This window comes from Streptococcus gallinaceus, from assembly GCF_040545695.1.
GTDB lineage: Bacteria > Bacillota > Bacilli > Lactobacillales > Streptococcaceae > Streptococcus > Streptococcus gallinaceus.
On the sequence record NZ_JBEPMK010000004.1, the window covers coordinates 1 to 115,343 of the forward strand.

General features: G+C 43.2%; 122 protein-coding genes and 1 pseudogene (1 of these 123 running past the window's edge). 20 read left to right on the forward strand and 103 right to left on the reverse strand.

Translation table 11 applies throughout. The features are described from left to right. Positions 1-121: 121 nt before the first annotated feature. The 4 genes from ABID27_RS05870 to ABID27_RS05885 form a co-directional block, all read right to left on the reverse strand. Entirely contained in the window at positions 122-1,726 is a 1,605-nt protein-coding gene (locus tag ABID27_RS05870) for a potassium/proton antiporter (protein ID WP_253365342.1), read from the reverse strand. A gap of 138 nt (positions 1,727-1,864) precedes the next feature. Further along, positions 1,865-2,563 carry a Bax inhibitor-1/YccA family protein gene (locus ABID27_RS05875; protein WP_354280928.1) on the reverse strand — a complete coding sequence of 233 codons (699 nt, stop codon included), beginning with the start codon at positions 2,561-2,563 and terminating at the stop codon, positions 1,865-1,867. Between the two features lie 19 nt (positions 2,564-2,582). After that, positions 2,583-3,071, reverse strand: coding sequence for an HD domain-containing protein (locus ABID27_RS05880; protein WP_354280930.1), 489 nt, complete (start codon positions 3,069-3,071; stop codon positions 2,583-2,585). A gap of 48 nt (positions 3,072-3,119) precedes the next feature. Then, on the reverse strand, positions 3,120-3,860 hold the full coding sequence (locus ABID27_RS05885) for a TrmH family RNA methyltransferase (protein ID WP_354280932.1): 741 nt from the start codon (positions 3,858-3,860) through the stop codon (positions 3,120-3,122). Positions 3,861-3,938: 78 nt separating this feature from the next. Between ABID27_RS05885 and ABID27_RS05890 the strand changes: the two genes are divergently transcribed. Together ABID27_RS05890 and yidC are read left to right on the forward strand one after the other, a co-directional pair. After that, positions 3,939-4,214 carry an acylphosphatase gene (locus ABID27_RS05890; protein ID WP_354280934.1) on the forward strand — a complete coding sequence of 92 codons (276 nt, stop codon included), beginning with the start codon at positions 3,939-3,941 and terminating at the stop codon, positions 4,212-4,214. A gap of 72 nt (positions 4,215-4,286) precedes the next feature. Then, entirely contained in the window at positions 4,287-5,198 is a 912-nt protein-coding gene (gene yidC, locus ABID27_RS05895; protein WP_354280936.1) for a membrane protein insertase YidC, read from the forward strand. A gap of 99 nt (positions 5,199-5,297) precedes the next feature. Here yidC and greA read toward each other — a convergent pair whose 3' ends face one another. The 25 genes from greA to rsmH form a co-directional block, all read right to left on the reverse strand. Beyond that, entirely contained in the window at positions 5,298-5,780 is a 483-nt protein-coding gene (greA, locus tag ABID27_RS05900) for a transcription elongation factor GreA (RefSeq protein WP_253365331.1), read from the reverse strand. 72 nt (positions 5,781-5,852) lie between these two features. Next, positions 5,853-7,532, reverse strand: a complete 1,680-nt coding sequence (mltG, locus tag ABID27_RS05905) for an endolytic transglycosylase MltG (protein ID WP_354280938.1) — start codon at positions 7,530-7,532, stop codon at positions 5,853-5,855. Positions 7,533-7,599: 67 nt separating this feature from the next. Continuing rightward, positions 7,600-8,091 carry a GNAT family N-acetyltransferase gene (locus ABID27_RS05910; protein WP_354280940.1) on the reverse strand — a complete coding sequence of 164 codons (492 nt, stop codon included), beginning with the start codon at positions 8,089-8,091 and terminating at the stop codon, positions 7,600-7,602. A gap of 50 nt (positions 8,092-8,141) precedes the next feature. Further along, the gene (murC, locus tag ABID27_RS05915; RefSeq protein WP_253365328.1) at positions 8,142-9,473 is read right to left on the reverse strand and encodes a UDP-N-acetylmuramate--L-alanine ligase; all 1,332 of its coding nucleotides are present in this window, start codon (positions 9,471-9,473) and stop codon (positions 8,142-8,144) included. Continuing rightward, positions 9,470-10,126 carry a divisome accessory protein ZapJ gene (gene zapJ / locus ABID27_RS05920; protein ID WP_354280942.1) on the reverse strand — a complete coding sequence of 219 codons (657 nt, stop codon included), beginning with the start codon at positions 10,124-10,126 and terminating at the stop codon, positions 9,470-9,472. The genes murC and zapJ overlap by 4 nt, the downstream gene beginning before the upstream one ends. A 60-nt stretch (positions 10,127-10,186) precedes the next feature. Then, a complete protein-coding gene (locus ABID27_RS05925; RefSeq protein ID WP_354280944.1) occupies positions 10,187-13,282 on the reverse strand; it encodes a pilus expression-regulating Snf2 family helicase in 3,096 nt (1,031 codons plus the stop codon). A 129-nt stretch (positions 13,283-13,411) separates the two neighbouring features. Continuing rightward, positions 13,412-13,630 (reverse strand): hypothetical protein, encoded by a 219-nt coding sequence (locus ABID27_RS05930; RefSeq protein ID WP_354280946.1) that lies wholly within the window; start codon positions 13,628-13,630, stop codon positions 13,412-13,414. A 262-nt stretch (positions 13,631-13,892) separates the two neighbouring features. Continuing rightward, positions 13,893-15,203, reverse strand: a complete 1,311-nt coding sequence (der, locus tag ABID27_RS05935; protein ID WP_354280948.1) for a ribosome biogenesis GTPase Der — start codon at positions 15,201-15,203, stop codon at positions 13,893-13,895. A 10-nt stretch (positions 15,204-15,213) separates the two neighbouring features. After that, positions 15,214-15,930, reverse strand: a complete 717-nt coding sequence (locus ABID27_RS05940) for an NADPH-dependent oxidoreductase (protein WP_354280949.1) — start codon at positions 15,928-15,930, stop codon at positions 15,214-15,216. Then, complete coding sequence (dnaI, locus tag ABID27_RS05945; protein WP_354280951.1) at positions 15,923-16,825, reverse strand: primosomal protein DnaI; 903 nt, start codon at positions 16,823-16,825, stop codon at positions 15,923-15,925. Before dnaI ends, ABID27_RS05940 begins: the two co-directional genes overlap by 8 nt. Next, positions 16,822-17,976, reverse strand: a complete 1,155-nt coding sequence (locus ABID27_RS05950) for a replication initiation and membrane attachment family protein (RefSeq protein ID WP_253365303.1) — start codon at positions 17,974-17,976, stop codon at positions 16,822-16,824. Before ABID27_RS05950 ends, dnaI begins: the two co-directional genes overlap by 4 nt. A 3-nt stretch (positions 17,977-17,979) precedes the next feature. Continuing rightward, positions 17,980-18,453 (reverse strand): transcriptional regulator NrdR, encoded by a 474-nt coding sequence (nrdR, locus tag ABID27_RS05955; protein WP_253365301.1) that lies wholly within the window; start codon positions 18,451-18,453, stop codon positions 17,980-17,982. Between the two features lie 117 nt (positions 18,454-18,570). Continuing rightward, positions 18,571-19,680 carry an AI-2E family transporter gene (locus ABID27_RS05960; protein ID WP_253365299.1) on the reverse strand — a complete coding sequence of 370 codons (1,110 nt, stop codon included), beginning with the start codon at positions 19,678-19,680 and terminating at the stop codon, positions 18,571-18,573. 193 nt (positions 19,681-19,873) lie between these two features. Then, positions 19,874-20,563, reverse strand: coding sequence for a response regulator transcription factor (locus ABID27_RS05965; protein WP_253365297.1), 690 nt, complete (start codon positions 20,561-20,563; stop codon positions 19,874-19,876). A gap of 3 nt (positions 20,564-20,566) precedes the next feature. Beyond that, complete coding sequence (gnd, locus tag ABID27_RS05970) at positions 20,567-21,991, reverse strand: NADP-dependent phosphogluconate dehydrogenase (protein WP_354280954.1); 1,425 nt, start codon at positions 21,989-21,991, stop codon at positions 20,567-20,569. A 76-nt stretch (positions 21,992-22,067) separates the two neighbouring features. Further along, complete coding sequence (locus ABID27_RS05975; protein ID WP_253365293.1) at positions 22,068-22,604, reverse strand: DUF177 domain-containing protein; 537 nt, start codon at positions 22,602-22,604, stop codon at positions 22,068-22,070. Between the two features lie 65 nt (positions 22,605-22,669). Then, on the reverse strand, positions 22,670-23,560 hold the full coding sequence (locus tag ABID27_RS05980) for a cation diffusion facilitator family transporter (protein WP_354280957.1): 891 nt from the start codon (positions 23,558-23,560) through the stop codon (positions 22,670-22,672). A gap of 76 nt (positions 23,561-23,636) precedes the next feature. Beyond that, the gene (locus tag ABID27_RS05985) at positions 23,637-23,939 is read right to left on the reverse strand and encodes an ArsR/SmtB family transcription factor (protein WP_253365291.1); all 303 of its coding nucleotides are present in this window, start codon (positions 23,937-23,939) and stop codon (positions 23,637-23,639) included. Positions 23,940-23,949: 10 nt separating this feature from the next. Next, positions 23,950-24,867 carry a thioredoxin-disulfide reductase gene (gene trxB / locus ABID27_RS05990; protein WP_354280959.1) on the reverse strand — a complete coding sequence of 306 codons (918 nt, stop codon included), beginning with the start codon at positions 24,865-24,867 and terminating at the stop codon, positions 23,950-23,952. A gap of 11 nt (positions 24,868-24,878) precedes the next feature. Then, on the reverse strand, positions 24,879-25,103 hold the full coding sequence (locus ABID27_RS05995) for a DUF4059 family protein (protein ID WP_253365289.1): 225 nt from the start codon (positions 25,101-25,103) through the stop codon (positions 24,879-24,881). 12 nt (positions 25,104-25,115) lie between these two features. Continuing rightward, positions 25,116-26,459, reverse strand: coding sequence for a DEAD/DEAH box helicase (locus ABID27_RS06000; protein WP_253365288.1), 1,344 nt, complete (start codon positions 26,457-26,459; stop codon positions 25,116-25,118). A gap of 118 nt (positions 26,460-26,577) precedes the next feature. Continuing rightward, positions 26,578-27,576 carry a phospho-N-acetylmuramoyl-pentapeptide-transferase gene (mraY, locus tag ABID27_RS06005; protein ID WP_253365287.1) on the reverse strand — a complete coding sequence of 333 codons (999 nt, stop codon included), beginning with the start codon at positions 27,574-27,576 and terminating at the stop codon, positions 26,578-26,580. A 1-nt stretch (position 27,577) separates the two neighbouring features. Further along, positions 27,578-29,833, reverse strand: coding sequence for a penicillin-binding protein PBP2X (gene pbp2x, locus ABID27_RS06010; protein ID WP_354280962.1), 2,256 nt, complete (start codon positions 29,831-29,833; stop codon positions 27,578-27,580). A gap of 1 nt (position 29,834) precedes the next feature. Next, the gene (gene ftsL, locus ABID27_RS06015; RefSeq protein ID WP_253365285.1) at positions 29,835-30,158 is read right to left on the reverse strand and encodes a cell division protein FtsL; all 324 of its coding nucleotides are present in this window, start codon (positions 30,156-30,158) and stop codon (positions 29,835-29,837) included. Positions 30,159-30,167: 9 nt separating this feature from the next. Beyond that, positions 30,168-31,121 carry a 16S rRNA (cytosine(1402)-N(4))-methyltransferase RsmH gene (gene rsmH, locus ABID27_RS06020; protein WP_354280964.1) on the reverse strand — a complete coding sequence of 318 codons (954 nt, stop codon included), beginning with the start codon at positions 31,119-31,121 and terminating at the stop codon, positions 30,168-30,170. A gap of 206 nt (positions 31,122-31,327) precedes the next feature. Here rsmH and ABID27_RS06025 point away from each other — a divergent pair, with 206 nt between their 5' ends. The 4 genes from ABID27_RS06025 to ABID27_RS06040 all read left to right on the forward strand — a co-directional run bounded on the left by ABID27_RS06025 (position 31,328) and on the right by ABID27_RS06040 (position 34,183). Then, positions 31,328-31,528: a helix-turn-helix transcriptional regulator gene (locus ABID27_RS06025; RefSeq protein ID WP_253365281.1), complete on the forward strand. Its 201-nt coding sequence runs from the start codon at positions 31,328-31,330 to the stop codon at positions 31,526-31,528. Continuing rightward, complete coding sequence (locus tag ABID27_RS06030) at positions 31,525-32,040, forward strand: DUF3278 domain-containing protein (protein ID WP_253365279.1); 516 nt, start codon at positions 31,525-31,527, stop codon at positions 32,038-32,040. The genes ABID27_RS06025 and ABID27_RS06030 overlap by 4 nt, the downstream gene beginning before the upstream one ends. A gap of 102 nt (positions 32,041-32,142) precedes the next feature. Beyond that, positions 32,143-33,492: a TrkH family potassium uptake protein gene (locus ABID27_RS06035; protein ID WP_354280967.1), complete on the forward strand. Its 1,350-nt coding sequence runs from the start codon at positions 32,143-32,145 to the stop codon at positions 33,490-33,492. Positions 33,493-33,502: 10 nt separating this feature from the next. After that, positions 33,503-34,183, forward strand: a complete 681-nt coding sequence (locus ABID27_RS06040) for a potassium channel family protein (RefSeq protein ID WP_253365277.1) — start codon at positions 33,503-33,505, stop codon at positions 34,181-34,183. 47 nt (positions 34,184-34,230) lie between these two features. Here ABID27_RS06040 and ABID27_RS06045 read toward each other — a convergent pair whose 3' ends face one another. The 17 genes from ABID27_RS06045 to ABID27_RS06125 all read right to left on the reverse strand — a co-directional run bounded on the left by ABID27_RS06045 (position 34,231) and on the right by ABID27_RS06125 (position 51,570). Next, the gene (locus ABID27_RS06045) at positions 34,231-34,488 is read right to left on the reverse strand and encodes a DUF896 family protein (RefSeq protein ID WP_354280969.1); all 258 of its coding nucleotides are present in this window, start codon (positions 34,486-34,488) and stop codon (positions 34,231-34,233) included. A 103-nt stretch (positions 34,489-34,591) separates the two neighbouring features. After that, positions 34,592-36,631: a glycine--tRNA ligase subunit beta gene (gene glyS / locus ABID27_RS06050; RefSeq protein ID WP_354280971.1), complete on the reverse strand. Its 2,040-nt coding sequence runs from the start codon at positions 36,629-36,631 to the stop codon at positions 34,592-34,594. A 10-nt stretch (positions 36,632-36,641) separates the two neighbouring features. Next, positions 36,642-37,280: an FMN-dependent NADH-azoreductase gene (locus tag ABID27_RS06055; protein ID WP_354280974.1), complete on the reverse strand. Its 639-nt coding sequence runs from the start codon at positions 37,278-37,280 to the stop codon at positions 36,642-36,644. Then, complete coding sequence (gene glyQ / locus ABID27_RS06060) at positions 37,280-38,194, reverse strand: glycine--tRNA ligase subunit alpha (RefSeq protein WP_354280976.1); 915 nt, start codon at positions 38,192-38,194, stop codon at positions 37,280-37,282. The genes ABID27_RS06055 and glyQ overlap by 1 nt, the downstream gene beginning before the upstream one ends. Positions 38,195-38,460: 266 nt before the next feature. Beyond that, a complete protein-coding gene (locus tag ABID27_RS06065) occupies positions 38,461-39,297 on the reverse strand; it encodes an aldo/keto reductase (protein WP_354280978.1) in 837 nt (278 codons plus the stop codon). Between the two features lie 9 nt (positions 39,298-39,306). Beyond that, a complete protein-coding gene (locus ABID27_RS06070) occupies positions 39,307-39,999 on the reverse strand; it encodes a methionine ABC transporter permease (protein WP_253365350.1) in 693 nt (230 codons plus the stop codon). A gap of 12 nt (positions 40,000-40,011) precedes the next feature. Continuing rightward, positions 40,012-41,076, reverse strand: a complete 1,065-nt coding sequence (locus ABID27_RS06075) for a methionine ABC transporter ATP-binding protein (RefSeq protein ID WP_354280980.1) — start codon at positions 41,074-41,076, stop codon at positions 40,012-40,014. Continuing rightward, on the reverse strand, positions 41,069-42,436 hold the full coding sequence (locus tag ABID27_RS06080; protein WP_354280982.1) for a M20/M25/M40 family metallo-hydrolase: 1,368 nt from the start codon (positions 42,434-42,436) through the stop codon (positions 41,069-41,071). The genes ABID27_RS06075 and ABID27_RS06080 overlap by 8 nt, the downstream gene beginning before the upstream one ends. Positions 42,437-42,516: 80 nt before the next feature. Further along, positions 42,517-43,368, reverse strand: a complete 852-nt coding sequence (locus tag ABID27_RS06085; protein ID WP_253365261.1) for a MetQ/NlpA family ABC transporter substrate-binding protein — start codon at positions 43,366-43,368, stop codon at positions 42,517-42,519. Positions 43,369-43,597: 229 nt separating this feature from the next. After that, on the reverse strand, positions 43,598-44,278 hold the full coding sequence (locus ABID27_RS06090) for a gamma-glutamyl-gamma-aminobutyrate hydrolase family protein (protein ID WP_354280984.1): 681 nt from the start codon (positions 44,276-44,278) through the stop codon (positions 43,598-43,600). A gap of 99 nt (positions 44,279-44,377) precedes the next feature. Next, the gene (gene add / locus ABID27_RS06095; RefSeq protein ID WP_354280986.1) at positions 44,378-45,397 is read right to left on the reverse strand and encodes an adenosine deaminase; all 1,020 of its coding nucleotides are present in this window, start codon (positions 45,395-45,397) and stop codon (positions 44,378-44,380) included. A gap of 142 nt (positions 45,398-45,539) precedes the next feature. Continuing rightward, entirely contained in the window at positions 45,540-46,418 is an 879-nt protein-coding gene (locus ABID27_RS06100; protein ID WP_354280988.1) for an ATP-binding cassette domain-containing protein, read from the reverse strand. Next, positions 46,411-47,274, reverse strand: a complete 864-nt coding sequence (locus ABID27_RS06105; protein ID WP_435533069.1) for an ABC transporter ATP-binding protein — start codon at positions 47,272-47,274, stop codon at positions 46,411-46,413. The genes ABID27_RS06100 and ABID27_RS06105 overlap by 8 nt, the downstream gene beginning before the upstream one ends. Beyond that, positions 47,261-48,106 (reverse strand): ABC transporter permease, encoded by an 846-nt coding sequence (locus ABID27_RS06110; protein ID WP_253636121.1) that lies wholly within the window; start codon positions 48,104-48,106, stop codon positions 47,261-47,263. Before ABID27_RS06110 ends, ABID27_RS06105 begins: the two co-directional genes overlap by 14 nt. Further along, positions 48,103-49,062, reverse strand: coding sequence for an ABC transporter permease (locus tag ABID27_RS06115; protein ID WP_253636120.1), 960 nt, complete (start codon positions 49,060-49,062; stop codon positions 48,103-48,105). The genes ABID27_RS06110 and ABID27_RS06115 overlap by 4 nt, the downstream gene beginning before the upstream one ends. A gap of 64 nt (positions 49,063-49,126) precedes the next feature. Beyond that, entirely contained in the window at positions 49,127-50,698 is a 1,572-nt protein-coding gene (locus tag ABID27_RS06120; RefSeq protein ID WP_354280993.1) for an ABC transporter substrate-binding protein, read from the reverse strand. A 155-nt stretch (positions 50,699-50,853) separates the two neighbouring features. Beyond that, a complete protein-coding gene (locus ABID27_RS06125) occupies positions 50,854-51,570 on the reverse strand; it encodes a YebC/PmpR family DNA-binding transcriptional regulator (RefSeq protein WP_253365245.1) in 717 nt (238 codons plus the stop codon). 191 nt (positions 51,571-51,761) lie between these two features. Here ABID27_RS06125 and ABID27_RS06130 point away from each other — a divergent pair, with 191 nt between their 5' ends. Beyond that, positions 51,762-52,073 (forward strand): PadR family transcriptional regulator, encoded by a 312-nt coding sequence (locus ABID27_RS06130; protein WP_253365243.1) that lies wholly within the window; start codon positions 51,762-51,764, stop codon positions 52,071-52,073. 9 nt (positions 52,074-52,082) lie between these two features. Continuing rightward, the gene (locus ABID27_RS06135) at positions 52,083-52,688 is read left to right on the forward strand and encodes a DUF2812 domain-containing protein (protein WP_354280995.1); all 606 of its coding nucleotides are present in this window, start codon (positions 52,083-52,085) and stop codon (positions 52,686-52,688) included. 75 nt (positions 52,689-52,763) lie between these two features. Here ABID27_RS06135 and ABID27_RS06140 read toward each other — a convergent pair. From ABID27_RS06140 to dhaS, 7 genes and pseudogenes are all read right to left on the reverse strand, one after another. Continuing rightward, positions 52,764-52,892, reverse strand: a pseudogene (locus ABID27_RS06140) (transposase); the annotation flags it as partial. Between the two features lie 208 nt (positions 52,893-53,100). Beyond that, positions 53,101-54,528 (reverse strand): glycoside hydrolase family 1 protein, encoded by a 1,428-nt coding sequence (locus ABID27_RS06145; RefSeq protein ID WP_354280997.1) that lies wholly within the window; start codon positions 54,526-54,528, stop codon positions 53,101-53,103. A gap of 17 nt (positions 54,529-54,545) precedes the next feature. Then, a complete protein-coding gene (locus ABID27_RS06150; RefSeq protein WP_354280999.1) occupies positions 54,546-56,408 on the reverse strand; it encodes a PTS beta-glucoside transporter subunit IIBCA in 1,863 nt (620 codons plus the stop codon). 1 nt (position 56,409) lies between these two features. Then, on the reverse strand, positions 56,410-57,252 hold the full coding sequence (gene licT, locus ABID27_RS06155) for a BglG family transcription antiterminator LicT (protein WP_354281001.1): 843 nt from the start codon (positions 57,250-57,252) through the stop codon (positions 56,410-56,412). Between the two features lie 485 nt (positions 57,253-57,737). Then, positions 57,738-59,831, reverse strand: coding sequence for an AAA family ATPase (locus ABID27_RS06160; RefSeq protein ID WP_354281003.1), 2,094 nt, complete (start codon positions 59,829-59,831; stop codon positions 57,738-57,740). Positions 59,832-60,127: 296 nt separating this feature from the next. Then, positions 60,128-61,114: a DhaKLM operon coactivator DhaQ gene (gene dhaQ, locus ABID27_RS06165; protein WP_253365231.1), complete on the reverse strand. Its 987-nt coding sequence runs from the start codon at positions 61,112-61,114 to the stop codon at positions 60,128-60,130. Between the two features lie 10 nt (positions 61,115-61,124). Then, positions 61,125-61,664, reverse strand: coding sequence for a dihydroxyacetone kinase transcriptional activator DhaS (gene dhaS / locus ABID27_RS06170; RefSeq protein ID WP_354281005.1), 540 nt, complete (start codon positions 61,662-61,664; stop codon positions 61,125-61,127). A gap of 159 nt (positions 61,665-61,823) precedes the next feature. Between dhaS and dhaK the strand changes: the two genes are divergently transcribed. The 4 genes from dhaK to ABID27_RS06190 are packed head-to-tail and all read left to right on the forward strand — an operon-like array spanning position 61,824 to position 64,502. Continuing rightward, positions 61,824-62,816, forward strand: coding sequence for a dihydroxyacetone kinase subunit DhaK (gene dhaK / locus ABID27_RS06175; RefSeq protein WP_354281007.1), 993 nt, complete (start codon positions 61,824-61,826; stop codon positions 62,814-62,816). 10 nt (positions 62,817-62,826) lie between these two features. After that, positions 62,827-63,402 (forward strand): dihydroxyacetone kinase subunit DhaL, encoded by a 576-nt coding sequence (gene dhaL / locus ABID27_RS06180; RefSeq protein WP_354281009.1) that lies wholly within the window; start codon positions 62,827-62,829, stop codon positions 63,400-63,402. Next, positions 63,403-63,777 carry a dihydroxyacetone kinase phosphoryl donor subunit DhaM gene (gene dhaM / locus ABID27_RS06185; protein WP_253365224.1) on the forward strand — a complete coding sequence of 125 codons (375 nt, stop codon included), beginning with the start codon at positions 63,403-63,405 and terminating at the stop codon, positions 63,775-63,777. Between the two features lie 11 nt (positions 63,778-63,788). Beyond that, positions 63,789-64,502 carry an MIP/aquaporin family protein gene (locus ABID27_RS06190; RefSeq protein ID WP_354281011.1) on the forward strand — a complete coding sequence of 238 codons (714 nt, stop codon included), beginning with the start codon at positions 63,789-63,791 and terminating at the stop codon, positions 64,500-64,502. Between the two features lie 45 nt (positions 64,503-64,547). Here ABID27_RS06190 and ABID27_RS06195 read toward each other — a convergent pair whose 3' ends face one another. From ABID27_RS06195 to ABID27_RS06335, 29 genes are all read right to left on the reverse strand, one after another. Then, complete coding sequence (locus ABID27_RS06195; protein WP_354281013.1) at positions 64,548-65,267, reverse strand: MerR family transcriptional regulator; 720 nt, start codon at positions 65,265-65,267, stop codon at positions 64,548-64,550. Between the two features lie 65 nt (positions 65,268-65,332). Further along, positions 65,333-65,695 carry a PH domain-containing protein gene (locus tag ABID27_RS06200; protein ID WP_253365220.1) on the reverse strand — a complete coding sequence of 121 codons (363 nt, stop codon included), beginning with the start codon at positions 65,693-65,695 and terminating at the stop codon, positions 65,333-65,335. Positions 65,696-65,742: 47 nt separating this feature from the next. Then, on the reverse strand, positions 65,743-66,855 hold the full coding sequence (locus ABID27_RS06205) for a nucleotidyltransferase (protein WP_354281015.1): 1,113 nt from the start codon (positions 66,853-66,855) through the stop codon (positions 65,743-65,745). A 92-nt stretch (positions 66,856-66,947) separates the two neighbouring features. Then, entirely contained in the window at positions 66,948-67,613 is a 666-nt protein-coding gene (locus ABID27_RS06210; RefSeq protein ID WP_354281017.1) for a phosphatidylglycerol lysyltransferase domain-containing protein, read from the reverse strand. A gap of 330 nt (positions 67,614-67,943) precedes the next feature. Further along, on the reverse strand, positions 67,944-68,237 hold the full coding sequence (locus tag ABID27_RS06215) for a hypothetical protein (protein WP_354281019.1): 294 nt from the start codon (positions 68,235-68,237) through the stop codon (positions 67,944-67,946). A 47-nt stretch (positions 68,238-68,284) separates the two neighbouring features. Next, entirely contained in the window at positions 68,285-69,310 is a 1,026-nt protein-coding gene (locus ABID27_RS06220; RefSeq protein WP_354281021.1) for a lysylphosphatidylglycerol synthase domain-containing protein, read from the reverse strand. Then, positions 69,307-70,035 carry an alpha/beta fold hydrolase gene (locus tag ABID27_RS06225; RefSeq protein WP_354281023.1) on the reverse strand — a complete coding sequence of 243 codons (729 nt, stop codon included), beginning with the start codon at positions 70,033-70,035 and terminating at the stop codon, positions 69,307-69,309. The genes ABID27_RS06220 and ABID27_RS06225 overlap by 4 nt, the downstream gene beginning before the upstream one ends. A gap of 154 nt (positions 70,036-70,189) precedes the next feature. After that, positions 70,190-70,930: a class I SAM-dependent DNA methyltransferase gene (locus ABID27_RS06230; protein ID WP_253365210.1), complete on the reverse strand. Its 741-nt coding sequence runs from the start codon at positions 70,928-70,930 to the stop codon at positions 70,190-70,192. Then, positions 70,917-71,393 (reverse strand): HIT family protein, encoded by a 477-nt coding sequence (locus ABID27_RS06235; protein WP_354281025.1) that lies wholly within the window; start codon positions 71,391-71,393, stop codon positions 70,917-70,919. Before ABID27_RS06235 ends, ABID27_RS06230 begins: the two co-directional genes overlap by 14 nt. A 51-nt stretch (positions 71,394-71,444) precedes the next feature. Further along, positions 71,445-71,798, reverse strand: coding sequence for a ribosome silencing factor (gene rsfS / locus ABID27_RS06240; RefSeq protein WP_253365206.1), 354 nt, complete (start codon positions 71,796-71,798; stop codon positions 71,445-71,447). Continuing rightward, on the reverse strand, positions 71,795-72,310 hold the full coding sequence (locus tag ABID27_RS06245) for a cysteine hydrolase family protein (RefSeq protein ID WP_354281028.1): 516 nt from the start codon (positions 72,308-72,310) through the stop codon (positions 71,795-71,797). Before ABID27_RS06245 ends, rsfS begins: the two co-directional genes overlap by 4 nt. A 3-nt stretch (positions 72,311-72,313) precedes the next feature. Beyond that, a complete protein-coding gene (gene yqeK / locus ABID27_RS06250) occupies positions 72,314-72,904 on the reverse strand; it encodes a bis(5'-nucleosyl)-tetraphosphatase (symmetrical) YqeK (protein WP_354281030.1) in 591 nt (196 codons plus the stop codon). Next, positions 72,901-73,533 carry a nicotinate-nucleotide adenylyltransferase gene (locus ABID27_RS06255; protein WP_253365200.1) on the reverse strand — a complete coding sequence of 211 codons (633 nt, stop codon included), beginning with the start codon at positions 73,531-73,533 and terminating at the stop codon, positions 72,901-72,903. The genes yqeK and ABID27_RS06255 overlap by 4 nt, the downstream gene beginning before the upstream one ends. A gap of 9 nt (positions 73,534-73,542) precedes the next feature. Beyond that, the gene (gene yhbY / locus ABID27_RS06260) at positions 73,543-73,854 is read right to left on the reverse strand and encodes a ribosome assembly RNA-binding protein YhbY (protein ID WP_253365198.1); all 312 of its coding nucleotides are present in this window, start codon (positions 73,852-73,854) and stop codon (positions 73,543-73,545) included. Positions 73,855-73,871: 17 nt separating this feature from the next. Continuing rightward, the gene (locus tag ABID27_RS06265) at positions 73,872-74,207 is read right to left on the reverse strand and encodes a DUF6054 family protein (RefSeq protein WP_253365196.1); all 336 of its coding nucleotides are present in this window, start codon (positions 74,205-74,207) and stop codon (positions 73,872-73,874) included. Between the two features lie 16 nt (positions 74,208-74,223). After that, complete coding sequence (yqeH, locus tag ABID27_RS06270) at positions 74,224-75,330, reverse strand: ribosome biogenesis GTPase YqeH (protein ID WP_354281033.1); 1,107 nt, start codon at positions 75,328-75,330, stop codon at positions 74,224-74,226. Beyond that, entirely contained in the window at positions 75,331-75,858 is a 528-nt protein-coding gene (locus ABID27_RS06275) for a YqeG family HAD IIIA-type phosphatase (RefSeq protein WP_354281035.1), read from the reverse strand. A 99-nt stretch (positions 75,859-75,957) separates the two neighbouring features. Next, positions 75,958-76,194: a GlsB/YeaQ/YmgE family stress response membrane protein gene (locus ABID27_RS06280; protein ID WP_253365190.1), complete on the reverse strand. Its 237-nt coding sequence runs from the start codon at positions 76,192-76,194 to the stop codon at positions 75,958-75,960. Between the two features lie 161 nt (positions 76,195-76,355). Beyond that, positions 76,356-76,709 (reverse strand): hypothetical protein, encoded by a 354-nt coding sequence (locus tag ABID27_RS06285; RefSeq protein ID WP_354281037.1) that lies wholly within the window; start codon positions 76,707-76,709, stop codon positions 76,356-76,358. Positions 76,710-76,829: 120 nt separating this feature from the next. Beyond that, positions 76,830-77,180 carry a 30S ribosome-binding factor RbfA gene (rbfA, locus tag ABID27_RS06290; RefSeq protein WP_253365186.1) on the reverse strand — a complete coding sequence of 117 codons (351 nt, stop codon included), beginning with the start codon at positions 77,178-77,180 and terminating at the stop codon, positions 76,830-76,832. 85 nt (positions 77,181-77,265) lie between these two features. Continuing rightward, positions 77,266-80,055: a translation initiation factor IF-2 gene (gene infB / locus ABID27_RS06295; protein ID WP_253365184.1), complete on the reverse strand. Its 2,790-nt coding sequence runs from the start codon at positions 80,053-80,055 to the stop codon at positions 77,266-77,268. A gap of 17 nt (positions 80,056-80,072) precedes the next feature. Next, complete coding sequence (locus ABID27_RS06300; RefSeq protein WP_354281040.1) at positions 80,073-80,381, reverse strand: YlxQ-related RNA-binding protein; 309 nt, start codon at positions 80,379-80,381, stop codon at positions 80,073-80,075. Next, a complete protein-coding gene (rnpM, locus tag ABID27_RS06305; RefSeq protein WP_253365179.1) occupies positions 80,368-80,664 on the reverse strand; it encodes an RNase P modulator RnpM in 297 nt (98 codons plus the stop codon). The genes ABID27_RS06300 and rnpM overlap by 14 nt, the downstream gene beginning before the upstream one ends. Before the next feature lie 13 nt (positions 80,665-80,677). Continuing rightward, complete coding sequence (nusA, locus tag ABID27_RS06310; RefSeq protein WP_354281042.1) at positions 80,678-81,823, reverse strand: transcription termination factor NusA; 1,146 nt, start codon at positions 81,821-81,823, stop codon at positions 80,678-80,680. Positions 81,824-81,861: 38 nt separating this feature from the next. Beyond that, entirely contained in the window at positions 81,862-82,332 is a 471-nt protein-coding gene (gene rimP / locus ABID27_RS06315) for a ribosome maturation factor RimP (protein WP_253365175.1), read from the reverse strand. A gap of 165 nt (positions 82,333-82,497) precedes the next feature. Beyond that, positions 82,498-83,136, reverse strand: a complete 639-nt coding sequence (gene trmB, locus ABID27_RS06320) for a tRNA (guanosine(46)-N7)-methyltransferase TrmB (protein WP_253365173.1) — start codon at positions 83,134-83,136, stop codon at positions 82,498-82,500. Beyond that, positions 83,133-83,927, reverse strand: coding sequence for a cell cycle regulator CcrZ (ccrZ, locus tag ABID27_RS06325; protein ID WP_253365171.1), 795 nt, complete (start codon positions 83,925-83,927; stop codon positions 83,133-83,135). The genes trmB and ccrZ overlap by 4 nt, the downstream gene beginning before the upstream one ends. A 49-nt stretch (positions 83,928-83,976) precedes the next feature. After that, complete coding sequence (locus tag ABID27_RS06330; protein WP_354281045.1) at positions 83,977-85,023, reverse strand: ABC transporter permease; 1,047 nt, start codon at positions 85,021-85,023, stop codon at positions 83,977-83,979. Continuing rightward, entirely contained in the window at positions 85,020-85,754 is a 735-nt protein-coding gene (locus ABID27_RS06335) for an ABC transporter ATP-binding protein (protein ID WP_354281047.1), read from the reverse strand. Before ABID27_RS06335 ends, ABID27_RS06330 begins: the two co-directional genes overlap by 4 nt. A gap of 61 nt (positions 85,755-85,815) precedes the next feature. Here ABID27_RS06335 and ABID27_RS06340 point away from each other — a divergent pair, with 61 nt between their 5' ends. Together ABID27_RS06340 and ABID27_RS06345 are read left to right on the forward strand one after the other, a co-directional pair. Beyond that, positions 85,816-86,229, forward strand: a complete 414-nt coding sequence (locus ABID27_RS06340; protein WP_354281049.1) for an HIT family protein — start codon at positions 85,816-85,818, stop codon at positions 86,227-86,229. Between the two features lies 1 nt (position 86,230). Further along, the gene (locus ABID27_RS06345) at positions 86,231-86,521 is read left to right on the forward strand and encodes a chemotaxis protein (protein ID WP_354281051.1); all 291 of its coding nucleotides are present in this window, start codon (positions 86,231-86,233) and stop codon (positions 86,519-86,521) included. Positions 86,522-86,559: 38 nt separating this feature from the next. Here the strand turns inward: ABID27_RS06345 and lytR are convergent, their stop codons facing one another. The 4 genes from lytR to ABID27_RS06365 form a co-directional block, all read right to left on the reverse strand. After that, positions 86,560-87,708 carry a glycopolymer--peptidoglycan transferase LytR gene (lytR, locus tag ABID27_RS06350; RefSeq protein ID WP_354281053.1) on the reverse strand — a complete coding sequence of 383 codons (1,149 nt, stop codon included), beginning with the start codon at positions 87,706-87,708 and terminating at the stop codon, positions 86,560-86,562. Between the two features lie 2 nt (positions 87,709-87,710). Beyond that, positions 87,711-88,232 (reverse strand): GNAT family N-acetyltransferase, encoded by a 522-nt coding sequence (locus ABID27_RS06355; RefSeq protein WP_354281055.1) that lies wholly within the window; start codon positions 88,230-88,232, stop codon positions 87,711-87,713. Further along, positions 88,225-88,665 carry a tRNA (adenosine(37)-N6)-threonylcarbamoyltransferase complex ATPase subunit type 1 TsaE gene (gene tsaE, locus ABID27_RS06360; RefSeq protein ID WP_301282827.1) on the reverse strand — a complete coding sequence of 147 codons (441 nt, stop codon included), beginning with the start codon at positions 88,663-88,665 and terminating at the stop codon, positions 88,225-88,227. Before tsaE ends, ABID27_RS06355 begins: the two co-directional genes overlap by 8 nt. Before the next feature lie 85 nt (positions 88,666-88,750). Then, entirely contained in the window at positions 88,751-90,199 is a 1,449-nt protein-coding gene (locus ABID27_RS06365; RefSeq protein WP_354281058.1) for an NCS2 family permease, read from the reverse strand. A gap of 149 nt (positions 90,200-90,348) precedes the next feature. Here ABID27_RS06365 and ABID27_RS06370 point away from each other — a divergent pair, with 149 nt between their 5' ends. Beyond that, the gene (locus tag ABID27_RS06370; RefSeq protein WP_354281060.1) at positions 90,349-91,161 is read left to right on the forward strand and encodes a Cof-type HAD-IIB family hydrolase; all 813 of its coding nucleotides are present in this window, start codon (positions 90,349-90,351) and stop codon (positions 91,159-91,161) included. Between the two features lie 38 nt (positions 91,162-91,199). Here the strand turns inward: ABID27_RS06370 and ABID27_RS06375 are convergent, their stop codons facing one another. Continuing rightward, positions 91,200-92,660, reverse strand: a complete 1,461-nt coding sequence (locus ABID27_RS06375) for a carbohydrate-binding domain-containing protein (protein ID WP_354281062.1) — start codon at positions 92,658-92,660, stop codon at positions 91,200-91,202. A 247-nt stretch (positions 92,661-92,907) separates the two neighbouring features. Between ABID27_RS06375 and ABID27_RS06380 the strand changes: the two genes are divergently transcribed. From ABID27_RS06380 to serS, 5 genes are all read left to right on the forward strand, one after another. Then, positions 92,908-93,897 carry a PTS sugar transporter subunit IIB gene (locus ABID27_RS06380; protein WP_253365150.1) on the forward strand — a complete coding sequence of 330 codons (990 nt, stop codon included), beginning with the start codon at positions 92,908-92,910 and terminating at the stop codon, positions 93,895-93,897. A gap of 74 nt (positions 93,898-93,971) precedes the next feature. Then, entirely contained in the window at positions 93,972-94,781 is an 810-nt protein-coding gene (locus tag ABID27_RS06385; protein ID WP_354281199.1) for a PTS mannose/fructose/sorbose transporter subunit IIC, read from the forward strand. A 15-nt stretch (positions 94,782-94,796) separates the two neighbouring features. Next, complete coding sequence (locus tag ABID27_RS06390) at positions 94,797-95,708, forward strand: PTS system mannose/fructose/sorbose family transporter subunit IID (RefSeq protein WP_253365148.1); 912 nt, start codon at positions 94,797-94,799, stop codon at positions 95,706-95,708. Positions 95,709-95,767: 59 nt separating this feature from the next. Continuing rightward, a complete protein-coding gene (locus tag ABID27_RS06395) occupies positions 95,768-96,142 on the forward strand; it encodes a DUF956 family protein (protein WP_253365146.1) in 375 nt (124 codons plus the stop codon). Positions 96,143-96,351: 209 nt separating this feature from the next. Then, positions 96,352-97,635 (forward strand): serine--tRNA ligase, encoded by a 1,284-nt coding sequence (gene serS, locus ABID27_RS06400; protein ID WP_354281064.1) that lies wholly within the window; start codon positions 96,352-96,354, stop codon positions 97,633-97,635. A 59-nt stretch (positions 97,636-97,694) separates the two neighbouring features. On the opposite strand, the gene ABID27_RS06405 is transcribed toward serS, so the two are convergent. The 16 genes from ABID27_RS06405 to fabT all read right to left on the reverse strand — a co-directional run. Continuing rightward, on the reverse strand, positions 97,695-98,513 hold the full coding sequence (locus tag ABID27_RS06405) for an endonuclease/exonuclease/phosphatase family protein (protein ID WP_354281066.1): 819 nt from the start codon (positions 98,511-98,513) through the stop codon (positions 97,695-97,697). 12 nt (positions 98,514-98,525) lie between these two features. Further along, the gene (locus ABID27_RS06410) at positions 98,526-99,341 is read right to left on the reverse strand and encodes an endonuclease/exonuclease/phosphatase family protein (protein WP_253365143.1); all 816 of its coding nucleotides are present in this window, start codon (positions 99,339-99,341) and stop codon (positions 98,526-98,528) included. Between the two features lie 66 nt (positions 99,342-99,407). Continuing rightward, positions 99,408-101,594: a PTS transporter subunit IIBC gene (locus tag ABID27_RS06415; protein WP_354281069.1), complete on the reverse strand. Its 2,187-nt coding sequence runs from the start codon at positions 101,592-101,594 to the stop codon at positions 99,408-99,410. A 217-nt stretch (positions 101,595-101,811) separates the two neighbouring features. Next, positions 101,812-105,684 carry a pullulanase gene (locus ABID27_RS06420; protein ID WP_354281071.1) on the reverse strand — a complete coding sequence of 1,291 codons (3,873 nt, stop codon included), beginning with the start codon at positions 105,682-105,684 and terminating at the stop codon, positions 101,812-101,814. 316 nt (positions 105,685-106,000) lie between these two features. Then, positions 106,001-106,771: an acetyl-CoA carboxylase carboxyl transferase subunit alpha gene (locus ABID27_RS06425; RefSeq protein ID WP_354281073.1), complete on the reverse strand. Its 771-nt coding sequence runs from the start codon at positions 106,769-106,771 to the stop codon at positions 106,001-106,003. After that, entirely contained in the window at positions 106,764-107,633 is an 870-nt protein-coding gene (accD, locus tag ABID27_RS06430; RefSeq protein WP_354281074.1) for an acetyl-CoA carboxylase, carboxyltransferase subunit beta, read from the reverse strand. Before accD ends, ABID27_RS06425 begins: the two co-directional genes overlap by 8 nt. Positions 107,634-107,643: 10 nt before the next feature. Continuing rightward, positions 107,644-109,017 (reverse strand): acetyl-CoA carboxylase biotin carboxylase subunit, encoded by a 1,374-nt coding sequence (locus ABID27_RS06435; protein WP_354281075.1) that lies wholly within the window; start codon positions 109,015-109,017, stop codon positions 107,644-107,646. A gap of 18 nt (positions 109,018-109,035) precedes the next feature. Continuing rightward, the gene (fabZ, locus tag ABID27_RS06440) at positions 109,036-109,458 is read right to left on the reverse strand and encodes a 3-hydroxyacyl-ACP dehydratase FabZ (RefSeq protein WP_354281077.1); all 423 of its coding nucleotides are present in this window, start codon (positions 109,456-109,458) and stop codon (positions 109,036-109,038) included. Next, positions 109,455-109,919 carry an acetyl-CoA carboxylase biotin carboxyl carrier protein gene (gene accB, locus ABID27_RS06445; protein WP_253365132.1) on the reverse strand — a complete coding sequence of 155 codons (465 nt, stop codon included), beginning with the start codon at positions 109,917-109,919 and terminating at the stop codon, positions 109,455-109,457. The genes fabZ and accB overlap by 4 nt, the downstream gene beginning before the upstream one ends. Further along, on the reverse strand, positions 109,920-111,155 hold the full coding sequence (gene fabF / locus ABID27_RS06450; protein ID WP_253365130.1) for a beta-ketoacyl-ACP synthase II: 1,236 nt from the start codon (positions 111,153-111,155) through the stop codon (positions 109,920-109,922). Between the two features lie 27 nt (positions 111,156-111,182). Beyond that, the gene (gene fabG / locus ABID27_RS06455) at positions 111,183-111,914 is read right to left on the reverse strand and encodes a 3-oxoacyl-[acyl-carrier-protein] reductase (protein ID WP_253365128.1); all 732 of its coding nucleotides are present in this window, start codon (positions 111,912-111,914) and stop codon (positions 111,183-111,185) included. After that, positions 111,904-112,836 carry an ACP S-malonyltransferase gene (gene fabD, locus ABID27_RS06460; protein ID WP_253365126.1) on the reverse strand — a complete coding sequence of 311 codons (933 nt, stop codon included), beginning with the start codon at positions 112,834-112,836 and terminating at the stop codon, positions 111,904-111,906. The genes fabG and fabD overlap by 11 nt, the downstream gene beginning before the upstream one ends. Position 112,837: 1 nt before the next feature. Further along, positions 112,838-113,803, reverse strand: a complete 966-nt coding sequence (gene fabK, locus ABID27_RS06465; protein WP_253365124.1) for an enoyl-[acyl-carrier-protein] reductase FabK — start codon at positions 113,801-113,803, stop codon at positions 112,838-112,840. Positions 113,804-113,967: 164 nt separating this feature from the next. Then, on the reverse strand, positions 113,968-114,192 hold the full coding sequence (locus ABID27_RS06470; protein ID WP_253365122.1) for an acyl carrier protein: 225 nt from the start codon (positions 114,190-114,192) through the stop codon (positions 113,968-113,970). A 57-nt stretch (positions 114,193-114,249) separates the two neighbouring features. Then, complete coding sequence (locus ABID27_RS06475; RefSeq protein WP_354281081.1) at positions 114,250-115,224, reverse strand: beta-ketoacyl-ACP synthase III; 975 nt, start codon at positions 115,222-115,224, stop codon at positions 114,250-114,252. After that, a protein-coding gene (fabT, locus tag ABID27_RS06480) for a fatty acid biosynthesis transcriptional regulator FabT (RefSeq protein ID WP_354281083.1) crosses the window boundary here: on the reverse strand, positions 115,224-115,343 show its 3' portion. The gene runs 315 nt beyond the window's last position; only the last 120 of its 435 coding nucleotides appear in the window; the start codon falls outside the window, past its right edge; it ends in the stop codon at positions 115,224-115,226. Before fabT ends, ABID27_RS06475 begins: the two co-directional genes overlap by 1 nt.

The following is a 115,343-nucleotide window of genomic DNA, read 5'->3' on the forward strand; positions in this document are numbered from 1 at the left end:
AATTGATAGAGTTGAATCTTATCTTCATAACTTAATTTCATAGAAAAAGCCCCCCATTCGTTAGATTTCTTGTCTAACGAATGGGGGGCAGTTCAATCCCGCCAGAGGGTTCTTTTTCTTTTTATAAATTAGCACTTTCTAAATACAGGACCTTATCCCCGGCTAACAATTTGTTATCTCCTCGGGGGATAATGTACTTGCCACCACGATTGATGAGAATAACCAACATTTCTTTTTCAAAATCCTTCAGTTTTGTACCAATATGTGCATTGTCTTCTTCAATTTTCACTTCATTGATATGGATGTCACTCCCTTGAGTAAAGGATTTGGCAATACAAACAATCTTATCTCCTTCTCGGATAACGGTTTTCCCATTTGGTAATATGCGCTCTCCGTTACGATTGATGAAAACGACTAACAGGGCACGACTAATATCCATTTCCTCTAATTTCTTGTCTTTCCAAAAATGATCCCCATCCACAACAAAAGTTATAAATTCAATAGGAGTTTCATTAGAATAGTCCGTAAACGATTTGAGGGGATCTTGAAGAAGGTCAATCATATCCAATTTGGTTGATACAAATGGAAGCAAACTCCCTTGAATCAAAATAGACAGAAGAACAATACCAAAAGTAACATGGAAAATATCCAATTGAGTAGTTCCAACAATCTGATTACGTGCCATAATCGCAAAAACAATCGAAGCTGCTCCCCTTAGACCAGCTACAGATATGACCGCCTTTTGCGCCATTTTGGGTTTGAAAAAAGCCATTGCTCCTTCGACCACCAGAGGGCGAGCAATAAATGTTAAAAAGAGAAAAATCAGAAAAGCAATCGGCATATTTTTCACAATCAAGTGAAAATCGGATAAAAATCCTAATGTAAAAAAGAGAGCAATCTGCATGAGATTCGTAAAGGCATCGTAAAAATAGACAAGAGCAACTTTATTCTTCATCTTACTATTTCCAAGAAGGATGCCATACAGATAAACTGCAAGATAGCCGTTCCCATTGATATAGGATGTCGCACTGAAGGTCAAAATACTAATCGCAAAAATCAAAATAATATCAAAGCCCTCAGCTATCTTAATTTTTGTCAAAAACAACTTACAGATTTTAAACGCTAAAAAACCAAACAACAGACCAAAAATAATTTGACTAAAAACACTCACAATCACTTGACTCTGAGACATGTCCTTGTTCAAGAGACCGATCGCTATAATCGTCAAAAGATAGGACGCGGGATCGTTGGATCCGCTTTCTATTTCCAGAAGAGATGATGTTCGATATTTCAGACTTAATCGTCGCGAACGAATAATAGAGAAAACCGACGCCGCATCCGTAGACGATATCACACTTCCCATGAGAAAACTCTCTAGTAACCCAAAATGCAAGATAAAATGACAAAACAAAGTCACACTAGCAGCTGTCAAAACAGCTCCAAAAGTTGATAATACGATGGCTGGCTGAACAACTTTTTTTGCCTCTTCCCAACGCGTTCCAAATCCACCATAAAAAATAATAAAAATCAAACAAATCGAAGCTATCTTCTCCGTCAGCAAATAATTCGCAAAATGGATATTCAAACCACTCGGGTGAGTAAAGAAAATTCCCACTCCTAAGAAAAAAATCAACGTGGGAATCCCCACCTTATTTGAAAACTTATTTAAAAAAATAGACGATAATACAACAAAACTACTCAAGATTAAGACAATATTTAAATCCATACTTCCCCCTTTATTTCTATTTTTATTTCTATTTCTTACTTTTAGTATATAGTAAAATGACTCAAGATGAAAGTTACGGGCTTGGTAAGAAAATGAAACAAGCTCCCCTGGTATCCAAGGAAGCTTTTTAGATTGTATTTAGTCTCTTGAACCAAAGATACGGAGGAGGTTCAAGAACAAGTTAATAAAGTCCAGATAGAGCTGCAAGGCCATTGATACGACCCAACCTTGCCCAACTTGACCGTTTGTTTCTTCAAAAACATAGCGAATACGCTGATTGTCATAAGCAATCAATCCTGCAAAAATCAAGACAGAAACGATTGAAATCATGAAGCTCATGCCTGAACTTCCAAGGAAGATATTGACCAGACTAGCAATAATCACTCCCCACAAAGCTGCGCGTAAGGCTTGCCCCATGGCTGATAAATCTTTTTTGGTCGTTGCCCCAATCACGGCCATAACCACAAACATAAGCGCTGAGGATAAAAAGGCATTAAATACCGCAGTCTGAGTATAAAGCATGAGCACAAAGCTAATGGTTACCCCATTGAGCACCGAATAGCCTAAAAACATAGGTAGTGCTGCTGGACTATTTTTAGCAGCCATAGCTGACGCTGTAAATACAAGACCAATCTCAGCTAGCATCAAAATCATGATGAAGCCTGACCCACCACCAACCAAGAGGTTGATGGTCGCTTGTCTAAAAACGGTCAGGGCCAAAAACGATGTCACAGCTGACAACCCGATACCGGCTGCTACAAAGCCATAAATTTTGGCAAAAAAGCGATTGAGACCGACTGTGTCGACCTGATTAATAACAAATGGATTATCGTTCATTTCTATCTCCCTATTCTTCTTATGGTAATGTCAAATGTCTTGGTTTTCTTCGCTTAAACCGATGCTGCAAGGGCAAGGTCGCTTCACGAACTGCCCAATACTTGTCCACACAGGTCACAATCCAAGACTCTTTGTAACGCGGTGGCGCAATGGTTGCTCCAAACATGTGTTTGACAATAATATCCTCTTCAACTGGATTGATATTCGTCAGCTTCTTTGCATTTCGCAGGGCAATACGCGGATGAACCCAAGCATGACTCTTGGCAAACTTTTGGTCGCGCCAGTCATAGTAAAATAAATCATGGAGGAGACCTCCACGTGCGGCCGACCGAGCATCCCAACCGAATTTTTTAGCTAATCGATAACTGGTATAGGATACATTGATGGAGTGCTCCAATCGATTGGAATAATAGTGATGGGTAATGTCTACTAGCTTCTGCACCTTTGGTGAAGCCAGCAACTGCCCCACATGCTCCATATATTCTGGATCTTTCTTATAAGAAGTCATATGCTGCCTCCTTTGACTCCTATTATACCACAGTTTAACATCATCACCTTAAATAAAGCTAAACAGTAAGATTCCGGCTGCTACAGCAACGTTTAAACTTTCTGCCTGACCAGGCATGGTGATATGAACCAATTGGTCTGCTTTCTGAGTCATTTCATGAGAAATCCCTTGCCCTTCATTTCCCATGACCAAGAGAAATTCATTGGGTACAGTCACCTGTTTGTAGTCTACTGAATCTTTTGAAAGGGTCGTCGCCAAAACAGGTACTTGATTTTCCTTACATAAATCAAGGAGCTGACCTCTTGCTACCCGGTAAATCGGCAAGTGAAAATGACTTCCTTGCATGGAGCGTAGCACTTTTAAGTTATAAATATCAGCAGATTTGTCTGAGATAAAAACCGCATCTAGCCCTGCAGCATCCGCTGTGCGAATCATAGTTCCCACATTTCCTGGGTCTTGCACATCTTCTAAAAAGAGGTACTTCCCAGATAAATTTGCCGGTAAATCCTGCTTAGGAAGTGCAATCTGTGCAACGACTCCTTGAGGAGTCTGACTATCTGCCAATTCGATCAAAATCTCACGAGTGACAAAAACGACCGATCCTAGCCCTGCTACCTTTTCCGCAAATTCTTCTAGTACAAAAATTCGCTCAATGATGGCACCACTTGCAAGGGCCTCATCCAACAAATGCCACCCCTCTATCAAATACGATTCCTTGCGGTATTTTTTTTGATGTAATTTCTTGGTTTGTTTGACCAACTGATTGGCCTTTGACCGTATAACTTCCATAGTTTCCTCTTTTTCTTTGACTATTTCCCATGATATAATAAAGTGAAATACTTGTCAAAAAGAAAGAAGGTCTGGACCATGCACAAGATAAAAATGGTTGCCTCAGGGCGGGTACAAGGCGTGGGTTTTCGTTGGTCTGTCCAATTTTTAGCCTCCGAATTAGGGGACATCTACGGGCGAGTCTGGAACAACGAGGACGGAACTGTCACTATCCTTGCCCAGTCTGAACAATCGGAAAAGCTCAGCCAGTTCATCCAAGAAATCCGCAAAGGACCCTCTCGCATGTCCAAAGTCACCTACCTAGACGTTCAATTGTCTAACTTTCCTGATTACTCTGATTTTAAGGTACAATAATCATCTTTAACTTGTATATTTTTCTCAAAAACAGTAAAATAGAAAGTATCTTGACAAAAAAGGAAAAGAAAAGTGAAACAATCTAAACGTTTATTCTTATCGGGCTTAGCCCTATCCATGTTACTATTTCTATCTGGCTGTGTGCAGCAGAAAAATGGCGTTCCAACTGGTGAAGGTTGGGTCTACAAGTTTTTAGTTGAGCCAATGGGCCACTTAATCAAGTTCTTCGCGGTTAACCAAGGACTTGGTTTTGGACTAGCTATCATTATCGTAACTCTCCTCGTGCGTACCTTGATTTTACCATTAGGAATTTACCAATCTTATAAAGCCAGCTACCAATCTGAAAAAATGCGCTATTTGAAGCCAATTTTGGATCCTATCCAAGAACGCATGCGTAATGCCGCTACTCAGGAAGAACAACTGGCTGCTCAACAAGAATACATGGCCGCTCATAAAGAGCTCGGTGTCAGCATGTTGGGTGGTATGGGATGCTTGCCTATACTCATTCAGATGCCATTCTTTACAGCACTTTTTTACGCAGCGAAATTTACAGATGGTATCGCAGAAGCAAGTTTCTTTGGTATCAACCTTGGAAAATCTAGTCTGATTCTCGTAGCAATTGCCGGTGTCCTCTACCTTTTCCAATCTCTTCTAATGACCGTTGGACTTGATGCGGAGCAAAAGAAGCAAATGCGTTCCATGCTCTTTATTAATCCAATCATGATTGTTATGTTCTCCATCAGCGCTCCTGCAGGCGTAACTCTTTACTGGGTTGTGGGTGGTCTCTTCGGTATCATCCAACAAGTCTTGACAACTTTCATTATCAAACCAAAAATCCGTGCTCAGATTGAGGAAGAATTTGCTCAAAATCCTCCAAAAACTCTAACACCATCAAAAGCAAAAGACGTGACACCAACCGCAAGCTCTGCCATTATCACATCAAAAAAAGACAGACGTAACGCTGGAAAACAACGTTCAAAATAAAGGGAAATGGACTAAGATAGCTTCCTAGTCTCTTTTCAAACCAAAAAGAATCCAGGACGAACACTCCTGGATTCTTTTTTATTGTCATAAAACGAGCTATTACTTCGTTTTTTCAACTTTCAAGATTTTGATATCATAGCTGCCAGCAGGTGTCTGAACAGTTGCCACTTCACCTGTTTTCTTACCAATCAAGGCATGACCAATTGGGCTTTCGTTTGATACTTTATTGGCAAAAGCATCCGCTCCAGCTGCACCGACGATGTGGTAGACTTCTTCATCCGTTTCGCCAACTTCTTGAACCGTTACTGTTTTACCAATCGCCACTTCGTCTTTTGCAACAGCATCGCTATCAACGATTTCTGCGTAGCGGATTTTTGTTTCCAAAGTTGAAATTTGACCTTCTACAAAGGCTTGTTCATCTTTTGCTGCTTCGTACTCACTGTTTTCTGACAAGTCTCCGTATGAACGTGCAATTTTGATGCGTTCTACGATTTCTGGACGACGAACTAATTTTAAGTCTTCCAATTCTTGTTCTAATTTCAATTTTTCTTCCAACGTCATTGGATATGTTTTTTCTGCCATGTTATTTCCTTCTCTCTATTTTGTGAAAACAAAATTATGCGGGAATCCCACATAACCTTGTTCTAATCAATTTTAGTTCCCAATCTGACTGTTCACGTATGTTGCAACATTTTGTTCGTGTTGCTCTAAGGTTTCAGAATAGTAAACTGTACCAGTTTTGACATCCGCTACAAAGTAATAGTTATTTGTTTTGTTTGGATTGAAGGTCGCTTCAATTGCCGCTTGGCTAGGGCTGTCTACTGGACCAGGCATCAAGCCTGTATTTGCATAAATATTATAAGGTGAATCAATACTTGTGTCAACAGCTGCATCTTCTGCTAGGGTTGTCTTTTCACCCAATTTGCCCATCGCATAAAGGATAGCAATGTTAGACTGAAGTGGCATGCCTGCATTGATACGATTATAGAAAACACCTGCAATGGTACGGCGGTCTTCATCTGTCGAACCTTCCTTCTCAACCAATGAAGCCATTGTAAGGAGTGAATTCACATCCAGACCTTTTGCTGTCAATTGGTCATAATAAGGTTGCAAACGCTCGTCCATAGCTACAATCATTTTTTCAACTAATTGCTCCATGGTTGTCGAGTCTGAGTACTCATAGGTTGCTGGGAAGAGGTAGCCTTCTAAGCGATAGATGACTCCGCTATCTGCAGCTGGAAGATTAGCAAATAGTTTTGGATAAGCAGCGACCATTTTATTGATGAAAGCCTCGTCAGCTACTAGTTTCAAGAACTCATCTGAAGAGAATTTAGTCTTGTCGTCTTTTTGTTTTGTGTTGACATTGTCAGTGATTGCTTGTGCAATTTGCTTAATCGTCGAACCTTCTACAATCAAGATTTTACCTGCAATCGGCTCTTGTGGAGCTGCAGTACCGCTTTCTTGTAGAGCTTTTGACAATTCATCAACAGACATAGACTGAGACAAATTATAGTAGCCACTTTGGAAATTATTGTAGCTCTTCAACTTCGCATAGTAATTAAAGATAGTAGCATTCTTGATCAGGTGTTTCTTTTCAAGAATCTTACCGATTTCAAGTGTTGTCGATCCTTCTGGAATCTCTACCTGAAGTGTTTTTGTCGCTTTTGTGTTGATTGGCTCAAGGCTAGATTTTACATAAGTATAGCCTGTTACGCCTGTCACTGCAACTGCAAGTAATACAACCGCGATAACGGTCATAACGATACGAGTTGCTGTTTTTTCTCGTTTTTTCCGGTGATGATTCACTGATGCTCGGCTCCGCGTATGTTTACGAGTGGATTTGTTTTCCTCTTCGGTAACGGTAGGAACGATGGTTTCTTCCAAGGTATTGGTATGTTCTGCTAGAAGCTCCTTGTGCTCTTCCATCGAAAAATGATGAACAACTGTCGCATCTAGGTCTTCTACAGGTGCCAAAGGTGTCTCCTCTGGTTGAGGAACTTCATTCAAGGGTTGCGTCTCCACAAATACCCCATCAAGCATCTGAGTTTCCTTAGCAGGCGCATCTTCGACGACTTCCTCTGTCGAAATCGTTTCGGTAACTTGATCTACTAGTGGAATTTCTTGTGTTACTTCTATTGACGAATCCGCTTCCTCAACAGGTGTAACTTCTACTTGATTGACATCAAAGCGTCGTCTCAAATCATCTACTGAGACACTCGTTTCTTCTGCCGGTTGTTGTGCTAGACGTTCCTGTTTCAATTGTTCCAAATCTCTTAAAATCTGGTCTCGAAACGAGGATTCTTGTGTGTCTTTATTTTCTACATTATCTGCCACACGTATTCTCCTTTCACACAATTACATGATATTATATCTTAATTAAGCCATAAAAGCAAGAAGAACCTTACTCTGATGGGCTTTCCCAGTACATTTCCACCCACTCTTCTCCACCTAATTGCGACGGAGAAAGACCAATTTCAGCAAATCCATTCATTTGGTAGTAGCCAACCAATTCTTCCTTACATGTTAGGCAAATTCCTTTGAAATCAGAAGCCACAGCTACTTCCTTTAAACCAGCTAGGAGCAAAGTTCCCAGCCCCTGTTTTTGATGAGTTGAAGCAATAGAGAGACTCGATATCCCTAGATAGGATAAATCTCCCGCTGGAAGGCTCGTTTGCTCAAAGACAGCATCCGTTAAACTAGCTGTTGCCATCGGTGTTGCTAATAAATGTCCAACCAGACTTCCATCATCTTCGATGACCAGACAGGTCTTGCCTAATTTTTCTGCATAAAATGCGAGAACAGGAGAGGGTATTTGTTCCGTCAGAGGAAAATTCCCTTCCTCTAAGGCTCTGATACCTCCCAAGTCTCCTTCCTGTACAAACCGTATTTCCATTTTTATTCTCCATAGAAAGAACAGACAGCATATCTGCCGCCTGTCGTCTCTCATTGTACGTTATTTGAAAGATTTGATAAAAGTTGTTCAAATGAATACTCATAGGATTGGATATCGCCAGCTCCCATGAACACATAAACTGCATTGTCATGGTTCAAGAGTGGTGATGTATTCTCAACTGTAATCACCGCACCTTTTTTCTTGATTTTAGCTGCCAAATCTTCAACCTTGACTTGCCCCTTATCTGTTTCACGTGCTGATCCATAAATTTGTGCCAAATAGACAGCGTCCGCATCGTTCAAGGCTGCAGCAAACTCGTCCAAGAGGGCAATTGTCCGCGTAAATGTATGCGGTTGGAATACCGCAACAATTTCTTTACTTGGGTATTTTTGACGTGCAGCATCAATCGTTGCCACAATTTCTGTCGGATGGTGAGCAAAGTCATCAATGATGACTGTTCCGTTCACAACTTTTTCAGTGAAACGGCGTTTTACCCCACCAAATGTCTTCATATGCTCTGCAACCAAGTCCAAATCAAAACCTGCTACATAGAGGTTGGCAATCACAGCCGTTGCATTTAAAATATTATGACGACCAAAAGTTGGAATTTGGAAGCTGCCTAATTCTTCTTGACCATGGCGAACTTTGAAAGTTGAACCAGTTGTAGAGGGCTGCAAATCATAGGCTACAAAGTCGTTATCGTCTCCAAAACCATAGTAGTAAATTGGCGCTGGAGCCGTAATCTTACGCAATTCAGCATCTTCTCCGTAAACAAAGAGACCTTTTGTAACTTGCTTAGCATAATCATTAAAGGCGTTGAAGACGTCTTCCAAGCTAGTGAAGTAGTCTGGATGGTCAAAGTCAACGTTTGTAATGATGCTGTATTCTGGGTGATAAGGCATGAAATGGCGTTCGTACTCGTCTGATTCGAAGACAAAATACTTGGCATTGGCTGAACCGCGACCAGTACCGTCACCAATCAAGTAACTTGTATCTGTGATGTTGCGCATAACATGAGCCAACAAGCCAGTCGTTGACGTCTTCCCGTGGGCCCCTGCTACACCAAAACTTGTAAACTGGCGCATGAATTCACCCAAGAACTCATGGTAACGTTTATAAGACAAGCCTTGTGCATCTGCATAAGCAATCTCAACGTTATTATCTGGACGAAAGGCATTTCCGGCAATCAATTCAACATCGGCAGAAATATTGTTTTCATCAAAGGGAAGAATGGCAATCCCTGCCTGCTCCAAACCACGTTGCGTGAAATAATATTTTTCAACATCACTACCTTGAACCTTGTGGCCCATTTGATGTAACATTAGCGCTAAAGCGCTCATTCCAGAGCCCTTGATTCCAATAAAATGATAGGTTTTGGTCATGATTCCATATCCTCTTCCATGTGTGTTAAATTTAATTCCTGAGCTACACGGCGTTCATGTCTCACTTGTCGTTCAGGGTAATCATATACTTGGCTCCGCTTCAAGAAATCATAGGAATTTCGCTGAAGAGGGGATTCTTCTTTTGCACGGTCCTTTTTTTCCAAAGAATAAACCGCTGGCATATCGGCCAAAATGTAAGTGTCTTGACGCAGTTTATCTGCAAGGTGGCTCAAGTGTGTCAACTTGTGTTCTGGCACCAATGGTGCTGTAACTGGTTGACGCAAAGGCTTGTGCAAACTTGCTTTCTCATCCTGCAAATAAGCCGCAGATTTTTTCCGTTTCAAGTCTTCGCGAGCCTGCTCACGGGCCAACTGCCCCTGTGTTTTTTCAGAATAAACAGCTCGAGGAGGTGTCGGTCTTTGCAGACGTTCTCGTCTAGAGTAACCACTCGGCTGACTAGAAAAGAGCGGCGGCAATAAATCTTCCTGCACCACTTCCGTAGCGGCAACTGGATGGCTAAAATCCTTGTCTTGATAAGGCCCCTTGATATTGCTGATAAGATCGGACTCATCGTATAAAGTCATTTGTGGAGCTGGCTCCACCAAAACTTCATCATCTGCAATCAATGGAAACAGTGTCTGTCGTCTCGTCATACATTTTTTCCTTTCAAACTGGTATTATAGCATATTTCCTGCTTTTTCGGGAGTTTCAGCTCAGGAAAGCCCCAAAATCTCACGAATATCATCCACCGTCAAGCTAGCACGGCTTTCATTTCCATCAAGAACCGTCGTCACAAGATTTTTCTTATTTTCTTGCAATTCTTGAATTTTTTCTTCGATGGTGCCACGGGTAATCATACGGTAGAATTCCACCGTTTCTGTTTGCCCCATGCGGTGGGCACGACTAATGGCTTGCTGCTCGGCTGCAGGATTCCACCACAAGTCAATCAAAATAACTGTGTCCGCTCCTGTTAGATTCAGCCCAACACCGCCCGCTTTCAGGGAAATCAAGAATGCATCTCGACTGCCCGTGTTAAAAGCAGTGGTCATTTCTTGGCGAAGATGGGTCGGAGTTGAACCAGTCAATTTATAACTGCTCAAACCTAAATGGTCCAACTCTTTCTCAATGATGTCCAGCATCTGTTTAAATTGAGAAAAAATTAAGACACGGTGATTGCCTTCCTTGAGTTGGATGAGAAGCTCTTTGAGATTTTCCAATTTGCCACTTTCCCCATCAAAATCATCCATAAATAATTTTGGTGTGTCACAAATCTGGCGCAAACGTGTAATGCCAGACAAAATCTCAATTTTCTGGCGATTGATTTCAGCCTCGCTAGCCGAAGCCACACGCGCCTGAATTTGACGCAACTGGGCCAGATAAATGACCTTTTGGTCGTCTGACAGTTCATTGAGAACATTGACCTCTATCAAGTCAGGCAATTCTTCAAGCACATCCTCTTTCTTGCGACGCAGAATAAATGGTCGAATAATCCGAGCCACATCCTCTGCAGCCAACTTACCAAAAGCGAGCTTGGCCGGCAATAGACCTGGCAAGACAATTTGGAAGATGGACCAGATTTCATTGAGATTATTTTCAATTGGAGTCCCAGATAAGGCAAAACAATTGCCCACTTCAAACTCGCGTAATTGCTGAGCTATTTTTGTCTGAGAATTCTTCATCACTTGCGCTTCGTCCAAGAAAAGGTAATCGTAAGACTGGGCTTTGTAAAGGGCGACATCTTGTCGGAAAGAAGCATAGCTGGTCACGACCACTTGGTGGTCTTCCTCAAGCAATCGCTCGCGCTCAGCCTTGTTGCCGTAAATAACAGCCACATCTAGCTGCGGGGCAAACTTATGGCATTCTTCCTGCCAGTTATAGATCAGGCTCGATGGTGCCAAAATCAAAACTCGGGAATCCTTTGTCGTATGGCTCGCGATAAATGCGATAGATTGCAAGGTTTTTCCTAAACCCATATCATCTGCCAATATCCCACCAAATCCGTACTTATCCAAAGTCGACAACCAATGAACACCCAGTTGTTGGTAATCTCGAAGATTGGCTTGAATTGGTAGGGCGGGCAATTCTACTGCTTCTGGATGCGCTAATTCATAAGCCATGGTTCGGAAACTCTCCGTAAAGGAAATATGGTCCTGACCAGAAAAGGCATCCGCTAGCTGATAAGATGCCAGACTAGACAGGGTCATCGATCCTTGTCCACTTGACGTGGCCCGTAAAAAGGTCAAGGTTTGACTGACTCTTTTTAATTCATCATCAAAGACCAACAACCGACCTGTCCGGCTAGTGAAGTAGGCTTGCGCTGACATCAAGGCTTCTAAGGCATCCTCTACCTCATCAGCTTCAATCCCTGCAAAATCAAAGGAAACATCTAAAAGTGAGCCGCTACGGTCCACTTGGATGCTGGTCGCCTCCTCCACCAAGATATCACGCAAGTCATCAGACAAGTCCACCTGACCGAACCGCTTCATAGCTGGCAAGGTTTGTACAAAAAATTGGTACCAATCTTGGCTTGATAAACCTGTTCGTTGCCGTTTAAACTGACCACGAAAGCCTGCATGATCTAAAAAGCGATAAACCCCTTGTAAATGCTGGTAATGATAAGCAAAGGCCAATTCTTGCAATTCCTCTTGACTGCTTACCTGGCAATTGGGAAAGGCGAGAGAAAGTTGCAAGAGAAGCTGATTGTCCTCTCCCTTATCTAAGCGAAATTGCGGTTGAAAATCCTGAATTTCAAATCGTTTGGGTGCAGACACAGTCCCTATTTTTTTGAATTCCAAGAGGCTGAGCGCCAACTTATCTCGGTCTTGAAAATCAACTTGAACCGTCTTATGCCCCTGCTCATCCTTGGACAAGATATCCTTTACCGTTTTCAACAAGGTATCTTGCTGGGCATCCACTTGATAAAGGCAATTCCCAACCAAAAAGTAGCGCCCCGATAAGAGCTCACGTTTGGGCTTCTCTTCAATCTTCAGCTCGATTACCTGCGTGTCCACCTCGACCGAGAAGCGATACAAATTCGCCCTTGCATCAAAATCCACCAACCTCAAGGTGTCATATTTTTCATCATCACAATGAAATTCAAAGCTAGCTAATTGCTGAAGCAAGTCCAAGCCGTCTTCAAAAAAGGCCAGTGGCAAACGAAGATGACGTCCAAAATGCGCGAATACTTCACTTTCAAAAACTGATTTTTCAGGAATGATTCGCCACAAAAAATCCAGTAAGCCTTGACTAGCATCGTCAAAAACAGCATAGGACAACTTTTCGTAATAATTTTTTCCTATCTGGTAGAGGCTTCCTTTTTTGACAATTTTCAAAAAGGCGCCAATATCTCGAATGATATAGGAACGGCTATCCGTCAGGCGGCTGATTTTCAAGGTCCAATCAATATTTTGGTCATACAGCAAGAGCTGTCCCTCTACCGAGAGTTGGTAGCGAACTTCCAGCGTCTCATCTCCAGGCAAGACCTTATCCAGAAAAAGCCCTCCAAAATAGGTCCGTCGCTCGCGCTCTTCTTCCTTGGCTTCATCGCGGGACAGAGTTTCAATTGTTTCTTTGCCGTCCGCATCATTTTTCAAGTAGTATTCTACAGCTGCAAGATGGGGACAGTAGGCACGCTGCGCAAACAAGTCACAGGAACAACTTATTTTTTCCTCATCGAGCGCATAGCAAAAATCCTCTGCATCTACCTTGAAAAAAAGACAAGAGTCGGCACTTTTTTCTACACTCAACTTACCGGCCTCGTACAATTCAATTCCCTCTTGACGGACCCGTCCCGGCATCATTCTAGCCATAGATTCTCCTTTTCTTTATCCCTCTATTATAGCATACTTAAGCCCTTTATTGGTGTTTTTTCATGATAAAAAGAAGGCTTTCACCTTTTTCTCTTTCTATCCAAAACCATCAAAATTGCCAGCAGCTACCTACTGAGGAAATTGAAACAGATTCTTTTCGAGGACAAAATCAAGGGCAAATACCTTGGTATGCTCTCCATGAAAAGTCACAACCAACTGGTCTGTTGTTAATTCCTTAATCTGCCCCGCTCCAAAACGAGGATGTGCCACCATACGTCCTCTGTAAAATTGCTTCTCCAAGACCTGTCGAAAACTCGGCAAGGGCTGGTCATAGTCTTGACTGCGCACCTGATAAATATCACACCTTGCTGAGACATAGCAACGATTTTTCAGTTTTAAACACAAGCCATTTTCAAAAAATTGGTAGCGAGCTCTGTGGCGCTTTTCATCTCCTTGACTACGAGTGAATTTTCCTACATGCCACGAGGTTCCCGCCAGCTATCCCAAACCCATAGATTCTCCTCCTTTACACAATATAACATTCTATTTTATCAATAAATAGGGGAAAATGCTCAGTTTCAATAGAAAAACCTCCAAAAGGAGGTTCTGATTATTTACGTTTCCGAGCAATCAAATGAATCGGAGTGCCTTCAAATACAAAGGCTTTGCGGATTTGATTTTCCAAAAAGCGCATGTAAGAGAAGTGCATGAGCTCTTCTTCGTTGACAAAGACGACAAATGTCGGTGGTTTGGTAGCCACTTGTGTCGCGTAGAAAATTTTCAGGCGTTTGCCCTTGTCAGTCGGTGTAGGATTGATGGCAATGGCATCCATGATGACATCATTAAGAACCGCTGATGGAATTCGAGTATTTTGACTTTCACTAATCTGCTTAATGAGGTCTGGCAACTTATGCAACCGTTGCTTGGTCAGGGCAGATACGAAGATAATTGGAGCATAAGACAAGTATTGGAACTGGTCACGGATATCGTCTTCCCAGTTCTTCATGGTGTGATTATCCTTTTCAACCGTATCCCACTTGTTGACCACGATAATCATCCCTTTACCCGCTTCATGGGCAAAGCCGGCAATCCGCTTGTCGTACTCACGAATGCCTTCTTCTGCGTTGATGACCATCAAAACCACATCTGAGCGGTCAATGGCACGCATGGCACGCATGACAGAGTATTTCTCTGTATTCTCGTAGACCTTACCAGATTTGCGCATACCAGCGGTATCAATCATGGTAAACTCTTGTCCTTCGCTATCCGTAAAATGCGTATCAATGGCATCACGAGTCGTTCCAGCCACTGGACTAGCAATCACACGGTCTTCTCCCAAGATGGCGTTAATCAAACTAGATTTTCCGACATTGGGACGACCAATCAGGCTGAATTTGATGATGTCTGGATTTTCTTCCTCAATTTCATGCGGTAGATTTTCCACAATGGCATCCAAAACATCCCCGGTACCGATCCCGTGTACGGATGAAACGGGGTAAGGATCGCCAAGACCCAAGGCATAAAAATCGTAGATATCACTACGCATCTCAGGATTATCAACCTTATTTACCGCTAAAATAACGGGCTTATTAGTCTTGTAAAGGATACGAGCAACATACTCATCAGCATCCGTAATTCCTTCCTTACCAGACACGACAAAAACGATGACATCTGCTTCATCCATGGCAATCTCCGCTTGGTGCTTGATTTGGTCCATGAATGGCGCATCAACGTCGTCGATCCCACCTGTATCGATAATAGAAAACTTACGATTGAGCCAATCAGCTGTTGCATAAATACGGTCGCGTGTCACACCTTCCACATCTTCTACGATGGAAATGCGTTCTCCAGCAATCCGGTTAAAGAGAGTTGATTTGCCGACGTTTGGACGTCCGACAATCGCAATAGTTGGTAAAGCCATGTGGCCTCCTTTATTTCAATAATTTCTGTTCTTTTAAAAATGCTGCCGTCATCGGATGTTCTGGCTGACCAAACTGCATGGCTACACGTTCAGACCATAATTCAGTCTGGCGAGCACCTGCATAATCCGTCATGACCTGGTCAAAGTCCTTGATGACTTGGGCGTCCTGCTCCTGATAAAACTCTTCAAACACCAGTACTTCCTGCGGTAAGCGAGGCTTCACTTCGTTTAATTTTTTAGGAACACCCAAGGCAATTCCAAAGACAGGATAGGTATAATCTGGCAACTGCAAAATCTTGGCAATTTCATCCGCATTTTGACGAATCATGCCAATAAAAACTCCCCCATAGCCCATACTTTCAGCAGCCAGTAAGACATTTTGCCCTGCCAAGGCTGCATCTACTGAGGTCACCAAAAGATTGTCCGCACCATCCGCATGAAAATTTTCTGCATGAAGTCGCGTCGCTTTTTCAGCCCGATTGAGGTCTCCGATAAAAATCAAAAACGTGTCACATTTCAGAATCCAAGGTTGTGGTTGTGCGGCATAGATGGCCTGCTTTTGCGTGTCAGACTGCACTTTTACAATGGAGTAGGACTGAAAATTTTTCCAGCTAGACGCTGCTTGTCCTGCTTCAAGGATAGCTTTCAAGTCTTGGTCGGGGATTTTTTGATCCGTGAAGGAACGAACCGAGACATGTTTTTTCATTAGGTCAATGGTTTCAGTCATGGCGTCGATTGCTCCCTTCCAAATGAATTTCTCTAGCAAGATAACGAATGCGCTCCATCACCCGGCGGGCCTGCCAAGTCTCATCTCCTGTTTTCCCAGAAGAAAAATGGCGTTCCAAATCTGCAAATGAAAAATTTGAGGTAAAGAAAGTCGGAAGATTTTCCTGCATGCGGTACTGCAAGATGACCTGCAAGACATCATCTCGCACCCAAGACGAATGCTGCTCCGCACCGATATCATCTAAAATCAAGACTTGAGCTGCTTTGATGTCGTCAATCCGTTCTTTAACCGAACCAGAGCTAATCGCATTTTTGATATCCACGACAAAAGTCGGATAATGAAGCATGGTCGTTGCCAACTCATGACGGACCGATAGCTGATGAGCTAAATAAGCCATCAGATAGCTTTTGCCGATACCAAAATTCCCAAAAACATAGAGGCCTTTATTGTCACGACCGACCCGCTCTAAAAACTCACTAATGGCTTCATAAATCGGCATCCGATTGACATCTTTGAAGTCCAAATCTGCTGCCGTAACGGACTTGAGACTCGCTGGCAAAGAAATCAATTGAATGCGATTTTTGATGGCTTCCGCCTTGCGGTAATCCAGCAATGCTTGCGTCTCTTGGTAGGAAACATCGGCATAGCCTTCATTCATGACCAAGACAGGCTTGTAGCCCACCGCAATATAGGCAGAGTCTTTGGCCAAATATTTTTTTCGTTCATTGAGATACTCAAAGAACTTGGACAAGGAGCGACTGACCTGGTCTTCTGTCAGCTGATGCTGGGCAATAAATTCTGCAACCTCTGCATCGCTAACAATCTCAGCATAAAGCTCTTGAAAGGACTTACGTCCACCATTTTCTCGCTTCATATTTTCTTGAACTGGATTCATAGGTCACCTCCTTTTCCTTCCTCCCCCATCATCCGACGACGGAGTTCTTCAAGTCTTTTCTGATCTTGAACTGTTTTTTCTTGCTTCACTTCTTTTTTGCTCCACTCGGGTACATTGCTAGTTTCTACCGGTGTTTTCTGGCTAGGCTTGCTCATTTTTACACCCTCACGCAAGGCCAAAACTGCAGCTTCTGCCGTATCAACCCCACGATAAGAAAAGTCATTAGCCACCTTTAAGGCATACTTTTCATTCAAGTTGGCCGAATCCACACGATTATAGGTATAAAGCACAATGGCGTTGATGACCTCATCGAGTAAACCCAGTTGCGCCATGTTTTTAAGACAAGTACGTTCTGTAGTTGTCAAGGCTGCTTTCCGGCTGTTTTTTAAGAGTTGTAAAAATTCTAGCGGCTTGTGTTTTTTACTTTCTTGAATGAAGGATACTTCTTGGGGTGAAAACTGCCCCTGGCTGACTGGCTTAGATTGCCATTTTTTAGCCATTCGTTTGGTAGAAATGACAAAATCCACAGCCGTTTCTTTGGCCACTTGATAAGATTCAAACCAAGTCCATCCAGCTTGCTCCGCCAAATGATGTAAGGCAACTGTATCTGTTTTCTCATCTTCAAAACGCAGATTGTCCCGTCCCATCAATTGCTTAAAGGACTGCATGTCAAATTCCTTGGACTGGCTCAAGTTTGACACCACTTGTCCCTCAACTGAAAAAACTTCTGAAAATTGCTTGCTGATTTTTTTATCTACAGATGGCAAATCTTGTTCTAGCAATTGAACGGCAGGCTCACCAATTTTTTTGACTAACAGCGAATGGTAAAGGGGGTGCTTGAGAAATTCCTGCTGCGATAAAGGACGAAGCAACTGCAAACTCACTCCATCCTCCAACTGATAGATGTCCAACAGCTTCATGGCAGATAAGACATTGAGAGCCGCTTCCACCGCCTGCGTCCCCAAACCTAGATGATTGAGCACACGACTAAATTTATACCGCCCACGACCATTGTCATAAAAAGACCAGAGATAGTGGTAGAGTGCCGTTGCCTCCAGCCCCAAAATCGGCTGGTAGCAAGCGGCCAAACTAGCAAAATCCGGCGTAAATTGTTGCCCTGCTAGGTAAGCATAGGTATCGTTTGGTTTCATAACTTAGTCCTGCTTTTTATGCTTGGCACTTTTTGTAATCTGCTTGAGCAAAATTTCCAACTCGCTCACATCCTTGAAGGAACGATAGACTGAAGCAAAACGAACATAGGTAATCTCATCCAAATCAACCAACTCTTCCATGACCAGATTCCCAATGACATCACTTTCTACCTCGTTATCACTCTGAGCACGAACCTTTTGTTCAATCCGATTGACAACTTCATCGATTTCAGCGCTAGAAACTGGACGTTTTTGGGCGGAACGAATAATCCCATTGAAGATTTTTTCACGAGAAAATTGCTCGCGCGTCCCATCTTTTTTTACGACAACTAGCGTCTTTTCTTCTACACGTTCATAAGTTGTAAAACGATAGTCACATTTTTCACATTCACGACGGCGGCGGATGGTATTGCCATCTTCCGCTTGTCGACTATCCACTACACTTGACTTCAAACTATTACATTTGGGACAACGCATCTTCTTTCCCCCATTTTATCATTATCATCTCATTGTACCACATTTCTAAGGAGAATAAAAGGGAGTGAGCTAGGCTCACCCCCTGACAAGATACAAGGTAACCAATACCAATTACAATCAGGCTTCGTCTGCGCTTTTTTCAGCCAATCGTTCATAGGTCCATTCCCGAACCAGACGATAAATAACTGCAAAAATCGGTGTAAAGAAGACCATCCCTATCAAACCAAATAAATTCCCACCAATCAAGGCAGCAGCCAAGGTAAACAAGGTTGGCAAGCCAACGGATTGACCGACAACACGTGGGTAAATGACATTTCCCTCAATCAACTGAATAATCTGGAAAAGCACAATCGACCACAGAGCCAGCAGCGGATTTTGGACAGAGACAAAGAGCGCACTGATCAAGCAAGCAGAAAGCGGACCGATGTAAGGCACGAAGGACAAAACGCCAGCTAAGATACCAGCCATGGCCGCATAAGGAATCCCAGATAAAGAATAACCCGCAAATACCAAGACCCCGATAATACAAGCCTCTACAATCTGACTCATCAGAAAACGGTCGTAGGTATCAATAATGACTTCACCCACATAAGTTAGGTTATGCACCACTTTTTCTGGGAAAATAGCCACCAACAACTTAGATGACATGGCTTGCAAATGCTCCTTGCTAGCCAAGATGCTCAAGGTGAAAAAGAAAGCCATAATCAAGGTTAGAACATTTGAGAAAATACCTGTAACATTTGTCGCCAATCCTGCTAAAAAGGACGTCACATAAGAAGAGACATTGTCCCAACCTGTAAATTTGCTAACATAGCTGTTCACTTCCTGTCCTACCTTACTGGACAGGACACCATTTTCTTGCAAGGCAGAAACCAACTTTGGAATAGCTTCATTGGTCACACTAACCAATTGTGAAATCGTAGTTGTCAGCGTTGGTAGGATAATCATGACCAAACCTGTCACAATCAAGGCAAACGCTACCAAAACTCCCGCAATCGCTAGGGGACGACTAGATTTTTTCAAAAAAGGAACTTTTTCAATCAAATTCTCTAATTTTTTCATCGGTACATTGAGCACAAATGCAAAAATCGCACCAATCAAAAGAGAGTTGACGCTCCCGAGCAAGAGCGAAATCAGTTTCAAGATTGCTTCATACTGCAAAACAGCTAATAAAACTAGGGACGCAAAGGTAATCAGCAAGATTTTTTCCTTAAATGTGGTCTTCATATTACTTCCTTTTTACACAAATTTTAAACTATAGTCATTTCGTTTTATTTGATTGCTTCGCTAACTCGGTTTGCCGTACTTCAGTACAGCCCACACCTCTTTGCCTCGCACTAAAATAAAACAACTATATTAGAATCTAATCTAGATAAAAATCAGATGAGAGAACCCTCACCTGATCTTCGCTATAGGGATATTAGTCACGCATGGCATAACCAACTCCACGGATGGTTTTGATGTAGGATAACTGCCCTGGAATATCTAATTTTCCACGAAGGTAGCGGATATAGACATCCACTACATTGGTCTCCGTTCCGGATTCGTACTGCCAAACCTTTTCCAGCAACTGCTCACGCGTCATGGTTTCTTGGCTGTTCATCAAGGTTGCCAAGAGGTCATATTCGCGGCGGGTCAAAGCAATGAGTTCGGAACCGCGCGTCACCGTTCGATTTTGAAAATCAATTTTTAGGTCACGGTAAGCTGCATGCAATTTTACTTGCTTGCAATGCTCGTCGATAAAATCTCGACCACGAAAAATCATATCCACCTGACTCACCAATTCCTGGATGACAAAAGGCTTGATAATATAAGAAACAGCATAGGCTCGGATATCTTCACCGAACTGCTCCGCTTCCTCAGGTTCTGCTACGACAATCATCACTGTCGCAGGCTTAGTCTTGAGGATGTTTCCAGCCAATTCTTTACTGGTCATATCTGACAGTTGGAAACTCATAATGATAAAATCAAAATCTGTTTCATTTGCAAGCTGGAGCGCTTCTTCTCCTGTCGCAGCATAATCCACAATGTATTCTTTCTTCTGTAATTCCATTGATACAAAATGCGATAGATTTCGCTCTTTACCTGCAATTAAAATCTTTTTGGTCATATCTTATTTTTCATCATACCATGAATAATGGAAGACGCCTTCTTTGTCTTTACGTTGGTAAGTGTGAGCACCAAAGTAGTCACGTTGAGCCTGAATCAAGTTGGCTGGTAAGTTTTCAGCGCGGTAGCTATCAAAATAAGTGATGGCTGCTGAGAATGTTGGTACTGGTACACCTGCCTGCACAGCCAAACTCACCACATCACGAACGGATTGTTGGTATTTAGCTGTTACATCAAGGAAGTATTCATCCAAGAGAAGGTTGGCCAAGTCTGCTTCACGGTTGTAAGCGTCTGTAATCTTTTGCAAGAAACGTGAACGGATGATACAACCTGCACGCCAGATTGACGCAATGTCTGCAAATGGCAAGTTCCAGTTGTTTTCTTTAGAAGCTACACGAAGTTGTGCAAAACCTTGTGCGTATGAAATAATTTTTGAGAAGTAAAGCGCTTGACGAATCTTTTCAATCAATTCAGCTTTATCACCGTCGTAGCTCACTGCAGCAGGTTTTGGAAGAACCTTGCTAGCATGCACGCGCTCTTCTTTATAAGTAGAGATGTAGCGAGCAAACACAGACTCTGTAATCAATGACAATGGTACACCCAAATCAAGTGATTGTTGGCTTGTCCATTTACCAGTTCCTTTGTTACCGGCAGCATCCAAAATGTAGTCTACAACTGGTCCATCTTGGCCTTCATCATCTTTACGTTTCAAGATATCAGCTGTAATCTCAATCAAGTAGCTATCCAATTCACCTTGGTTCCACTCAGTGAAGATGTCTGCCATTTCATCAACAGATAGACCAAGCAAGTGTTGCATCAAGTCATAGCTTTCGGCGATAAGTTGCATATCTCCGTACTCAATCCCGTTGTGAACCATTTTCACATAGTGACCTGCGCCATCAGGACCGATGTAGGTCACACATGGAGCACCATCTTCTGGAGCTTTAGCTGAGATTTCTTCAAGGACATCTGCTACCAATTCGTAAGCTTCTTTTTGACCACCAGGCATGATAGATGGGCCTTCGAGGGCACCTTTTTCACCACCAGAAACACCTGTACCGATGAAGTTGATACCAGAGTCAGCCAATTCATTTGAACGACGGATGGTATCTTCAAAGTAAGTATTCCCACCGTCAATCAAGATATCGCCCTTGTCCAAGTATGGAAGAAGCGCTTGAATTGTCGCATCTGTACCTTTACCAGCTTGCACCATGAGCATGATACGGCGAGGTTTTTCAATCGAATTTACGAAAGACTCCACATCATAACTTGGTACTAATTTTTTACCTGGGTTGCTCGCAACCACATCTTCTGTTTTGTTTGCTGAACGGTTATAGATGGCAACTGTATAGCCACGTGATTCAACGTTGAGGGCGAGGTTACGACCCATTACGGCCATCCCTACTACACCAAAGTTTGCTTTTGTCATGAGTTTACTCCTCTGTAATAGTTTATCTTTTTCATTGTACAACAAAAAGGAAGATTTTGCAAATATTCTGTCAATTTCATTCTTGGTCGAAAAGCCCTTGTAACTGGGCAAATGGACTGCTTGCTTCTTTTTTCTCTTGCTGACTTTCTTGGAAATCATCTTCTGTCAAGACAGCCCAATCATTTCCAGATGGCATAGCAAAACCAGCTTCCTCTTCTGGTGTCAAAATTTTCAAGGGAACTGCCAGCAAAATATTGTCTGCAACACTTTCATCAAGGCGGATTTGTTCATCCTCTACTACCAATACCATATCTGCGTCCACCAAGTCTTTTTCCTTTAGGACGGATTCATCTGCCACAAAGATTTCATTGACTGCAATCGTCTCTACTCTCTCCACCGGCGCTAATGAACGGCTAGAGGCCAAGGTAATGGTGTAAGACATGCTGTAATCTAAAAAGTAAAATCCAGCTTCAAATCGAACACTTCCTTGAGCCAAAACTGGCGTCAAATCCAGAATCTCAGCATTACGACCCTTGAGTTCCTCGGTCACATCCAGGCTCTTTTCAAACTGAATACCCTCTGGATTTTTTTGAATATCATAAATATGAAACATCTATATCAACTTCCTATCACTATTTAGAGTTTTCATTTATTATACCACACTCAGCCATAAAGCTGTCAGTGTTGATGCCTGTGTTCAGATAAAATTACTTTGCGACAATGTTCTTGGTGTTCTTCCATATTTTGATCAAATTGAACTGTTGCTTCGACAATATTGTGACAATGAAGGAGTTCGACCACTTCTTGACGGACCGATTTTTCATCTGCGGCATCATCAATCCACAGATGAAGCGTTGCCACATGTTGCCGTCCATCTAAAGACCAAACGCTCAAATCTACTACTTTTTTCACATGTTCAACTGTTTCAACTTCATTTTCTATCTGCTGTAAATCAATGTCTGCTGGAACAGCTTCCATAAAAACTAAGAAATTTTTCCAAAAACGAGGAAGCGCCTTACTCAATATAAAAATAGAAATTGCAACAGAAAGTAATGGATCCAAAAAATACCAGTCTGTCACTTGGAGAACCAGAGCTACGATAATAACTGCTATCCATCCTAAGATATCTTCCAGAAAGTGTAGACTGAGAACTTCTTCGTTTTCTGATGACTTCTCAGAAAGGACAAAACTCCCCACAGCATTGATGACAATGGCAATCACACCAAGCAATAGCATGCCAATTTTATCTACAACAGGTGGATTAAACAAGCGTGGTACAGTTTCAACCAATACAAAAATTGAACCTACTATTAAAATCACCGATGTGACCATTGCTCCTAGGAGGGCAAAGCGGTCATATCCCAAGCTAAAGCGATCATTGCCTTTCTTCTTTGAAATTTTTTCTAAGAAATAGGATAAACCGATTGCAAGGGCATCTCCCATATCATGAACAGCATCCGCTAATATAGCCGCCGATTGAAACAAGGTCCCAAATATAAATTCAACAATTGAAAAAGAGAAATTAAGCCAAAAAGCTATCAAGGTACTAGATACAAATTTATTTTTCATGATTTACCTCGCATGAATATACTTTCATATATTATATATGATTAGACGTTCATTTGTCAAACAAAAAAGAAGGATTTTATTCCTCCTCTTGGCTATGAGCTAGAGCCAGCTCAAACATATGACGAACATGCTCATCTACCATTTGGTAGACAACGTACTTGCCCATTTTTTGCCCCTTAACAATATGATTTTTTCGTAATTTACTTAGTTGATGAGAGACAGCTGACTGTTCCATACCTAATTCGTAGATAATATCTTCAACTTTTAACGAACCTCGTTTAGAGAGTAAGTAAAGAATTTTCAGACGTGTCTGATCACCTAAAACTTTAAAAAGCTGGGCTGTTCTTTCTAATGACTGCATATCATCTTGGTAAGACATATAAGCAACCTTATCCTTCCAAAGCTGTCAAATAGTTGTAGACCTGCTGACCAGCCATGGCACCATCCCCTACAGCCGTTGTAACTTGGCGAAGGTATTTTTGGCGAATATCACCAGCCGCAAACACACCTGCTTGACTGGTTTCCATGAGGTCGTTGGTCACAATCCAACCCGCTTCATCAGTGATACCCAAGTCCGCAACAGAGTCCGTCATCGGATCCAATCCAACATAGATAAAGACACCACCAAAAGCATGCTCTGACACTTCACCTGTCTGAACATTTTTAAGGACAACAGATTGGACCTTGCGGTCATCGCCTTTGATCTCTTCGACAACACTATCCCAGATGAAATTGATTTTTTCATTGGCAAAAGCACGGTCTTGCAGCACTTGCTGGGCACGCAATTTATCACGACGATGCACGATTGTCACTGACTTAGCAAATTGTGTCAAGAAAGCTGCTTCTTCCACCGCAGAGTCTCCTCCACCTACGACCAATAAATCTTGGTCACGGAAGAAAGCCCCGTCACAAACTGCACAGTAGGATACACCACGGCTATTGTATTCTGCTTCACCCGGTATGCCCAACAAACGGTGTTTGGCCCCCATTGCAAGGACAATTGACTTGGTTTCCAGGGTCTCGTCTTCTGTAATCACTTTTTTGACAGGACCGTCAGTTTCCACACGAAGGACTTGTCCAAAAAGATGGTCCACACCGAATTTTTCAAGCGGTTCAAACATTTTCTCAGATAATTCTGGTCCGGAAATATTGGCATAACCTGGGTAATTTTCAATATCAGCCGTATTTTGCATTTGGCCGCCGTAAATCCCACGTTCCAAAAGAGCAACCTTGAGATTGCTACGACCTGCATAGAGCGCTGCGGTCATCCCTGCAGGCCCTGCTCCAATAATAATTGTATCGTACATATTTCTACTTTCTAAACCCTAAACATGATAAGAATTCCAACGATTCCAAAAGCAAGAATCGGAATTGTCATGATATTGATCATCAACAAATCAATCAAAAACTGACGACGGTCATTCACTGTCTGATCCAGTCCTTTTCCAGCCCGTCTCGCAAACCAAATCAGACTCATCACGACAACAATAATCGCTGAAAAGAGGAGACTTTGAAGATAAAAACCTAAAATCGTTTGCAGCATGATTCACCTCAATTAAAAACTTTGGCGTTTGGCTTTGCGCTCCGCACGACCTTTAGCACGCGCTTCCACACGCTTGGTCTTACGGCGTTTTTCGTCAACTGCCCACTTGATTTTTTTCTTGTAGCCCGGTTTGATTTTTTTCTTTTTCTTCTTGACCAAGCCAATCATTTCTAAATCTAGTTTTTCATTTGATTTTTCACGATTGACACGACGGTCACGGTCATAAGTATCTTGAAATTCGCCATCTTTGATTTCTTTTGGTTGGAACTTGATATTCATCTTTTCCAACTCACGGATATCTGCATCATCACTTGGTTGATAGAGGGTGATGGCAATCCCCGACAAGCCATTTCGTCCTGTCCGTCCTACACGGTGGACAAAGAAGGATAAATCTTGCGGAATCGCGTCATTGATAACATGACTAACTCCTTCAATATCAATCCCACGCGCCGCCAAATCTGTGGCTACGATATACTCATAATCCAAGTTTTTCACTTGATTCATGATGCGTTTACGCTCACGCGGTGGCACATCTCCGTGAATCTTAGCAACCTTGAGACCATTTGACAAAAGATAGTGGTGCAAATCATCCGCACGTTCTTTTGTGTTAACAAAAATCATGGCCAAATAAGGTTGCATTGTCTTGGTCATTTGCAAGATTTGTGCATTTTTATCACGACCTTTTGTCGATACCAACCAATTCTCGATTGTATCCGCAATAACCGTCTGCGTCTTGATTTTTTCCATGACAGGATTAGACAAGTATTTCTTCAAAAACGGTTGTAATTTCTGCGGAATCGTCGCTGAAAAGACCATGAATTGCAACTGTTTTGGCAAACTCGAAGCAATCTTATCAACTGTTTCCAAAAAGCCCATGTCCAAGGTCATATCAGCCTCGTCCACGACAAATGTGCTTGCTTTATGGATTGCTAGGTCACCTGATTTGACCAAGTCGTAAATCCGTCCAGGAGTTCCAATCACGATATGGGGTTGACTTGTTTGCAGCTTGTCAATTTGGCGATTTTTATCTGTTCCGCCGACATAATTAACCACACGAATTTCTGTCTCTGAATGCTCAGCAATCTGCTTAGCCGCTTGGTAAATCTGCGTTGCCAACTCGCGCGACGGCGCTGTGATAACTGCCTGCACGTAGTCTTGTTCCTCATCCAATTTTTGGAAAATTGGAATCAAAAAGGTGTGCGTCTTTCCTGAACCAGTCTTAGACTCCCCGACCAAGTCACGCCCAGACAAGACAACTGGAATCAACTTTTCTTGTACTTCAGTTGCTGTGACAAAATGGATATCCGTCAAAGCATCTTGAATATAATTTTTTAATTTAAATTCTGTAAATTTCATAGTTTCCTCATTTTTCTTACTTGTTTCTATTATACCAAATTTTTCCCTATACTGACATAATCTGAACTGACCTTCTCTGACAAAATAAAAAGAAACCTAGGACTGAGTCCTGGGTCCTTTATAAATACAAACAAGCAAGTGTCACGAGACTCATGACAAGACCCACCCCCCAAAGGAAAAAGTCCACTTGCCATTCAGACCACTTTTCAGCCTTACCTGACAAACCACCCAATTCCAAGTGATGATGGAAAGGAGTCATACGGAAGATACGGCGACCTTCCCCATATTTTTTCTTGGTGTACTTGAAGTAGCTGACTTGCAACATAACCGATGACGTTTCAAGGACATAGACCAAACCGATAAGGAGCAAGGTCCATTCCTGATGAAGAGCGATAGAGATGGTTGCGAGCATTCCCCCAAGAGCCAAACTTCCCACGTCTCCCATAAATACCTTGGCAGGTTTATGATTATAGACGAAGAAACCAAGAAGGGCTCCAATCATGGTGACACAGACAAGAAGGATGTCAAACCGCCCTTGATGGAAAGCAATAACTGAATAAGCCGCCAAACTAATTACCACTGAGATGGAAGCTAAACCGTCAATCCCATCTGTCAAGTTGACCGCATTTGAAAAACCAACTAACCAAAAAAGGACAAAGGCAATGTACAGAATTCCCAAATGGAGATGATAACCAAAAATATTGAGTTCCCCTCCGCCAAAACCTGCTACGTGAACACCATAGAAAACCAATCCTCCAATGATTTGCAGAATCAATTTTTGTTTTGGATTGAGGCCCTCGTTAATCTTACGAAAGATTTTTAAGAAATCATCCAAAAATCCAACTGTTCCGTATAAAACAAGGATGAACAGAATGCCAAAAACCGCTCCTGTCATCATGTGGAATACAAGAGCAAACAGAAAGCTAACAAGGATAGCTACTACCAAGAAGACCGTTCCACCCATAGTTGGTGTTCCCGCCTTAAATTGGTGCTGTTTTACATCTTCGTGCATTTGTTGACCTTCTATTCGCTTTTGCTGATAAAAGGTAATAAATTGTGGCATGAGGAGGACTGTCGCTACAAAGGCGAGAATCCCTGCTGAAATAGCCAAAAACATATTATTCTCCTAGTGTAATGGTTAATTTTTTTAATTTCTTCAATGCTGTTCCGGTGTCGCTACTTTGTGCGGTGACATGACTACCATTGCCTTGATAGGTCACTTCTATCCCCATCCATTTTCCAAACACCTGAACATTTTCCTTGGTCCAACCGTACATATCTGGCAACTCTGTGAAATCTGATGTCAACAGCAAGATTTGCTGATTAGCAGCTAGATTACTACCTTTCTTGACAGATACTTTCTTGATTTTTGAACCATTTCCCAAGATAATGGGTTGTACCAAATGGCGACGCAACTCATCTGCAGTGATACCTGGGCTATGGTCCGTCAAATCCTCCAACTTATACTCTGTTTCACCCGTAACCGTTGACAGACCTTGAGCTGGACCATCTAAGTTTAAACTATCTTTGAGCAACATGGCTTCTTTCAAAACTGGATTGACAATGGATTGCCATGAAAGAAGATTAAAGTTCTGTGGTTGTTGAAGAGTCACATACATGATAAATTGCGGATCTTCCGCAGGAACCATTGCAACAACGGAGTTGACATAATCATTGGCACCTTCCATATAACCTGTACCGTCTGACTTGGCAATTTGGGCCGTACCAGATTTGACTGCTATATTGTAGCCGTCAACTGAGATCACTGCTCCTCCTGCCGCGTGGGAATACAGAGTTCCATAGTAGGGGTCCGTACCGACAGAAATCATATAATTCCTAGTCTGTCTAGCAGCGTCCGCTGAGACTGGATTTCCAACGACTTCTTTTTGAGAAATCCGAGAAGTATTGGTATTGGGGTCATAGGTTCCAGTGATGAATTTTGGCTCTAACATTACACCATCATTGGCGACAGCATTAAAGGCACGAAGCATTTGTAAATGAGTGACGTTGATGGCCTGTCCAAAGGATGTCATGGCATAGGAAACGATATTGGCCTCTGGCAACATCCCTCCTGATTCGTCTGACATTCCAAAACGTGTCGGATAGCCATATCGGAATTTCGACAAATAATGGAGCCACAAGTCGTCTCCCATGGCCTGCTCCAGTCGTGTCATACCGACGTTACTTGACAGGGCAAAACCTTGAGCGAAGTTGAGATATTGAGCATCGCGACCAGTATTGACCGTCCAGTCCTTGATGGTCGCATCGGCAATATCATATTTGTCATTGTAGTAAATTTCATTGGGATTGAATTTTCCGCTATCAATGGCAGATGCCAAGGTCATAACTTTCATGGTTGACCCCGGCTCATATTGAGATTGATAAAGGAGAGATAGCCAAGAAAAATCTTTGGCATTCAGACCTTCCTTGGTATCAGCGTCAAAACTTGGACGCTGAGTGGTGGCTAGAATTTCACCCGTCTTGGCTGAAACCAAGGTGGCACTAGCATTGACCGCTTTTGTATCGGTAAAGAACACATCCATATTGGTTTCCATGGACCGTTGCAAATCCGCAGACAGGGTCGTATAGACATCTTGACCGTTAATCGTCTCTTTTTTCACATCGGCAGTGTCCGGTAAAATCCGTCCCTTGCTGTCTTTTTCATAGACGATTTTTCCATCTTGCCCAGACAAAATCGCATTTAAGGCTGACTCCATACCCGTCTGGCCTAGTAAGCTTTGCGAACCATCTTTATTATCCACCAATTGGGCCAATCCTACAAAAATACTGGCAAAATTCCCGTTTGGATACATCCGACCTGGGCTGGTATCAAAGTTTATCCCTTTAATGCCAGCCTTTTTCATCAAATCTTGGATTTCAGTCATCGTTGAGTAGGAAATATTTTTACCAGCTGTACCGAAGTAAACCTGACTCAGATTGGGCAATTTTAACTGCTGGATGACAAAGTCTTTTTTCATCCCCAATTTTTTATCGAGAATCTCCGCCACCTTATCAAACTGACTATCTTGTACATAGAGCGGTTCTTTCAAGGCTGAGACATATTCTTTGTCAATGATGGCATAAATGGTGTAGGTCGTCGAATCTTGAGCAATTGCCATTCCTGTTCGGTCATAAATCGTCCCACGTTTGGCCTGCTTTGTAACCGTCATCTGGTGAACACTAGCTGCCCCCGCAGACAAATCTTGCCCAAACTTCGAGTCCGTCCCGATAATAATTGCAAAGTTAATCAAAAAAATAAAAAAGATAAAAACAGTCAAAAGAATGAGGCTTTGCCCCACTCTTCTACGATTTCTAGAGGGATAGGAACGATGTTTTAGCACGTACCGTAAAAATTTATTTTTCCTATTTGCCATATTACTCCGTCACTCCAATATTATTGTTGTTGAAGGTCAAGCCTTCCTTCTTCGCAATTTCCGTCAAATGTTCCTTACGCGACAATTCGTTGACAGCCTGCTGGGCATCATTCAACTCTGCTTGTTTGGAACTAATATTTTGATTGACAGTTGCCATGTCAGATTGGAGCTGCAACAACCGAGTTTGGAGGAAAATAATCCCAATGGCTAGTACAATCCCTGAAAAAACGATACTACCATAAAAAGCCTTTTCCACTCTTGAAAAAGTTCTGATTTTTTCTTCAATAACTCGTCTTGCGACATCTCTACGTTTGTCTTGTAACATGGATTTCTCCTAGTTTTTATGTACTTTCTTCGCAACGCGCAACTTAGCAGAATGAGAGCGGTTATTGGCTTCTAACTCTTCTTCGATTGGCAAAATTGGTTTGCGATTAACCAATTCCAATGGTGCCTTCAAGTCGTCTGGGATGAAAGGCAAGCCTTTTGGTACATCCACCGTACTGTATTCCTTGAAAAGCTGCTTGGTCAGGCGATCTTCCAATGAATGGAAGGTGATAACCGATATCCGACCATCCAGTGCCAACAAATCAATAGCTTGTTGAATGGACTCATCCGCCGCACCTAGCTCATCATTGACCTCAATCCGTATGGCCTGAAAAATCTGTTTAGCAGGGTGTCCCTTTTTCTTGAGCTCTTTAGCTGGTTTGGCTGACTTGATAAACTCAGCCAACTCCGTCGTTGTCTCGATGGGTTTGACTTGACGTGCTTGCTCAATCTTACGCGCAATCTGCTTGGAAAATTTATCCTCTCCATATTTGAAGAAAATCCGTACCAAGTCATGGTAATCGTACTGATTGACAACTTGAAAGGCCGACAAGCTCTGCTCACGATTCATTCGCATATCTAGCGGCGCATCTTTTTTATAAGAAAAACCACGCTCACGCTCATCTAATTGTGGACTGGACACACCCAAATCGTAACAAATCCCATCAATCTCTGTCACACCTAACTCTGCTAAACGCGTTTTGAGATTACGAAAATTATCCTTGATAAAGGTCACCATGCCTTTTTCAATAAACGAAGCTAGGCGGATGTGGGCATTATCAATGGCCGTCTGATCTTGGTCAAACGCATACAGATGCCCCTCTTGGCTCAACTGACTAAGCAGGTACTCGCTGTGTCCAGCTCCCCCCAAGGTCGCATCTACGTATACACCATCCGGCTTAATATCTAATAAATCAACCGTCTCATGCAATAGAACAGTTGTGTGATTAAATTCCTTTGTCATATCTGTTTATTATACCATACTTCCAAAAAAAGCTCCTTAAATTCCTATTTTGAAAACTTTTTCACAAAACATGTCATATATAGTTGACATGTCGTCTCATTCTTTTTATAATAACAGTATCAACTATATTTAACTTTTGGTGACGGTAACACCAAAAAATTTTAGGCAAATGTGTCGCATATATCCGACACAATCTAGGAGGTCCTATGAATCGCGTCAAAGAATTTCGAACCGAGGCTGGCTTATCTCAATTGGCTTTAGCCCAAGCTATCGGAGTTTCCAGGCAGACCATCAACATGATTGAAAATGATAAATACAATCCCTCGCTCGACTTGTGTATCAACCTAGCACGAGCCCTCAAAACAGACTTAAACAGCCTCTTTTGGCTAGAAGGAGAAAAACGATGAAAAAAGAAACAGTTACTGAAAAAATGATTAAACACTTTTACGGCATCACAGGTCCGATGGATGAGTACAAACGCCGCGAGGCAGATCGCATTGGAAATATCTGCTTTATCTATCTGACTTGGCTGATTCTGATCGGCAATGTCATTGCTCTTTTTCTCAGCATAAAATTTCCTAAATTCACCGCCATCGCCTACCCTATCTTTTTGATGTTTGGACTATTTATTATCTTTTTCTACGTCATGCTCAAGGTCGACGCTTCCAACCTTACCACTATCGACGAGGAGGAGTTGACTCCTAGCGAACAGAAAAAAATGAAAAACGGTGGCTTAAAAGCTGGTCTATTTTTTGGTTTCTTCATGTATCTCTTTAGCGCTTTTCAGGTATCTTGGTCTGAAAATAAAGATTTTCTCTCACTTCTCTTAAGACCGCTGAATATCATTATCGGCATTATCATGGGGATTCTATTTGGACTAATCATGTCACTAATTGTGCAGGCGCGTAAATTTAAATAACCTAAAAAGTTGCCTAATCTGGTAACTTTTTCTTTCTTTTTTAGAAGAATGTGGTAGAATATCTTCATATTTTAATTTTAGAAGAAACATTTCGAGGAAATCATGCCTATTTTTAGGATTAAACTAACGCCTACTCAACGCATTATTATGAGTTTTTTAGGGGTTATTCTGACAGGGTCACTTTTGTTGACTCTTCCCATCTCCCAACAAGCGACCTCACAGGCTCATTACTGGGATAATCTCTTTACAACTGTATCAATGGTCTGTGTAACAGGACTCTTTACCGTTCCTGTCGCAGCCACCTATACAACTTTCGGTCAGATTATCTGTATGATGCTCATGCAGATTGGAGGGCTAAGCCTAATCAGTTTTATCGGACTGTTCTCCTTGCAAGCACGCCGGAAGCTCAGCTTTATCAATATTGCAACCCTGCAAGAAAGTCTCAGCCGAGACGATACTCGTAACTTCAAGCAGTTTATCTTTTCTGTCTTTCAGTTTACTTTTGCGGTCGAATTACTTGGTGCCTTGCTACTATCTCTGCATTTCGTACCGAAATTTGGTCTAGCTAAGGGGCTCTTTACATCGCTCTTTCTTGCCATTTCTGCTTTTTGTAATGCAGGATTTGACAATATGGGAGCTAACAGCTTGATTGATTACGCTACTGTACCAATCGTCAACTTGGTCATCGCAGCACTCATCATCATGGGGGGCTTGGGTTTCTCCGTCTGGTTTGACTTACAAACCCACTTGACCAAGCAAGGACACTGCCGAAAATTAGCCTTTCATACCAAAGTTGTTGTGATGCTGACTGCATTTATCTTATTCGTCGGGACCACACTGTCTCTTCTTATCGAGTACAACAATCCATCTACAATCGGAAATCTTTCTTTCGGACACAAGGTGATTACTAGCTTCTTCCAAACTGTTACCATGCGGACTGCTGGCTTTGCAACAATTGATTACACCAAGGCACATCCTGTTACCTTATTACTCTACATCTTCCAGATGTTCTTGGGTGGGGCACCAGGTGGTACAGCAGGTGGTTTGAAAATTACAACCTTCCTGGCCTTAGTTCTATTTGCCCGCAGCGAGATTCTCGGTTTGACCCATACCAATTTTATGGGACGAACAATTGATACCGTTACAATTCGTAAGACAGTCGCTCTTTTCAGCGTCTTTCTCATGACTTTTATCCTTGGCCTCTTCGCCATCAGCGTAACAGATCCACAGAAACCTCTGCTCTTTCTAATGTTTGAGGTCATGTCTGCACTTGCGACCGTTGGAGTTACGGCAAACTTGACGCCGACCCTGACACATGCCAGTCAGTTTATCATCATGGCACTCATGTTCTTTGGCCGCATTGGTCCAATGTCCATCCTCATGAGTATCTCAAATCGTAAATCTTCTCGAGAAGATAACATTCAATATGCAAAATCAACAATGATCGTCTAAAGGAGACAACATGCCAGTACAAACTATCGGAATTCTTGGTCTGGGAGTTTTTGGAACCAACATTGCTAAAACATTAGCCAAATACAACAGCCATATCATCGCTGTCGATAACCATGAAAGTCAAATCAATCAAATGGAAGCCATTCTCGCTCGTGGAGTTGTGGGAGACATCACCGACAAAGACTTACTACGCGCAGCTGGCATCGGCTCTTGTGATACCGTTGTGGTCGCAACAGGAAATAACTTAGAATCTAGCGTCCTTGCTGTCCTTCATTGTAAAGCGCTGGGCGTTCCAAAAGTGATTGCAAAAGCTAAAAGTAAAACAACTCGCGAGGTACTTCTCAAAATCGGTGCCGACCGCGTCATCTCACCTGAGCGCGAAACGGGGATTTCCCTTGCAAAACACCTCCTTCACCATGACACAACTGAGTTAATCGAACTAGACGGCAATATCAGTATCGTTGAATTTCAACCACCTGCAAAATGGATTGGCAAAACACTTGCCCAGCTGAATCCGCGTCAAAAATACATGATGAACATCATCGGATACCGCAGCAAATACGGAAGCGACCGCCAACTGCATATCCAACTCTCGCCTGATTACACCTTTAACGAAGACGAGTTGATTATGGCTGTCATGGACAATAACACGGTTGACCATTTTGAAGAGTACACCAACAAAATCTTATAATCATAATCATAAAAAAGAGTGGAATTTTCTCCACTCTCTTTTTGTTTCTATGAATTTGGATCGTCCAAACTACGGCCGTGCAGACCTTTTTCACGTTGGACTTGGCGCAATTTCTCAGGTGTCACATCATTTCCTTCTTCATCAACCAGCTTGATTCCTTCAACATGGTGACGCACAGAACGGCGGAAACCTTCAATGTATTCCTCACGCAACCGCGCTTGCTCAACTTTTTCCTCACCAGTCAGTCCGACTGATTTTTTCTTTTTCGCAAGCTCATTGATACGAGCGATTTTTTCAGGTGTCATGATTCCTCCTTTTTCAACTATTTCTTACGAGTCGTAGACGTGCTTCTATTGCTACAAATCTCTCCACGGTGAATAGTTTGGCTTGGCTTACTTGGTTCGCTCTTTATTTCGTGTTCAACAAATTGAAGACTGCGACCTTCTTAGCTTTGGCAACGAGGCTTGCAAGAAGAGCCAAGCGATTGTTCTTGATTTTCTCGTCTTCTGCCATGACCATGGTATTGTCGAAGAAGTCGTTGATGACTGGACTAAGTGCGAATAGTTTGTCTAAGTTTGCTACCATATCGTCTGTCAATTCAAGCGAAGCGACTGCTTGGCTGAGAGCTGTTTCTTGAGCATTTTCAAAGAGAGAGCTGTCCACCGCCACAGAAGCGTCAGCTTTTTCAGCTAAGTTAAAGGCACGTGACAAGCTTTCAACCGCTTCCTTGTAGCCGTCTGTTTTGCTCTTTTGGGCAATGGCTGCGCTAGCTTCAAGAACAAGACGAACTACGAAAGTATCCGATGCCAATACAGCTTCACGGATATCCTTAGCAATCGCTGCATCCATCATCTTCTCAATACGAGCAGAGATGAAGGTCATAACCTCGTCTTGATGTGCATAGGTCAAGCTGTCAAATGACAAACCGTACAGGCTAGCAATCAACTCATCAAGCGGAATTTCCCAGCCAAAGGCATCCAAGATACGAACGATACCTTGAGTCGCACGACGAAGCGCGTAAGGGTCATTCGAACCACTCGGAATCAAGCTCACTGAGAAGAAGGACAAGAGCGTATCCAACTTATCTGCAAGAGCCAATACAGCCCCTACTTTTGTCTCAGGAAGTGCTCCATCAGCGGATGTTGGCATATAGTGTTCACGGATAGCTGTCGCAACAGCTGCATCTTCACCGGCAAGGAGAGCGTATTTTTCCCCCATCAAACCTTGAAGCTCATCGAACTCTCCGACCATACCAGTCAAGAGGTCAAATTTGTAGATAGCTGCAGCACGAAGCACAGCTGCCTTTTCATCTGCTGAGAGCTCAGCTTGGTCAGCAAGATAATCTGCGATGACTTTTGTGCGATCCATGTGTTCATGAAGAGAACCGATTTTTTCATGGAAGGTAACGTGTTTGAGTTTTTCAACCAAGTCTGCAATGACTAATTTTTGGTCTTCATTCCAGAAGAATTCCCCATCTTCTAGACGGGCAACCAATACTTTCTCATTTCCTTTGATGACATTCTCGATGTGCTCAGCATTCCCGTTACGGACAGAGATGAAGTTTGGCAAGAGCTTGCCATTTAGGTCACGAACAACAAAATAACGTTGGTGGTTCTTCATTGAGGTAACCAACACTTCTTCAGGTACATCCAGATACTTGGTGTCAAATGAACCAACAAAGGCAGTTGGGTATTCGACCAAGTTGAGGACTTCGTTGAGAAGATCGGCATCAATTTCTACCTGAACATTGCGTTCTGCTTCGATAGCTTTGATTTGGTCTACAATCATAGCTTCACGTTCAGCTGCATCTGCGATGACAAATTGCTGACGCAAATCATCTTCATAAGAATTAGCTGAAGCAATTTCAGTTTCTTGCCCCAAGAAACGGTGACCACGACTCACACAACCTGAGTGGATATCGAGGAAATCCATATCCAATGCTTGGTCGTCAAGAAGAACTGTCAAAGTATGTACAGGACGGATGTATTCAAAAGTATTTCCAGCCCAGTGCATGTTAACTGGGAAAGTCAAGCTTGCAAGAACTTCTGGCACGCCAGCAAGCACTTCAACTGCATCTTTTCCAGTTTCATGTTTTGTGACATAAACATATTCTTCGCCCTTGATTTCACGGAATTCGATATCATCAACGGTCAAGCCTTTTCCACGAACAAATCCTTGTGCCGCTTTTGAGAAATTTCCTTCAGCATCCAAGGCAATTTTCTTAGATGGCCCTTTGAAGTCTTCTGTCAAATCTGTTTGTTTGTCTGCCAAGCCCTTAACACGAACTGCCAAGCGACGAGGTGTTGAAAATGTCTGAATGGACTCGAAAGACAGGCGATTGTCCGTCAAAAATGTCGCCATTTTTTGGCCCAATTGTTTCTCACTTGGGGTCACGACATAGGCTGGCAATTCTTCCAAACCGAGTTCTACTAATAAATCTTTTGTCATGTGTTACTCCTTACTGGTAAAATGTTGCAAAAACAGCATCCAAATCTTTAGCGGCCTTTTCCAAAACCTTGTCGGCGCCCAAGACACTTGTGCCTTCGGCACGGATAATATGAAAATCAGAAAATCCCATAAATTCCTCGTAAATGGCTCTCAGATACAGGGCTGGAAACTCATAGGGAGTGTAGCGACCATTGTCCGAATAAACGGAACCTGATGCCTCTAAGAGAATCACCCGATAATCATCGGTCATCAGACCAACTGATCCATCTTTGGTGTATTTGAAGGTCTCGCCTGCCACCAAAATATTATCAATGTAAGATTTAGCACGCGCTGTGACATTAAAATTGTGCATAGGCGATACAAATGCTTGCCGTTTGTGGGCCTTAAATTGGGCTAAAAGTGACTGAGACTGGGTGGCCAATTTCGCTTCTTGCGCCGTCAGTTCTTGGCCTGTTCCCAACTTTTTCCACACCGCCAACAAGCCTTCCTTACTGATTTCTGGAATTTCTGTATCGTAGAGATTTAAAATTGTCAGCTTACTTTGTGGAAAAGCCTGTGTGAATTTCTGGCAAAACAACTCTTGTAAACGATGAGAAAAGGATTGTGGATTTCCAAAATCTGGATGGCTGTTAATAATCAGTGTATCCATTATTCTTCCTCAGCCAACAATTGCTCACGTGTTGCTTCATCCAAAAGTGGGAAACCAAGTTTTTTACGCTCTGCGACGAATGTTTTGGCAACCACACGCGCCAAGTTACGAATACGAGCGATGTAGCCTGCACGTTCCGTTACAGAAACCGCACCGCGCGCATCAAGCAAGTTGAAGGTATGTGAACATTTGAGAACGTAGTCATAAGCTGGGTGAACAAGACCTTCTTCCAAAGCACGTGCTGCTTCTTTTTCAAATTTTTCAAAATTTTCAAGCAGCATGTCTTGGTCTGAAATTTCAAATGAATATTTTGAATGCTCATACTCAGGCTGGGTAAAGATTTCCCCATATTTAACACCTGGCGCCCATTCGATATCATAAACCGAATCCACTTCTTGGATGTAAGAAGCCAAACGTTCAAGACCATAAGTAACCTCAGACGTTACAGGACCAGTTTGCAAGCCACCAACTTGTTGGAAGTAAGTGAACTGTGTGATTTCCATTCCGTCAAGCCATACTTCCCAACCAAGCCCCGCAGAACCTGTTGATGGATTTTCCCAGTTGTCTTCAACGAAACGAATATCGTGTTCCAGTGGGTTAATTCCCAGCAATTCCAATGATTTCAAATACAATTCTTGGATATTGGATGGCGATGGTTTCATGACCACTTGGAATTGGTGATGTTGGTAAAGACGGTTAGGATTTTCCCCATAACGACCATCGGCAGGACGACGTGAAGGCTCTACGTAAGCCGCATTCCATGGCTCAGGACCGATGGCGCGCAGGAAAGTGTAGGGTGACATGGTACCCGCACCTTTTTCATTGTCGTAAGCCTGCATCAACATACAGCCTTGGTCGTTCCAGTATTGTTGCAAGGTCAAGATAATTTCTTGAAAAGTAAGTTTTTTACTCAATGTAGTATCTCCTTTTTAAAATAGATTGGCACAAGCAAAAAGAACCATTTTCTCCCCTCCTATGCCGAATGACATAGGGGCGTCGAAACGCGGTTCCACCCTAATTTATAACTTCATTTCTAACTATTAAATATCCGAAAGCGCCAGTTCTTTAGTAAACAGGACCCGTCTTCCACTACCACGGGCTCGCTAAACAAGTATTCTAAGACTTTCTTTCTTAGCGACTATTATAGCAAAAAAGTGGGAATTTGTCTAATGATTATACATTAGAAATTCGTTTCATCAGGATTATAGGCTCCTGTCACACCTTGGATAGCTGTAATAGATTCAATATCTTCATCCGATAAAACAAGGTCTTGGAAGTCGAGATTAACAATGATGCGACTATCTGTTACCGACTTAGGCAGGGGTAAAAAGCCATGTGCCCATGACCAGGCAAGGGCAATTTGTGCGACCGACTTATCGTATTTTTCAGCAATAGCCAGCATGGTTGGGTGACTAAAGAGTTCGCCACGTCCCAAGGGGCTCCATGCCTCAATCACGATATTTTTCCCTCTACAATACTGAACAATCTCTTCCTGGTAAACGCCAGGCGCGAGACGGATTTGATTGACCGCAGGGACGATGGCAGCTGTTTTTAAGAGCTCATCTAAGTGGTGAACCATAAAGTTACTCACACCAATTGTACGAATCAGACCCGCTTCAACCATTTCTTCCATGGCACGCCAAGTTTCCGCATTTGCAGATTGCCAGCTGTCACGAAGGTTAACAGGATTTGGCCAATGAATCAAATAAAGGTCCACATAATCCAACTGTAATTTTTGAAGAGATGTTGCTAAAGCTGCTTTTGCTTCGTCATAACCATGGGCATCATTCCACAATTTTGTCGTGATAAAGAGCTCCTCGCGCGGAATCCCTGAATCCTTCAGGGCACGACCAATGCTTTCTTCATTTCCATAATAAGCAGCGGTATCGATATGACGATAACCTGCGTCCAGAGCTGTCAAAACAGCGCGGTAAACCTCATCACCATCTTTTGATAAGTAGGTTCCAAACCCAACTGCAGGTATGGTTAAGCCATTGTTCATTGTGTAGTTTTTCATTGTCAACTCCTATTTGTGACTGAGCTTACGTGAAAGGAAGTCCCCGATAAACTGAATGATAAAGATAATCAGCAAAATCAAAATCGTTGCCAAGAAGGTAACATCATAGTTAAACCGTTGTTGACCATAGACCAAGGCAACCATTCCCAATCCACCTGAGCCAATAGCTCCAGCCATAGCTGTGTATCCAACCAAGGAAACCAGTGAGAAGGTTGTTACACGGATAATTTCTGGCAATCCCTCTCCCAAGTAAACCAGAACAATATCCCAGAAAGTTGCGCCAGATGCTTCTGCTGCTTCAATCACTCCACGGTCCAATTCAGCCAAGACCACCTGCACTTGGCGCGCATAGAATGGAAAGACGGAAAGCGCCAACGGTACCAAGGCCGCATCTGTACCAATGGTTGTCCCGACAATTAACTTGGTCAATGGGAAAATCAAGGCCAAGAGAACAATAAATGGAACCGCACGTAGGATAGAAGAAACCGTATCTAAAATCCAAAAGACGACTTTATTTTCCCGGATACCACTAGGACCTGTGATAACCAAGGCCAGACCTGTCACCAAGCCCATGACACCACCAACTGCAAACGATGCAAAAGTCATGTACAGTGTCAAATACGTTGCTGTCCACCAGCCTGTTTGACCATCCCAGCCAATCTTATACACATCTGGGAAATTGGTCTGAATGTATTGTAAAATCGAATCCAACATTTAATTTCCCTCCTTCAAAATCGTTACTTCAACTTGCGCAGTCTTGATTTCAGCAAGTGCCGCTGTCACATTTTCAGGCTGACCTGATAAGATAACAACCATTTCACCAACTGGCGTATCGTCCAGAATTTCAATATTGGCATACAGAATATTAGCCGTTACTTGATGGTTCTTATAGACTTGATTGAGCAAAGGCTCGTCTGTCGCATGTCCTGCATACTTGAGCTGAACCAACTTTTCGCCTGCTTGTAACTGACGAACGACTTCTTGCTTGTTGATTTTCACCATGGCTTCGTCGATTCCTGTTGCTGTTGTGATGAAGTCTTGGGTCAAGGCTTCTTTCGGATGAGAGAAGATTTCGAGCACAGAGCCTTCTTCAATCAATTGACCATTTTGCATGACAGCCACACGGTTTGCAATGTCCTTGACAATCTGCATTTCGTGGGTAATCAAGACAATGGTCAATCCCAATTTTTGGTTGAGTTCTTGTAAGAGAGCCAAGATTTGCTTGGTTGTTTTTGGGTCCAAGGCTGATGTCGCTTCATCTGAAATCAAAATCTTTGGATCATTTGCCAAGGCACGTGCAATGGCAACCCGTTGCTTTTGACCACCTGACAACTGAGAAGGATAGTTTTCAGCACGATCTGCCAAACCGACCAATTCCAATAATTTTGCAACTTTTTCTGCCTTCTCAGCTTTTGAAAGTCCTGAGTGCTTGAGGGCAAAGGCTACATTTTCTGCTGCAGTCATCTGAGCCATCAGGTTGAAATGCTGGAAAATCATTCCGATTTCGCGGCGCTTCTGACGCAATTGACTAGATTTCAGGGTCACCTTGTCCCCTTCAAAGATGACATCCTCATCAATGGCAATTTTTCCCTTGCTTGGAACCTGCAAGAGGTTGACAACGCGGACCAAAGTTGATTTCCCTGCACCAGAATAACCAACTATCCCATAAATATCGCCTTGATTGATATGGATAGTGACATCTTTAACGGCTTCAATGGTCCGTTTTTTCTGATGAAAAGTCACATCAATATGATCCAACTGAATCATTTTTTTACTCATAACTTGTAATTAACTCCTCGATTAGTTCAATGTGGCTGACATAGTCTGCAATGCGGACATTTTCGTCGCCAGCGTGGTCACGACTATTGGCATTTCCCATCCCAAATCCAGCTTGCGGCACACCCAAAGCATAGAAAACAGTATGCATTGGTCCTGTTCCAGGTGAGGTTGGCAAGACTGCAACCCCTTCTGGTGTTAATTTTTTAGCCAGCTCGATGACATTTAGGATAGACGGAGCAGACATATCACTACGGTAACTCATTTCGCCCAAGGTAAAGTCTACTTGCACCTTTTCAAAGTTATATTTTATCAGATGTTGGCGAATTTTGTCTAGTACATCATGAGGCTCTAAGGCTGGCACCAAGCGGACTTCCATCTTTGCAGATGCTTGCGCTGGGATGATGGTCTTAACACCTTGTCCAAGATAGCCAGTGGATAACCCTTCGATGGTCATAGAAGGCTCAAAATACAAACGTTTCAAAAATTCTTTGCGTTCTTCAACCAAGGTTGGGAGCGTCAAACCGTAAACCTCTGTCACTATTTGGCTAGTTGCTAGGGCAAATTCCTCCACCAAGGCCAACTCGCGTTCATTTGGTTCTTGAACCTTGTCGTAAATACCGTCTACCAAGATACGACCGTCAGCTGCACGCATGGATTGGAGTGCGTTAAGCAGGTACCAAGCTGCAGAATCCACTACACCACCATAAGATGAATGAATATCCAAGTTCGCACTCTTAACAGACACATCAAAGGTTACAATTCCTTTATTGCCACCAGAAATTTCCAATTGGTCCAGCACATTGCGTGAACCTTGCTCCCAGACGAGCAAATCTGCACCGACTAGATGAGATTTGTATTTTTCCAAATACTTATCCAAGTCAACAGAAGCTGACTCTTCTGCCCCTTCCATGATAAAGGTAATATTGACAGGAAGAACTTCATGCTGCGTCAAATACTGTTTAACAGCTGTCAGACGAGCAATAATATGCCCCTTGTCGTCATCTACACCACGGCCGTAAATATGTCCATCACGCACATCCACTTCAAATGGCTGTCCTGTCCAAATTTGGTCACCATCAGCAGGTACTGTATCGTAGTGATTATAAAAAATAATGGTCTTGGCATCGGGAAGTGGACTCTTAAACTTGGCCATCACAAAGGGTGCCGCATAGGAATCATCGAGAAGAACTTCAGCCCCTTCCGCCTCAAATAGCTCTTTCAAAAAAGTCGCAACTTCTAACAATCCAATCTGTTGGGCAAAGATAGATTTTTTTGAAATCAACACTTTCAACACTTCAAAATAGTGCTGAATCACTGCATCGGACTCAAATTCTTGAATTTTATCTAATTTTTCTGCCATGACTTACTCCTTTATAATAAGGCAAATGAGGCGTATGTGTTCACACGCCTCTTGCTATACGATCGTTTTCCCGTTGTTTTTTACCAAACTGGTTCGTCCAAACCGTCTGAAGATTTTTCAATGACTTTTTTCACGTCATCAGTGTGGTAAGCTTTGATGATTTTCTTGATGGCATCAGCCTTGTTTGATTTTTCCCAGTCTTTTTTCGCTGCAATGATGTTGTACCATTGCTCAGAATTTTCGTCTTTCACTTCTTTGTAAAGCGCACTCTTATAGTCCAAACCTGCTTCTTGAACGAAGGTATTGTTCACAACTGCTGCTGCAACTGATTGAAGTGAAGAAGCTGTTTGGCTAGCATCCAATTCGGTTACTTTCAAGTTTTTAGGATTTTCTTTGATGTTGACAACAGTAGCCAATTCAGTTCCTGATACATCCAATTTAATCAAACCAGCTGATTGGAGGAGGTAAAGAGCACGGCTTTCATTTGTTGCATCATTTGGTACTGCAATCTCTGCTCCGTTCGGAATCTCTTCTACTGATTTGTATTTGTTTTTTCCATTTTCGGTACCTGAGTAGAGACGGATTGGTGAGATAATAGTATCCGCAATCGCTACCAAGTCACCTTTATTTTCTTTGTTCCAGTTGTTGAGGAAGTTGTGGTGTTGGAAAGCATTGATATCTACTTCTCCTTCAGCAACTGCGCGGTTTGGTTGAGAATAATCTGTGAACTCAGTGAATTCCAACTTCACATCGTCGCCCAAGAGTTCTTTAATCTTGTCCCATCGCGCTTCTTCTGTTGCGCTCAAGCCCATCACACCGATTTTTACAGTGTTGCTATCAGACTTGCTTGCCTTCTTTGAACCACATGCTGCAAGAGCACCAATTGACAAAACAGCCACAGCTGCTAATCCAAATACTTTTTTAAAATTCATACTTTTTCTCCTTTTTGAATGTGAAGGATTTACTTTCACATCCCTAAGTTTTTTAACTGTCATTATCTTATCACAAAGACAGGCGACTGCCCAATATAGAATTTTTAACTGCCACTTAAAATTCTTTTATCTCCTTTTTGTAAAGTATATAGCCGTAGACTATACCCTATATAAAAAAGAAGCTGAGACACAAGTTCTCAGCCTTTCCTGTTTACAAAGATTCAATCATTTAAAATTCTTTTACTAGATACTCAAAGAGGCGTCTGTTGGCTTCGCTATTTTCTATCAGAAATTCGGGATGCCACTGGAGGCCCAAGAGCGCCTCGCCTTCGTAGGCTTCAATCGTTCCATCGCGCGGATCCTTAGCAGTGACGACCAAACCTTCTCCTAATTCTTTGATACTCTGTCGATGGAGCGAGTTAACCTGACGACTTTGTTGAAAAAGGTGGCTGACTCGACTATTGGGTAGCAACTGAACATCATGGCAAGTTCCTGACAAATCTTCCTGCCAGTGATTAACGATTTCTTGATGAAGACTGCCGCCCAAAGCTACATTCAGCAATTGCATTCCACGGCAAACAGCAAAGATTGGCTTACCTTGCTTCAAAGCCTCTCGAATCAAAGCCAATTCAAATTCATCTCGTTCCAGTGAATAATCATCGCTATCAATGACTTTTTTCTCGCCATAAAATTTGGGATGAACATGCTGACCACCTGATAAAATCAATTTATCAATCATAGACACATAGTCCTTAGCAAGGCTCGGAGCTCCAACGGGAATCACAATCGGAAGCCCTCCCGCCTCTGTTACGCCCTGAGACAAATCACGTCCTACCGCATCATAGACCATGCCTGACATGGCTGGTAACTCCTTGATATTTCCTGAAATTCCAACAATTACCTTAACCATATCTCGTCCTCCTTATTGATGTTTTTATCTTAACACGGAACCTCCACCCCGTCTAATATATAAAATTTAAGGGCGAATAAAGAATTTTAATCTCCTCCTTTAAAGAAAGGGAGCATAGAACTCCTGGAGTTTGGTGAGCAGTTCCTCTTTCTGAGACTGGCTGGTAAAGGATGCGCGGATGGCTGTTTCATTATGCTGCAAAAACTCTTCTATGGTCGTTCCAAAATATTCCACAAAATGGCTGTATTCCTTTGTAAGATTGGTAGCGGACACCGTGCGATTGTCTGTATTGATGGTGATATTAGCGCCCGCCGCTTTTAACTCAAGGTAAGGAAAATCCGCTAGACTGGGTGCTGCTTTGGTTTGAAGATTACTCGTCAGACAGAGCTCCGCAGTTGCACCTTGACGGACAAACTCCTCGATAATCTCCGGTTGATGATGAATGGCTGTCACATGCCCCATCCGCTTGATTCCCATGGCTAAGCTCGTTGAAATATGACTCGGACAACCACACTCACCCGCATGAAGCGTCATGGGAAAACCAGATTCTTGCACTTGATCAATCAGATCTCTGATCGTTTCCGGTGGAAATCCATGCTCATCTCCCGCAAAGTCAAATCCAACCAAGCCTTGTGGTGCTAACTCTGCTAGGTGAAACAAAATATCTCGTGTCGTAGCTGGATTGGATTGGCGCATACCGCATACCAGCAATTTGGCTACAATTCCAAACTCTTTTTCTGCGCGTTGGAGTCCTGTCAAGACAGCCTCTACCGTCTCAATAGCTGTCAATCCTGCATCCATAGACAGTTCCGGTGCAAATCGAATCTCTATATAAAGAACATTTTCTTTCGCTGCTTGCTTAGCTACATCATAAGCTGCCACAGCCAAGGCTTCCTTAGTCTGCAAAAGCGGACGTACAAAATCAAAGGTCTTCAAATAATCCATCAGATTTTCCACATGATCCGGTGCAGTAATACAGGCTTTCAACTCTTCGTCCGACGCAGGAATGCTGATGGTTGCCATTTCTGCCAATTGACGAATAGCTGCTATTGAAAGAGAACCATCTAAGTGACAATGCAATTCTGTTTTGGCTAATTTTTCAAGGATTTTCTTATTCATTTCCGTACTCCCAAAAGGTATTTCTACCATTTTAGCAGAATAAGACGAAAATTCAAGAGATATTTTTGTTTTTATATGTATTTTTCGAATAAAAACCGAACATAAAACACGATAGCCATTTCTAGATATCGTGTTCTTGTATTTATAGATGATTTTTTCTGAAAAAGTGACCGTCTTCCACTTCTACCCAGTCAAATTGATCCGTCAAGGTGAAATCTGAAACTTGGCTCGATAATTTACTCAACTGTTCTTTAGCCCGACTTGGATCAAGCGGCAAATTCGCAGTCAAGAGATACTGAGTATAGGGATGTTGCGGATTTGCAAATAACTTGTCCGCCGGTGCTAACTCTACCAATGCTCCCTTGTAGAGCACTGCAATCCGATCTGAAAAATGCTCAACAACCGTTAAATCATGGGAGATAAAGAGATAGGACAGCTGAAATTCCTCTTGTAGCTCTGCTAACAACTCTAAAATCTGTGATTGGATAGACACATCCAAGGCTGAAGTAGGCTCATCACAGACAATGAACTGAGGACGACTGACTACCGCACGAGCAATTCCAATCCGCTGACGCTGACCGCCACTAAAGGATTTTGGTCGTTTATAGACATCATTTCCGCTGATGCCAACCCGCTCTAATATCGCCAAAGCCTGCTCTTCAGTTTCTTTTTTAGGCAATTTAAAAAGTGGTTCTTTGACAATTTCCAGGGCGGATAAGTGCGGATTTAAGGCTGAAAATGGATCTTGGTAAATAATCTGCAAGGCTTGATTTTTCAAATCTTGGTCTGACAGTCCTGTATAAGAAATGTTGCCAGACGTCGGCGTTTCCAGTCCCAAAATCAACTTAGCCAAGGTAGACTTGCCCGAACCCGACTCTCCGACCAACCCCAAGGTCTCTCCCTTGTACAAGGCCAAGTCTACCCCATTTACAGCCACATGACGCTGCTCTTGCCCTAGGATGTTTTTCTTGGAATAGACCTTCTCCACACCATTTACTTGAATGAAAACAGGTTTAGACATGGCTCATCTCCTTTCTCACTCGATGGCTTGGCGATACAGCTACCAGCTCTGTGAGACCCGCTACCTGCACATCTGTCTTACTCGCACTTGCTTCTAGACGAGCTGCACGTAGCAATTCCTGGGTGTAAGGATGGAGTGGATTTTGGAAAATATCGTCCACCGTTCCTTCCTCGACAAATTCTCCTTGACGCATGACCTTGACTTGGTCACACAAACCTGCAATCACACTAAAATCATGGCTGACAATCACAACCGTCAAGCCCAATGTTTCCTGCAATTCCTTGAGCAGGGCTAAAATTTGAGCCTGAATGGTTACGTCAAGCGCCGTTGTCGGCTCATCAGCAATCAGTACCTTTGGATTGGCCAAGAGAGCCATTGCGATCAAAATACGCTGGCGCATGCCTCCTGAAAATTCAAAAGGATACTGCATGAGACGGAGTTCTGGATTTTGAATTCCCACCCTTCCCAAAATTTCAAGAATTTTGACTTGCCCTTCTTCTTTTGATAAATTGGGCTGAAAACGTCTCACAACTTCTTCTAGGTGGGAACCAATTTTGCGCAGGGGATTGAGCGAGGTCATGGGATCTTGGAAAATCATAGCCACCGGAAGTGAGCTTTGCCGGTCGATTGACTGCCCCTCGACTTCGATAGCATCATAGTCTACCTTCAAGCCCTTTGGTACAATCCCAAGCACAGACTTCATGGTCAGACTTTTTCCGCTTCCCGATTCACCCACAATGCCTAAAATTTGACCTGAAGGTACTGTCACATCCACACCCTTGACCAAGGTCTGATGAGATTTCTTACCCGTTTTGTCAATGCGTAAATTTTTAATGGCTAAACTAGTTGTCATCAACAGTCACCTCCTTTTGCAAACTATCGCGAATCAAATCTCCAAGATTGTTGAAGGAATAAATCGTAAACAGGATAAACAAGCCCGGTAAAATGGCCATGTAAGGAGCACTTTGCAAGGTCGATTGGGCATTTTGCAAGAGACTTCCCCACGATGCCAAGGGCTGCTGAATCCCAATTCCTAAGAAACTCAGAGCTGACTCTGTCATAATGGCAGAGGAAATGCTAGCTGATGCCGCCACAATCAAGGTCGGCAAAATTGCCGGTAAAATATGACGACCAATAATCACCGAACGTTTGACGCCGATAAAGGACGCATATTGGACATAATCATGCACCTTGGCAGCCAAGGTCTCCGCACGAATCAGCCGCGCAATGGACATCCATGAGAAGCCACCGATAACAATAATAATCGTCGTCAATCCTGGTTTCAAAAAGACACTCAACACAATGACCAGCACCAACCAAGGAATTGAAGACAAGACATCCACAATACGCATCAACACATTGTCAATCTTTCCACCGAAGAAACCAGCTGTCAGACCAACCAGACTACCTATCGTAACAGAAGCTAGCATGGCCAAAACTCCGACTAAAAGTGAAATTCTCCCACCGTAGACCACTCGAATAAAGTAATCACGTCCGACATTGTCTGTCCCGAAAATATGGGCCAGGCTCGGCGCTTGATTCATCTGACTGACATTGGTTGCGTTTGGATCAATAGGAATAAGTGGTGCAACCAATGATAGAATCAACAACAATACTAAAAATCCCGCTGAGAATAAATAGAGGGGAGAAGCCAACAATTCTTCTTTTAATTTTTTGAAAAATGTCATCCCTGTCCTCCTTTGGTAATACGTGGGTCAACGATTGAATAGAGGATATCCGATAAAAGATTTCCTAAAATGACCAAGGTTGCCGACAAGAGCATGACCGCCATAATAACAGGGTAGTCCAAGCTCCGCGTTGCAGTTGTCAGATAAGGGCCAACACCTGGCCAAGCATAGATTGTTTCTGTAATCAAAGCCCCAGTTACCAGCATAGGAAGTGCCATCCCAATCTGCGTCACAATCGGAATCAAAACATTACGCGAGATATGTCTGCCGAAAATAGCTGCGCGAGACGCTTGAAAAGCCTCTTGAACCGTCACATAGTCCTTGTCCACCTCTACGATAGCCGCCGTCCGAATATAACGGATTAACTCAGGCATAAAGGCCATGGTCAAGGTGATGTAGGGCAGAGCAAAATGTGCAAGAAAATCGCCAACATCACCTTCCTTGCCCAGCGTATGCATGCCGATGAAAGGTAAGGCATTCAAGCGGTAGCCAAAAATGTAAATCAAAATCATGGCAAACCAGAAAGTCGGAACGGCAATTCCAAAAGAGGCAAAACCATCAATCATACGGTCTACCCATTTCCCACGATTGGCTGCCGACACAAGCCCCAAGACAATCGCTAAAACCAAAGCTGTCACATAAGCAGGCAAGACCAAGGAAATCGTATGAGGAATCTTTTCCGCCAAATCCGCCGCGATGCTGTGCTGGGTCAAAAGTGAATTCCCAAAATCTCCCGTCAAAATCCCTTTCAACCAAATCAAGTACTGACTAAAGAAAGGCTGGTTCAACCCATGCTGCTCCTTCAATATCTCGATCTGCTCTGGTGTCATATTAGGCGTCGCGAGCGAATCAATGACATCATAGGGAGCCAGTTGAATCAGGGAAAATACGATAAAGGAAATGACCAGCAATAAGGGAATAGCTTGGGCAATTCGCTTTAAAATATATTTGAACATTTTTTCTCCTATAAATGCCTAAAACTGGAGCAATGTCCAGTCTCAGGTCTATCATCTTGTTCACCTAGTTTTTAACTGTAAGTTTTGACGGATCTTCAAAAGTATAAATTGGAATCAAACCAGCTTTTTCAACATTGCCAATCCGTTTGTTAACCGCCAAGATTTTCTTATTGTCAACAATTGGGTAAATGGCTGCCTCATCGGCTAAGCTTGCTTGCAAGTCATCGTAAATTTTTTCACGTTTTTCCTTGTCCAACTCAACAGCTCCTTGGCTAAAGAGCTCATCAACCTTACTTGACTTCAAGTGGAAGTAGTTTGAACCACCACCTGATTTGAAAAGTCGAGCATATTGTTCAGGGTCATTCCCCATGATATAACCGTTCAAGAAAAGGTCATACATAGTTGAGTCCGGTTTACGGATTTCAGTTGAAATGGCCGTTGAGTCTCCTCCAGCAAGTTCAACCGTGATGCCTACCTTGGCAAGTTGTTCTTGAATCAAGGTTGCTTGCAAGGTTTGTGCTACATCTGAAGCTGAGTAAGCTAGATTGAGTTTCAAGTTAGACACACCAGCTTCTGCTAATAATTTTTTAGCCTTTTCGAGGTTTTGGCTGTATTTTTCAACTTTTTTAGTTTGATATGGGTTGGCTACTGGCAAGAATGAATAAGGTGTTTCATAGTATTCTTTATCCAAATAAGCCGCTTGGTTCATCTCATCTTTGTTGAGAGCATAGAGAACCGCTTGACGAACACGAACATCTTTCAATTCCTCTGTCAATGTATTGAGTCCCATGTAGCCGACACGATTTTCAGTGTAAGCATAGGTCGTGATTTTGTTCTTATCTAAGTCAGCGATATCCGTTGGCAATACGAAGGCTGCATCCACTTCACCTGTTTGAAGGGCAACTTTTGTCGTATCTGCACTTGAGATGATACGAAGTACAAGATTTTCAATCTTAGCCTTGCCTTTGTAATAATTTTCATTGGCAGCCAACTTGATGTACTCACCGTGCTTGTATTCTACTAACTTATAAGGCCCTGTTCCAACTGCCTCGTTTGTCAACTGGCTAACGGAGAAGTCAGGTTCATCATTGTAAGCGTGTTTTGGTACAATGTAGGTCTCGGTAACAATATTGTCCAAGGCCGCTGCGCTAACAGATGGAAGGATAAATTTAACCGTGTAATCATCCACTTTTTCAAAGGTTACAGGTTTGTCGTTGATCCAAAGACCATCCGCATTCCCATTTTCTTTTTTAGCTTTTTGCTCGTAGGTAAAGATGACATCATCCGCAGTGAATTTCTCACCATCAGACCATTTGACATCCTGGCGCAATTTAACGGTGATGGAAAGACCATCTTTTGCGATTTCGTAGCTATCTGCTAATTCATTGACATAAGAACCATCTGCCTCCACGCGCACAAGCGGTGAGTAAATCATGTTTGTCAAGGTTAATCCCCAACGGTCACTGGTATTGATTGGATTGGTTGAACTTGGGTCTCCATTGATTGCATAGGTAAATGTTCCTGAGCTTGCTGCTGTAGTAGACGAGCTTGTTTTAGTGCTTGAAGCTGAACCACAAGCAGCCAAGGTTACCACTGCTACGGCTGAAAGCAGACCTGCAACTAACTTTTTCTTCATCTCTGTCTCCTTAAACTTTTCTTAATAGGTATGGTCATTATCTTATCAGTTTCACTAGTTCTTGACAAATATATAGAATTAAAGAACTCTTAAAAAATTTTAATACCTAAATGATTGACATGCAAAAAAGACCGGACAAAGTCCAGTCTTTCATCTTAAAATCCTTCTACGTTTGTATAGATTTTTTGTACATCTTCGTCGTCCTCAAGGGCGTCGTAGAGTTTTTCAAAGGTAGCCAAGTCATCACCTTCAAGGACAACTTCTGATTGAGGAATCATTTCTAACTCTGTCACTTGGAATTCTTCAATACCATTTGCGCGAAGGGCTTCAATCCCTTTATGAAGATCTGTTGGAGCAGTGTAAACAGTGATTGAACCTTCTTCTGCTTCTACATCATCCACTTCCACATCCGCTTCTAGCAACAGTTCGAAGATGCTATCTGCATCGTCACCGGCAAATACGATAACCCCTTTTTTGTCAAAGAGATACGAAACGGAACCAGATGCACCCATATTTCCACCGTTTTTACCATAAGCAGCACGAACGTTGGCAGCTGTACGATTCACATTTGATGTCAAGGTATCCACGATAATCATAGAACCATTTGGTCCAAATCCTTCGTAACGACCTTCCACGAAGGTTTCATCTGTATTTCCCTTAGCCTTATCAATGGCTTTATCGATAACGTGGCGTGGTACTTGTGCTTGCTTGGCACGATCCACTACGAATTTGAGCGCTGCATTGCTTTCTGGATCTGGATCACCTTTTTTAGCGGCTACATAGATTTCTACACCGAATTTTGCATAAACTTTTGAGTTTGCACCGTCTTTAGCTGTTTTCTTAGCTACGATATTGGCCCATTTACGTCCCATGGGATTCACCTCTTATATGATGTTTTTCTTATTTTGAAAATAGCAGAACTAATTTCAGACTGCCCTATTATACCACATTCTTGGATTTTTGAGAAGAAAGGAAAGATTTTTCACTATACAGTTGACATGTATAGTCCAACGATATACAATAGAACTATAAAGTTAAACTGTATAGAAAGGAGATATTTCCTATGAAACGAAATAAATACTTGCCCTTAACGGAAACGACCTACTATATCTTACTAGCATTACTCGAGCCCGCACACGGTTACGCCATCATGCAAGATATAGAAGAATTGAGCAAAGGAGATGTCAAAATCGCAGCCGGAACCATGTACGGAGCCATTGAAAATCTTTTAAAACTCGGCTGGATCCATTCTGTCCCTAGCGAAGACAAACGTCGCAAGGTCTACCAGATTACAACTAGCGGTCGGGAAATTCTCCAGCTCGAAACCGAGCGCATTCGTAAATTGAGCCAACTTGCTGAAAAATTACATTTCTAGGAGTCTACCATGAAAAAACACAAAATTTTTACCTCTCTACAGGACGAAGAACAATGGATCAATGACATGCAAGCCCAAGGTTATCGTTTGACCAAGGTCAATCCTTTCCTCTGCTCCTACCAGTTCCAACCTAGCACAAGTCCGGAGTCTGCGATTGTTCGACTTGATTTTCATGAATACTTCACAAAAGAGGCTTACCAAGAATACCTGACGCTGTTTACAGATAGTGGCTGGCTGCATGTAGCTGGAAGTCGCTATAGCGGAACCCAGTATTTTCTTAAAACTGAAAAAGCTAAGGAAGATGTCATTTTTTCAGACGAAGAGTCGACCAAGGCTTTCTACAAACGTTACCAACATTACTGCTATACCTATTTCACGATTTTCTTAGTTTTTTACATCTCTCAAACGACTACTGCTCGTCAGCACGGCTACCAACTGCTGAACCCCACAAGTTGGTTTCTCACACCCGGTCTCTGGGAAAGACAAGGTTATCACTTTTGGGCATCCTTCTTATTTGAACTCCCCTTCGCTCTCTTAAGAAGTGGATTTATCCCCTATTTCTTCTTGGCGCTCGCCATTTTTTACCTCCAAATTGCTCATAAAAGTAAGTCATAACTATCCGTGAAAACGGGCGGTTTGTACAAGGCCAACAAGCCCATATAACCAGAAATGGCAATTGCCAAATTTCTATTTGAGATTGATGTGTTTGTCAAACATCATCAGAGCCCCCTTTCCTTTCAACAATCCCATAAAAAAGCAAGACACACCGATTCGTATTGGAATACTCACTAACATATGAACATGGTCTGGTAGTATGTTTCCTCTTCAGATACATACGGCGATACTTTTGGACTGGAGACACTTAATTAATTAGATTTAGAATCTTAAGTCTTATTACATAGTGACCAAGATATCTATACTTCAAAAACTTTCTATCGAAAACTTAATAAAGATAGTATATCAAGTACGTCACATTTTATAACGAAACAAAAATTTAAGGAAAGTTACAAGACTTTCAGATATAATCTTACTCAATAGAATCCCCATTAAGACAAGCTCCATTGGTTTGAATGACCTGTCGATACCAATCAAATGATTGTTTTTTGTATCGCGTCAAGCTGCCTCTGCCATCATCATCTCGGTCAACGTAAATCAAGCCATAACGCTTGCTTAATTGGGCTGTTGACATGGAGACACAATCGATACATCCCCAAGCAGTGTAGCCCATGACTTCAACGCCATCTTCAATCGCTTTGGCAACTTGAACGAGGTGCTGCTTCATGTAGTCGATACGATAATCATCTTGAACCGTCATGCTGCCATCTGCGGTTGGCACCAGCTGATCCTTTGCCCCTAAACCATTTTCAACAATAAATAAAGGAATTTGGTAGCGGTCATAGTACTGATTCAAAACCAGACGCAGACCAATTGGGTCTATCTGCCAACCCCACTCCGAAGATTCTAAATGTGGATTGACCAGACCGCCTAAAATATTTCCCTCACCAGTAGGATACTCTTCTGGATTGTGGGCCTGTGTGACACTCATGTAATAGCTAAAGGATAGAAAATCAACCGTATGTTGCGCCAATAATTCCTTATCTCCATCTTCAAAAATAATCTCAATCCCATTTTCTTTAAAATAAGAATTGATGTAGGCAGGATATTTTCCGCGAACATGAATATCAGAAAATAAAAGATTAAGGTTTTCAAATTCACGCGCAGCAAGCACATCTCTCGGATCAGAAGTCATTGGATAAGCAGGCATCGCCAAAATCATACACCCAACTTTAACATCAGGGTTAATTTCATGCGCTAGTTTTGTGACACTAGCAGATGCTACCAATTCATGATGGATGGCTTGGTATAAATCTTGCGGGCTCAGCTGTTCTTTTTCCGTCATGATGCCACCGCTGGTAAAGGGCATGTGCAAAATCGAGTTGACTTCATTGAAGGTCAACCAATATTTGACTTTACCCTTGTAACGCTCCATGACTGTCTGAGCAAAGCGCTCAAAAAAGCCAATCAGACGTCTATCTGTCCAACCATTGTAGGCTTTGGCCAAATGCAGAGGTGTCTCATAATGCGACAAGGTTACCAAGGGTTCGATGCCATATGTCAACAACTCGTCGAATAAGTCATCATAAAATTGCAAACCTGCTTCATTGGGCTGGTCATCGTCACCGTTTGGAAAAATACGAGACCAAGCAATGGAAGTTCGAAAGACTTTAAAGCCCATCTCGGCAAAAAGAGCAATGTCTTCTTTGTAGCGGTGATAAAAATCAATCGCCTCTAATTTTAAATTATCGCTGGTAGGACTGTCTGTAAATTCTCCTAGCCCACCATTTGGAAGGACGTCTTGTACGGACCAACCTTTTCCATCTGCCTCAAACGCTCCTTCCACCTGGTTGGCTGCCACTGCGCCGCCCCATAAGAAATCCTTTGGAAAAACTCCCATTCTTTTCTCCTTTTATGTTATAAAATTACTAACAAAGCATCCTCTTTGCTTACCATTTTTTTATCATCTTGAATGATAATCTCCAACTGCTCAGCCGAATTGGTCACGACCATAGGACTGATGAGGGAATAGCCTTTTGAAGCAATAAAATCAGTATCCATTCGCAAAAGTGGCTGACCGCGTTTCACGACATCACCAACAGACACTAACTGCTCGAAACCTTCTCCTTTTAACTCAACCGTATCAATACCGACATGAATCAAGACTTCTACACCAGCTTCATTTCTCAAAGCAATAGCGTGTTTGGTAGGGAAAAATGTGATGATTTCGCCATCAAAAGGAGCATAAACTTCTCCCTGACTTGGCAAAATAGCAAAACCTTCTCCTAATAACTTGGAAGAAAAGGTCTCATCAGGAACGGCTGCCAAAGGAAGCATCTCACCTGTCATCGGAGCGTATAGAGTTTGTTTAGTCGATAAACCACTCTTAACTTGAGAAATGTCTGCTGCATCACTTACTTGCTTTGGATACTCTTCCTCAATTCCCAAGAACCAAGTCAAAATGAATGTTAATACAATCGTCGCAGCTGCAGCAATCAAAGCATTTGTAAAATTAGCTCCACCTGATGGGTCGATGTACTGTGGTAAACCGATAATAGAAGGAACAACAAAGGTATAAGAAGCAAGATTGACAAAACCAATAAAAGCTCCAACCAGACCACCTGAAATCATGGCTGCATAGAGTGGCTTTTTAAATTTCAGTGTGACACCATAAAGTGCAGGTTCCGTGATACCCGCTAGCAAAGCTGAAATCCCCGCGGCAAGGGCAACTTGACGTGTTTGTTTTTGTTTCGCCTTGAAAGCTACGGCAATAGCTGCTGCTCCTTGAGCCAAGTTAGAAGCTAACATTGCTGGTAAAATCAATACATCTGGTGTCGCAATCGAAGCGGCCAAAAATATTGGTGCAAAGGCCCAGTGCATCCCTGTCATGACAACAAGTGGCATAATCGCTCCCAAAATAGTTAGAGCTAACCACGGAGCTACATGATAAATAGCGAGCATGGTATTGGATAACCCCTGACCAATAATCACACCAAGAGGACCGACAACCACTAAGGCCAAAAAGCCAGAAATCAAAATGATTAAGGTTGGCTGTAAGAAGCTCTTCATCACGCTTGGAACTAAACGATTGACCCATTTTTCAATGTATTGCATCAAGTAAACCATGATCAAAATCGGAATAACAGATGAGCCATAGCTAGCAGGAGTAACTGGTGCTCCAAATAGAGCCAACGGTTTACCTTCTGCTACCATTGCGACAAAGGAAGGATGCAATAAAATCCCTGCGACCGTCGCTGCTAAAACAGGTGTCACCTTAAAGCGCGCTGCTGCTGAATAAGCAATCATCACAGGCATAAAATAATAAGCCGCATCGCCAAAGAAGTTAATAAAGGCAACAGTTTGAGAATCCGCACTCGCTAAGCCAAGCATAGGAAGCAAGATGCCCACCACTTTGAGCATTCCGCCACCAAGAAGGGCTGGAATAAGCGGTGTAATCACTCCCGCAATTGTTTCAATCAAGCGCTCAATAATAGTACCTTTTGCTTTTGAAGGATGGGCTTCATCTTGATTGTCAAAATGCCCTAGGCTTAAAAAGGCTTGATAATAATTATTAACATCATTTCCCAAGATAATTTGATACTGGCCGTTTTTGCGCATCACGCCAATCACGTTTGGAACGGCTTTGACAATCTGGTCATCCACCAGTTCATCATCTTTAAGGACGAGACGTAGACGCGTCACACAGTGTGTCACACGTTGAATATTTATTTCGCCACCAACAGCAGCTAAAATAGCCTTGGCAGTTTCTTTATAAGTCATATTAAGTCTCCTTTAAATTTTTCACTAACCGTTTCACATGTACAGTTAGATACAATTGTTCACTTGCATTCAGCTGGTAATGATAGTCTCGTGCCATATCCTTACCGATTTCTTTGACACATTGGTAGGCTTTAGGATATTTTGCCTTGACAGCCAAGAGTAAATCCGCATCATCATCGTCGTAAGTTGTTCCTGACAAGACCCGTTGTGCAAACAGCTTGGCATGAGTCATAAAACGATAATAGTCAATCGAATCTTCGTCCAATTCTGTCTTAAAGGTTGTCTTCACTTTTTGCTCGATAGAAGACACAATTTCCGTGATTTTCTGGGGCTCATTAAATGGATTATCCAAGCCAGCGTTGACAAAATGCGTCGCAATAAAGGCTGCCTCATCAAGCGCAAGAGAAATCCCCAAATCACGCCCAATCAGCTCGAGCGCCTTGATACCAATCGCATATTCATCCGGATAATACCGCTGAATTTCCCACCTCAAGGGATTTTGAATGAGCATCCCTTGCTCATGCCGTTCGATGGCAGAATGGATATGATCCGTCAAATTGATATAGAGAATCTCGTCCAGCATCTTCCCTAGCTTAATTTTACCTAGATTGATAATCCTTTCCGAGCATGCCACAACTTCTGGCGGAACTGTAATAAATAATTCCGTAAATCGGTTCATGTTGTCACTGTTTTTTAAAACAAATGATGTCTCAATAGCATGGACGTCAATACTATCTCCAACTTTTTTCTTAAATGCAATGCCTTTTCCCATCAACAAAATGTCTAGACCTTGATGGTTAGTCGAAATGGCTGCATTATGGTTTAAAACTCGCTTTATAATCATAAAAGTCCTAGTCTTTCATTATATCACAATAAAAAATGACCCATCCAAAAGTTGCCCAAAAGCACTTTTCGAATAGGTCCCTGCTCACAAAGTTGTGATAACATCCTTTAATACTCTGATTGTTATGTCTCTAGCCTGCTTACCCGAAGTAATCACATCTGAGAACACTTTAATTTTATCATCTCCTTCATTTCCTGTCAAGCGTTTTCAAAAGAATATCACTCTAAGCACATGAAGAAAAATTCTAAAATGAAGTTAGCCACTTGAAGATAAAAAACATCTCATAGAGATATAATTGTAATCTACCACAATAATAATTAAAAGGACTCCGATACGCAAGAATAATACGCACCAAATCTGTAAAGGAAAGTTTGAGCTCGTTTGCACTTTACACTATAAAAATCGCATGAAATTAATGTTTTGAAACAAAGAATTTCATGCAATTTTTATCTAAACTTATGTGAGTCTTCCCAGCATCCTCTCACTTATGCTACACAAATATGAACTTCTTGATTATCCAATTCAGCTTTGAGGTGTTGTACGTCTGTGTGGTCAAGGTAGAAGTCTGTGACTTTGTCACGGATTTGACTCTCAATGACCCGACGGAGTGGACGTACCCCCATTGCTTCGTCATAGCCTTCTTCAATTAGGTGTTGAATGACCTCGTCGCTAACTGTCAAATCCAGACCTTTCTTCGACAAGGTTTGATTGACTTCCTTAAGCATGAGGTCTACGATTTCGCCGAGGTCTTCCTTACTCAACTTGGTAAATTCGATAACAGCGTTGAATCGATTGAGAAATTCTGGGCGGAAGTATGGTGCGATGCGTTCCATGATTGGTAGCTCTGCCATTTCTCCAGCAAAATCATGCCCGAATCCAGCGTTTGAAGTTGCGATAATCACCGTGTTCTTGAAGTTAACGGTATTGCCTTGTCCATCTGTCAAACGGCCGTCGTCCAGCACTTGGAGCAAGAGGGTAATGACCTGCGGATCCGCCTTTTCAATCTCATCCAGAAGGACAATCGAGTAAGGATTGCGGCGCACGCGCTCAGTCAGAGTATGGGAATTATCATCGTAGCCCACATAACCTGCTGTCGTTCCGATCAGCTTAGAAACCGCTGTCCGATCACTATATTCGGACATATCTAAGCGGATAATAGCTTCCTTGGTGCCAAACATATCCAGTGCCAACTGCTTGGCCAACTCGGTCTTACCGACACCTGTTGGACCAACGAAGAGGAAGCTGCCGATTGGACGATTGCCATCATCAAAGCCCGCACGATTACGGCGAATCGCACGCGCTACTGCTTCCACAGCCTGGTCTTGTCCAATCACTTTCCCTTCCAAACGAGTGGCCATTTCCTTGAGACGTTCGATATCAGAAGTACCCATTTGAGAAACAGGGATGCCTGTCAAGCGCTCAACTGATTGGGCAATATCGTTGACTGTTGTGGTTACTTTTTTGTCTTCGGTATGGTTTTCAATCTGCTTTTGCAACTCCTCGATACGAACTTTGGCTTTAAGAGCTTGCTCATAATCTTCTTGCTCAGCATAGGTTTCTTGCAGTTTCTTTTGATACCCTATCTCACCTTCGATGGACTTGACATCTGTCACAGGATGTTGCGCTGCCAAGTGTGCTGCGGTCATATCTACCAAATCGATAGCCTTATCTGGTAAACTCCGTTGCGGAATGTACTGAATAGAGTAATCGACCGCTGCCTTCAAGACTTGGTCTGGCAAGATGACATTATGGTGTTCTTCATAAAGAGCGCGAATGCCCTTCAAGATTTCCAAGGTATCTTCTGGTGATGGGGCATTGACCTTGACCTCATTGAAACGACGAGCCAAAGCTGCGTTTTTCAAAATGGTATTGCGGTATTCATCCTGTGTAGAAGCCCCGATAATCGTCAACTCACCCCGTGATAGAGCTGGTTTAATCATGTCTGCCAAGCCCTTGGAACCTGAATCACCACCAGTCGAGCCCGCGCCTAAGATTTGATGAATTTCATCAAAGAAAAGAATAATATTGCCCGCCGCCTTGACTTCTTCCACCAAGTTTTGAATATTTTCCTCAAAAGCTCCACGGTACTGAGTGCCCGCTTCCAGGCCAGAAATATCAATGCTGATGATTTCTTGATTCTTGATAGCCGCTGGCACATCACCTGCAACAATGGCTTGTGCTAAGCCTTCGACAACGGCAGTCTTGCCGACACCCGCATCACCGACCAATACAGGATTGTTCTTAGTCCGACGAGAAAGAATCTCAGCCGTTTCTTGAATTTCCTTGTTGCGTCCGATGACAGGATCAAGCTTGCCCTGACGCGCTTCTTCCGTTAAGTTGGTTCCCAGCTTGGCCAAGATACCATCTTGCTTGACTTGCCCTTGTTTTTGGGAAATGGCTTGCGCCCCGTCTTCTTGTGGTAATTGACCAGTTTGACGGTAGACCGCAAATTCTTCCGGTGTGACCTCGCGGCCATTGATGAGGTAACGGCGATTTTCAGAACGATAGCCGCCCATATTCCCCATGAGTTGATTGAAAATATCGTCCATATTGTTAAAGTTATTAAAATTGTTGTTCATTGTGTTCTCCCCTTTTGACTATTACTGACCTTTTTGTCTAAAAATAAAAGCCTGTCTGTCTCGGAATAATTTCAGGCTCAGTAACATAGTTCTGACTATAACTGACTTTTTCTTCAAAAATGAAATGACTTCTCATGTCAGCCACCTCCAACTTTTCTTTTCAACTAAGGTTTCTTGACCTTATGTACCCATTATACTCCATTAGTCAGTAAAGGTCAATAGTTTTGACTGACTATTTTTGACCTTTTTTAAAAAAGAAACACCGCCCGCTAAACAGACGATGTTTTCAACTTCATTTACCAACCAAAGGCATCTGTGGGAGCCTGTAAATAGTCCAGCCACTTGGCATCTTGCAGACGACAAAGCGTGATGGACAAACCAGCCATGTCCAAGCTGGTAATCAAATGCCCTGTCTTTGTAAAGGCCATCTCTAAGTCGTCCAAGGCGAGGAAATCCAGCACATCATTGGTGAAAATCAGCTCCTCCATCTTAGAAGTCGCACCGAGATTGTTGATGAGTAGGATATAGGCATCCCCATCCTGCCACTTCAGTTTCATTTTTAGTTTATTGATGAGCTCATTGGCCAAGGCAGCTGAGGAGTCAAACGGAACTGTCCGATAACCCGGCTCGCCGTGAATGCCGATTCCAAAGGAAATATACCCTTCCTCCAGCTGAAACATGGGATGATTGTCCCCCAGTATAGTAGCTGGTTTTGTGGCAAAACCCAGTGTAGCCATAGAAGTCGCTAGCTGCAAGCCCAAGGCTTCTAATTGATCCAAACTAGCGCCACGAGCTGCCGCTTCTCCCAAAATCTTATGCAGCAAAATCGTCCCTGCCACCCCTCGATGCCGTAATTGAAAGCTGGCTGTCTCTACGGAAATGTCATCATGGGACACGACGTATTTGACAGCAATTCCTTCCGCACGCGCCGCATGAATGGCCTGCGAAAACTCTCTCAAGTCTGCTTCAAAGTTTTTGACGATGACAAAAACGCCCCTACCCTTATCCAAGAAACGGATAACTTCCAAAATATCTGCAGCACACGGTGGGACAAAAATCGGACCGCTAATCGCCGCTGTCAGCATTCCCTGCCCGACATAGCCAAAGTGAGCTGGCTCGTGGCCACTCCCTCCGCCTGATAAGATGGGAATCTGCTGCTCTGACACCCCTTGATGATAAATCGCCGGTAAATTTCCAATTTGTTTGAGATGGGGATTGATTTTTGTGATGGCTTCGATATTTTCCAAAACAAAATCCATTCCTTTATTACATACCTGTACCATAAGTCTCTACCTAATAATTTTCTAATGACGTCGTAATCAATTGCACAATTGCCTGACTATCTAGCTGGCAAGAGCCCGTCGAGCAAGTGAGGTAATGCTTGATGAGATTGGCCAAAGCCAGACTATGATAGGTGACAAACAACTCTCTTTCTTCAGCTACTTCAAACTCTCGAATACGGTAATCCGCTATCAATTTGTCAATCAATTGCTGGCAATAGCCCTCAAAGTAGGAAGAAAAATCATTCTGATCTGCAATGTCAAAGAGTTTCTTATAAAATTCCCGATTGCTCTGGAAAAAATGCAGCAACTCGGTGAGCAATTGCATCCCAGATATATAGTCCAGATTATCCGTCACTTGCTCTCGCAACTCGGTCTGAAAAATCCATTCCAGCAGCTCGTACTTATCCACAAAATGATTGTAGAAAGTCTGCCGTCTCACACCTGCCTCTTCCATAATATCCCGAACCGAAATTTTATCGAAAGGTTGGGTCACAAATAACTTTTTAAAAGCCTTTGCAATCCGCTTTTTTGTAATCAACGAGGAGACCATTCTTTCCTCCTATCTATACGAATTGATTTCCTTTAGTGTATCACGTTTTCCGGTGATTGAAAACCATTTCAAAGCGGACAGAACTTCTCTTTTGTCCATTCCAGAAAAGGCTTACAAGATTTATAATAAAACTGTAAAAATCACAAAGGAGTTATTCTCATGAAAAAAATCATTAATAAACCAACTGACGTCCTCCCTGAAATGCTAAATGGACTAGCTTTTGTTCATAGCGACCTTGTGCATCGTGTGGACGGATTTGACATTATCGCGCGCAATGCTGAAAAAACTGGTAAGGTCGGCATCATCTCTGGGGGCGGAAGTGGACACGAACCTTCTCACGCTGGATTTGTCGGTGACGGTATGCTCTCTGCAGCTGTCTGCGGTGCTGTCTTCACTTCTCCAACACCTGACCAAGTCTTTGAGGCTATCAAAGAAGCTGACGAAGGCGCTGGCGTTTTCATGGTCATCAAAAACTATTCTGGCGACGTCATGAATTTTGAAATGGCGCAAGATATGGCTGAAATGGAAGGCATCCAAGTTGCTAGTGTCATTGTGGATGACGACATTGCTGTGGAAGATAGCCTTTATACCCAAGGACGCCGCGGAGTGGCTGGTACCATCTTTGTTCATAAAATTCTTGGGGAAATGGCTCGCGCTGGCAAATCACTTGAAGACATCAAAGCTTGCGCAGACGAATTAGTCAAACACATTCACACTGCGGGTCTCGCACTCAGCGGCGCAACTGTTCCTGAAGTAGGTAAACCAGGTTTTGTCCTTGAGGAAGACGAAATCGAGTTCGGTATCGGTATCCACGGAGAGCCCGGCTACCGCAAGGAAAAAATGCAAAGCTCTCACGAATTAGCCCAAGAACTCGTCACAAAACTGGTTGACTCATTTAGTGCCAAAGCCGGCGATAAATTCGGACTTCTCATCAACGGCCTGGGCGCTACACCTCTTATGGAACAATACATATTTGCCAATGATGTGGCTCAACTCTTGGCTGAAAAAGGAGTGACTGTTACCTACAAAAAATTAGGCAATTACATGACCTCTATTGATATGGCTGGCTTGTCATTGACCTTGATTCAGTTAGAGAATGAAGACTGGCTTGCTGCCCTTGAAAGTCCAGTCACTACTATTGCTTGGGGATAAGGAGAACACAATGGATGTACAAACTGCTAAAGCTTGGATGACAACTTTCAACACGAAAATCCAAGAACACAAAGACTACCTCTCAGAGCTCGACACTCCTATCGGAGACGGAGACCATGGTGGCAATATGGCACGCGGCATGGCCAGTGTCGTAGAAAATCTCGATACTGATTTTGCTAGCGCAGCCGATGTCCTAAAAATGGTCTCTATGCAGCTCTTAAGCAAGGTTGGAGGCGCTTCTGGTCCTCTATATGGCTCTGCTTTTATGGGCATGACCAAGGCGGAACAAGCCGGCGCTCCCATCGCAGACGTCCTAGCTAGCGGCCTTGAAATGATTCAAAAACGAGGAAAAGCAAAGGTCAATGAAAAAACCATGGTCGATGTCTGGTCTGGTGTGGTCACAGCCGCTAAAGAGGGGACTCTTTCTGAAGCGCTGATTGATGAGCTGGTTGAAGCTACAAAAGACCTGAAAGCCACAAAAGGTCGTGCTTCCTATGTGGGTGAGCGCTCGATTGGGCACATCGACCCAGGTTCATTCTCATCTGGTCTACTCTTTAAATCATTACTTGAAGTCGGAGGTATCTAAATGGCTGATGTCGGTATTGTTGTCGTTTCACACTCAAAAAACATTGCGCAAGGCGTCATTGACCTCATCTCAGAAGTGGCAAAAGATGTCTCCATCACCTATGTCGGCGGGACCGAAGATGGTGGCATCGGCACATCATTTGACCAAGTTCAAGCCGTAGTAGAGCAAAATGAAAAAGACACCCTACTCGCCTTTTTTGACCTAGGTTCTGCCAAGATGAACTTGGAATTAGTCGCTGACTTTTCAGACAAAACCATCCTCATCAATTCTGTCCCAATCGTTGAAGGAACCTACACTGCTGCTGCTCTCTTGCAAGCTGGTGCAGACCTCGACAGCGTCAAGGCACAACTTGATGAACTCACTATCAATAAATAAAGGAGATTATCATGACTCAATTTTTCGGTGAATTTATAGGAACCTTTATCCTGGTTCTCCTCGGAGACGGTGTTGTCGCAGGGAACATTCTCAGCAAGACCAAGGAAGAAGGGACTGGCTGGACAGCTATTGTCCTTGGTTGGGGCATTGCTTGTACCGTTGCCGTCTACGTATCTGGACTCTTTGGCCCTGCCCACCTCAATCCTGCCGTAACACTTGCCATGGTTTCTATCGGCGCACTTGCTTGGAGCCAAGTATTGCCATTTATCATCGCCCAATTTTTAGGCGCCATGCTAGCCGCTCTTGTCCTCTATCTCCACTACTACCCTCACTGGAGTGAAACAAAAGACAAAGGCTTGATTTTGGCTAGTTTCTCAACTGGACCTGCTATCCGCCATACTCCTTCAAACTTTTTAGGAGAAGCACTTGGAACAGCTGTTCTTGTCATGACCATTATGGCTATCGGTCCTAACAAGGTAGCCGCAGGCCTTGGCCCAATTATCGTTGGTCTTGTCATCTTTGCCGTTGGTTTCTCACTTGGCCCAACAACAGGCTATGCCATCAACCCAGCGCGTGACCTCGGTCCTCGTATCATGCACGCCATACTCCCAATTCCAAACAAAGGAGACTCTGACTGGTCTTACGCTTGGATCCCAGTAGCTGGACCAATCGTAGGCGGTATCATCGGTGCCATCATTTACAACTTAGCTCTCGGCATGCTATAAAAAAGAACCCACAGAAAGTTCGCTCTCTGTGGGATTTATTTTTGTCTAAGTGCCCTGACAATACAGAGCGATGGCCTGTGAGATAAAAGTTGCGGTGCCTTGACCACCTGCACGATCAATATTCTTCGTGAAACGCTCGTCTGCCACATACATCTGTCCCAGGCTTGCCAAGATTTCATCGGTACAAGTATAAAAATTTGCCGTGATATATTCCTGCAAAGCCCTGACTTGAGCTTGCACCTGAGCATCTTCCACCGGCAATTCCTTGAGTTTTCCAAAATCTGCCATGATGTGGTTCATTACTTGCGGTACTGTTGAAAAATCGCTGGCACCATGCTTGCTTTCAAATTCTTGATAGGTTGATGTCTGCCCCCAACGAGCTCTTGCTTCCTCTCGAAAGGCATTTAGTTCTGTTTGATCATAGGCTGTAAAATCAGTCATTTTTCGTCCTCTCTGCATGGCTTTCGCCTGATCAATGACAGCTTCCAAGTGAGCTTTTTTCAGCTCCAACCAACGAATCTGGTCCGCCAAAGCCTGGCTGCGGTCATAGTCTGGACTATCCATGATTTCTTTTATTTTTTTAAGAGGAAACTCCAGCTCTCGAAAGAGGAGAATCTCCTGCAATCGAACAAAGCACTCATCATCATAATAGCGATAGCCATTTTCCCCCACAAAAGTAGGCGCAAATAAACCAATCTCATCATAATAATGGAGCGTGCGCACGCTAATCCCCGAAAGCCGACTCATCTCTTGAACTGTCTTCATCGTTTACCTCTCTATAGGAGTATAGCCTATCACGTAACGTGAGGGTCAAGGGGGAAGTTATCATTTTAATCCAGCAAAGCCTGTGCAATGAGCTTATCAAATCGACGAATATCCACGCCCTTTTTCAACTGAATCTTAATATGTCCAGCTCTTGTCCATAATTCTACTTCAGAATTAAAATCTAATAATCCTGCATTTTCAGATGACCACATATTGATTGATGAGTACGGAAGTGAGTAAATTTCCACCTTTTTCCCAGTCAACCCTTGAGCGTCACGAACAATGAGGCGCTTAGTCGTAAAAATAGCACTGTCACGAATCGTTTTATAAGCAGCAACCGCATCTTCGCCAGGAAGCAAAAGATTAGTAACGTCATTAGGAATGGCACATTCTGAAACAAATGTCCATTGAAGAGCTTGAGTATCCATAAATATCTCCTTTATAGTAAATTAATATTATTTTACCATTTCTAAAACTATTTTAAAATATTAGTTATTAACTTTCCCCTCACCAGCACACGCCCCCATGTCTGCTCGGCTATTCTCTCATCTCCCAGTTGGTAGACAGCATCGGCTTGTTGGGTCAAGTCATCCCAAGGTTGAGCTCCTATTCGTGAGACGAGTTCCATAGATTTTTTAACAGTTTTGAGGTGCTGACGCCCTTTTTCTGTAAATCCGAGGACTCGAACGGCTTCTGGGAGCGAGTTTTCCACAGCATTGACCAAAATATAGGTCAAAATCCGTCTCACACGCGCTTTCGTGTAGCGTTTGGTCGCCACTTTATCCACCAATTCCTCCACATTTTCCACATGGCGAATGTGGGATTTAATCCGATTTGCAACCTCTTCATTGACTTGGTAAATTTGCGTCAGATCAGCATTGGTGAGAATTTGGTATTTGAGGAGGGAAAAATAATTATCCCAAGACACTTGCGGACTCTCCAAAAACAGCTCTGCGCTAGGCATAAAACTCTGGACAAAGTCCCTATCCGCCTTATGCTGACGGATACTGGTCGCCGAAGCATACTCGACTTCTTTTTCCTTGGAATGATAACCAGCACCCTGCCGCTGAACGGGATTCAAGCGGATACCTTTTTGACTTGCTGCCTTGGTATAGGCAAGCCCCAAAATGTGATTTGGCGTATCGCCAGAAAATTGAATCCCCGTAAACTTCTCCCACATAGCCTGCGTTTTCTGTGGATAAGACAGGTGCTCGGGCTGATTTTCCAAAAAGGCAGCCATCTCCTCAGCCTTTTCCACATAAATATCTCCAATGTGGTTGTAATCAAGGACCGACTCGGTACCAAAGGTTAAGTTGTCCACACCTAACGTTGCTAGAATGTCTATGGCTCCTTGGGCAAAATAATCCGCCGACTGCACCGCAACCAGAAAAGGGAGCTCGACCACGAGGTCGGCTCCATTTTCCAGCGCCATCTGGGCGCGCGTCCACTTATCAACAATAGCAGGCTCCCCCCGCTGCATAAAATTGCCCGACATGGCAACGATTTTGATCCCTTGAGCCTGCTCCAGCAGATACTTATGCCCATTGTGAAAGGGATTGAATTCGGCGATGATACCTGTGACTGTCATAGAGGTCCTTTCAGATTCGTTTGTATTATCTTCATTATAACATAGTTGAAAATGGCATGTTCTTACAAGGAAACACCCCTTTTTCTCTCTATTCACTCCTTCTCCATCTCCACCTGACGGTTATCAATCTGGTAAATGCTAAGCATATTGATCACCAGCCACGAACGTTTGGGGTAGGCGACGTATTTTGCTTGCCAGCTTGGATTAAACTTAGATTTGTAGGCACGTAGACCACTAAAGGAATAAAAACGATTGGTAAAGTTATAGATGAAAAAGGCGATTCGTTCTTGTAGGAAACTGCTCTCCAACTGTCCTACATTTGCTAGAGGGGCCATGCCGAGGTCAAAGGAATGCTTGCCTTGGGCTTGAAAATGAAGAAAGAGATTGACAAAGAGATAGTCCATCACCCCATCGGGTGCATTTTCCCTATCATATCGCATCAAATCAACACTGCCTACCTTGTCATGACGCCCCGGCATGGTATTAGCAAAAGCGACCAGCTCCTTATCCGCATTGGTCACTAGTGCAAGCGGAGCTTCTTGTAGATAATCTTCTGCAAAGAAACCAAGCGAGAAACCTTTTTCCTGACGTCTTTGCAACCAAGAATCGGATATCTTTTTCAAGTCTGTCAGCATTTTATCATCAAAGAGCGGTTGGAGGACTTGAAAGGCATAGCCTTGTTTTTCCAATCGGTGGATGACTGCCCTGTATTTTCGTCCGTGTTTACCGTCAATATTGAATTGCACCAAATCCACCATAGCACGCTCGGCTCTTCTACCGTTACTTTGGCAAATTGGAAAACAACTTGGTCGCTGTCTTCTTCTTGGTACCAAAAGAATCGCTTATCCCTCAGAAAAGCCAGTCCACTATCCGTGTCACTGTCCCATTTTTCCAAAAATGAATGCAGCCGCTCAAGCTGAAACTCCTCTCCAAAAGGTTTGGTGTGTCCTTTCAGATACAGCAAGGAAAGAAACACAAGAAATGCAATCACCAAGACACCGGCCGCGTATTCACCCCAAAGACTGATATAATGTTCGGGACGAAAATGCCTTACGTGGTGTAAATGGGCAAAGGTGAACCGCGTTTGATTACAATAAATGTACAATAAGTCCTAGATCCTTGGTTAAACTTTCTAGCGAATAGATAAATTGGCGGCGCGTCAGCAAGGGACGCATAATGAACAAGATCAGTAATGTCAAGATTAAAAAGAGACTCGTTATAAAAGAGGGAGTACCTAGATTGACATATAGCAACGAGATAAAAATCAAGGCCAAGCCATATGGAAACGCTCGTTTCATCCGTGCTTTAACGACTCTAGCCAGCAGGATAAACAGCACACCCAGGACAATACTTGGAAATTGCCAAACCAACTGTGCGCGCACAGGGCCAAATTGCCTAAAAATCCGTAAATTGGCAATATTTTCAGGAATCAAGGCTGATAGAATGAGAAAAAAACAAAGAGTTTTAGAAAGGCTAACTCAAGATTGGTCGTCAAGGCTGTGGAAATCGTTTTGGGTAATCCCAAAAACTTCTGATTAACACGACCACCGATATGTTTGATAAAAAAGCCAACTCCAACTAAAAATGGGAGGATATAGTAAGCAATCCGAAACAACAAAAGCCATGTGACTGCTTGCGAATGCCCTAGACCTGCAGATGTTAATCCAGAAATTAAGACAATATCAAATCCACCAATTCCACTCGGAATCATGGACATGAGTCCTACCACAACCGCGATGATGTAGATGGGAATCAAGTCATAAATCGGCAAGTGAAAACCAGCCAAATAGCCAATGCTGATAAAGGAAAGAAGAACTCCTGTCCAATCTAAAAAAGAGGCAAGCAACAGCTGGTGACGATAGGTTCTATTCAACTGCCCAAAGTAGGTCAGTGATTTTCGTGCCGAAATGAAATAGACGAAGGGCAGATAGAGCATACCACCAAGTATCACCGGCAGATAGAGCATCATCCCATGATTCCCTTGGGGAAGAAGTAAGCAGACCAATGAAATCCCTGAATAGATTGATAGACCACTCATGAAAAAGGGCATCACCTTGGAAATCTGCTGCGCTACAGACTCGTCACTCGCTTTCCCCTCTGAGTAAAAAGAATAACGCAAACCTATCTCCACCAGACCTGCAAAACCAGCCAGATTATTGATGGCATTTGTCGCAAAGCCCGTTTCAAAAATATAGGACTTACTGTAGTTGGTTTTCAGCATTTTATTTAAGATGATGTCATACCAGACCATCGGACATACTGTTATAAAACCAATCACCAGTATCAATATAAGGTTGAACAGTGGGATGGTATTCAGTATCCTTTTAATGTCTGCGATAGAAATCGTCTTACTGAGTCGTGTCAACTCTACGATGACCAAGATAGATACAATTACAAAAAATACAGTTTTTAGCCGTGATTGGTAAGGTTGAAGTATATCTTTTATTTTTTTCACACGAGTTTCCTTTCCATTGCAGTGAGTAGTTCCAACACCAAGTCATTAAAGTCATCTGGGCATTGCCTTGCCGGATGATGACCGACATGGGGCAAGTTGATAAACCTTCCTCTAGGAAGCTGCTCGGCTAGTTCTTGTAACGTATCAGCCTTTACCATATCATTTTCTCCCATGAGTACCCAGACCGGCATTGTCATTTTGTGGATGTCTAATGGTGTAAGGTCCAAGTCATCGTCCATCAGTTGGGCGACTTGATAGGCTCTTTTGAAGTTCGAAAACAGAAGTGATGCTAATTTCAAGCCCCACACTTCCAGCTTGATTCCGATTTGCGCCATCAACTTCAAGTCAGAAAATCGGCAATTTCCCGCATTAAACAAGATTCCCCCGACTCTAGCTGGGTAATACTTGGTATAGGTAAGGGCTAGATTGGCACCATCACTATGCCCGACCAACAGACAAGAGGAAATCGCCAAAAAAGACAAGAACTCCTCCACATCCTTGGCCATATGCTCAAAACTTAGTTGTCGACCATTATGACCAGACTTCCCATGAGCCCTACTATCTACCAAAATCAAGCGAAAACTCTGACTCAAGACCCTTTGGTTGGCAAAATAGTCTTTGGATAGGCTATTCCCATGCAAAAAAACGATGGGGAATCCCTGACCAAGATCATCATAGAAAATTTCTATCCCATCACTCGCATGAAAAATGTGGTTCTTTGCCATGACTGACCTCCTCATGACTGTCATTGATTGCACTCATTATAACATAAAAAGCCCATTTTTATGGGCTTTTATGGAGTTCTCTTCTGCTGCAGAAGATTTGTACAACATCACAAAATGATTATTTTTCAATAATCCTCTCCTTCATCGGCTCACTCTACTTCTGCGCTACGAAAAACCAGCGTGCGGAAGTTTTAGTCGGTTCCTTGTCTTCAAAGTCTGCGTAAAGTTTGAAAGACTTGAAACCAGCCTGCTCTAAAAGAATATCGTAGGTCAGCACATCATAAGTGCGCTCCACGTGCACTTCATCGTGTCGGCTAAAATTGCCATCTGCTTCTTGGATAAAAAAAGTCAGCTCGTGCACCACCGAATGCGGCGCCTCATCCTCATAGGTATCCCAAACCATAGCAAAGTCATCCGCATTTTCATGGTAAGAATACCCTGGAAAAACCTGATCCGTCTGATAGGTTGAATGCACATCAAAGATAAAAACACCGTCATCCTCAAGAGCGTCATAAACCTGCTTGAAGACATCTCCGACCTCCACCTCGTCCTGCATGTAGCAGATTGAGTCCGAGTAACAGGTCACAAAATTGTATTGACCAGCCTGCGAGAGGTCCAACATATTCCCCTGAAGAAAGTCAATAGACTGCTTGGCAGAAGCTGCACGCTTCTCAGCAATTTTCAGCATATCGCTACTCAAGTCAAGCCCTGTCACATCAAATCCTGCCTGAGCAAAGCGCACTGACTGAATTCCCGTCCCACAAGCCAGTTCCAAGAGTTTCTTTTTGTCCGTTGCCTTTGGCAAATGGCGGAGCGAAAAGTCCGTCCACTGATCATACAAAGAATCATCCATCACCGCATCATAGACCGATGCAAAGGTTTCATAAGTTGCCATGATTTTTCTCCAATTTTTCTAATGCTTCCAAAAGTTGAGCTTTCATAAGGGTCAATTCATTTGCTGTTGGTTTCTTGGCCTCGTCATACATGAGTTCCATAGGATACCACCAAACCGGTCCTTTTCCTTGATTACCATAGTCTCCCAAGTCGCCTGCGCTCCTTGGAAACAAATGCCAATGAACATGCGCATCCCCATTTCCAAGCAACTCACAATTCATCTTTTCCGCATCAAAAGCAAGTTTTACAGCCTCAGCCACATCTGCCATCTCGGATAAAAATAAATTGCGCTCTTGTCTATCCAGTTGATCCAGCTCCGTCACATGACCTTTCCCTAGAAAAAGCGTATAGCCCTTAAAATACTGATGGTCTCCTAGGACAACATACCCCGTCTGCAATTCTTTGACAAAATAGGGATTTTGCCTCTTTTTTATCAGGTCAATTCTTTGGCAAATCAAACACATTGACTTAACTTCCTCTTAGATGAAAAAACCTGTCTAGCGACAAGGTATATTTTATGCTAAATACTCAGTCACATCCACACTCGGTGCGTCATGCCAGAGTTTTTCCAAGTTGTAGTGGTAGCGTTGGTCTTCTGAGAAGATATGAACTACGACATCATTCAGATCCAAAAGAACCCAACCGCTATTGCTATCACCTTCTACGTGGCTAGCACCGCCTCCAGCTTCTTTGACTTTCTCGCGGATATTATCTGCGATAGCCTCCAATTGGCGGCTGTTGGTACTACTTACAATGACAAAGTAATCTGTCACACTGGTCAATCCAGCCACATCCAAAGCCAAGATATCCTCAGCACGCTTTTCATCTGCAGCTTTTACAACTACTTCTAATAATTCTGTTTTGTTCATAAATTTCCTTTTAAAATTGTTTCTAAATCATCTACTTGGGCAAAACATTGGTCCCAAATGATCTCATGATAATCAATCAAGATGTCTGCAGCGATATCTGGGTCTGCAAAGGTCGTCGTTCCGTGTTCTACCACAGCAACCTCATAACCTAGTTCAAATGCTACTTTGACCGTCGCGTCAATGCAATAATTGGTTGACATCCCGATGAGAATAAGTCGCCCAACACCTTCTTGCTGCAGGTAGGCATGGAGACCTGTGTCCTTGAAGGCACTATTGTAGTGCTTGTCAAAAATTTTTTCCTGCTCGCTCGGCGCAACCAAACTCGAAATCTCCCACCCCTGTGTCTGGGGAATAAATTCCTCGTCGTTGTGGCGGACATAAATCACCTCTAGCCCTTTTTGACGGCAAGCGGCAATGGTTTCCTGCCACAAGGATACGCGCTCCTCAATGGCATAGGGCTCACTATCCACAAGCAAATTTTGAATATCAATTACCAATAAAACTGTTTTCATCGATTACTCCTTCAAACAACCCACATAGCTATTGTAAGTTTCAATAGTTTGAGGATGGATGGGAATGCCTTTTTTAGCTAAAAATGCAATGGTCTGCGCTGTTTCAAAGGCCACTGCCTTATCAAGACTGACACGCGCAATGGTACGCGCTTCCTTGACAACCGGAAAATCCCGATTAGGCTCAATGTAGTCTGCCACATAGAGCACCTTGTCAAGGAGAGTCATGTCTTCAGCGCCAACTGTATGGCACTGAATAGCCGTCAGAATTTCTTGGTCCTTAACGCCAAAATCCTCAGCAATCTTATAAGCCCCCACCACACCATGCCAGATGTTATTGCCCCAATTTTTCAAGTCGGCTTCCAAGTCATACTTGTCTATCAAGTCTAGAAAAACTTGGTCTTCTATCTCTTTGGCATAGTCATGCAGAAGGGCAGCTAGACTGGCCTTAACGGGGTCACAGCCATATTGGTCGGCTAATGCCAAGGCTGATTTTTCTACGCCAAGCACATGGGTAAACCGTTTCTCGGACATAGCGCTAGCAATTTTTTCCAAAAGCTCCTGACGCGTCAAGCTCACATACGAACTGTAGTTCATAGATAAAGTCCTTTTTCCTCGATGTAATCCAAGACCTCGTGCGGCAACATGAAGTTGGGTACGCGGCCCTTTTGGATAAACTCACGCACCATGCTGGACGAGATGTCCATAAGTGGCACATCCACCCAGATAACGGGATAAGAAGTCCCTGCCTTATAGCGTGGACGCTGAACCCCTACAAACTGGACAAGCTCCACTAACTCATCAATCTTATGCCACTTGGGCAGGTAATCCACCATGTCTCCACCGATAATGAAGTAATAGTCTGTATCCGGATGCTTCTCCGTCAACTCTTTCATGGTTTCATAGGTGTAGGAAATCCCACGACGCTCCAACTCAATGGTTTCAATGTCCAAGCCTTCGATTCCAGCAATGGCCATTTTAAGCATATTGAGTCGATGCAATTCGTCAATGGTTTCCTTTTTGTCCACATGTGGCGGCGTAAACTCAGGCATAAGATAAACCTTGTCCAAATTCAATTGCTGACGCACTTGGTCAGCCACCACCAGATGAGCATTGTGAACGGGATTAAAATTCCCACCCAAAATCCCAACTTGCTTACGCTTGGGCTTGCGCAATTCTGGCTCTAATTCAACTTTTGTAAAAGGGGTTACCAGTTCAATCGCCATAGGCTCTCCTTAAATCTCTCTCACTTTAACAGATAATTTTCGATTTTCTTTTTTAGCAGATACTTTGAAAAGGGTCAAGACACGACCAGTTTTTGCAACTGAGTCGACACCGATTTCTTCTTCCAAGATTTCTGCTACTTCGTGAATGTTTTCATCCGTATTTTGGAGCAATTTCACCTTGATCAACTCACGCGCATCCAGCGCGTTACGAATACTGGTTTTGATTTGGTCATTGAGACCATTTTTCCCAATCTGAACGATTGGCTTCATAGCGTGTGCTTGACTGTTGAGAAAAGCACGTTGTTTTGATGTTAATGTCATATTTTTTCCTTTTTCTGTTAGTGAAATCCAAATTCTTCTAAAATTTCTTTGCCCTTCTTGAGAAAATCCTTCTGACTTCCCCACGAAATATCAAGTATTCCTACTCCTGCCGCAGCAGCAGTAATGTCTGCTTGAACGCTTTTATCATCTGGACGTAAAAGAAGAATTGTCAGACAAGCGAAACTCTCTGTCCGAAAATAATACTTTTCAAAAATCAACTCCATCACTTCGACAGAGCCAAATCTTCGGTGCACAATGTTAACTGGGTCTGCAACCAGCTTTTCACAAAGGGCATCTTGAATCGCGGTAAATGAGACTTCTTGTGTCGTGACAAGTGTAGATTTTTCAGCCATAGCCAACTCCTTTAGCTTAGATGATAGCCTTTCGAAGAACGACGTCTACGCCTTTTGGTGCCCAGGCAGCGATTTTTGCTCTGCCATTGACACGAATCCAGCCTAGACCTGAGAAAACGACGTCCGTTTTTTCATTGATGGTAAATTCGTGGCGAACCAATTCTGAGAAATCTGACAATTCCTTCTTCGAAGGAGGCGTCAGCAGACTTCCAGCATGTTTTTCATAAAATTCACTAGCTCCGGCGAGCTTGGTGCGGTGTAATTCCAAAGTATTTTCAAAGAAAGCTGTAAACCCTTGGCGTTCCCCCTCGACAAAGTCGAAACGCCCCAAACCAGCTAGAAAGAGTGTCTGCTCTGGATTAAGCTGATAGGTTTTTGGCTTGATTTCCTTTTTAGGGCTGATGTATTTCAGATTTTTAGCCGTCAGGTAATGCGCCATCTGGTGGCGGTGGATAATCCCCGGCGTATCAAAAATGTAGGAACCGTCATCAAGCGGAATCTCAATCTTATCCAAGGTTGTCCCTGGGAAGCGAGAAGTCGTGATGATATCCTTATCTCCAGTGATTGCTTGGATAATGGCATTAATAAGCGTTGACTTGCCGACATTGGTCACTCCGACCACGTAGACATCACGCCCCTTGCGGTGCTGTTCAATCTTCTTGATCAAGTCCTTAATGGCCTGCTTGTTTTGAGCAGAGGTCAGCACCACATCTACAGGACGTAAGCCGACTTCATGCGCCCGTTCTGTCAACCACTGGGTCACCTTTCCAGTCTTGACAGACTTGGGCAAGATATCTTGCTTATTGCCCACTAGGAGCACATCATTGCCTGACACAAAGCGTGGCAAGCCGGGAATGACAGAGCCGTTAAAGTCAAAAATATCAATGACATTAACCACCAAAGCCTGACTATCGCCTACCTCGTGGAGGAGCTTCATAAACTCATCATCCGAGATATTGACGTCTGAAATTTCATTGTAATGACGCAGGCGGAAACAACGTTGGCAATAGAGTTGCCCCGTCTCTAGGCCTTTTTCAAGTGCAGACTGCGGCGTATAACCTGCTACTTCCTTTTGACTGGTCTGAATGGCTGCCCCGCAGCCGATACAAAATAATTCTTCCACTTAGATTTCCTTTTTATACTGAATTGGACCATACTTGGCAATGATTTTCTTGAGCATGCGGCGTTCGCGCCAGCGATTAAATTGAGTGACCCATGCATCTGATACGACCAAGGGTTTGACCAAAATCGAGCGAATACCTGCTCGCTTAGCTGCACGAATATCTGTCATCAGCTGGTCTCCTACCATGACAACCTCATTTTTTTGGACACCAAATCGTTTCAAAGCCCGATCAATCCCCAAGGTAAATGGCTTCATGGCACGCGACTCAAAGTCAATTCCAAACTTATCCACCGCTTTTTTCACACGTTCATGGTTGTTATTTGAAACAACCACCACACGGATACCCGCAACGCTCAATTCCTGCAACCACTGACGCATCTCTGGAGTCCCGTCAGGATTATTCCAAGCAATCAAGGTATTATCTAAATCGACAAAAACAGCTTTAATTCCTTCTCTATTGAGACTTTCCACCGTCAAATCATAAACCTTTTCCAAGGCAAAATCCGGCATATATTGTTCTACGGTCACAGGTTACTCCTCTTTTTGCTAATCAGTTTATTTTATCATAAATCCCTTAAAATAGCCATTAAATGCGAAAACACTGGGCTTTACACCAGCGCTCATTACTTATTTTTTCCCAAGAAAGAAGGACACCACTGCAATGACGATAACCGCTCCAGCGATGGAGGGAATCAAGGCCATTCCCACCAAACTAGGACCCCAATATCCAAATAAAGACTGCCCCACAGACGAGCCAATCAATCCAGCCACGATATTGGCTAGACAGCCCATAGACTTATCTTTGCCCGTAATCCCACCAGCCATCGCACCAATCAAAGCACCCACAATTAAAGACCAAATCATCTCTTCACCTCATTTTCTTTTTTATCAGTGTACACTAGATTGCGTAAAAAGTACAAAGAAAACACCGGAAAGACCGGTGTTCTCAGGAGATATATGAAAAAGAATAAATAAAGTATACTCACCTTTCCTTAATCTTCCCTTAAAATAAAATGTATCCCCTCTTACCAAACAGGTGCCAAAAAAGGACCCAAGCAGAGAGTTTCTGTACATTCAATAGAATGGCTCAACTGTTTTTTCAAGTGATTGAAAAGGTGGTGTTTTTGGTCTGCCAACAAATAAATCCCCGCCTCTCCTAGCTGAAGGTCGACAAAACCTTGAACAGTCCCTTCATGACGAATCAAATAAATCGCTTCTTGCACCAAATCAGCTAGCAACAATTCTTGCAGGTGCTGAATTTGATTTAGTTGCGACTGAAAACCTTCTCTTGTGACCTTTTTCGCTAAAAACGCTTGTGCAAGTTGGTTGAATTTTTCCCAATTCCTTGCATCAATTTTTTCTAAATGAAGATGCTGCATATGAAATCTCCTAAATATATATGTTAGGGCTATTCTAACTTATTTTTATTGTATTAGCAAGTATTTTATTGAAAAATATACAAAAAAACGCATGAAATTGCTTTCAAGCGTTTTACAGATTTATTCCTTATCAAGGTTACGTAGCATCTCATCAATCTTATTACCGTACTCGATTGACTCATCTTTTGCAAATACCAAGTCTGGAATTTTATACATTTTCAGATTTTTACCAAGTTCACGTTTAATCGTACCCGTAGCTTTTTCCAAGCCAATCTGTGCTTTCTGATTGTCAGAAGCCAAGGTCGAGTGAATGGTATAATAAACGCGGGCTGCAGATAGGTCTCCTAGCATTTGAACATCTGTGATTGTCACATCTTGCACGCGCGGGTCACGGACTTTCAAACGGAGAATCTCATTGACTTCGCGCTTGATTTCCATTCCAACGCGGTCAACACGAAATGAATTTCCCATCTTCTTCTCCTTTCTCTATCTTAGAAATGCTGAGTTTCCTCAGCTTTATGTTTGTTAATTGTATAGCAACCGAAGTTAGATTTTCTTACTTCTTGATTTCTTCCATGACGTAAGCTTCAATGGTATCATCCACTTTCAAGTCGTTGAAGTTGTCAATCATCAAACCACCCTCTTGGGCATTTCCGACTTCCTTAACATCATCCTTATAGTGTTTCAAACTTGCCAATTTGCCATCAGCAATAACCACACCGTCACGGATAACACGGACGCTTGAATCACGAGTGACTTTACCGTTAATAACCATAAATCCACCGATTGTCCCGATTTTAGAAACTTTAAATGTTTCACGGATAATCGCTTCACCGATGATTTTTTCTTGGTACTCAGGATCAAGCATACCCTTCATAGCGTCTTCCACTTCTTCAATCACTTTATAGATGATGCTATGGAGACGAATTTCAACTTCTTCGTTTTCAGCTTGTTGGCGAGCGATCGGTGTTGGACGAACGTTGAAACCAATGACAACTGCATTTGAAGCGGCAGCCAAGGTCACGTCTGATTCGTTAATGGCACCAACTGCAGAGTGAACGACATTGACGCGAACGCCTTCTACATCAATCTTCAAGAGTGATGCTGCAAGGGCTTCTACAGAACCTTGAACGTCTGCCTTGATGATGACATTAACCGTCTTGACTTCACCAGCTTTGAGGGTGTCAAAGAGATTTTCAAGAGAGACACGTTGCGTCGCTTGACGTTGTTTCAAGAGGGCACGTTTTGCACGTTCTTCACCGGCTGCACGAGCTGATTTTTCATCTTCGTAGACCGCAAAATGGTCACCCGCCATAGGTGCTTCGTTCAAACCAGTAATCGAAACAGGAGTTGACGGACCCGCTACTTTAACACGACGACCGAGATCATTTGCCATGGCACGAACACGTCCAAATGTATTTCCGACAACGATTGGGTCTTGAACATTCAAGGTACCTTGTTGAACAAGAAGAGTTGCAACTGCACCTTTCCCTTTATCCAAGTGAGCCTCGATAACTGTACCGATTGCACGAACGGTTGGGTCTGCTTTCAATTCTTGCATTTCTGCAACGAGAAGAACCGTTTCCAACAATTCATCGATGTTTTTGTTGAATTTAGCCGAAATTTCGACAAACTCAGAATCACCACCCCAGGCAGTTGAGATAACACCGTGTTCTGCCAATTCACCGATGACACGCTCAGGATTTGCTCCTGGTTTATCGATTTTATTAATAGCAACGATGATTGGAACACCAGCTGCTTTTGAGTGGTTGATGGCTTCAATGGTCTGAGGCATAACACCGTCATCAGCCGCTACAATCAAGATGGTAATATCTGTGACAGATGCTCCACGCGCACGCATAGATGTGAAGGCAGCGTGTCCTGGTGTGTCCAAGAAAGTGATTTTCTTGCCATCAGCTTCGATTTGGTAGGCACCGATATGCTGAGTGATACCACCCGCCTCGCCTGTTGCGACACGAGAATTACGAAGAGTATCCAAAAGGGTTGTCTTACCATGGTCAACGTGTCCCATGATGGTCACAACTGGTGGACGTTCTGTCAATTCGTCTTCATTGAGGTAGCCATCTTCTACGAAGAAACGTTCAATATCCGCATTATCCACTTCAACTTTTTCCTTGGCTTCAATACCATAATCCACCATAAGGAGTTCAATGGTATCCCCGTCCAAGGATTGGTTTTGAGTCGCCATGACACCCATCATAAAGAGTTTCTTCACGATTTCTGCTGGCTCGCGCTTGATACGTTTCGCGATTTCTGCAACCGTCATACCTGACGTGTATTCAAATTCTGTCGGCAATTCATGGAACTTACGTTCTGTGACTGGTTTCACAACTTGTTTGTTATTGCCTTTTTTGTTTTTCTTATTGTTGTTCCAGTTACTATTTCTTTGATTTCTCACTTGATTTTGATTATTTCGATTCTTTTGTTGTTTTCTTGGACCATCTTCAACATCACTTGCAAAGTCACGTTTTTTATTTGGTCGTGCTTGTTTCTTACGACGGGTGTCAGCTGCTGGTTCCGCTACAGGAGCAGAAGTTACTGCTGGAGCCACTTTAGATTTTACAACTTCTTCTGGCTCTTCAAACTTAATTTCTTTCGGTTTGATTTGTTTTTGCTTCTTCGCTTCTTGTGCTTGACGGAAACGTTCTTCGCTACCGCGAGCGTATTCCGCATTTTGTTCTGCTTTCAGCGCAGCTGCACGCGCTTTGAAATCAATCTTGGTACTTGGTGCTGAACTTGAGGCTGGTTGGCGGTTTTGATTAAAGTTTCCTTGATTACGTCCTTGATCTGAACGATTATCACGACGGCGATCGTTGAAACGATTGTCTTGGCGACGCTCGTTGTTTCGACCTGAGCCTTGATCATTGCGACGTTCTTGATTGCGATGATCGCGACGGTCGTTCTGATTACGGTCTTTATTGCGATTATTCTGTTGACGGTTATTACCTTGACCTTGAGCACGTTTTGCAGCTTGTTCTTTTGCACGCGCTTCACGCTCGGCTTTAAAGTTACGACTCTGCGGACGTTGAACAGCAGGTTTAGCTGGCTCAGCGCTTGGTGTCACTGGTGTGGTCGCCTTTTCTACTGGCTTGCTTTCTACCTTTTTCTCTACAGGAGCTGGCTTTTCTGCCGGTTTTGACTCCACTTTTTTTTCTACTTTTGGACTTGTTACTGAGAAGCTAGCTGCAATTTTTTGAGCTGCGTCTGCTTCGACTGATGACGCATGGCTCTTGACATCAAAGCCTAATTCCTGTGCCTTGGCGACAACTTCCTTACTAGTTCGCCCAATTTCACGAGCGATTTCATTCAATCTCTTCTTAGACAATCTCTTGTCCTCCTCTTCTATTCCATAATAGACCTCATCTTCTTCGTAAATCCAGCATCCGTAACAGCTAGAACTTTTCTAGCTTTGCCTAATGCTGCGCTTATTTCTAGCGTTGAAAAGGTGGTGTTGACTTCTACTTGATAAGTCTTGCTTTTGTCTGTAATTTTCTTTTGCAAATTAGCTGCTGCATCGTTTGCCAGAAAGACTAGTTTTGCCTGTTTTTTCTGGATGCTTTCAACGACCAAATCTTCTCCCGAAGTGATCCGACCTGCCCGCTGAGCCAATCCTAATAAGCTTAAGATTTTATCTTTTTTATTCGAGTCCAAGCTCTCTCCTCTTGACCTTGTGGTCAACATAGGCAATCAATTCATCATAAAATGCTGCATCGACCTCCATGCTGAAGGCACGGTTAAAGACTTGTTTTTTCTTAGCTTGAAGTGCTTCATCATTGTCCAATTTAATATAGGCACCACGTCCATTGGCTTTACCAGTTGGATCGATTGAAACCTGTCCTTCTTTATTTTTAACAATGCGAAGTAAATCACGTTTATCAATGATTTCTCCAGAAACAACTGATTTTCGTAAAGGTATTTTTCTAGCTTTTGCCATCTTTACCTCCAAATTAATCTTGATCTTCGATGATTGTTTCTTCTACTTCTTCAGCTTCTCCGTAGAGTTCTGCTTCTGTTGCTTCGTACTCGGAAGCTGACTTGATGTCGATACGGAAACCTGTCAAATGTGCTGCCAAGCGTACGTTTTGACCACGGCGGCCGATCGCAAGAGACAATTTGTTGTCAGGAACAACGACTGTTGCGTGCTTGCCATCTTCTGTGTCAAATAGCACTTGGTCCACTTCTGCAGGTGCAATCGCGTTGTAGATGAATTCCGCTGGATCTTCTACCCACTCGATGACATCGATATTTTCTTCTGTTGGCACCATGCGGTCCAATTTTGCATCATAGCGTGCTGGATGGAACTTGCTGGTGATTTTCTTGACATTGCTTCCACCACGTCCAACGATTGTACCGATGGCATCAACGTTTGGATTGTGGCTACGAACTGCAACTTTTGTCCGATCTCCAGCTTCACGTGAGACGCTCATGATTTCAACTGTGCCGTCAAACACTTCTGGAATTTCTTGTTCCATCAGACGTTTGATCATTTCAGGATGGCTACGGCTAACAAAAACATTGACACCGCGTCCATTATCTTCAACCTTGTAAACATAGACTTCAATACGGTCATGTGATTGGAAGATTTCTCCTGGAATTTGGTCTTGTTTTGACAACTGTGCTTCCAAAGTTCCCAAGTTAACGTAGATAAAACGATTGTCAAAGCGTTCTACCGTACCAGTCATGATTTCACCTTCATGCTCTTTGTAAGTGTTGAAAGTGATGGTACGTGTTTGCTTGCGCATTTTTTCCATAATGGTTTGCTTAGCTGATTGAGCAGCCACACGACCAAATTCACCTGGTGCTTCTTCAAACTTAATTTTATCCCCAAGTTCGTAAACTGATGAAATAGCCAAAGCATCTTTCAAGCTGATTTCCAAACGGCTGTCAAAGACTTCATCCACCACTTCGCGAACAGTATAAACACGAAAATCACCTTTTTTCTCATCGTATTCGATAGCTGCTGACTCAGACTGACCATAGCGGCGTTTGTAAGCAGAACGAAGAGATTCTGTCACTGCATCGATGATGTCCTCTTTTTTAATACCCTTGTCTTCCTCCAAAATACGGAAGGCTTCTAGCATTTCTTTACTCATGTTTCTTTCCTTTTGACATTCAAAAGGTCCTTTCTTTCTTAAATTTTTACAGCAAGACGGGCCTTAGCCACTGTCTGATAGGGAATGATGATTTCCTTTTTGCGGGTCTTATCCATGTATTCCATGACAAGTTCCTCTCCGTCAAAGCTCAGCAAGTTCCCTTCAAAAACCTTGGTTTTATCAATAGCTTGATACAACTTGACATGAATGTAACTTCCCACAGCTTTTTCTAGGGCCTCCTTGGTTTTCAAAGGACGCTCTAAGCCCGGGCTTGTCACTTCTAGCATATATTGTTCAGGGAAAGGATCTGGCTTAATACTGTCTAGGAGCGGACTAATGACTTCCGACAACTCAGCAGTATCATTGAGGGTGATTCCCCCTTCCTTGTCTACAAAAATCGATAAAACATAGTCGCTGCCAAGTTTGCCATACTCCACATCAACCAACTCATATGGTGCCTGGATAGCTGGCGCTACCACTTCTGTCACCAATTCAACAATTGTTGCCATTCATACCTCCTTGCAAAATCTGAGAACAAGTCAAAGGGTTGGCACACGACCAACCCCTTTCTTCTCTATTTTTACTTAGTATAGCATATTTTCCGCTTTATGTCTAGAAATATGCAGTATTCAAGCAAATTAGCAAAAAGAGCTCGATTGCTCGAACTCATTTTCTTAATTAAAAATTGCTTCTACCCGATAAATGACCTGTCCCTTACTTGAAAATTTAGCTTCGTACTCAGTCATGACATTTCCTTCAAAATTGCTAGCGTGCAAATCTAGCCACACTTGCTTGAGGGTCATGCCGTATTGTGAGAAACTAGCCAAGCTGTACTCAAACAAGCCACGGTTATCCGTCTTGAAATGAATTTCTCCATGTTCAGGCAAGATTTGCTTGTAGGTATCCAAGAAGGATTTGTAAGTCAAGCGGCGTTTTTCATGCTTGGTTTTTGGCCATGGATCTGAGAAGTTCAGATACATCATGTCAACCTCGGCATCCGCAAAATAGTTTGTCAGACTTGAACCATCTACACGAAGCAACTTGACATTGGTGGCGCCACTGTCGAGAACCTTATCCAGTGCATAGCTGAGGACTGAAAGCTGGATATCAATCCCGATATAGTTGATATCTGGATTTTGCACGGCCATACCAGTGATAAATGCTCCCTTACCAGAACCTACTTCGATGTGAATAGGATTGTCGTTTCCAAACACTTCATACCATTTTCCTTTGGCATCTTCTGGATTGAGGATGACGTATTGGGGGTGATGTTCGAGGTGCTCTTCTGCACCTTTTCTTTTTCTCACTCTCATAATTCTTTGTAAAATGTCTCCCTAAATTGACGAAGAGCGTAAATTTCTCTATTCGCCGCTTCTAAATTGTAACTCTCTGCGTATTTTGTGATTTGATTGAGGTAACTCATTTGACCATACCAATAAACCTTACGCAAGACGGTTTTATTATACTTGTAGCCGTAATCTTTGAGCCATTCTTCCCATGACATACGAGGGATATAGTGCGTCAATACATAGGCCACATCCAGCATTCGGTCTGTCAAACAGGCTGTTTCCCAGTCGGTCAAATAAACGAGCCCGCTCGTTGTTTCAATCCAGTTTTTGTGGTGCAAGTCTCCGTGGACAAATGTCGCTACTTCTTGTTGGAAGTTTGGTAAATGCGCCAACAAATCTGCACAAACAGACTGTAAATAAGTGTTTTGTTGCAAGCGATTTGGAGCATCATTTTGCCATTTTTTCACCAAATCACGTGGCTCTTGATAGCTATAATTCAACTGCAGAGCTTGATTAAGCAAGATACGTGAAAAATGCATGCGCACCAAGATTTGGCGGACTTGTTTGCTAGTCATGTCCACACGCTCTAAGGTATGCCCATTTAGCCATTCTTGCTCTACGCGTTGCCCCTTTCCTACTTCCCTATTGATGGAAATAACTGGTGGCGTAATTTGCTCCCGTGCCAAGGCTGACACGATTGGAGGCATTTCGTACTTGACAAAGACAGGCGTACCATCTGATCTTAGGCCTTTAAAAGCTTTTCCACTGTTACCTGCAATTGATTGTAATTGTAGGCCTCTATTTTCAAACTGCATGCCTGACTCCTTTCTAAAATTCCTTACTATTTTACTAGTTTTCCAGCGGTTAGTCAAACAATTTTTTCGCTTTTATTGGCAAATAAACTTGCTTCAAAATGACACCGATTCCAATAACAATTAATACGTATTTTTTCTCTGCTAAGAGAAAAAGTGCTAACAAACTTTGTAGTGCGACAACGCTATAAAATACCAGCCCAATGACCCTCTGACAGCTCTGCCTTTTCCCAATAGAAGAAATCGGATAGAGTTGCACCAAATACTGATAATCATAGACCTTATAAAGTGGCAACAATTGAAAGAGTAAAAGGTAATCAAAGAGGGCGGTCAAGCCAACTGCCAACCAGGATTCTTGAATGGTAACTAGAAAGACAAGACTAAGTCCCGACAAGCGCAAAGCCAAGGGGAAGAAATCCCCCGATCTCAAAAATGCCCGTAAGAAGAGATAATCCCAAGTCTTTCCATGGTCTTTTTTCACGAAACCTAACAGCGGGTCCAGGTAAGCTCTTCGTTTGACGCTGCTCGTAATGCCTTTTACCGTCGTAAAGAGTGCGAAAAATTGTAAAATTCTTTGCTTACGCCCTTCTTCCTTAGAGATTGCTCGCTGCCAATTCAGACCCTGGCCACCAAGCAAGTTCTTGACTTGATGCATGTGCCAGATGTACTTTCCAGCCAAAAGGCCACACAAGAGCAAGATGATAAGGAGATGAGGCCAGCCCAACTTGAGATACAAGGGAATGAGTAAGACATAGCCTAGAACTTGCATCATCCCCCAAGTAAGAAAGGTAGTCTGACCAGCTTTCTTCACTTGTGCCGTGACCTGATTTTCTTTGACTAAGAGGAAGAGCTGGTCTGCCTCCTCAAGATAGGTGGCAAGTCTTCCCGAAAAGAAAAGAATTCCCAAAACCGTTGCAATCAAGAGATAAATATACCAAGGATTGGATGGAAAATGCAGCAACAAGTCTCTGTACTGAACCAGTAAGAATCCAAGGAAGGCCATTAGAAGCAAGACAAAATGGTCATTTAAGACATAGCGGAGATACTTGGCACAGCGATGCAAAAACAGCTGACGTCGCTTCTGAAAAACTGTTCTCATGCGTCCTCTCCTTCTTTGGTCAAGGCCAAATAGATTTCATTGAGACTGGCATTTTCCTGACCAAATGCTGCGCGTAATTCCTGCAAGGTTCCCGCTGCTCGAATGCGACCTTGGTGCAAGACAACGAAGCGGTCACACATTTTTTCTGCTGAGTCTAGCACATGGGTCGACATGAGAATAGAAACGCCACGCGCCTTTTCCTCATCTAATAAATCAATCAAATCCTGAATCGCCAGCGGGTCCAAGCCCAAAAACGGCTCATCCACGATTAACAAACTCGGCTCCACCATCAAGGCGCAGATAATCATGACCTTCTGCTTCATCCCCTTCGAAAATTGCACAGGAAACCAGTCCAATTTTTGATCCAGACGGAAGATTTTCAAGTACCGCTCAACCTGCTCCCAAACTTGCTCCAAATCCAGGTCATAAGCCAGCGCCACGACTTCTAAGTGTTCCTTCAAGGTCAATTCCTCATAAAGACTTGGCGTTTCAGGGATAAAGCCAATTTTCTTCCGATAAGTTTCCGCCTGCCCTTGTAATTGCAGACCATCCAGTGCAATAGTACCTTGGTAGGGCGTCAAGAGACCGATGATTTCCTTAATCGTAGTTGATTTACCGGCTCCATTTAGCCCAATTAAACCGACCAACTCACCATCATTCACTTCAAATGAAATATCTTTTAATACAGAAATGTTGGCATAGCCCCCTGTAAGATTCGTAACTTCTAACATGCTTTTCTCCGATTTTTTGATATAATCATTATAACAAAAACTATAGAAGGAAGCTCAAACTATGTCAGATTGTATTTTTTGTAAGATTATCGCAGGAGAAATCCCTTCATCAAAGGTTTATGAAGATGACCAGGTTTTAGCCTTCCTCGATATCACTCAGGTTACCAAGGGGCACACCTTGGTAGTGCCAAAACAACATTTCCGCAATATGCTTGAGATGGATAGCGAAAGCAGCAGCCAGCTCTTTGCTCCTATTCCTAAAATTGCGCGTCACCTTCAGCAGACTCTAGGGGCAGCCGGCGTCAATATCCTCAACAATAACGAAGAAGTTGCGGGACAAACTGTTTTTCACACCCATGTCCATCTTCTACCGCGCTTTAGCCAAGAGGACGGCTTGGACATTCGCTTTACAGCTAATGAACCTGATTTCCCAGCTCTGGCCCAACTCGCTCAGGAACTTTACTTAGGAGAATAGTATGAAATTATCTCATTTACTAGCTGCTAGTGGTGCAGCCCTTGCTAGCTACTGGCTGGTCAACAATCGTGAAAAAATTGTACAAGAAACATCTGAAACAATTGATTTGGCGAAAAAAAGTCAAGCGAGCTACCAGACTATTCAGCAGCGACTTGCCACCATCCAATCTTACCAAGAACCACTGCAAGAAATGGCAGAAGACTTGCAATACAAACTCAGAACCTATCAGCAAAGTATTACAGGAAATCTAGAAGAAATTCAAAAAATCACTGAAAAATATGCTAAAAAATAAAGAGCCCAGGACCTCGGTCCTAGGTTCTTTTTTATTGATTAAGTAGAATCGCTTTCGCTCGTTCCATACGAGGTGGACTCTGTAGACGCTGTAGATTCTGTGTTAGTCGTTGTTGTCTGACCTGTACCCTGAGTCACTTCTCCTGTAAAGGCATCTTCAACTGTAATCGGATTGGCATAACCAAAGAGGTTTTCATAAACTTTGACATTGGTTTTCAATACCGTAGCAGGTTCCAAGCCTAACGACTTCTTGATGACATTTTGCATTTCAAGCAAGTGCTCGCTCGTTGGAATTTGGTAAGAAATCTCATTGACCATTTGTCCCTCACCTGTTAACTGGTAAGATTCAATTTTTTTCAATGAATCCTTGTAACCAAGGAGACTTGGAATGGTCGAAGAATTGATTTTCACATCCGTTCGCATATTATTGGCCAATACGTCCAATATTTTTTGGTATTGGGTAATGCCATCTAGCTGCAGTAACTTATTAAGGAGGATGCTAATTACTTCACGTTGGCGTTTTTGACGACCATAATCCCCTTCTGGATCTTGGTAGCGCATCCGTGAATAAACAAGGGCTTGCTCACCATTGATATGTTGCTTCCCAGGGTCTACCGTTGCAGTATAAGCTGGCTCCGTATCGGAGATTGAAATGGTAAATCCAAGCGTATTATTCACTGTAATACCGCCAACCGCGTCTACCAAACTACGAAGGCCATCCATATTGATTTCCATGTAGCGATCAATATGCGTATTCATCATTTTTTCAATCGTCGCAATCGCCATCGGCGCCTGTCCATAGGCATAGGAATGGTTCAACTTTTCTGCACTACCGTAGGATGTGCCATCTGCATTTGCAATTTCAACCATGATATCCCGTGTCAAACTCATCATCGTGGTTGTCTTCGTTTTCGGATTGACTGTCACCAAAATCATGGAGTCACTTCGGCCACCTTCCCACTCACCACCGCGAGTTGCCTGATCCATGTCCACTCCCATCAAGAGAATGGTCAATGGTTTTGTGGCTTCAATGACCTTATCATCGATGTTGCGACCAAGGTTGTTATAGGTTTTGTTTGCTGCTGATGTGGATGATTGGTACAAGGTCCAGCCATATGTGCCCACTGCTCCCAGTGTCAAAAAGACAAGAGCTAGAAACATTAAAAAAATTTTCTTTCCGATTTTCATCTCTACTCTACCATTCTCCCCATGTAATATAGGTCTAACCATTCTCCCTTGTCCGTGCGAGCTCCACGTTTTTGCACTCCTTCAATCTCAAATCCAAGCGATTGATAGAGTTGAACGGCTCGCTCATTGCGCACTTGAACAGTCAAGGACAAACGCCCCAAGACCTGATTAAACTCTGCCCACTTGATCACTTCTTCTAGCAAGGTTCGGCCAAGGCCGTAACCCCAGTAAGCTTTTTTCACTGCTAAAAAGACTGTGCCAATATGACCAATGCGATACGGTTTCTCCGTCTTTACACTGGCTAAACCAATGACGTCTGAACCAATTTTCGCAACAAGACAAAGCTGGTCTAGACTTTCCAAATTAGAGGCAAAAATAGGTTCAACATCTTCACGTGACAAGGTAAATTCGTCACCACTCACATCTAAAAACTCAGTCTCATCCGCTACCTGATGCATAAAGTCAATAAAAGCCTGCGCATCCGCAACTTGCGCCTCTTCAAAAACAACTTCCTGCTCAGCCATGGTTCAGCTCCTCTGCTAAAACTCGGCTACGAGCTCCATGGCTTTCAAATCTCAGCTCACGTCCATCTCCGCTACGCTCAATACGAACAGTCAGATAATCTGACAAGACAGCAGCATCCAGCAGTTCCCCCCACTCGATAACCGTAACACCGTCCCCGTACAAAAAATCGTCCAAATCTATCGAATCTGGGTCATCACCGATGCGGTAAACATCCAAGTGATAGAGCGGTAAACGACCTTCATATTCACGCACAATTGTGTAGGTCGGACTTTTAATCATTTGGTTAATTTCCAGACCAGTCGCGATTCCCTTAGTAAGCGTCGTTTTTCCCGCCCCCAAGTCTCCTGACAAGACCAGAACATCTCCAGCTTGCAAAAGACTTCCTAATCGCTGACCAATGGCTGTTAGTTCTCTTTCATTTTGGCTATACATAGACCGTATTATATCATAGAATACCTTGTTTGTCATTTTCTGCACAAAAGAAAAAACCGTAGACAAGCGACGGTTTAGAGCCAAACTAGATAATGGCCAAGATAATAAAGTTCAAAATAAACATTGCAGTTGCTGCCCATAAAATTGGATGGATTTCTTTTGTTTGACCCTTAACAATTTTCACCAAGCAATAGAAGATAAACGCTGCAGCAATACCGTATGAAATAGAGTAGCAAAGTGCCATGAAGAAGGCTGCAAAGAAGGCCGGAAGCGCATCTTCGAAATTGCTCCAGTCCACATCAAGGAAAGAAGACACCATCATCACCCCAACGATAATCAAGGCTGGCGCTGTAGCAGCTGCGGGTACAATCCCAACAAGCGGCAAGAGAAGAATGGAAAGAAGGAAGCAGACTGCTGTTGAAACAGCGGTCAAACCAGTACGACCACCCTCTGCAATCCCTGCAGCTGATTCGACATAAGTTGTCGTATTTGACGTACCAAACAAAGCTCCAATAGATGTACCAATGGCATCCGCAAACAAGGCGCGGTCCATTTTTGAAGAGAAACCTGATGAATTTTCAAGAGCGGCTTCATCTTCTGCTGAGAAGATACCTGTACGACGACCTGTACCGATAAAGGTACCAAGCGTATCAAATGTGTCTGACAAACTAAAGGCAAAGATGGTCATGAGTACCAATGGCAAACGGCTACTGTCGCTAAAGAGGGACTTCATACCGCCAAAGGCTGCGAGGAAGGTTGTCCCCAATTCACCAAAAGCTGAACCCATGTCATTTGTAAAGCTGATAGCAGACAAGTCAACAACACCCATAGGGATGCCAAACAAAGTTGTTGCTACAATCCCAATCAAAATGGCACCACGGACATTTTTAATTACCAACACTGCCGTCAAAAGAAGACCAATAACAGCTAAAAGAACTGCTGGATCAGTAAAGGTAGAAATAGCTGGAACCACTCCACCGTTCGCCGCAACAGATGTCACACCATTTGACAAATCTGCTGAAACAGGAGCCGTACCATTGATAGAAACAATATCGCCAGCTGATGCTGAGAAATTGATAATATTCGCATTTTTAAAACCAAGATAGGCTACGAAAATACCAATACCACCACCGATAGCATGTTGCAAGCTAATTGGAATAGCCTTAATAATACTTTTACGGACTTTGGTCACTGTGATAAAAATATTAAACAAACCACAGAGGAAAACCATGGCCAAGGCTTCTTGCCAAGTAAAGCCAAGACCAAAAACTACTGTATAGGTGAAGAATGCATTCAGCCCCATACCTGGTGCAAGAGCGTAAGGTACATTTGCAAACAATCCCATGAACATAGTTGAAATAACTGAAGCGATAATAGTGGCCAAGAAAACAGCTTTTGTTGGCATGCCTGCTGCACCCAAGATAGATGGGTTGACAAACAAGATATAACTCATAGCAAAGAAAGTTGTCAAACCTGCCATGATTTCAGTAGATACGGTTGTACCGTATTCTTTTAATTTAAAAAAACGTTCCATTTTTCTAAAAATCCCCTTTATTTACGAACGATATTTAAATTATACTCTAAATAATTCACTTTTTCAACAATAATTCCCTATATTTTTTTATTTACTTTCTATTTTAGACGATTTTTGATATACTGTTAGGAAAGTTAAAGGAGTTCCTAATGAAGAAAAAAATGATTGCCTTGGACTTAGATGGCACTCTTCTCAATAACCAAAGTCAACTAAGTGACTACACGATTCAAACCATTCAAAACGTAAAAAATGCTGGCCACACCGTGATTATTGCAACAGGTCGCCCTTACCGCATGGCGCATCAGTTTTACCAGCAACTAGGCCTAGATACCCCGATGATTAACTTCAATGGTTCCCTGGTGCACATTCCTGAGAAAAAATGGCAGTGGGAGCAAAATATCCTGATTAATAAGCAATACTTGATTGATTTTTTGAAATACAAAGAACAATTTCAGGCTATTTTCATCGCTGGTGAATACAAAAATAAATTTTTCATCACCCAAGATCACTTGAACGAAATCCACCCTAGTTTAATGGGAGTAGAACAAATTACACCCGATACACTGATTAAGCCCGAATTGATTACAAGCGACCCGCATTCTATCCTCATGCATACACGCGCTGAGGACCGCCATGAATTGGCCAAGGAGATGCGTACCTTGTTCAAGAACGAGCTCGAAATCAACACTTGGGGTGGCCCGCTCAGCATTCTTGAAACCTGTGCCAAAGGTGTCACTAAAGCGTCTGCTCTAGAGTATTTATTGGACCATTATCAAGCGGATGCTGCTGATCTTATCGCCTTTGGGGACGAACACAACGATGTCCAAATGCTGCAATTAGCTAGAACAGGCTATGCCATGAAAAATGCCAGCGATACCCTCATCCCACATGCTGACCGCATGACCGAATTCACTAATGATCAAGATGGCGTTGCTCGAGAATTAGAGCGATTGTTCTTATAACTAAAAAAACTCAGATTGACATCTGAGTTTTTTTGATTTTACCGTTGACCAGGTCGGCTACCCCCGCCGCCAGGACCCCCGCCTATGCCACCAACTGTTTGAGTCGTTAGGCTAGCTGTTGCTGTAGTGGATTGTCCATCAACTTCTACCGTATAGGTTTCCCCCTCTTTGATGGCAGAGGAGCTGACTAACGCTGTTTCAAAGACTTGTGTCGCAGTATAGGTCGCCAAAACCTTACCGGACGAATCTTTCACTGTAATGGTCGAACCAGCTTTGCCACTGATGCTTGCCATGATAGAAGCCTGGCTAGAATCTTCTCCAAATCCCATGGCCATACCAGCCGAACCAACGATAAAGACATTTCCTCCAGTAATTTTTCCGATGCCGTCATAATCTAGCGCGCCATTGCCATTATCTGGGGCACCGCTGACAAATAAGGTTCCGCCATTGACCGTCAAATCACCGTTGGAGTCCAATCCGTCACCACCTGCTGTCACATTGATTGTCCCGCCGTCAATAGTTAAGTAAATACCCGAGTTTCTAGAGGAATTCGCTGCATTGATACCATCATCCTTAGCTGTTACGTCAATTTTCCCGCTAATAATATGGATAGCCGCACCTTCCAAACCTTCATTCGAATCACCAACTGTTACTTTTCCTCCGTCAATGACTAGATTATTTGAAGCGTGAATGCCATCATCTCCAGCTGTAGCAGTGATAGTCGCATCTTTTAGGTAGATATTGCCCAGACTGGTATCCTTATCATTGTCCGAATGAAGTGCATCTTCTGAAGCAGTTACTTCTACTGTCGCATTGGTGATATTGAGTGCATCATTGACATTGAAGCCGTGTTTCACTGCTGAAATCGTGTAAGTCCCGCCTGTGATACGCAAATCGTCATTGGCTTTGATCGCATTTTTAGACTTACCGTTAACAGTCAGACTTCCTTCTCCGTTCATGACCAAATCACTTGCAGAAAAGATAGCCGCATCTGCGTCTGCATCCGAGTTATTGGCTGTGTCAGAAATGGTATTTTTCGAGTCTTTTGCCAAGGTCATAGTCACCTTATCAGCTTCTTCCACCTTGATAGGAGACTTGTCACCCGTCATCGTAACATCTTTTATGACAAGATGGACTTTGGCTGTATCAGCCGCCTTCACGACAATTTGCACATTTTCAGAACTACCAGAAATAATGTAGGTTCCTTCCGATGCAATCGTTACCGTAGAACCTGACACACTCACACCGTCCCCAGAAACCTTGGCAGTTGAGCCAGATAACTGAATGGTAGAAGCCGTTTTTTCATCGTAACTTGTATCATAATCGGATTCTTTGAAATAATCCGTCGTTGTTACAGCCGATTGACTCGTTGTGGCGCTACTTGAAGTTGTCGTCGAAGAGGTCTTGCTCGTAGCCGAACCATGGCTACATGCCGTCAGGACAAGTGTCGATAACAACAGAACCATACTTGTTTTCATCTTTATTTTACTAGGTTTCATATTTTTTCTCTTTCTTTTTTTGTTGCTTCAATGATACGGAAGTTACCTTAAATCTTCCATAATATATCCTTAAATTTTGCTTAATGATTTAACAAGTATAACTATGCATTTTCTGATACCGGTTCCATTTTCCTATAATAAAGGATTGACAAAGTCTCTGTAAGCGGTTTATAATAATGTATGTTTAGAAGAGAACAATTTTATTATAGTTAACTCTTCAAATCAAATATATTTAGGAGGATCAATAATGAGTATTGGAATCATTATTGCAAGTCATGGCGAGTTTGCTGCTGGCATTCATCAGTCTGGCTCCATGATCTTTGGCGAACAAGAAAAAGTACAAGTTGTTACTTTTATGCCAAGTGAAGGACCAGATGATCTCTATGCTAAGTTCAACGCCGCTATTGACGCATTTAACGGTGATGACGAAGTCTTGGTCTTGGCCGATCTTTGGAGTGGATCTCCATTTAACCAAGCAAGTCGCCTTGCTGGTGAACGCCCAGAGCGCAAGATTGTCATCCTTACAGGTCTCAACCTACCAATGTTAATCCAAGCCTACACAGAACGCATGATGGATGCTTCTGCAGGTGCGGAACAGGTTGCTGCAAATATTCTCAAAGAAGCACGCGATGGCGTGAAAGTGCTCCCTGAAGAATTGGAACCAGTTGTTGAAACACCCGTTGTTGCTGCACCTCAAGTGAAACAAGCTGCGATTCCAGAAGGAACTGTTATCGGTGATGGCAAGCTTAAAATCAATCTTGCTCGTATCGACACACGTCTCTTGCACGGACAAGTTGCGACAGCTTGGACACCTGCTTCAAAAGCAAACCGTATCATCGTAGCTTCTGATAAAGTAGCTGCAGACGAATTGCGTAAAGGCTTGATCAAACAAGCAGCTCCAAACGGTGTCAAAGCAAACGTTGTTCCAATCAAGAAATTGATTGAAGTTGCGAAGGACCCTCGTTTCGGCGAAACACAAGCACTCATTTTATTTGAAACACCTCAAGAAGCTCTCGAAGCCATTGAAGGTGGTGTTCAAATCGGTGAATTGAACGTTGGTTCAATGGCACACTCTACTGGTAAAACAATGGTTAACAACGTATTGTCTATGGACAAAGAAGACGTTGCAACTTTTGAAAAATTGCGTGACCTCGGCGTTCAATTCGATGTACGTAAAGTACCAAATGACTCTAAAAAAGACTTGTTTGACTTGATCAACAAAGCAAACGTCAAATAAGCTATTTGAAAAATTTTCCTGTCAGATTCAAACGTTTCCCTGACAGAAACCCATTTATGAAAGGATTATGATTGATTATGGATATTTCAATTATTTCTATGATTTTGGTCATCTTCGTTGCCTTCATGGCTGGTCTTGAAGGTATCCTAGACCAATTCCAATTTCACCAACCGCTGATTGCATGTACCCTCATCGGTCTTGTAACAGGTCATCTTGAAGCCGGTGTTATCCTTGGTGGTACACTTCAAATGTTAGCTCTTGGTTGGGCTAACATCGGTGCTGCCGTTGCGCCCGATGCAGCCTTGGCTTCTGTTGCAGCTGCTATCATCATGGTAAAAGGTGGCGACTTCACAATGAAAGGGATCACTTTTGCCTACTCATCAGCTATCCCTCTTGCCGTTGCTGGTCTCTTCTTGACAATGATCGTACGTACTTTGTCAACTGCCCTTGTTCACGCTGGTGACAAAGCTGCCAAAGAAGGTAACTACGCAGCAATCGAACGCTTCCACTTGATTGCTCTTGCAATGCAAGGTTTGCGTATTGCTATTCCTGCAGGATTGCTTCTTGCTATCCCATCAGAAGCTGTACAAAGCATTCTTGAAAAAATGCCAGAATGGCTCAACGGTGGTATGCAAGTCGGTGGTGCCATGGTCGTTGCCGTAGGTTACGCAATGGTTATCAACATGATGGCAACTCGTGAAGTATGGCCATTCTTTGCAATCGGTTTTGTCTTTGCCGCTTTGACTCAACTTACTTTAATCGCGACTGGTGTTCTCGGTGTTGCTCTTGCTATCATCTACATTAACCTTTCTAAAAAAGGTGGTAATGGTGGAGCTACTGTAGCATCAGGTGACCCAATCGGTGACATCTTAGAAGACTACTAGAAAGGGGTAAGACAAATGACTGAACAATTGAAATTAACAAAATCTGACCGTCAAAAAGTTTGGTGGCGTTCAACCTTCCTTCAAGGTTCTTGGAACTATGAACGTATGCAAAACATGGGTTGGGCATACGCACTTATCCCAGCTTTGAAAAAACTTTACACTACTAAAGAAGACCGTGCTGCTGCCCTTGAGCGCCACATGGAATTCTTCAACACACACCCATACGTAGCTGCTCCTATCATCGGTGTAACCCTTGCCCTTGAAGAAGAAAAAGCAAACGGTACTGAAATCGATAACACAGCTATCCAAGGTGTGAAAATCGGTATGATGGGACCTCTTGCCGGTATCGGTGACCCAGTATTCTGGTTTACAGTACGTCCTATCCTTGGTGCACTTGGTGCTTCTCTTGCACAATCAGGTAACATCATGGGTCCAATCCTCTTCTTCGTATTGTGGAATGCAATCCGTATGGCCTTCCTTTGGTACACACAAGAGTTTGGTTACAAATCAGGTAAAGAAATCACGAAAGACTTGTCTGGTGGTATCCTCCAAGACATCACAAAAGGTGCTTCAATCCTTGGTATGTTTATCTTGGCGGTCTTGGTAGAACGTTGGGTATCTATCAACTTCACTGTTAACTTGCCATCTACAAAACTTTCTGAAGGAGCATATATTGCATTCCCTAAAGGAAATGTAACTGGTGCTGAATTGCAAGGTATCTTGGGAGATGCCCTCAGCGGATTGAGCTTGACTCCTGAAAAAGCAAACACACTTCAAGCGCAATTGAACTCATTGATTCCAGGCTTGGCTGGACTTCTCTTGACATTCCTCTGCATGTGGTTGCTTAAGAAAAAAGTTTCTCCAATCGTTATCATCGTTGCACTCTTTGCAGTTGGTATCTTGGCTCGTTTGGCTCACATCATGTAAGACCAAAAAGAGTTTCCGAAAGGAAACTCTTTTGCTATAATACTAACAAAGGAGACAATATGGCACAATCTATCAATTCGACTGTAGAACTAACAACAACCGGTGTTTCTTACTTAGCAATCGGTGGCAAGGTAGGGAAATTTTTGCTGGGGAATAACGGTCTTGAATTCTACAACGATAAAAATGTAGAAGATTACATCCAAATCCCTTGGGATTCCATCGACCAAATCGGTGCCAATGTCACTGGAAATAAAGTGAGCCGTCACTTTGAAATCTTTACTGATCAGGGAAAATTCCTCTTTGCCTCAAAAGACTCTGGGAAGATTTTAAAAGTTGCGCGCCAGCATATTGGAAACGATAAGGTTGTGAAATTACCAACGCTTGTCCAAACAATTGGACAAAAAATGACAAATCTATTTGCCAAAAAAAAGTAAATAGAGTATAATAATTCAAACGGATAAGTAAGAGCTTTCCCTTTTCCAGAAAGCCTGCGGTCGCTGTGAGCAGGTAAAGAGATGCTGTGAAATTCTACCGTTCGATACAAATTAAATAGTCAATTAAGAGCACCTTGGTGAAGTTGGATGGAACCGTGCATGCGCACTCCAACGATAGCTAGGGTGTTTTGTTTTTATGGAGGAATATTATGCTTGATTTGAAACGCATTCGTACAGACTTCGATGCCGTTGCTGAAAAATTAGCCACTCGCGGTGTCGCTCAAGAAACATTAACAGAAATCAAAGAACTCGATACCAAACGCCGCCAACTCTTGGTCCAGTCTGAAGAATTAAAAGCAGAACGCAATTTGTCATCAGCTGCCATTGCCCAAGCAAAACGTAACAAAGAAGATACTAGCGAGCAAATCGCTGCCATGCAAAAAGTATCAGCCGACATCAAGGCTGTCGATGCTGAACTCGCAAACATCGACCAAGCCTTGCAAAACATCATCACTGTCTTGCCAAATACACCACACGATACTGTTCCTGTCGGTGCTGACGAGGAACAAAACGTTGAAGTTCGCCGTTGGGGAACGCCTCGTGAATTTGACTTCGATATTAAAGCACACTGGGACTTGGGAGAAGACCTGGACATCCTCGATTGGGAACGTGGGGCTAAAGTCACAGGAACTCGTTTCCTCTTCTACAAGGGTCTTGGAGCACGTTTGGAACGCGCTATTTACAACTTTATGTTGGATGAGCACGCTAAAGAAGGCTACACTGAAATGATCACTCCTTACATGGTCAATCGCGATTCTATGTTTGGTACTGGTCAATATCCAAAATTCAAAGAAGATACCTTTGAAATCAACAACGAAGAACGTCCATTCGTTTTGATTCCAACGGCTGAAGTCCCATTGACAAACTACTACCGCAATGAAATCATTGACGGCAAAGAATTGCCAATCTACTTCACCGCTATGAGCCCATCTTTCCGTTCAGAAGCTGGTTCTGCAGGACGTGACACACGTGGGTTGATTCGCTTGCACCAATTCCACAAGGTTGAAATGGTGAAATTTGCCAAACCAGAAGAGTCATACGAAGAATTGGAAAAAATGACTGCCAACGCTGAGAATATCCTCCAAAAACTGGGCTTGCCATACCGCGTTCTTGCCTTGTGTACAGGAGATATGGGCTTCTCAGCTGCTAAAACCTACGACTTGGAAGTTTGGATTCCAGCCCAAAATGCCTACCGTGAAATTTCTTCTTGCTCAAACACAGAAGATTTCCAAGCCCGTCGTGCCCAAATCCGTTACCGTGATGAAGCAGATGGCAAGGTTAAACTTCTCCACACATTGAATGGTTCTGGTCTTGCAGTCGGACGCACAGTTGCTGCTATTCTTGAGAACTACCAAAATGCCGATGGTTCTATAACCATTCCTGAAGTGCTTCGTCCTTACATGGGAGGAGCTGAGGTTATCGCACCTAACTAATCAATGATAACTAAAAAGTCTAATCTTGGAATGTTCAAGATTAGACTTTTCTTTTTTGTCTATACCCATCCAACTTCAACGGCTATACCATAGTGGTCGCTCACAACCGGTGCATTTCCCCCATCAAAGGATACGAATGACATCTTCACTTCCAACTCCTTGCTAGCAAAGATGTGGTCCACCTTTAAGGCATCTTCATTGCCCTCCCAGCCATCAATATCCGCAACGATAGTGTGATCTCCCTGCGAATGGACGGCCGTTTCGTGACAATCATGCAGGCCCAAAGAACTCTCCAAAATCAAACGATAACCATCGCTATGAGTCGGAGCGTTGAAGTCTCCCATCAACAATAATGGCGTAGAAAATCCTTGAAGATAGTGCTCCAATCGCTGCCATTCTGGTTCAAATCCTCGCCCCTCCCAAGAAAGGTGGAGACTCGTCACCGTAACCGGGACACCGTCCAACTCCATTTGAGCGACTAGGACACGCCGCGTATGAAAATTGGTCTCATCATCAAAATCCGAAACCAGTATATCCTGTGCCTCAAAAGGAGTCTTGGATAAAATCACCACACCTTCGTGAAAATCTTGGTAACCAATGTGGTTATAGGCCCATGACCAGTAATAATTGCGGCCATGGTTTCTCAGATAATTGACCAAGTACAGGGCGTAGTTGTCTTCATGAATCGGCGGCGTCTCTGCTATCGGAATATAATTTTGCAACTCTTTTGCAACAGGACTCGTTCTTAGCTGATTGATTTCTTGCAGGCAGACAATGTCATAATCCATCTCGAGAATGTGCTCTGCTATGTCAAATAAGCGTTTTAGGGGAATGTCTTCCAACCAAGAATGAGCATTCAAGGTCAAACACTTTGCCATTTTTCTCTCCTTCTATCGTGTGATTTCCACCATCACTCCAAAATGATCGCTGATGACTGGAGATTCTTTCCCGTCAAAGACAACTATTGATTTCTTGATGGGGAGGTCTAGGTTCGTAAATACATGGTCAACCTTTAGCAGCTGTTGATTACCTTCCCAACCATCAATATCCGCTTGAATAGTATGGTCTCCCACCACTTCCTCGGCCGCTACATGACTGTCTCGAAGAGACAAGAGGCTGTCCATTATCCTTTTATAACCTTGATTACCTTGTGGATTGTTAAAATCTCCCATAAGGATGACGGGGAGCTTTTGTGCCACTAAAACGCCTTCTAGGCGGCCCCATTCTTCCTGGAAGCCTTTATCCCACCAAGATAGATGCAGACTTGCCACCTGCACTTTTTTACCTTCTAAAATAGTCTCTGCAACCAAGGCTCTCCTAGTGTGGTAATCGTACTCATCGTCCGCATTCGAAACGAGAACTGCCTGTGGAGCCAGCTCTGCTTTCGCCAAGATAGCTACGCCCTCATGGTAACGATCGTAGCCGATATGATTATAGGCCCAGGACCAATTATAGTCTCTACCATACTCCTTCAAACGACGCACCAAGTTCAAAGCATAGTGGTCTTCGTGGATAGCAGGGCTTCCTTTGATTTCACAATAACCATCGAGCTGCGGAGCTAGGGCAGAATGAATTTCTTGATTGACCTCCTGTAGGCAAATGATATCATAGTCTTCTTTGACAATGGCCTGAGCCAATTGCTCAAGTTTTTCCAGCGGATTTTCTTCCATCCACGAATGCGTATTGATTGTTACTAATTTTGCCATAGACCTCTCCTTCTAAATAAGGAAGTGGGACCAAGTTCTCTGACTTCGTCCCAACTTTCTTATATGTTACAAGCTAACTTTTGCCACTGTTGTATGAATGGTTTGTTGACCTGTTTGTTCGAGTGTGACAGATTCGATCTCCATCATATTTGTAAAGACGACAATCACACTGGTTTCTTTTCCAGCTTGACGAATAGCATCCAAGTCTGCTACTACTGCCAAGTCTCCTGCTTGCACTTTTTGACCTTCCGCAATGTGCACTTCAAACGGATGCCCCTCAAGAGATACCGTATCTAAGCCAATATGTACCAAGACCTCCAGACCACTGTCTGTGACCATTCCAAAAGCATGTTTGGTTGGGAAAATCGTTGTAATGGTACCAGCAACAGGCACGACAATCTGTCCATCTGTTGGCTCAACTGCGAAGCCATCTCCCATCATTTTTTCTGAGAAGACTGGGTCTTTGACAACTGATAATTCTTCTACCAACCCATTTGCAACAGTCTGAATCTCTTCTGTAATTCCCTTAAAAGCTTCTGCAGGAACTGCTGTAATTGGCTCACCAGTTTCGACATTCACGATTGGAATAACGGTACCTGAATCCAATAAATCTTGGATATCTGACTTCAGTACATCTGCTTTTGGACCATAAATGGCTTGTACACCATTGCCTTTTGTTACCAAGCCCATGGCACCGGCTTTTTTCCATGCGGACTCTGTACCAACCTTGGCAGCATCTCCGACAGTTACACGCAAACGTGTCATACATGCATCCACATCAACGATATTTTCACGACCCCCAAGAAGGTTAATGATTTGGACAACTTGTGAGTTACTATCTGCAGTTGCTGCTGAGCTAGCTGCTGCAACTTCTCCACCTTCACCGTCATCATAGTTACCATTTCGACCTGCAGTTGCCAGGTTGAGTTTTTTAATCATGAAATCTGCGATAAAGTACATTGCGACAGCAAAGCCTAGACAGACAAGGACAAAGAAGACAAGGTCCATTCCCAAACCGGCTTTAATCGCAATCGGTGTACGTGTCAATAATTCAATATTCCCAAATGAGTGCAAACGAAGGTGAACGATATCTGCCATTGCAAAGGCACATCCTTGCACCACCGCATAGACAATGTAAAGCGGCATCGCTGCAAACATAAACATGTATTCGATTGGTTCTGTAACACCTGTCAAGAAGACGGCAGCTGCTGCAGAAACAAACATTGATTTGTATTTTTTCTTTTTGTCAGGGTCAACATTGCGGTACATCGCCAAGGTCAATCCCATCAAGATAGCTGATGAACCGATCATTTGTCCCACTTTGAAACGAGCTGGTGTGACATTTGCCAACAAATCATTATAGGCTGTCATATTTCCAGCGTCTTTGAAATTCATCAAGTCTGTTACCCATGCCAACCAGAGTGGGTCTTGACCAAATACTTGTGTACCTGCTTGAGCACCCGTCATGATTTCATAGGTACCACCCAAGGAAGTGTAGTTCATCGGAATGGTCAACATATGGTGAAGGCCGAATGGCAAGAGCAAGCGCTCCAAAGTACCATAGAGGAAGGGTGCCAAGATAGGCGCTGTATCTTGTGAGCTGGCAATCCACATACCAAAGCCATTGATTCCTGACTGAATAACTGGCCAGATGATAGAAAGGATAACCGCCACAACCGCTGAACGGAAGATAACAACAAATGGCACAAAGCGTTTGCCGTTAAAGAAAGTCAAGGCATCTGGAAGTTTACGGTAATTGTAGTATTTATTGTAAGCTGTAGCACCGACAAATCCGGCGATAATCCCTACAAATACCCCCATATTCAAGGCTGGTTGCCCTAAAATAGTGACAAAGTAATCGGATACCTTAATGGTTGCCCCAAAAACAGTCCGAACGGTAGCTTCTTTATCCGCCACCATTGCAGAATTGACACCAAAAAAGTTACCTGTAATCAGATTGAGCAAAATAAAGGAAATACCGGCTGCAAAGGCTCCTCCAGCACGATCCTTCGCCCAGCTACCACCGATAGCAAGAGCAAAGAGTAGGTGGAGATTTCCAATAATTCCCCAACCGATTTGAGCAATCACATTGGCTACAAGCGCCAAGATATGATTTGATGGGGCCAACAATGGAAGTGAGTTCCCAATTGAAACCATCAGACCCGCGGCTGGCATTACCGCGATAACAACCATCAATGCTTTTCCGAATTTTTGCCAAAATTCGAAGCTGAACAATTGCTTGATATTTTTCATATCTTTCTCCTTTTACGTTCTGTGCAAACGTTTGCTTTATTTTTACTAATATTATATACCATAAAAACTGGAATGTAAACCCTTTCTTTTTGATTTTTATAAGTTTTTATGACTTTTTTTCATTTTCATCGCGATGCAGAAAAAGTGTGATTGCCTGACCACTCTCCAAACACATACAAAAAAGATTGAGGGAATACCTCAATCTTTTTTGTAATGACTAATCGTCCTGACGTTTCTTGACAAGCCCAATTCCTGCAAGAAGAGTTGCGACTCCAAGAGCTGTAAGGGCCGTACTACTCTTATCGCCTGTACTTGGAAGAGACTGTTCTTGTTTCGTTGGCTGTACGGATTCTGCTTGAGCTTTTGGTGCAGCCGTATCATCAGCTTTTCCAGTCGACAAGTTTGTCACGTTTTTAACCTCGTCTTTATCTTCTGGTACATTTGGTGCTGGCGCTGGCTTGGCTGATTTTCCGTTCTGATCAGCAGGAGCTGGAGCGACTTTAGCCATTCGAATAATGGTTGCTGTCAAGGCATCTAAGGTAATACCATCAGCCGTAAAGTGGACGCCTTCTGGATTGCTAATGGCAGTAATACCTGCTTCTTTGCCATCAGCTAAGACCTCTCCTTTTAGAAGGGCTTTGAAAGCATCTCCCAAAGCAATGGTTCTTGACTTGGCGTCAGCATTGACCAAGACAGCATAGATATCGCCATTGCTTGCAGTGACTTGGTAGCCAATCACCAAATCTTTTTCAGCAACACCATTCTCGCCTGGGACGGTAATCAATGTCACAGAAGCATCGACCGCATCCTTACTTCCTAGACGGAAGGCATCTGTCGAGCGACGTAAGGCAATCAATCCTTTTGTATAGGCTTGGCTGCGGGTATTTTCTGGATAACGTTCTGCATTGGTTGCTTTTGTCCAGTCAAAGTGGTTGATGGCATCTGTTGAATCATAAGAATCATGAATGAAATAAGGGTATTCAAATGGTGTGCCATCTTCATTAGTCAAGAAGTGTGATTTATTTGGTACCTTATCATCAGCAACCTTGCCCTTGTAAGCCGGATCTCTGAACTGTTTGGTACGACCGTATTCTTGTCCTGAATGGATAAACGGTGTTCCTTGTGCAGTCAAGACCAGCAAGTTTCCAAGACGAAGACGACGGTGGATTTCAGCATTATTTGCCGCAAGGGCTGGGTCTTTTTTGATGGACTGAGCGATGATGTCAAACAAGGTCAAATTATCATGGGCTGCAATGTACTGAATCACATCACCTGGATCATCTGCGGTAAAGTTGGTTGGCTGCGCTTTGATATTCTTAAAGACAGAAAGCACATCACGCGCTCCACCTGTGATAAAGGCTGGTGAGCCTTCATTTGGATAGCCAGATTTCAAGGTATTTCGCATGTCATCAGAGAAGGACGCAACCGTATCAGTCTTGGACATCCAGGACTGGTCTGCTGGTTGCTCAGGCATGTTTTCATCGCCTTGGTAAGTCACCCAACCCTCACCTAACATAATCACTTTAGGGTTAATGGCTTTTGCTTCATTGAAGGCTTTTTCAATAGCCGCTGCATCATGGTCACCCATCATGTCAAATCGGAAACCATCAACCTTGTAGTTTTCCACCAAGTATTTAATCGAATCAACCAAAACACGACGGCTCATGTAGTGAGTGGTTCCAAGGCGGCCACCACCAAATGATGTCCGAGGAGTACCATCAGCATCCATAAAATGGTAATAGTTTGGCTCAAGATTTTCAAAAATATCAACATTAGCCGTGTGGTTGTACACCACATCCAACATCACACCCATACCACGTTTGTGAATTTCATTCACCAAGTTTTTAAACTCTTCAATGCGTTTTGCAGGATCTGTCGGATCGGTTGAGTACATACCTGTCAAGGCAAAGTAGTTTTGTGGGTCATAACCCCAGTTGTAGTTGGTATTGCTTGAGCTGTAGGTTGACAAGCGTTCTTTATTGGCCAATTCATTGACGAAGTAATAGCTCATGACTGGGAGCAACTGCACATGCGTGATACCCAAATCTTTCAAGTAATCCAGGCGCTCTACAAATGAAGCAAAGGTTCCGAACTGATTGTTGAGTTCAGCTGAAATGGCTTCGTCTGACGTGAAGTCGCGCACATGCGCTTCATAGATGACTGCATCTTCACGTTTGGTGAAACCTTTGATATTAGCAAAACCAAGATTCTGCTCACCAATCGCTGCCACATCAACGATAGCGGCTTTAGCCACCTTGTAAGATGGTCCTTTATCAGCAAGACTGCTATTCCAAGCTGCTAATGACTTCGCATAAGGGTCTAAGACCAGAACAGACTGATCTCCGCGCGTAATTTCATAGTGGTAGTAATAGCCACGGAAATCAGGAATATTTAAAGCAGTTGTTGCTGATAGCGTTGTTGTCCATTCACCCTGGGTTCCTTTGGTCATAGCGACCTTACCAACTACTTTAGTTTGGTCTTGTTTGTCGTAAAGAACAACAGAAACGGCGTCTGCACTCGGTGACCAGAGGGTCATATCAACCTTGGCACCTGCTTCTTTGACACGAGCACCTAGTTCACCATCATAGGCGTATAAACTGTCCTTGTACTGCCAGTTTGCGCGTGCCTGCACAGCATCTTTTTGATAGGTGACGGTAAATGGCCCTGACGCTTGGTCGAATTGTCCAGTAATGGTCACTTTATTTCCTTTTTCGTCTACTGTTACATCTGTAATTGGCTGTACTGTTTTATCCTTAGAAGTCACAGTCAAGTTTTTCAAAATGGTCTCCTTATCGGTATCTGAGAGTGTTGTAAAGCTTGCTTCAATGGTCGTTGGACTTACTTGTTGAGCACTTGTAATGCGAACATTGTTGACATAGTAGGGATTGGTATAGATGGTTGAATCATCGTCTCGCACAAACAGTTGCGTGTGGTTTTTCAAGTCTTTAAATACGTAATCTTTTGGTTGTACCTTGACTGCATCTCCTGTCTTGCTTTCATCCAGAATCAAAAAGCCTAGTTCTTTTAAGTCTGCGAGTTTGACATCTAGGTATGCGCCATATTGCCCAACACCTTTAAAGTTGACACCATCTGGCCAGTTACCTTGTTGCTTGGCAATCGATGAATCCGCACTTCCCCACAACCACAAGGATTTTGTAGCATAATCTTTATCGCTACGTAAGTAATTGATACGGATACTGCCTTCTGCAAGCGGCTCATAATAGGAGACTTTCTTATTATCCTCAACCCAGACTTCATTGGTCTGTTGATTGAGCAATTCGACAAAGTTATCACCCGTCAAATTATCGCCCTTGGTGTTGTTAATCAAGAAGCCTACTTTTGAGCGTGCTCCTGTTTTTAACTTGACATCAAGGTAGTAGCCATAGTCATCTTTTTTAGCTGCTGCAAGGCTCGTCGCACCATTTGGCCAACTACCGACCTTATCTGAAGGTGTTTCCACATCTTCCCATGTCCATAATCCGAGTGATGACAGCTCTCCATCAGGCAAAGTCTTAAAATGCATCCGAAGGGTATTCTCAGCGATAGGATCTGCTGTTTTCGATGTTGCTACTGACGTTTCTGCTGCTGTAGCAGCTGCTTTATCTGCTGTTGTTGCTTCGCTTGGTTGGGCAACTACTGCCTCTTCAGGGCTTGTAGTTGGTGTTTCTGTTGTGGCAGAAGATGGCTCATTCTCCTTAGTTTGTTGAGCTGGAACTGGCTCAGATGCCGTTGCTGGAGCCGCATCTTCCTCTGGTTTTACTGATTCGGCTGTTGGCGCATTCGGAGAGTTTGTTGCTGCGGGTTGTGTGGTGGGCACAGATTCCTCTACGACCGACTCTACTGAAACAGAGGGCTGTTCTGTCGGTGCTGGAGCTACGGTTTCAGGTGTATCTGTCGATGTCGTAGCTGGTTGTACAAGCTCAGTTGTTGCCCCTGTCTCTTCAGCTAACACATGCGTTTGCACACTTCCTAGCCCTAAAAATAAGGCTGTCGCAATAGTCACAGATGCGGCACCTACTTTTAATTTACGGATACCAAAGTACTGACGACGTTCAGGCTGTACCCCTTGTTGGTGATTGAATCCTTTCATATATTCCTCCAAAATAATAGTATTGAAATCGTTTTCATAATCATTATACAAAATCAAACACATTGACGCAAACGTTTTCTTGAATTCTAAGAATATAAAAATGAACTATTCGGGCTTTTATTATCTAAAAATATAGAAAAATGAAGACCGAACTGGTTGGCTAAATACCAGAATGTCAGCCGATTTTACCATCTGCTAATGCTTGCTCAATACAATTTTTTCATCGCTTATAAAAACAAAAAAAGCCGGATGCAGCCATCCAACTTCCTCACGATACCAGCGTCCATCTTTCAAACTATAAACTCAGATGTGGGTATCAATATTTTCTAAAGCGCTTGTAGCGATCCAACAACAGCTCCTCTACTGACTGGTTTTTCAGATGAGCTAATTCGGCAATCAATTCTTCTTTTATCGCTGCAGCAACTTCCCGAGCAAATTTACCATGTTCAGGAATAATTTTGTCAACGATATCCAATTTCAACAACTCATAAGAAGTGATTTTCATCAACTCGGCTGCTTCCATGGCTCGACTGCCATCCTTCCAGAGAATAGAGGCGAAACCCTCCGGACTCAACACAGCATAAATAGAGTGTTCCAGTATCCAAACGCGATCAGCAACCGCCAGAGCCAGTGCGCCGCCAGAGCCTCCCTCACCGATAATAATAGCAATAATCGGCACTTTGAGGTCACTCATTTCCATCAGATTACGGGCAATGGCTTCTCCCTGACCACGCTCCTCGGCACCAACACCTGGATAGGCACCGGCTGTATTGATAAAGGTAATAACTGGACGACCAAATTTTTCAGCCTGCTTCATGAGTCGCAAGGCTTTTCGATAGCCTTCTGGATGCGGTTGACCAAAATTTCGATTGAGATTATCCTGTAGATTTTTCCCTTTTTGGATGCCAACAACGGTCACCGGACTACCGCCAAGGAGGCCTACACCACCAACCACAGCACCATCATCCCGAAAATGACGGTCTCCGTGCAATTCGATAAAGTCATCTAAGATATGTTCTGCATAATCCAAGGCAGTCCAACGCCCCTGATCACGGGCTTGACGAATTATATTGACAATATCACTCATAAGCACCTCCGTGTATTCTTAATAAACCAGCAATCGTCTGGCGCAACTCCTGCCGCTTGACAATAGCATCCACAAAGCCGTGTTCCAACAAAAACTCAGCCTTCTGGAAATTATCTGGCAAATTTTCTCGAACGGTATTTTCAATTACACGACGGCCTGCAAAGCCGACCAAGGTCTGGGGCTCTGCCAAGATGATGTCTCCTTCCATAGCAAAAGAAGCTGTAACCCCACCCGTCGTCGGATCGGTCAAAACGGTCAGATAAAAGAGTCCCGCATTGGAATGTTGCTTTACAGCAGCTGAAATTTTCGCCATCTGCATGAGACTCATAATCCCTTCCTGCATGCGTGCCCCACCCGAAGCGGTAAACAAGACCACAGGAAGTCGCTCTTGGGTCGCAAGTTCAAACAGACGCGTAATCTTCTCACCGACCACTGTCCCCATGGAAGCCATGATAAAGTTGGCATCCATGACCCCGATCGCTACTTTTTGTCCATCAATCTTAGCCAGACCCGTCAAAACAGCTTCATCTAGACCCGTTTTTTCCTGAGTTGCTTGCAATTTTTCCATATAACCGGGAAAATTCAATGGATTTTTAGTCCGGATACCCGTAAATAACTCCTCAAAGCTATCCTTGTCCACAATCAAATCCATCCGCTCATAAGCCGAGATACGGAAGGTATAGCTACAAGCAGGGCAGGCCTTGGCTGCTCCAAAATCCCTTTGGTAGACTGTCTTTTTACAGCCTGGACATTTGATAAATAGCTCGTCTGGTACTTCTGGCTTTGCTTGCGGACCAGCTTGGATCGTTGAACGATTCGGATTGATACGGATATACTTATCCTTTCTCGAAAACAAGGCCATGATTTCTCCTTTATTCTTCTAATTTGTTACGGTAATTTGGAAGAAATTCTTCCATCAAGTAGGCTGTATCATAATCTCCAGCCACCACACGCTTATCTGAAATCAATTCCCACTGGAAGTCAACATTGGTCGTAACTCCCTCAATTTCCAATTCATAGAGGGCGCGTTGCATTTTCATCAAGGCTTCAAAGCGATTTTCCCCGTGAACGATGACCTTGGCAATCATAGAGTCATAAAAAGGCGGAATCGTATAGCCGGTATACATAGCCGAGTCAACCCGCACTCCAACACCACCAGCCGGCAAGAATAACCCCTTAATCTTACCCGGACTAGGTGCGAAGTTAAAGGCTGGATTCTCCGCGTTGATACGGCACTCGATGGCATGTCCTGTGATGACAATATCCTCCTGCGATACACTCAACTTCTCGCCAGCAGCAATTTTGATTTGCTCTTTAACAATATCCACTCCCGTGACAAATTCGGTGACAGGGTGCTCTACTTGGACACGGGTATTCATTTCCATGAAGTAAAATTCACCCTTTTCTTCGTCCAATAAAAACTCAATGGTCCCAGCATTTTCATAAGAAACAGCCTCAGCCGCCCGAACAGCTGCTTGACCAATCTTGTCTCGCATCGTTTGCCCAATCGCAATCGATGGTGCTTCTTCCAAAACCTTTTGATTATTCCGCTGGAGTGAGCAATCGCGCTCTCCCAAGTGAATAACCCGCCCATGCTGGTCAGCCAATATCTGCACCTCAATGTGGCGTGCAGGATAGACAACTCGTTCCAAATACATAGCCCCATTGCCAAATGCAGCTTGGGCTTCTTGTGAAGCGGACTCGAAGGCTGGTCGCAAATCTTCAGGAGCCGTTACCTTACGAATTCCCTTTCCTCCACCACCCGCAGAAGCTTTCAGCATGACCGGATAGCCAATCTCTTCAGCGATTTTCAAGGCTTGGTCTGCCGTATAAACTTCTCCATCAGAGCCCGGGATAACAGGCACACCCGCACCAATCATCTCTGCACGCGCATTGATCTTGTCGCCCATGGTGTCCATGACCTTGCCTGACGGTCCGATAAATTTAATCCCAACTTCTTCACACAAGGTCGCAAACTTGGAATTTTCACTCAAGAAACCAAATCCCGGATGAATGGCTTCCGCCCCTGTCACAACCGCTGCAGAAATAATCTGCTGCATATTGAGATAGGAATCTGTTGAACGAGCCGGACCAACACAGATAGCCTCATCCGCCAAAATCGTATGCAAGGCTTCCTTGTCTGCTTCTGAGTAAACCGCCACCGTCGCAATTCCTAATTCCCGAGCAGCACGAATAATGCGCACTGCAATTTCACCACGGTTGGCAATCAAAATTTTACGAAACATGGCTGATTTTCTCCTTTTCTAATTTCCAATGGCAAAAGTCAAGGTCCCAGAAGCGGCTAACTTGCCATCCACTTCTGCTTTGGCTTCGACCACTGCAATCGTCCCACGACGCTTGACAAATTTAGCCGTCATGATGAGCTGGTCTCCTGGAACAACTTGTTTTTTGAATTTAACCTTGTCCATGCCCGCATAGAAAACCAACTTGCCCTTGTTTTCATCCTTGGATAATTCCAAGATACCAGCCGTCTGTGCCAAGGCTTCCATAATCAAAACACCTGGCATGACTGGATATTCTGGAAAATGTCCATTGAAAAAGGGTTCGTTAATGGTCACATTTTTAAGGGCAACAATCTCATCGTCCGACACTTCCAAGACACGGTCGACCAAGAGCATGGGATAGCGATGGGGCAGAGCTTCTTTAATCTTTGTAATATCAATCATTTGATGCGTACCAATCCTTGTCCAAATTCAACCACAGCTTCGTTGGCGACAACAATTTCTGTCACGACACCGTCACGAGGTGCTGGCACTTCATTCATGACTTTCATTGCTTCAATGATAAGCAAGGTTTGTCCTTTTTTAACCGTATCGCCCACAGACACGAAAGCTGCTTGGTCTGGAGATGGAGAAAGGTAGGCCACCCCGACTAACGGACTATCGACAAGTTCTCCTTCTGCAGCAAATGGTGTGTTTTCCTCCGCAGCTGCTACTGGTGGAACTGGTGCACTTGCAACGGAAACTTCTTGAACTGGAGTAGGTGTGACAACTTTTTCTGGAACAAGAGCTGGTCCATGTTCATTTTTGCTGAAGGTCAACTCCCCTTCTGCATTTCGATAGGAAAATTCTCGCAAAGATGAGCCATCAAACTGACTCATCAAGTCTTTCACTTCTGAAATATTCATCTAGTCCTCCCAGCGCTTAAAGGCAACAACCGCATTGTGCCCACCAAAACCAAAGGTATTTGAAATGGCATAACGAATATCCATGTCGCGACCTTGGCCCATGATAATATCTGCCTCAATATCGTCTGATAATTCCTGGGTCCCAGCTGTCATCGGTGCATAGGAATGACGGATTGCTTCAATCGTTGCCACAGCCTCAATCGCACCTGCTGCCCCCAACAAATGTCCTGTAAAGGATTTTGTAGAAGATACTGGCGTTTCAGTCCCAAATACCGATACAATCGCTTGGCTTTCACCTTTTTCATTGGCCGGTGTAGACGTTCCATGTGCATTGATATAATCCACATCTTCTGGAGTAATGCCTGCTTCTGATACTGCTAATTTCATAGCCTTGATCGCACCCAATCCTTCTGGATGTGGGGAAGTCATATGATAGGCATCACAGGTATTTCCATAGCCCACGATTTCGGCTAGAATTGTCGCACCACGTTTCTGTGCATGCTCCAAACTTTCCAAGACCAGTACTGCAGAACCTTCACCCATGATAAAGCCATTTCTATCTTTGTCAAATGGGATTGATGAACGAGCTGGGTCCTCTGTCGTAGACAAGGCTGTCAATGCCTGGAATCCACCAATTGCAAAGGGCGTAATGGCCGCTTCTGCCCCACCCGCTAGCATCACATCTTGAAAACCAAACTTGATTTCACGGAAAGCTTCACCAAGTGCATCGTTAGAAGAAGCACAGGCTGTGATAACACATTTACATGTACCGTTAGCACCGACGGCCATGGCAATATTTCCAGCCGCCATATTGGGCAAGGCCTTAGGAAGGGCCATCGGACGAATACGTTTTGGACCTTTTTCATTCATACGAGCAACTTGCTCTTCAATTTCCAAAATCCCGCCGATACCAGTCGATAAAATCACTCCGAAACGGTCATGGTCCACTTGCTCCGTATCCAGACCCGCATTGGCAACAGCTTCACGCGCTGCATAGAGTGCATACAGCGAGTAGTTATCATAGCGGTTGCTATCTTTTTTTACAAAGTATTTGTCAAAAGGAAAATCCTTCAACTCTGCTGCATTACGAACATTATACTCACTTGTGTCAAATTTTGTAATTGGACCAATTCCAATCTTACCTGTCGCAAGACTCTCCCAAAATGTTTCTGGTGTATGTCCAATTGGTGATGTCACACCATATCCTGTTACCACAACTCGATTCGCCTGTGTCATACTCTTCTCCTCTGCTTTTTACTTTTCCTACATGGAAATTCCGCCATCAATGGCAATAACTTGTCCTGTCAGATATTCTTGACGAGCTAGAAAGGCTGCAACCTCTGCAACCTCATCCGGTTGACCAAAACGCTTCATCGGGATTTGCCCCGTCATCGCCTCTTTGATTTTATCTGACAATACAGCTGTCATATCTGATTCCACAAAACCTGGGGCAATCACATTGACCCGCACATTTCGTCCAGCAACCTCACGCGCCAAGGACTTAGAAAATCCAATCAACCCTGCCTTAGAAGCCGCATAATTGGCCTGGCCTGCATTCCCAATCAAGCCCACCACACTGGATACATTGATAATGGCTCCTTCGCGTGCCTTTGTCATCGGCTTCAAAACCGCCTGCGACATATTAAATGCACCTGTCAGATTCACTTTCAATACCGATTCAAAATCTTCTTCTGTCATTCGCAACATCATGCCATCTTTTGTGATACCAGCGTTGTTGACCAAGATATCTACTGACCCCAAAGCCTCGATCGCTTCTGCCACCATACGCTTGGCATCGGCACTACTTGAAATATCTCCTGAAATCCCAACAACCTTAACGCCGTAGTCAGCAAATTGCCCAAGCAAATCTTCTGACAAGGCAGAGCGACCATTTAGAACGACATTAGCACCGAGACTCGCAAATTTGTGAGCAATCGCTAGACCTATTCCACGACTTGACCCCGTTACAAATACATTTTTATTCTTAATTTCCATTCCATCCTCCTAAAAGAGTTTCAAAACTTGCCACATCATCCACTTGATAAACTGGCAACGTTTTGTCAATTTTTTTAATAAAACCAGATAATACCTTCCCAGGTCCAACCTCTACAAATTGCTCGATACCGAGTTCTTTCAAGCAAGCAATCGACTCGTAAAAGCGCACAGGCTCCATCACTTGACGGGCCAACAAATCAGCAATTTGATTGCCTTCCATGACTTCTGCCTCCGTATTGCCAACTAGAGGAACCCGAAAGTCTGCAAAGTGAATACTAGCTAATTCCTCTGCCAATTGCTGGCTAGCTGGTGCAAGCAAAGCAGTGTGGAAGGGGCCTGATACATTGAGAGGAATCAGTCGCTTGACTCCGGCCTCCTTCAATAATCTCACCGCTTCATCGACAGCTTCTACTTGACCACCAATCACAATCTGTGTAGGGGTATTATAATTTGCAGGGCTAACAACACCTAGATTCGATGCTTCTTGACAAACTTGTTCAATCAAGGCTACATCTGCATTGAGCACTGCAACCATTTTTCCGCTACCTGTGGGAGCGGCTTCTTCCATAAAAGCACCGCGTTTAGCAACTAAGACCAAGGCTGTCTCAAAGTCCAAAGCTCCTGCAGCCACCAAAGCCGAATACTCTCCAAGCGACAAGCCCGCCACAGCATCAGGCTCAATCCCATGTTCTAGCAACAAGCGATAAATAGCCACCGATGTCGTCAAAATAGCTGGCTGAGTATAGCGAGTTTGATTTAATTTATCCTCCTCCAGGTCAATCAAGTCACGAACATCATAACCCAATATCTGGCTAGCTTGGTCAAACGTCTCTTTCACAACTGAGAATTTTTCATATAAATCACGCGCCATCCCCACAGTTTGCGCACCTTGACCAGCAAATAAAAAAGCAGTTTTTGTCATCTTAGTCTCCCACTGATGCCCAACGAGCTACTTCTTGACGAATGACCTCTGCCGCACCGTGATAAATATCTTTCAAAATTTCTTCACAGGTTTCTTCTGCGCGAACAAGCCCTGCGATCTGTCCCGCCATAACAGAACCATTTTCTACATCACCGTCCACAACCGCATTGCGAAGAGCTCCTGCTCCTAAGACTTCAATGTCTTCTGCCGACTTTTCACCACGTAAAAAATCTTTTTCCGCAGCTGTATAAGCAGATGACAATTTATTTTTCAAAGCACGGACAGGATGCCCTACGATAGAGGCCGATACCACTGTATCAATATCCTTGGCTTTCAAGATCTTCGCCTTGAAATTTGGATGCGCATTGGATTCCTTAGCAACTACAAAACGTGTTCCTACTTGGACAGCTTCAGCTCCCAACATAAATCCAGCGGCCGCACCACGGCCATCTGCGATTCCTCCAGCAGCAATAACTGGAATAGACACCGCATCAACGACCTGACGAACCAAGGTCATCGTCGTCAATTTCCCTATGTGCCCTCCAGCTTCCATACCTTCTGCAATCACCGCATCTGCACCCAGTTTTTCCATTCGTTTTGCCAATGCCACACTCGGAACCACTGGGATGACTGTAATTCCCGCCTGATGGAAACGTTCCATATACTTGCCCGGATTACCCGCACCAGTCGTTACGACCTTGACACCTTCTTCGATGACCAAGTCGACGATATCATCTGCAAATGGAGATAAAAGCATGATATTCACACCAAAAGGCTGATCTGTTATCGATTTGACTTTATCAATGTTGGCTTTGACAACCTCTTTAGGAGCGTTTCCTCCACCAATGATTCCCAAGCCACCTGCATTTGATACTGCACCAGCCAAGTCCCCATCCGCGACCCAGGCCATACCGCCTTGAAAAATCGGGTATTTGATTTTCAATAATTCTGTAATTTTTGTTTGCATCCTATCCTCATTTCATTTGCTTAGATAATACTTTGATGTTCAAAACATTACCTAAACAAGAGGGAGGTGACTCCCTCCACTCAGTCTATATAATTTGATATATAAAATTTTTGAATATCAAACTATTTTTGCCAAATAAAATGCTATATCATAGCATTTTAGATTTATTTTGTTTGTTCTTCAACGTAGTTAACCAAATCAGCAACTGTGTTCAAACCATCTTCAGATTCGATTTGAATGTCAAATGCATCTTCAATTTCTGAGATAACTTGGAACAAGTCCAATGAATCTGCATCCAAATCTTCAAAAGTTGTTGTCAATTGAACTTCTTCTGCATCCTTACCAAGTTCTTCTACGATGATTGCTTGTACTTTCTCAAATACTGACATGTTGTGTCTCCTTTTATATAAAAAAATTTTTTAATAACTGTAAAGACAGTTCATTAACTAAAGTTTGAGTAGGATGGCTCCCCATGTAAGGCCACCGCCAAATCCGCTTAACAGCACGGTTTGCCCACCATCCAATTGCAAGGTTCCATTTTCCACCAATTCAGATAGTAAAATAGGAATTGTGGCTGCGCTAGTATTGCCATAATTGGCCAAATTCGTCGAAAATTTTTGAGGGTCAACCTTCAATTTTCGAGCGATTTTTTCCAAAATTCGAACATTGGCTTGGTGGAGCAGGAAGTAATCCACCTGTTCCGCTGAAAATCCTTGTTTGTCTAGCAAGGCAGCAATTGTTTGTGGCACATCTCGCACCGCAAAATCAAAGATTGCTCGGCCATTCATTTTCAGGTGAGGATTGCCTTCTTCCCTAGTAGAAAAGGGAGAAGTTAGCCCTTGTTGACCCGATGTCAATCCCTGACCTCTTGCTCCGTCTGTCCGCAGAATTTCAGCTAAAAACTGTTTTTGTGAACCAGCTTCTAGCAATACACCGCCCGCACCATCTCCAAACAATACAGCTGTGGTACGATCTGTCCAGTCCACTGTTTTTGACAATACTTCTGCACCAATCACTATCCCTTTTTGATAGGTGCCCGATGCGATCAGTTTTTCTGCCATTGAAAGGGCAAATACAAATCCTGAACAAGCCGCGGAAAGATCAAAGGCAAATGCCCGACTGGCACCAATATTGGCTTGAACCAAGGCAGCAGTTGATGGCATATTGCCATCTGGGGTAATGGTGGCTACTAAGATAAAATCAATATCCTCCGCAGCACTACCACTCTTAGCAAGGAGTTGCTCCGCAACCTTGGTTGCCAAGTCACTCGTTTGCTCTGTTATGACAATTCGGCGCTCTCGGATACCAGTCCGACTGACAATCCAATCATCGCTGGTATCCATGATCTGCGCCAAATCATCGTTGGTTACAATCTGTTCTGGCAGATAATGTGCAACCTGACTAATTTTTGCATAAGTCATTACTTCAAATCCTCTAAGAAATCGTAAAGATTACGCAACCCTCTTTTCATAGCCTGAAACTCTATCTCACTCATACCACTGGTAATCTTCTTCACCATTTCATTGTGAAAACGTTGGTG

Excerpts from the sequence above, each read along its gene's own strand:
- ABID27_RS05870 (WP_253365342.1), bottom strand. The coding sequence starts at position 1,726 with ATGGATTTAAATATTGTCTTAATCTTGAGTAGTTTTGTTGTATTATCG.
- ABID27_RS05875 (WP_354280928.1), bottom strand. The coding sequence starts at position 2,563 with ATGAACGATAATCCATTTGTTATTAATCAGGTCGACACAGTCGGTCTC.
- ABID27_RS05880 (WP_354280930.1), bottom strand. The coding sequence starts at position 3,071 with ATGACTTCTTATAAGAAAGATCCAGAATATATGGAGCATGTGGGGCAG.
- ABID27_RS05885 (WP_354280932.1), bottom strand. The coding sequence starts at position 3,860 with ATGGAAGTTATACGGTCAAAGGCCAATCAGTTGGTCAAACAAACCAAG.
- ABID27_RS05890 (WP_354280934.1), top strand. The coding sequence starts at position 3,939 with ATGCACAAGATAAAAATGGTTGCCTCAGGGCGGGTACAAGGCGTGGGT.
- greA (WP_253365331.1), bottom strand. The coding sequence starts at position 5,780 with ATGGCAGAAAAAACATATCCAATGACGTTGGAAGAAAAATTGAAATTA.
- ABID27_RS05910 (WP_354280940.1), bottom strand. The coding sequence starts at position 8,091 with ATGGAAATACGGTTTGTACAGGAAGGAGACTTGGGAGGTATCAGAGCC.
- murC (WP_253365328.1), bottom strand. The coding sequence starts at position 9,473 with ATGACCAAAACCTATCATTTTATTGGAATCAAGGGCTCTGGAATGAGC.
- zapJ (WP_354280942.1), bottom strand. The coding sequence starts at position 10,126 with ATGACGAGACGACAGACACTGTTTCCATTGATTGCAGATGATGAAGTT.
- ABID27_RS05925 (WP_354280944.1), bottom strand. The coding sequence starts at position 13,282 with ATGGCTAGAATGATGCCGGGACGGGTCCGTCAAGAGGGAATTGAATTG.
- der (WP_354280948.1), bottom strand. The coding sequence starts at position 15,203 with ATGGCTTTACCAACTATTGCGATTGTCGGACGTCCAAACGTCGGCAAA.
- ABID27_RS05940 (WP_354280949.1), bottom strand. The coding sequence starts at position 15,930 with ATGACTGAAACCATTGACCTAATGAAAAAACATGTCTCGGTTCGTTCC.
- dnaI (WP_354280951.1), bottom strand. The coding sequence starts at position 16,825 with ATGAATCCAGTTCAAGAAAATATGAAGCGAGAAAATGGTGGACGTAAG.
- ABID27_RS05950 (WP_253365303.1), bottom strand. The coding sequence starts at position 17,976 with ATGAAACCAAACGATACCTATGCTTACCTAGCAGGGCAACAATTTACG.
- nrdR (WP_253365301.1), bottom strand. The coding sequence starts at position 18,453 with ATGCGTTGTCCCAAATGTAATAGTTTGAAGTCAAGTGTAGTGGATAGT.
- ABID27_RS05960 (WP_253365299.1), bottom strand. The coding sequence starts at position 19,680 with ATGAAGACCACATTTAAGGAAAAAATCTTGCTGATTACCTTTGCGTCC.
- ABID27_RS05965 (WP_253365297.1), bottom strand. The coding sequence starts at position 20,563 with ATGACCAAAAAGATTTTAATTGCAGGTAAAGAGCGAAATCTATCGCAT.
- gnd (WP_354280954.1), bottom strand. The coding sequence starts at position 21,991 with ATGACAAAAGCAAACTTTGGTGTAGTAGGGATGGCCGTAATGGGTCGT.
- ABID27_RS05975 (WP_253365293.1), bottom strand. The coding sequence starts at position 22,604 with ATGTTTCATATTTATGATATTCAAAAAAATCCAGAGGGTATTCAGTTT.
- ABID27_RS05980 (WP_354280957.1), bottom strand. The coding sequence starts at position 23,560 with ATGAAAAATAAATTTGTATCTAGTACCTTGATAGCTTTTTGGCTTAAT.
- ABID27_RS05985 (WP_253365291.1), bottom strand. The coding sequence starts at position 23,939 with ATGTCTTACCAAGATGATATGCAGTCATTAGAAAGAACAGCCCAGCTT.
- trxB (WP_354280959.1), bottom strand. The coding sequence starts at position 24,867 with ATGTACGATACAATTATTATTGGAGCAGGGCCTGCAGGGATGACCGCA.
- ABID27_RS05995 (WP_253365289.1), bottom strand. The coding sequence starts at position 25,103 with ATGCTGCAAACGATTTTAGGTTTTTATCTTCAAAGTCTCCTCTTTTCA.
- ABID27_RS06000 (WP_253365288.1), bottom strand. The coding sequence starts at position 26,459 with ATGAAATTTACAGAATTTAAATTAAAAAATTATATTCAAGATGCTTTG.
- mraY (WP_253365287.1), bottom strand. The coding sequence starts at position 27,576 with ATGTTTTTGGCTATTTCAGCAGGGATTCTCGCCTTTGTAGCGACAGTC.
- pbp2x (WP_354280962.1), bottom strand. The coding sequence starts at position 29,833 with ATGGCAAATAGGAAAAATAAATTTTTACGGTACGTGCTAAAACATCGT.
- ftsL (WP_253365285.1), bottom strand. The coding sequence starts at position 30,158 with ATGTTACAAGACAAACGTAGAGATGTCGCAAGACGAGTTATTGAAGAA.
- rsmH (WP_354280964.1), bottom strand. The coding sequence starts at position 31,121 with ATGACAAAGGAATTTAATCACACAACTGTTCTATTGCATGAGACGGTT.
- ABID27_RS06025 (WP_253365281.1), top strand. The coding sequence starts at position 31,328 with ATGAATCGCGTCAAAGAATTTCGAACCGAGGCTGGCTTATCTCAATTG.
- ABID27_RS06030 (WP_253365279.1), top strand. The coding sequence starts at position 31,525 with ATGAAAAAAGAAACAGTTACTGAAAAAATGATTAAACACTTTTACGGC.
- ABID27_RS06035 (WP_354280967.1), top strand. The coding sequence starts at position 32,143 with ATGCCTATTTTTAGGATTAAACTAACGCCTACTCAACGCATTATTATG.
- ABID27_RS06040 (WP_253365277.1), top strand. The coding sequence starts at position 33,503 with ATGCCAGTACAAACTATCGGAATTCTTGGTCTGGGAGTTTTTGGAACC.
- ABID27_RS06045 (WP_354280969.1), bottom strand. The coding sequence starts at position 34,488 with ATGACACCTGAAAAAATCGCTCGTATCAATGAGCTTGCGAAAAAGAAA.
- glyS (WP_354280971.1), bottom strand. The coding sequence starts at position 36,631 with ATGACAAAAGATTTATTAGTAGAACTCGGTTTGGAAGAATTGCCAGCC.
- ABID27_RS06055 (WP_354280974.1), bottom strand. The coding sequence starts at position 37,280 with ATGGATACACTGATTATTAACAGCCATCCAGATTTTGGAAATCCACAA.
- ABID27_RS06065 (WP_354280978.1), bottom strand. The coding sequence starts at position 39,297 with ATGAAAAACTACACAATGAACAATGGCTTAACCATACCTGCAGTTGGG.
- ABID27_RS06075 (WP_354280980.1), bottom strand. The coding sequence starts at position 41,076 with ATGAGTAAAAAAATGATTCAGTTGGATCATATTGATGTGACTTTTCAT.
- ABID27_RS06080 (WP_354280982.1), bottom strand. The coding sequence starts at position 42,436 with ATGGCAGAAAAATTAGATAAAATTCAAGAATTTGAGTCCGATGCAGTG.
- ABID27_RS06085 (WP_253365261.1), bottom strand. The coding sequence starts at position 43,368 with ATGAATTTTAAAAAAGTATTTGGATTAGCAGCTGTGGCTGTTTTGTCA.
- ABID27_RS06090 (WP_354280984.1), bottom strand. The coding sequence starts at position 44,278 with ATGGTTAAGGTAATTGTTGGAATTTCAGGAAATATCAAGGAGTTACCA.
- add (WP_354280986.1), bottom strand. The coding sequence starts at position 45,397 with ATGAATAAGAAAATCCTTGAAAAATTAGCCAAAACAGAATTGCATTGT.
- ABID27_RS06100 (WP_354280988.1), bottom strand. The coding sequence starts at position 46,418 with ATGTCTAAACCTGTTTTCATTCAAGTAAATGGTGTGGAGAAGGTCTAT.
- ABID27_RS06110 (WP_253636121.1), bottom strand. The coding sequence starts at position 48,106 with ATGACATTTTTCAAAAAATTAAAAGAAGAATTGTTGGCTTCTCCCCTC.
- ABID27_RS06115 (WP_253636120.1), bottom strand. The coding sequence starts at position 49,062 with ATGTTCAAATATATTTTAAAGCGAATTGCCCAAGCTATTCCCTTATTG.
- ABID27_RS06120 (WP_354280993.1), bottom strand. The coding sequence starts at position 50,698 with ATGAAGAAAAAGTTAGTTGCAGGTCTGCTTTCAGCCGTAGCAGTGGTA.
- ABID27_RS06125 (WP_253365245.1), bottom strand. The coding sequence starts at position 51,570 with ATGGGACGTAAATGGGCCAATATCGTAGCTAAGAAAACAGCTAAAGAC.
- ABID27_RS06130 (WP_253365243.1), top strand. The coding sequence starts at position 51,762 with ATGAAACGAAATAAATACTTGCCCTTAACGGAAACGACCTACTATATC.
- ABID27_RS06135 (WP_354280995.1), top strand. The coding sequence starts at position 52,083 with ATGAAAAAACACAAAATTTTTACCTCTCTACAGGACGAAGAACAATGG.
- ABID27_RS06145 (WP_354280997.1), bottom strand. The coding sequence starts at position 54,528 with ATGGGAGTTTTTCCAAAGGATTTCTTATGGGGCGGCGCAGTGGCAGCC.
- ABID27_RS06150 (WP_354280999.1), bottom strand. The coding sequence starts at position 56,408 with ATGACTTATAAAGAAACTGCCAAGGCTATTTTAGCTGCTGTTGGTGGC.
- licT (WP_354281001.1), bottom strand. The coding sequence starts at position 57,252 with ATGATTATAAAGCGAGTTTTAAACCATAATGCAGCCATTTCGACTAAC.
- ABID27_RS06160 (WP_354281003.1), bottom strand. The coding sequence starts at position 59,831 with ATGAACAACAATTTTAATAACTTTAACAATATGGACGATATTTTCAAT.
- dhaQ (WP_253365231.1), bottom strand. The coding sequence starts at position 61,114 with ATGGTACAGGTATGTAATAAAGGAATGGATTTTGTTTTGGAAAATATC.
- dhaS (WP_354281005.1), bottom strand. The coding sequence starts at position 61,664 with ATGGTCTCCTCGTTGATTACAAAAAAGCGGATTGCAAAGGCTTTTAAA.
- dhaK (WP_354281007.1), top strand. The coding sequence starts at position 61,824 with ATGAAAAAAATCATTAATAAACCAACTGACGTCCTCCCTGAAATGCTA.
- dhaL (WP_354281009.1), top strand. The coding sequence starts at position 62,827 with ATGGATGTACAAACTGCTAAAGCTTGGATGACAACTTTCAACACGAAA.
- dhaM (WP_253365224.1), top strand. The coding sequence starts at position 63,403 with ATGGCTGATGTCGGTATTGTTGTCGTTTCACACTCAAAAAACATTGCG.
- ABID27_RS06190 (WP_354281011.1), top strand. The coding sequence starts at position 63,789 with ATGACTCAATTTTTCGGTGAATTTATAGGAACCTTTATCCTGGTTCTC.
- ABID27_RS06195 (WP_354281013.1), bottom strand. The coding sequence starts at position 65,267 with ATGAAGACAGTTCAAGAGATGAGTCGGCTTTCGGGGATTAGCGTGCGC.
- ABID27_RS06200 (WP_253365220.1), bottom strand. The coding sequence starts at position 65,695 with ATGGATACTCAAGCTCTTCAATGGACATTTGTTTCAGAATGTGCCATT.
- ABID27_RS06205 (WP_354281015.1), bottom strand. The coding sequence starts at position 66,855 with ATGACAGTCACAGGTATCATCGCCGAATTCAATCCCTTTCACAATGGG.
- ABID27_RS06210 (WP_354281017.1), bottom strand. The coding sequence starts at position 67,613 with ATGGTGGATTTGGTGCAATTCAATATTGACGGTAAACACGGACGAAAA.
- ABID27_RS06225 (WP_354281023.1), bottom strand. The coding sequence starts at position 70,035 with ATGGCAAAGAACCACATTTTTCATGCGAGTGATGGGATAGAAATTTTC.
- ABID27_RS06230 (WP_253365210.1), bottom strand. The coding sequence starts at position 70,930 with ATGGCAACTTATGAAACCTTTGCATCGGTCTATGATGCGGTGATGGAT.
- ABID27_RS06235 (WP_354281025.1), bottom strand. The coding sequence starts at position 71,393 with ATGTGTTTGATTTGCCAAAGAATTGACCTGATAAAAAAGAGGCAAAAT.
- rsfS (WP_253365206.1), bottom strand. The coding sequence starts at position 71,798 with ATGAACAAAACAGAATTATTAGAAGTAGTTGTAAAAGCTGCAGATGAA.
- ABID27_RS06245 (WP_354281028.1), bottom strand. The coding sequence starts at position 72,310 with ATGAAAACAGTTTTATTGGTAATTGATATTCAAAATTTGCTTGTGGAT.
- yqeK (WP_354281030.1), bottom strand. The coding sequence starts at position 72,904 with ATGAACTACAGTTCGTATGTGAGCTTGACGCGTCAGGAGCTTTTGGAA.
- ABID27_RS06255 (WP_253365200.1), bottom strand. The coding sequence starts at position 73,533 with ATGGCGATTGAACTGGTAACCCCTTTTACAAAAGTTGAATTAGAGCCA.
- yhbY (WP_253365198.1), bottom strand. The coding sequence starts at position 73,854 with ATGACATTAACATCAAAACAACGTGCTTTTCTCAACAGTCAAGCACAC.
- ABID27_RS06265 (WP_253365196.1), bottom strand. The coding sequence starts at position 74,207 with ATGGCTGAAAAATCTACACTTGTCACGACACAAGAAGTCTCATTTACC.
- ABID27_RS06280 (WP_253365190.1), bottom strand. The coding sequence starts at position 76,194 with ATGATTTGGTCTTTAATTGTGGGTGCTTTGATTGGTGCGATGGCTGGT.
- ABID27_RS06285 (WP_354281037.1), bottom strand. The coding sequence starts at position 76,709 with ATGCAGCATCTTCATTTAGAAAAAATTGATGCAAGGAATTGGGAAAAA.
- rbfA (WP_253365186.1), bottom strand. The coding sequence starts at position 77,180 with ATGGGAAATTCATTTCGTGTTGACCGCGTTGGAATGGAAATCAAGCGC.
- rnpM (WP_253365179.1), bottom strand. The coding sequence starts at position 80,664 with ATGGCAAAAGCTAGAAAAATACCTTTACGAAAATCAGTTGTTTCTGGA.
- nusA (WP_354281042.1), bottom strand. The coding sequence starts at position 81,823 with ATGAGTAAAGAAATGCTAGAAGCCTTCCGTATTTTGGAGGAAGACAAG.
- rimP (WP_253365175.1), bottom strand. The coding sequence starts at position 82,332 with ATGGCAACAATTGTTGAATTGGTGACAGAAGTGGTAGCGCCAGCTATC.
- trmB (WP_253365173.1), bottom strand. The coding sequence starts at position 83,136 with ATGAGAGTGAGAAAAAGAAAAGGTGCAGAAGAGCACCTCGAACATCAC.
- ccrZ (WP_253365171.1), bottom strand. The coding sequence starts at position 83,927 with ATGCAGTTTGAAAATAGAGGCCTACAATTACAATCAATTGCAGGTAAC.
- ABID27_RS06330 (WP_354281045.1), bottom strand. The coding sequence starts at position 85,023 with ATGAGAACAGTTTTTCAGAAGCGACGTCAGCTGTTTTTGCATCGCTGT.
- ABID27_RS06335 (WP_354281047.1), bottom strand. The coding sequence starts at position 85,754 with ATGTTAGAAGTTACGAATCTTACAGGGGGCTATGCCAACATTTCTGTA.
- ABID27_RS06340 (WP_354281049.1), top strand. The coding sequence starts at position 85,816 with ATGTCAGATTGTATTTTTTGTAAGATTATCGCAGGAGAAATCCCTTCA.
- ABID27_RS06345 (WP_354281051.1), top strand. The coding sequence starts at position 86,231 with ATGAAATTATCTCATTTACTAGCTGCTAGTGGTGCAGCCCTTGCTAGC.
- lytR (WP_354281053.1), bottom strand. The coding sequence starts at position 87,708 with ATGAAAATCGGAAAGAAAATTTTTTTAATGTTTCTAGCTCTTGTCTTT.
- ABID27_RS06355 (WP_354281055.1), bottom strand. The coding sequence starts at position 88,232 with ATGGCTGAGCAGGAAGTTGTTTTTGAAGAGGCGCAAGTTGCGGATGCG.
- tsaE (WP_301282827.1), bottom strand. The coding sequence starts at position 88,665 with ATGTATAGCCAAAATGAAAGAGAACTAACAGCCATTGGTCAGCGATTA.
- ABID27_RS06365 (WP_354281058.1), bottom strand. The coding sequence starts at position 90,199 with ATGGAACGTTTTTTTAAATTAAAAGAATACGGTACAACCGTATCTACT.
- ABID27_RS06370 (WP_354281060.1), top strand. The coding sequence starts at position 90,349 with ATGAAGAAAAAAATGATTGCCTTGGACTTAGATGGCACTCTTCTCAAT.
- ABID27_RS06375 (WP_354281062.1), bottom strand. The coding sequence starts at position 92,660 with ATGAAACCTAGTAAAATAAAGATGAAAACAAGTATGGTTCTGTTGTTA.
- ABID27_RS06380 (WP_253365150.1), top strand. The coding sequence starts at position 92,908 with ATGAGTATTGGAATCATTATTGCAAGTCATGGCGAGTTTGCTGCTGGC.
- ABID27_RS06390 (WP_253365148.1), top strand. The coding sequence starts at position 94,797 with ATGACTGAACAATTGAAATTAACAAAATCTGACCGTCAAAAAGTTTGG.
- ABID27_RS06395 (WP_253365146.1), top strand. The coding sequence starts at position 95,768 with ATGGCACAATCTATCAATTCGACTGTAGAACTAACAACAACCGGTGTT.
- serS (WP_354281064.1), top strand. The coding sequence starts at position 96,352 with ATGCTTGATTTGAAACGCATTCGTACAGACTTCGATGCCGTTGCTGAA.
- ABID27_RS06405 (WP_354281066.1), bottom strand. The coding sequence starts at position 98,513 with ATGGCAAAGTGTTTGACCTTGAATGCTCATTCTTGGTTGGAAGACATT.
- ABID27_RS06410 (WP_253365143.1), bottom strand. The coding sequence starts at position 99,341 with ATGGCAAAATTAGTAACAATCAATACGCATTCGTGGATGGAAGAAAAT.
- ABID27_RS06415 (WP_354281069.1), bottom strand. The coding sequence starts at position 101,594 with ATGAAAAATATCAAGCAATTGTTCAGCTTCGAATTTTGGCAAAAATTC.
- ABID27_RS06420 (WP_354281071.1), bottom strand. The coding sequence starts at position 105,684 with ATGAAAGGATTCAATCACCAACAAGGGGTACAGCCTGAACGTCGTCAG.
- ABID27_RS06425 (WP_354281073.1), bottom strand. The coding sequence starts at position 106,771 with ATGAGTGATATTGTCAATATAATTCGTCAAGCCCGTGATCAGGGGCGT.
- accD (WP_354281074.1), bottom strand. The coding sequence starts at position 107,633 with ATGGCCTTGTTTTCGAGAAAGGATAAGTATATCCGTATCAATCCGAAT.
- ABID27_RS06435 (WP_354281075.1), bottom strand. The coding sequence starts at position 109,017 with ATGTTTCGTAAAATTTTGATTGCCAACCGTGGTGAAATTGCAGTGCGC.
- fabZ (WP_354281077.1), bottom strand. The coding sequence starts at position 109,458 with ATGATTGATATTACAAAGATTAAAGAAGCTCTGCCCCATCGCTATCCC.
- accB (WP_253365132.1), bottom strand. The coding sequence starts at position 109,919 with ATGAATATTTCAGAAGTGAAAGACTTGATGAGTCAGTTTGATGGCTCA.
- fabF (WP_253365130.1), bottom strand. The coding sequence starts at position 111,155 with ATGACACAGGCGAATCGAGTTGTGGTAACAGGATATGGTGTGACATCA.
- fabG (WP_253365128.1), bottom strand. The coding sequence starts at position 111,914 with ATGGAAATTAAGAATAAAAATGTATTTGTAACGGGGTCAAGTCGTGGA.
- fabD (WP_253365126.1), bottom strand. The coding sequence starts at position 112,836 with ATGACAAAAACTGCTTTTTTATTTGCTGGTCAAGGTGCGCAAACTGTG.
- fabK (WP_253365124.1), bottom strand. The coding sequence starts at position 113,803 with ATGCAAACAAAAATTACAGAATTATTGAAAATCAAATACCCGATTTTT.
- ABID27_RS06470 (WP_253365122.1), bottom strand. The coding sequence starts at position 114,192 with ATGTCAGTATTTGAGAAAGTACAAGCAATCATCGTAGAAGAACTTGGT.
- ABID27_RS06475 (WP_354281081.1), bottom strand. The coding sequence starts at position 115,224 with ATGACTTATGCAAAAATTAGTCAGGTTGCACATTATCTGCCAGAACAG.